This is a genomic window from Chitinophaga sp. RAB17, from assembly GCF_052114225.1.
In the GTDB taxonomy this organism is placed as follows: domain Bacteria; phylum Bacteroidota; class Bacteroidia; order Chitinophagales; family Chitinophagaceae; genus Chitinophaga.
In genome coordinates this window covers 115,343-230,685 of sequence record NZ_JBFREI010000012.1, presented here as the reverse complement: position 1 = coordinate 230,685, position 115,343 = coordinate 115,343, and the positions used below count along the sequence as shown (strand labels likewise).

Below are 115,343 nucleotides of genomic sequence, written 5' to 3'. Positions count from 1 at the left end.
AGCGAGTATGAACAGAAAATCGTTGATACCCGTCAGAATATCTATGGCCACCTCACCCCCTTTCAGCGTGTACAGCTGAGCCGTCATCCGGATAGGCCCTATACGCTGGCGTACATCGAAAAGATGTGTACCAACTTTACGGAACTGCATGGCGACCGGAATGTAAAAGACGATAAGGCCATGGTAGGCGGTTTTGCCGACCTGGATGGTGAAACAGTCATGTTTATTGGCCAACAAAAAGGCGTAAACACCAAAATGCGTCAGCTTAGAAACTTCGGTATGGCTAACCCGGAAGGTTACCGCAAAGCCCTCCGCCTCATGAAACTGGCCGAAAGATTCAATAAGCCGGTAGTTACCCTCATTGATACTCCCGGTGCTTATCCCGGCCTGGAAGCAGAAGAAAGAGGCCAGGCAGAAGCTATTGCCCGGAATCTCTTTGAAATGGTCAAACTCCGTGTACCCGTAATCTGCATTATAATAGGCGAAGGTGCATCCGGTGGCGCGTTAGGCATTGGCATCGGCGACAGGGTATTTATGCTGGAAAACAGCTGGTATACCGTTATTTCTCCCGAAAACTGCTCTACAATCCTCTGGCGTAGCTGGAACTTTAAGGAAAAAGCAGCGGAAGAACTGAAACTTACCTCTGATTATATGAGCCAGTTTGGCCTGGTAGACGGAATTGTTCGTGAACCACTCGGTGGAGCGCATGTAAACCCCGATGAAATGGCCCATTTATTAAAAGTGCGTATCAAGGAAACACTGGCAGAATTAAAGAAAATTGATCCCGATACCCGCATTGAACAACGTATTGATAAGTTCTCCCGCATGGGCTTTTACGAAGAGAAATAAAAAAATATTTAGAGATCACAATAAAAATTTCGAATTTCGGCCTTCGGAATTCGAAATTTTTATTTTCCCGTAAACACAATATGGAACAACTAAAAGGCACCGGGGTGGCATTGGTAACACCCTTTAAAGCAGATGAAAGCATCGATTGGAATGCTTTGGAAAAGTTGATCAACTACGTGATCGATGGCGGCGTTAACTATGTTGTGTCTTTAGGCACAACCGGTGAAACACCTACTCTTTCTGCAGATGAAAAGCTGGATTTGATAAAATTCACTTTCGAAAAGGTGTCGAAGCGGGTGCCTGTAGTGATTGGGATTGGTGATTATAATACCCGGGATGTAGTGAAACGGCTGGAAAAATGTCCACTGGACGAAGCTGCAGCAGTACTCAGCGTAGCGCCGTATTACAGCAAACCTACCCAGGAAGGAATATTTCAGCATTATAAAACCATTGCTGCCGCCTCTCCTAAGCCCATTATCCTGTATAATGTGCCCGGACGCACCGGTCGTAACATGACGGCTGAAACTACCCTGCGCCTCGCGCATGAAGTAGAAAATATCATTGCCATGAAGGAAGCTTCCGGCGATATGATGCAGTGCATGCAGATTATCCGCGACAAACCAAAGGACTTCCTGGTGATCAGTGGTGATGATGGTCTCGCACTGGCCCAACTGGCCTGCGGTATGGACGGCGTCATTTCTGTAGCAGCCAATTATTTTGCTACCGACTTCTCCAGCATGGTACACGCCGCACTGGTAAACGATTACCCGGCAGCACGTATCCTCAATAACAAAATGCTTGAAGGATTTGAACTGATGTTCTCAGAAAATAATCCGGCTGGTATTAAAGCTTTCCTGCACCATGCAGGCATATGCGGAAATAATTTCCGTCTCCCTGTATTGCCTGTTACGGATGAACTGTACAGCAGGATGGCAGCATATCTGAAGAGCTACTAGCTTCTAAATAGTAAAAGAGGGAAGATGATATCATATCATCTTCCCTCTTTTTATTACTAAAAGCCAAGGGCTAAATCATATAGGTTACGCCTTCCTCTGCAATGGAGGTATTCTCAAAAACGGGCCTGGATTCATCCAGGAAAGGTTGTAATTCGGTGTATTTGGAAGAAAAATGCCCGATAAGCAGTTGCTTTACTTCGGCCGCTGCCGCCAGGGAGGCTGCCTGCACAGAGGTGCTGTGATAACGCTCTGCTGCCCGTTCCTGCAAATCATGCAAATAGGTGGTCTCATGATACATCATGTCCGCATCTTTCAGCCATGGTAGCAGGTTTATATCGTAAATAGTATCTGCACAGTACACATATCTTTTCCCCGGTGGGGGAGGAACGGTCACCCAGTCGTTTTTAACAACGGAGCCATCTTTCCGCTGATAATCAGCTCCATCCTGTAATTTGCTGAAATAAGCAGCAGGAATTTCATACGCCCTTGCCTGTTCGGGAATCAACTTCCGCTTCCTTTTCTGTAACTCAAATGAAAATCCGAAGCAGGAAATCCTGTGCTGGGTAGGGAAACAGCTTACACGCAAGTCCTTATCCTCCAGTATGATACCGCTATATCCGGGTTGAAGCGGCACAAAAGACAATTCAAATTTTAAAACAGTGCCCGAACAATCCAGCTGCAACTGGATAATCTGCTCCAGCTCCGGTGGCGCATATACGCTGAGCGGATCAGTACGTCCCATGAGACTGAGGGTGTTCAGCAAACCTATTAATCCAAAATAATGATCTCCGTGAAGATGACTGATGAAAATATATCTCAGCTTACTGCGCTTAATCCTGTATTTGGCAATCTGTAATTGTGTTCCTTCTCCGCAATCTACCAGCAGCAACTGTTCGTTGCAGGTAACTACCTGGGCCGTGGGGTGCCTGTCCAGGGTAGGGATAGCTGAGTTGTTACCTAATATTGTTACTGCAAACATGTATTTATCGTTTAGCCGTTAGCTTTTAACTCTTAGTCCGCTGCATTGCCTGAAGGCCCAAAGCTAACGTCTAAAAGCGTTTTTCTATTCCATTCCTTCCAATAATTCTCTTTCCAGCTCTTCCATCATGATCAGATCTATCGCTTCGGCCATCGTAGGCGCTATATTTAACATATCATCACCTGCTTCTTTCAACGCAGCTGTTAAGGTGTTGTTAAGACCGGTTAATGCACAGGAAAGTTTATTGTCATACATATACTGGTATACTGTTAAAATGGCTTCAACTCCTTTTTCATCGGTTTTTTCTACTAATGTCATATCCAGTATGAGATTGCGCCCGTTTAATTCCGGTAATGTGGTAGCAGTGGTAATGAAGTCATCTGACAAATTAGCATCCAGGGCGACTTCTTCCGGACAAAAAACGACTATTTTTTCTTTGGTATCAATTTTGAATTTCATGCGTTGGACGTTGTTTTATACTTTAGTAAAAATAAATTTTGAACAGAGGGAACCCGCCTATAAAATATAACCGCAAGAGATTGAAACAAAAACCTCCATTTCTTCGTAGATATTTTTAAACGAACGTACCCGCATCACCGCAAAAATAATTCTTATACTATTAAAGTGTAAGTTGTTTAAGTTTAAAAAAGGAATAACTTCATTCCGACAGATAACGTGGTAATCTTAAGTCAGAATTATTCGTTATTATTGTATAAGCAAGCCCCCGTAAGGGTTTTTGATAATTTAATAATCTCACAATGGACCAGAATTTTTCACCGCAAGTTAAGGAGATCATTTCGTTCAGCAGAGAGGAAGCTTTACGCCTGGGAAATGACTTCATAGGTACTGAACACCTGCTGTTAGGTATTATTCGAGAAGGCGAGGGCACGGCCGTAAAGATTCTGCAGGCTTTGAACGTAGATCTGTATGAGTTACGCAAGGAAGTAGAACTGGCTGTAAAAGATAAGACCGGAAAGAATATCGCTAACATCAATAGCCTCCCGCTTACCAGACAGGCAGAAAAAGTGATACGTGTTACCGTATTAGAAGCTAAAGCATTAAAAAGTGCTACGGTGGAAACGGAACACCTCATGCTTTCTATACTTAAGAATAAGGAAAACGTTTGTACACAAATCTTACAACAATTTGACGTGGACTACGATACTTTTAAAAACGAACTGGGCTTTGTAAAATCTGCGGACCCTAAATCAGAATTTGATGATCCGGGCGAAGAAGAGTTTGAGGACGAGAGAAAGAGTTACGCATCCAAAGCCAAACAGACAAATACCAAATCCAAAACGCCCGTACTGGATAACTTTGGTAGAGATATTACCAAGCTGGCCGAAAGTGGCAGCTTAGACCCGATTGTTGGCCGCGAGCAGGAAATTGAAAGGGTATCCCAGATACTTTCCCGCCGTAAAAAGAACAATCCGATTCTTATTGGTGAACCCGGTGTGGGTAAAACCGCCATCGTGGAAGGTTTGGCGCTGCGTATCGTGCAGCGTAAAGTTTCCCGCGTGCTTTTCGATAAGCGCGTGGTAAGCCTCGACCTTGCTGCCCTGGTGGCCGGTACCAAATACCGTGGCCAGTTCGAAGAAAGAATGAAGGCCATCATGAATGAACTCGAGAAAAACAGAGATGTCATCCTGTTTATCGATGAAATTCATACAATCGTGGGCGCTGGTGGCGCTTCAGGATCCCTGGACGCTTCCAACATCTTTAAACCTGCACTCGCCAGGGGCGAACTCCAATGCATCGGAGCCTCTACCCTCGATGAGTACCGCATGTACATCGAAAAAGATGGCGCACTCGACCGTCGTTTCCAAAAGGTAATGGTAGAACCACCCAGCGTGGATGAAACCATCCTGATCCTCAATAACATCAAGCAACGTTATGAAGAATACCATAATGTAAGCTATACCGATGCAGCCATTGATGCCTGCGTGAAACTGAGCGACCGCTACATGACCGACCGTCTCCTGCCAGACAAGGCGATTGACGTACTCGATGAGGTAGGCGCACGCGTTCACCTGAAAAACATCAATGTTCCGCAAAATATCCTCGATCTTGAAAAGCAGATTGAAGACATTAAACAGGAAAAAAATAAAGTAGTTAAAAGCCAACGCTTCGAAGAAGCCGCTGCTTTGCGCGATACAGAAAAGAAACTGGGTGAAGACCTGGAACGCGCCAAAGCCATGTGGGAAGAAGAAGTGAAGCATAAACGCTACCCGATTGATGAAGAAGCTATCGCGGAAGTTGTCAGCATGATGACCGGTATCCCTGTTAAAAGGATGGTACAGGCCGAAACTGAGAAGTTACGCCGCATGGGTGAAGATCTTAAGGGCGCAGTGGTTGGACAGGACGAAGCTATCAGCAAAGTCACCAAAGCCATACAGCGTAACCGCGTAGGTCTGAAAGATCCTAAAAAACCAATCGGTACTTTCATATTCCTCGGCCCTACCGGGGTAGGTAAAACAGAGCTCGCCAAATCACTGGCCCGCTACATGTTCGACTCTGACGAAGCGCTGATCCGCATCGATATGAGTGAATACATGGAGAAATTCTCTGTAAGCCGCCTCATTGGTGCTCCTCCGGGATATGTTGGATACGAAGAAGGTGGACAGCTGACCGAAAAGGTTCGCCGCAAACCATACTCCGTAATCCTCCTGGATGAAATCGAAAAAGCACATCCGGATATTTATAACCTCCTGTTGCAGGTACTGGATGATGGTATCCTCACCGATGGCCTTGGCCGTAAAGTGGATTTCAAAAATACCCTCATCATCATGACCTCCAATATCGGAGCCCGTCAGCTGAAAGATTTCGGCGCAGGTGTTGGTTTCACTACCAGCGCAAGAGCCGTAAATGAAGAAGAGAATACCAAGTCAGTAATCGAAAAAGCACTGAAACGTACCTTCTCTCCTGAATTCCTGAACAGGATCGATGATGTTATCATCTTCAACTCCCTCGCGAAGGAACATATCTACACTATCATTGACATTACAATGAAAAGTGTACTGAAACGCCTGAACAACCTCGGATTCAGCCTGGAACTGACAGACGAAGCCAAAGGCTTCCTGGCAGATAAAGGTTACGACCAGCAGTTCGGCGCCAGACCACTGCACAGAGCCATCCAGAAATACCTGGAAGATCCTTTGGCAGAGGAAATCCTCAACATGAATATTCATGATGGTGATATTCTCGTAGCAGACCTGGATAAAGAAAATCAAAAGCTGATCTTCACTTTAAAGAACAACTCTTCCAAGAGTAAGTCAGAAAAATCAGAAGCGTAAATAGTACGCCGAAAAATAAAACTAGCCCGTCAAGGTAACTTTACCGCTGACGGGCTTTTTGTTTTTTATAACATGAACATGTTAACGACCCTATAATATGTAACCATTTGTTCTATACCTCACATCACCTTATATATCCACTCCATTAAGTGTCTTTTATGCCATCAGTACTCACCCGGTATTTGGTTAACTCACCCTTGACTATCATTCAATAATCAATATTAAAAATGGTATTATCATGTCATTTTTTAAAAAGATATAATATGTCACATTTGCAGTATGTAATTTATATAATCTATATAATTTAATATTTTCTAAAAAGAAACAATTTAGTTTTTTTAATATTAATTAGAATAGACTTAGGCAGACTTGACTGAATCCTAATACCTCGAAATTTTTAGCAATTTATCCTTATATCCTTCACACCGGCTAATGACAGTGCCGGAGGTGTATTTGAACAAACTATTTATCCTTATATCTATGAGAAAATCTCTACGTAATGTAGCTCGCGTTATGCTAATAGGTGGTGTAGGCCTTGTTGCCACACAGGCAAACGCACAGTTGAAAGTAGGTAAGAATCCTACCTCTATTCAAAAATCAGCTATACTGGAACTGGAATCTGATAAGCAAGGTTTACTGTTACCCCGCATAGCAGATACTACCCTGATGACCTCACTGAATCCTCCGGACGGGATGATTATCTACTGGACGGCTTCTGGAAATGAGGGTTTCTATGTAAGACATAATAACAAGTGGGAAAGAATGGCCACAAAAGCCTCTTCCTGGGATATACTGGGTAACGCCCTCACAAACGCCGCTACACAGTTTATTGGAAGTACCAACAATTTCCCCTTCATCATGAAGGCTAATAACAAGGAAGGGATCAGAATTGATGATGGTAATGTAACACTCAGCAACAAAGTTACATTGAGTGGAATTGCCCCGGATGCCACCAATACACTGGTAGATGCGGTAATCGTTGATGGAACCGGACTTGTTTCCAAACGGACACTCACGAAGGCAGCTTTCTCCAACTTCATGATCAATGCTTCTGCTGAACTGAATCATGTTGTCAACACCGATAACGGTACAGATTATAAATTCACTGATGTTAACGTAGCTGGTACCAGCAGTACACATACCCTGAGTATTGCTACCCAGGATGGTACCAAGGGAGTAGGTTTACTCACCAAAGCTGACTGGAAAACATTTAGTGATGCCGCTGCCAAGTCACTTCAGGTAGCCGCCTTCAGCAATACTTCAAATGCAAACGGTTTAACAATAGACAATACCGGTACCAATCCTACGATCGCCTTAAATGCAGCTGATGCTACACATCCAGGTGGTGTTTCTACAGGACTGCAAACTTTCGGTGGCGATAAAACATTTGCCGGAAAAATTACAGGTAGCAATGGTCTGGTTATCACAACCGGCGGTGCAAATATTACTGGCGTGACAAATATTACCGGCAATACTAACGTTACAGGTGATGCTGACGTAACCGGTACATTCCATGTACTTAACACTACTAAACTGGATAACACTTTAACTATTACAACAGGTGGTGCAAACATCACTGGTGCTACTAAAGTTACAGGTCCGCTGGAAGTAACCGGTATTCCTAAACTGGGTGGCGTAGTTCCAGGTGGAGCCTTAGACAGTACTTTATTGTTGCTGAATAGTTCCAATGAAGTGGTGAGCAAAAAACTTCCCCTGTCGCTGTTCACTGAGATGACCTTTACGCAAAATCACGCTGGTACAGATCTGAAAGTGGATAAGAATAGTAGCACGAATGTAGTAACCGTAAGCGTTCCGCAGGCCGATCCATCCGTAATAGGTGGTCTCGTAAGCAATGCTTCCCAATCATTCGCCGGCAATAAAAGATTTGCCAATGATGTAGCCGTGAAATCAACCGTAATAATTGGTGACACTACAAATGCAGCCAACTCCACTTTACAGGTAGCTGGTTCTGTATCTATGTCTATTAAAGAAGTAACAGGAACTGCCTACACCATAGATGCAAGTGATTACACCCTGATCGTAAAAAATACTGCTGCCGTAACCCTTACTTTACCAAGTGCTGCTGGCGCAAAAGGACGTATATACACCATCAAGAAAGTAGCCGCTGATGCTACCAATAATCTTAATAACGCCGTAACTGTAAAAGCAACAGCAGGACAGTTCATTGAAGACGGTAACTCCGTTGACATCTACAATGACTGGACCTTCATCACCGTACAATCAAACGGTGTTGATACCTGGTACATTATTAAGAAATAAGGTTGAACAGTATTTGAAACGGCTACGTATAACCGTAGCCGTTTCACCTCTTTTTGTGCTTACTTAAATGATGATGTATGAAGCTGCAAGGGCTTGTAAAGGTATGTGCTGCGATGTTGTTCTGTTTAAGCAATCAGCAATTGTTGGCACAGCAATTAAAGCTGGGTACTAATCCTACCCTGCTTGATAAAAACGCATTGCTGGAATTAAAAAGCGATAAACAAGGATTTTTGCTCCCCCGTATTATAAAGGCGCAGATCCTTGCCGGCGGTGCTTTGTATAACGCTGCTGAAGGAATGCTGGTATATATAACAGATGATAAAGCACTATACCTTAAGAAAACAACCGGTTGGGAAAAAATAGATTTTTCTATCCTGACAGCAGGCACCGGTATTGGTATTACAGGTAATACCATCAGCAACACCGGCGTAACAAGCTTCAATACACGCACCGGAAATGTGACGCCGGCAAATGGAGATTATGCTATCACCCAGCTCTCCGATGTAGCCATTACTGCGCCGGCAGATAAACAACTACTCCAATACCAGTCCGCTACCAGTAAATGGACTAACGTTGCGTTATCATATGTGGATCCCAGCAGAACATTATCCCTCGCAGCGGGAACCGGTATCGCTTCTGTAACGGCACTTCCCGCTGGAAATGATCTTTCACAGAACAGAACCTGGACCATTACAGCCAACAATGGCGCTGCACTCTGGAATGCCAATCAGATTCAGGGGAAAAGCATATTAACCACTGTTCCTAATGAAGGTGATCTGCTTACCTTCACCAGTGGCAACTGGACACCAAAGCCAGCTTCAGCCGCCGGGGTTACTTCTGTAGGATTATCCCTGCCATCTATATTCAATGTCACTACACCAACCGTTACTTCTTCAGGAACGTTAACGGCTTCACTGAATGCACAAAATGCAAATCTTGTTTTTGCAGGCCCGGCAACGGGAGGTGCAGCGACGCCAACTTTCCGCGTACTTGCTCCGGCCGATATACCAACGCTGAGCAACTATATTCAGAATACAACTATTACACAGGCAACATCAAACTTTAATATATCCGGCAACGGCGTAATTGGCGGAACACTTACTGTAAAAGGGTTAACACCAGGATCTATTCCTTATCTGGGAACAGGTGATGTGTTTTCCGAAAATAATGCGCAGTTATTTTGGGATGGCACCAAGTCATTACTGGGAGTGGGTACCAATACACCCGTGAACAAAGTGGAAATTGCTGGCCCCCCGTCTACATCGGCGCCGTTTTCCAACAGCACTTCCGGACTTCGTTTAACAAATTTGGCAACAGCTACGCCTACATCTGCTACCTCTAAGGTACTTTCCATCAATAGCACCGGCGATGTGATCGTAACAGATAACCCCGCTACCACCAACTGGTTAACAGGTGGTAACGCAGCCACTGCCACACAGTTCCTGGGAACAACGAATGCTGTTGATATGGTGGTGAAATATAATAATAAAGAACTTTTCAGAGGGTCAAGAGGACAAACTGCCGCAGAAAGTGGCGGGACAGATTTTTCTGCGTTCACACTAACTTTATTGAATGGTGCGACTAAATTTAATGGCCACCCATTGATTATACGTGCGAATGGGAATGATGTATTGGCATTCGAAGATGCCGCAGGTGTTCCTAAATGGCACTGGAACATATTGGGTGGAGGATTGAACTTCGTGGAAACGAATGTAGCGGACTACCGGTTGTTTCTTCAGAATGGAGGAAATGTGGGAGTAGGAACAAGTACGCCTGCAGCTTTGCTGGATGTTAACGGTACGGCAAAATTGGGAAATGGTGGTACGGTATTAAATGGAGTATATAGAGCAATAAATATTCTTTCAAACACTGCCTCTATTCCTGCCAGTGGTACTGCAACAACAATAGTAACATTCAATGTTACAGGTGTGGACGCATCATTTGGAGGGAATGTTATTATAAACCCCAGGTTTGATTTTCCATTTACTTTACGTCTGATATCTTCAAGAGTAAGTGCGGATAATGTAGTGACGGCTATTTTCGTCAATACTGCCGCAACTGCATTTGCTTTGGGTACCAGACGTTTCGATATTACCGTAATCCAATAAAAAATATTGTTGAAGAAGCTACTTCTTATATTATCTCTTTTATTTCTGGTTGGATTTACCTCCGCCCAACAGGGCGTCTACATCCCTTCCGGAGCCACCGTATGGCTCTCCGGCAATACCAACGTAGGCATCTTCGCTGATATGACCAACAATGGTATCCTCGGTTCAAATCCTAATACCACGTTTTATTTCCTCAGTAAATTATGGACTAACGGAAACGGATCTACGCTACCGGACGAAAGTGCAGATGGTGTTTCCGGCACTGGTGGTACCTTCAGTTTTTCTGGTACTACTTCAGGTCAACAAAAAGTATTCGGCGGTTATAGCTTCATCACTAAAACAGGTACCAGCTTTCCTAACCTGCAGCTGAACAATACATCCGGGCTGTTACTGGACGACCTCAGTGATCTTAAAATCAGGAATAACCTGCATTTTAATAGTGGCCGCCTTTATCTTAATGGCTGGAACCTGCAGGTAGGAGAAAAAACACCAGGCACTATTACTGGCTATTCTGACTACCGCTATGTAGTAACAGGTAAAGGAATCGCTGGAGGATTGCTGTACCGCGCAGGCGTCAATAATGCCGCCGGTAAAGTGGTATTCCCCATAGGAACAGATGATAATAGTTATGCGCCAGCCGCTGTATTGATGACAGGTAGTATTGATATGATTGGAGCAAGAGTATACGACAGTGTATTTACAGTGGCCGCCGGTGGTCAGTCTTACCCCGACAGCGTGGTGAATAAAACCTGGAATATCCGCCGGGAAGATAATAGTGGGGGAGAAGTAGATGTTATCCTGCAACATATGGATGTAGACGAGTTACCGGCTTATGCCACCTATCGCGATAGCAGCTTCATTACGCGCTTCGTGGCAGGAGTATGGGACAACGTACCGTTTATTCCTAACAAGCCATTGGCAGGTACTTTAACGACCAATCCGATGACCAGCCCTGCTACTATGCACCTGCGACATTTTACCGCATTGGGCAGCAATGAATTTTTTGCGAAAACAACTTTGTTTGGCTCGGCCAAACCAGTCATGTTCCTGAGCTTCGAAGCATACAGAATTGCGCCGTTAATGGTGCAGCTGGACTGGACTACCAGCAAGGAAATATATAATGCAGTGTTTGAAGTGGAACGCCGCTATGAAAGAGAAGAGTCATTCAGTAAGATAACGACTATTCCCACAAAAGCATTCAATGGCAATAGCAGCGTACCGCTCAGCTATACCTATCAGGATCCGAATGACTATGACGACTGGACCTATTATCGCATTAAGGCAGTAGGAAGGAACGGCAAAGTCACCTATTCCGAAGTACGCGCGGTACCACCATTTGTACAAATAAACGTATTCCCGAACCCGAACAACGGCCGCTTCACGGTGAAGATCCGCGGTATCCGCGGAGATATGCAGATGGAATTGCATGATGTATGGAGCCAGGTAATACGGAAGTATGATGTGAAAGGAGATAAAGATATTAATATCTCTGACCTGCCTTCCGGCGCGTATTTCCTGGTCATCTATCAGAAAGACACAATGAAAGTACGCTATACCTGTAAGGTGATCGTCACCCAATAAAAATTACGAATTACGAATTATGAATTACGGATTTGTGTGAAGACAGCGTAACATTTGCTGTTATTTCCCCACAAATCCGTAATTCATAATTCGTAATTCGTAATTCTCCTTGTTTTTCTCACCGATTTGCCTCAATTTTGTAGGGTTCTTCCCTATAGACGATTCATTTAAACAGATAGTTTTGAAAAAAATAATCATCACGATAGATGGCTACTCTTCATGTGGCAAAAGCACTTTAGCCAAGCAATTGGCTAAAAGACTGGACTATACCTATATAGACAGTGGTGCTATGTATCGTGCTGTAACCCTTTATTTTATTCAAAACCGTATCGACTGGCTTTCTCATGAGGCCGTAGCCGCTGCATTGAAAGATGTACACCTGGATTTTGTACCCAACTCCCTGACAGGGTTATGCGAAATGTACCTGAATAATGAGAATGTGGAACACCTGATCCGGGAAATGGTGGTGGCAGAAAAAGTGAGTGAGGTAGCTGCTGTAAAAGAAGTCCGCGACTTTGCAGTAGCACAGCAAAAGAAAATGGGTACACGCAAAGGTATCGTAATGGATGGCCGTGATATTGGAACAGTAGTATTCCCACATGCAGAACTCAAGATCTTTATGACTGCTGAAATAGCCATCCGCGTACAGCGCCGTTTTAAAGAATTGTACGAAAAAAACAAGAATATTACTCTTGAAGAAGTAAAACAAAACCTCGAATTAAGAGATTATATAGATGCCAACCGCGAAATAAGTCCACTGCGAAAAGCAGAAGATGCTATTATCCTGGATAACAGCCACTTAAACCTGGAAGACCAACTGCAACTGGTGATGCAATGGGTAGAAGATGCGATTATGGCGCACTCCTCATAAAATATTATTTTCTTTTATTAAAACTCTTTTATACATTTGTTGTGTAGCTGTATGCTGCCAACCCGATAATTTTTCCCACATCCTCCCGAATTTCCAGTAGAATTTTATTTGCATGCCAATTGATGTCTCTTTGTTGACGCTTTTTGCATACCCAACCTTATCCTCCCTGAGAAATGCTGCTTAGGTAATTTTTGTATAGTAAGTCATTCTGTGCCAACGACATTTGTGTTATTGAACCGACTGAATAAGACAATAGAAAATGTGCGTAAGATGCGTTATCATATATCGTGCTTCCGGAAAGGTCTTATCCTAGCTATATCCACAAGGACCCTTTGCTATTAACCGATTATAAATTGCTATTATATAAAATTCAGCCTGTTGTAGTGTCACCACTGCTTTCAGGCATTAAAGGTAATGTGGGATGGCGTGGCACGCCATTGCTATCCCATATTTTCAGTAGGTGTATTCGGTTAATAGGAAGAAGGGGCGAATTCTTTCGCCCTTTCGCTTTTTTAAAACTTTTGATTGTCAGATGATTAATATCGATACCCCCAATGTGGACAAGTTGTACGGATATCTTTAAATCACTACACGTTATTCGTAATTCTTTTTTAAATTGTGTAGTCACACAGACCAGCCAATGTCTATAAAAGGTGTATGTTTTTTGTTCCTCTTCCTCCTGGGAGCCAGCGTAGGAACGGTGGCGCAGGATTCCCTGCGGATTTCCAAGTTGCTGGACTCTGTTCGTACGCTCCCTAATGATACCGCTAAAGTATCCCTGCTGCTCAAAAAAGGAGCAGCCAACAACCGCTATTTTGACTCACATAAGGTGGAAAATGCCTTCCTGCAGGAAGCGCTTAGTTTGTCGCAGCGCCTTAAATACGCCAAAGGAATGTCTTCGGCATATAACGAAATCGGTACCGCCAAAAGGAATAAGTCCCTGTATATTATTGCAGAAGATTTTCATGAAAAAGCCCTCAAAGCGGCAGAAGAAGCAAAAGATACTTTCCTCATCGTTTTCTCCCTGAATAATGCCGGGGTGGACTGCCGGCGGCAGGACAAGCTGCAGAAGGCTTTTGATTATCACGTCCGGGCGCTGGTATTGGCCGAGAAAATCAATGATATCCGCAATATTTGCGTAGCTACTAACAGCATCGGTAATATTCAGCTCTCTACCGAAAAGTATGATGATGCCATTACCCATTTTAACCACGCATTAGAGCTGGAAGAAAAAAGTCATAATGAGCTGGGAATAGCCATTAACCTCGGCAACCTGGGTTTTGCATACCAGGGCCTGAATAAAGTGGACCTGGCCATTCAATACCATAAACGCTCCCTGGCTATTAACCTGAAAATGGACCGGCCAATAGGTATGGCCATCTGTTACAATGCACTTGGCGCCGCCTATAAAGAAAAGAAAGACTATCCGGCAGCTATGGAATACCTGGAAAAGGCCCTGGAGGTAAACGATAAAGTAGATGATAAAGTCCATGTGGCAGAAAGCTACCTCAGTATAGGGAAACTGCTCGGAGCACAGGGAAAGCATGACGAGGCCAGGAAATACATGCAACAATCTGTTGACATCAGCACTTTCTGGGGTTTCAAATCCATGCTGATGGAAGCTTATAAAGCCCTGGCAGCAGATTATAAAGAAAGTGGGGAGTTTGAAAAATCACTGGCAGCAGCCGATAAATCACTGTTGTACAAAGACAGTATCCTCGATGAGAAATCAGCGATGGCTCTCACACAAATGCAAACGATCTATGAGGTAGACAGGAAGGATAACCAAATCCGTACCCTGGAACATGATAAAGTGGTAGGAGAGCTGCGTACCAAGCGAAATGTAGTCATCACCTTTTTCCTGGCTGCTTTCCTGCTGATGGCTATTGTAGGCGGATTTTTCTATATCCGTCACCGTAATCTGAAGGCTAACAAACAAACCTTGCAGCTGGAACTAAGGTCACTCCGCTCCCAGATGAACCCCCATTTTATCTTTAACTCCCTCAGCTCTATTCACCGCTATATCTGGAGTAATAATCAGGAAGAAGCATCAGACTACCTTACCAAGTTTTCCCGGCTCATGCGTCTCATCCTCGATAATACACAGCATACCTTTGTTACATTAAATAAGGAACTGGAATCATTAAGGTTGTACCTTGACCTGGAATCGCTACGATGTAATGGCATTTTTGAGTATCACTTTAATATCGATCCGGAGATCAATGACGAGGAAGTACTCATTCCTCCCATGATCTTACAACCATATGTGGAAAACGCTATCTGGCATGGACTCGTTCATAAACTACCGGAAGAAAAGGGATTACTGGATATAGACATCGTTTTAAAGAAACGAAGCCTGGTATGTACCATTACTGACAATGGAATAGGTCGCAAAAGGGCCATGGAAATAAAAGACAGGAAGGGACGTATGCATACTTCTGTAGGTATGAAAGTAACAGAAGGCAGAATAGATCTGATCCGCAAAATCAATAATAAAGAAGCAAAAGTAACAGTGACGGATCTGGAAGATGAAGCAGGGCACGGGATAGGAACTAAAGTGACGATTGTGTTGCCTGCCGAATTTATATTTTAATGATCGGCTTTTAGCCAGATACCACTTCATGATTACATTTAATCCTTAAACCATAAAACAGCTAATAGCTAAAAGCTACTTGTATGAGCGAAATCAAAGCTATCATTGTTGATGATGAGCAACATTGCATTGATGCCCTGCAAACGATGTTACATAAAAAATGTCCTGGTGTAAATGTGATAGGTTCAGCGAAAAGTGTGCGCGAGGCGAAAGAACAGATAGATGAACTGCAGCCGGACCTGGTATTTCTGGACGTGGAAATGCCCTATCAGAACGGTTTTGAGCTGCTGAAATTATTTGAGAAGGTTTTCTTCGATGTTATCTTTACTACAGCATATGAACAGTATGCATTGAAGGCCATTAAATTCAATGCATTGGACTATCTGCTGAAACCCTTCAGTGTAAAGGAATTGCAGGATGCCCTGGATAAATGCCGGGAGAAAAAAGTGAATCGCGTAAAAGATTCAGGTGTATCTCCAATGGAAGTGTTTTTACAAAACATGAAAACACTGCAACAAACACATAAAAAAATTGCGTTGCCTACCATCAATGGGCTTGTCTTTATGCCAGTGCAAAACATTGTCCGTTGCGAATCTACCGGTAACTATACCCGCATTTTTTTTACCGATAAAAAGAATCTCATGGTATCCCGGCCACTGAAAGAATTTGAAGAACTGTTGTCGGATGTAGATTTCTTCCGGGTACATAATTCTCACCTGATAAACATGCAGCAGATGCAGTCTTATATACAGGGAGAAGGCGGTTTTGCCCTGATGAGCGATGGTACACAGGTGGAGGTTTCCAGGAGACGTAAAGCCGACTTTTTAAAGAAAGCTATGCAGTTCTGAGTAATATTTTAGAAAGTCAATTCCGATTTTATTCGTTTTTATGCCAGTTATAGTTAATAACCTACCATATAATAAATGGCTATTGCAGGCATATTGGAGATAAACTACTTTTGAATTACGATTTCAATATTAACGCGATATAAAGATTTTATACTCTGCATTACTAGCGTGATTAGCCCCAAAGAAAAAAGACACCTTCCTGGTGTCTTTTTTGTTATATCTTAATCTTAGATAAATAGTTACATATAATCTATATTATTCTACTGTAGCCAATTCATCTGCTTTATGTTCCAGCTGATAAAATGACAGCAACCGGCGGATGACTCCTTCAACGAGGGCGTCCGGACAGGAAGCGCCACTGGTCAGCAGAATGGTCACCTGTTCTTTTTGTGGTAAAAAGCTATCACTGTTAATTTCCTTTTTATGATGAAAATCCCAGTGATTAATGGCGTTCTCAGAAAGCATATGTTCGGGAGATGAGATAAAATAGGTGGGCAGCTTTTCTTCACATAGTTCCACGAGGTGTGAAGTGTTAGAGCTGTTGTAACCACCCACTACAATGGCCAGATCGGCAGGTTGCAGCAGCATACCCGTAACGGCAGTCTGGTTATCATTGGTAGCATAACAAAGTGTATCCCGGGTATCAGCAAATCTTTCGCCCACAGTTACTTCCGTAAGCTGGAAAGTAGTGATCATCACCTGTCGTATGTAATCAGCGATGGCCTGCGTTTCTGTAGCCAGCATGGTAGTCTGGTTAACTACGCCTACGCGTTGAAGGTCAGTAGCAGCGTCAAAGCCAGGCGAATACTGACCTTTAAACAGGTCATAAAACTCATCCGGTTTTTTTTGCCCGGTAATGAATTCCGCCAGCAGGGCCGCTTCTTTTATATCTTTTACCACTACAGTAGGTGTACCTGCCTGACTATGAGAAAAGGTAGCCCTGGTTTCTTCATGCTTAGGTTTGCCATGAACAATCACTGTATAGTTTTTCTTTCCGATTTGTTCTGCCTTGTTCCACACACGTTCCACAAAAGGGCAGGTGGTATTATATTTCAGTGGTTCAATACCCAGTGATGCCAGCTGACGTTCTGTTTCCAGGGTAGTGCCAAATGCAGGGATGATCACAATATCATTGGGCTCCAGGCTTTCCCATGGCACCAGTTGATTACCGGAAGTATCCATGATAAATTGTACACCCCGATCCAGTAAATCATTGTTTACATGCGGGTTGTGGATCATTTCACTGAGGAGAAAAATACGTTTGCCTGGATTCTCATCTACTGTTTTAAAGGCAATTTCGATGGCGTTTTCCACACCATAACAAAATCCAAAATGGCGGGCCAGTAAAATGCGGAGTGGCCCAAAATTAAGTTCAGTGGGAGTGAAATCCTTCTTCATGCGGTCCTCCTGCTTGCGCTGGTTTTTTATGGCGCTGATCAGCGGACTGCGATATATGACGGGAACATTAAATGTTTTCATGTGTTAAATGGCGGAAAATTGAAGGACAAAGTTAATCAGTTTTCTTTGCTCACTTTGTCTAACCAGGCTTTTTCTTCTGCACTGAGGCTTTGATAGCCTTTTTCGTTGATTTTATCCAATAGCTGATCCAGCCTGGACTGGCTGTTGTCGTCCGTTTTCTTCACTACTTTCAGCGGTGATTTCTTAGGTTTGAATTTACGGGTCATCTGTCGGCTTTCCCGTCTGGTATTGGCATCAAACAGCCATATCAGCGGTCGGCAGATATCAGTACCGGCCTGTAAAATGCGGACATAGAAGAAACCCAACAGGGAGCCGCCCATATGTGAAATCAGTCCTCCTATGTTACCATTAGGGATAGAAATCAAACCCAGTACCACCAGTGCCAGTGCCAGCCATTTCAGTTTTACGCTGCCGAGGAACATCAGCCCTATTTCATAGTTAGGCATCAGCGTGGCCGCGGCCACCAGGATACACATGATCGCTGCTGAAGCTCCCACCATCGTACTACCCATATAAGCGGGAAACAAGGCACTGCTTAGCAGGTACAACAGGCCGCCGGCAATACCGCCCAGCAGGTATAAGGGGAGTACCCGCTTATTACCCAGAAAATCACGGAAAAGATTACCGAACCAGTAAAGATTGATCATATTAAACAACACGTGAAAAATTTCCTCGTGTGTAAACATATAGGTGATCAGCCCCCATGGCTTTAATATAAAGGCACTCAGCGGCACATGCATGGCCAGCTGATCAAATGTCCATATATAAGGAGCGGGTTGTTTGGTCAGAAAAGCAATAAGACGTAGAATATTGATCCCCAGAAAAACAACAATGTTCCAGAATAACAAATAGTTCACTGTATTACCTTGCCTGAGCCAATAGCGAATGTCCGATTGAAAAGAGGTCCCGTTCATATACACAAATTAAAATAAAATCCGGGATTAAATAATAGTAATTAACATTTTGAATGAAGGAAAAATAAGCCGGTTTACTGCAAATAAATGACAGCTCGCCCTTCCTCGTATATCAACAATAAATCTGTCTTCTGGTTGCTTTTACGTCAAAAAAAATGCCTGATTACGCAGTTTAATTTTTTATTGTAGTATAAATATTAATAATACATTTAAAAAATATCTGAAAACTGCGCCCAATACGACAGCGGATAGCGTTTTTCTTCAATAAAAATGTGGATAAACAGGTATTTTTTCGTATTTTTGCCGTCCCATAAAACAGGGAGTCCGGGTATTCCGGATTAAATTTTAAATTTTTTATGAGCGAAAACATCATTCCTAACGAACAAAACGCTGAACAACAGGCTCCGCAAGCAGTTGCGGTTGAAACAGCGACACCAAAGGCTCCTGTAGCTGTAGTTGAAACCGCACATGACGATTTCGACTGGAGCGTTGACAAACGTAACGTTTCTTCTTACAGCAAAGAAGAAAAAGAAAAGTACGACCTGACTTACGACAGCACTTTCAAAGTGTTTGAAGAAAACAGTCTGCTGACAGGTACTGTTGTAGGTTTAACCAACACAGACGTAGTTATCAACATCGGTTTCAAATCTGATGGTTTGATTTCTCTGAATGAATTCCGTGATTTACCAGGTCTGAAGATCGGTGATGAAGTGGAAGTGCTGGTAGTAGAAAAAGAAGACCGCGATGGTAACCTGCACCTGAGCCGTAAACAGGCTCGCCAGAAACGTGCATGGGAAAAAATCGTGGAAGTTTACAAAACAGGCGAAGTGGTTACTGGTACCGTTACCAGCAAAACCAAAGGCGGCTTGATCGTAGACGTGTATGGTATGGAAACATTCTTACCAGGTTCACAGATCGATGTGAAACCAGTTACCGATTACGACCAGTTTGTAGGCAAAACTATGGAGTTCAAGGTGGTGAAAGTAAACGAAACCATCCGCAACGCCGTTGTTTCCCACAAAGCGCTCATCGAAAGCGATATCGAACAACAGAGAGTGGATATCATCAGCAAACTGGAGAAAGGCCAGGTGCTGGAAGGTACTATCAAAAATATCACCGACTTCGGTGCATTCATCGACCTGGGTGGTCTGGACGGCTTACTGTATATCACAGATATCAGCTGGGGCCGTATCTCCCATCCGAGCGAAGTACTGCAGATGGATCAGAAAATCAACGTTGTTGTGCTTGACTTCGATGACGAAAAACGTCGCATAAGCCTGGGCTACAAACAACTGACTCCGCATCCATGGGATACTTTACCAGCTACTATCACCGAAGGTGCTAAAGTAAAAGGTAAAGTTGTAAACATCGAAGATTACGGTGCATTCCTGGAAATCATGCCAGGTGTTGAAGGTCTGGTTCACGTTTCTGAAATCTCCTGGGCTTCTACTCCTATCAACGCTAAAGAATTCTTCAAATTAGGAGAAGAATACGAAGCAGTGGTAGTTACCCTGAGCAAAGACGAGCGCAAAATGAGCCTGTCTATCAAGCAACTGACAGAAGATCCATGGTCTACTATCGAAACTAAATTCCCTGTTGAAAGCCGTCACAAAGGAATCGTGAAAAACATCACTCCTTATGGCGTATTCGTTGAACTGGAAACCGGTATCGGTGGTATGATTCACATCTCTGACCTGAGCTGGATCAAACGTTTCAATCACCCATCCGAATACACTAAAGTAGGTAGCGAAATAGATGTAGTAATCCTGGGTATTGATAAAGACAACCGTAAACTGAGCCTCGGTCACAAACAGATCGAAGAAGATCCATGGAACACTTTCGAAACCATCTTCCCAATCAACTCTGTACACGAAGGTACTGTTGTGAAGAAAGATGACAAGGGTGCTACTGTTCAACTGCAGTACGGTCTGGAAGCTTACGCTCCTGCTCGCCACCTGAGAACTGAAGATGAAAAACCAATTAACGTTGAAGACGTGAAAGAATTCATGATTATCGAATTCGATCGCAGCGAAAAACGTATCCTGGTTTCTCATACCAGAGTTTGGGAAAAAGCACAGGCTGAAGAAAAACAGGCTGTAGTGAAAGAGAAGAGAGACGAAGCGGACAAAACCCGTAAAGCAGTGAAAAACATCCAGGGTAAAGTAGAAAAAGCTACTTTAGGTGATCTGGGTGCTTTAGCTGAACTGAGAGAAAAACTGAAACAATCTGAAGGCGGCGAAGAAAAAAGCGCGCAATAAGATCCGGTTTCATTAAATAATAAATCCCGCTCTGAGTAAAATCAGAGCGGGATTTTTTTTGTCCTGGAACAGGATTATACTGATTTTGATGATTCTTTCGATTTTATCTTTTAAAATAAAAAAAATAAAATCATCAAAATCAGTGTAATCCTGGGAAAGACAACATTCGCAGCATTATTCAAAAATCGCGACTACCCGTGCCGGTGCGGCACTGGCGCCTTTTATCTTCAACGGAAACACACTCACCTTAAATCCGGAAGCAGGCAACGCTCCCAGGTTTACCAACTGCTCCATATGACAATACTCCTTCTGCTGGCCCACCAGGTGTGCCTGCCAGAAGTAATCATCCTTTTTCTGCGCCTTCGCCTGCTCCGCCATGTATTTCAGCGGCAGATCAAAGCCCCATTGATCAATTCCCATCACTTTTACACCCTGGTCAATGAGCCAGTGTGTGGCTGCAGCACTCATACCTGTGCCACGCATCGGGTACTCCCGGGTGCCAATATATTTATCACGACCAGTATAAATCAACACAATCGTACCCGGTGAAATCACCGCGCCGCTTTTTTCGAGATCCGCACGTATATCCGCTACCGTTATTTCCTCCAGATCGGCCTTATGAGTCATGTTCAGCACTACGCCGGGACCATAACACCATTCAAGTGGTATCTCATCAATTGTTTTTGCCGGTTCGCCATTAACGGTTGGCCCGTAATGCCAGGGAGCATCTATATGAGTGGCAGCATGTACGCCCATGCTGAGAATTTTATCATCCGCCCAGCCTTCAAATCCTTTGGGGAAAAGCTTAGCAGGCAGTCCAATAAAAAAGCGGATCAACCCCTTACTTTGTTTATGCGTTTTGTGCTTTATTTTGATCCGCATAAACCAGGGATCCTGCTTGTTGTAGGAGATGGTTTTAGATAGGTCTACTATTTTCATGATGTTAATTGGAAGATGGTATGTGGTGGTTTTTATCTCATAAAGATGATCAACAAAATACCATCTTCCAAAAACTATTTTATTGTCTATTTCATCAACAATGCTAACCGTGCATCATTAAATTCAAGAAGACTGTCGAGCTGCAAGTTAGCCAGCGCATAGCGCGGATCCTTTCTGTTATGAGCTTCAGGCACCACCACCGTAGTCATACGTGCTGCCTTGGCCGCTATCATACCGGTCACTGAATCTTCAAAAGCAATGCAATCCAGTGGATCGCTGCCCAGCGCTTTGGCACAGGCCAGGTATACTGCCGGATGCGGTTTGCCATAGTCTTCAAATTCTGCTGAATACACTGCCTGGAAAGCGTCTTTGATCTGCAAATGTTCCAGTACCGCATTGATCAGGCGCAGGGGCGAAGAGGAAGCCAGCCCTATTTTGAATTCCTTCTCCTTAAAATACTGAAGGATATAATGCAAACCTTCCATAGCCGCACCTTCCGCGATGATCTTCGCAATTACACTGTCTATAATTTCATTCACTACCTGTTCTGCACCTTTTCCTTCCCACTTATAATAGTTATGCCAGTAACTCACCACTTCTTTGGTCCGCAGGCCGGTGGTTAAATGCGTCAGCTCAGGAGAAAGCTGAACACCCACCGTGGCAAATACTTCCCGTAAAGCAATACCCCACAGCGGTTCAGAGTCTATCAGCAGGCCATCCATATCAAATATTACCGTATCTATCATATACATCCATCTTTTATGCGCGGCAAAGATAAGAAGTTATGCGGGGAGATGGCAGTAAGTAAGGTGCTCCAATTTGCATTTCTCCCCTGGCCGGCCAACACCCGAAAGGGAAGAAATCAGGCTCCGCCCGCCCGAAATAGCGCTCCTTATCCTGATCTCCTATAACAAAAAGTTATACCGGATAAAATTTGGTTATCACCCCACTGCACCTTTTTACCATCCCGCGCTTGCTAATCCCTTTGCAGTAGCCTGTTCCCGTCAATTTTTTCACGCGGTACCGCACCACCCGCCAATTTCCCCCTTTTGGGGGCCTTATTATATTCCTAAAAAAGTTTTGGAAAGATGGCCTGCATTTCTATCTTTGTATTACTCTACTAAAATTATAGGGAATATGGGTAATGAATTGAAAATGTGTCGCAGTAATAGTTGTTGTAATACAACACCTGCGAGGCGCGTGTAATAAAGAATACCAGTGATCAGCTTACTGTAAATCATCATTATACGAGGCCTCCGCAAATATCCGGGGGCCTTTGATTTTAAGGGAAAACGACCAACATCCCCAACCAGAAGAACAAAAATTGCTTTTACCACCACCTGAAAATACATTTTATGCAAAGCTTCAGAACAGAACTAGAAAATCCGATAGTAGAACAAGATATTATAGACCTGGAGAAGAAGATTCGCCTGTTCCGCGAAGGCGCCATTTCGGATGAAAAATTCCGTAGCCTCCGTTTGGCAAGAGGTGTGTATGGTCAGCGTCAGCCTGGTGTGCAAATGGTGCGCATCAAATTACCATACGGTAAAATGACCTTGCAGCAATGGAACCGTATCACTGAAATTTCTGATGAATATGCTACCAGTAATCTTCACCTGACCACCCGCCAGGATGTGCAGATTCACTACGTAAGCCTGGAAAGAACACCCGAAATGTGGTCTAAACTGGAGCTGGATGATATCACCATCCGCGAAGCCTGTGGTAATACCGTACGTAACGTAACCGCTTCAGACCGCGCCGGTATTGATCCGGAAGAACCATTTGATGTAACGCCTTACGCAGATGCTACTTTCCGCTACTTCCTCCGCAACCCGGTAAGTCAGGAAATGGGACGTAAAATCAAGATATCTTTTTCTTCCTCTGAAAAAGATACTGCCTGGTCGTTTATGCACGATTTCGGCATGATTCCTAAAATTAAAATTATAGACGGCAAAGAAGTACGTGGCTTCAAAGTATTGGTAGGCGGCGGTTTGGGCGCACAACCCTTCCTCGCTAAAACCGTATACGAGTTCCTCGAAACAGATCTGCTCATTCCTTATATCGAGAATGTACTGCGCGTATTTGATCGCTACGGGGAAAGAACCAGCAGGAATAAAGCCCGCATGAAATTCCTCATCCAGAAGATAGGAATGGAAGAATTTGAACGTCTCATTAAAGAAGAATATAAAGCAGTAAAGGTAAAAAGTGTACCGGTAGATGCCGATGCATGGGTAGCTACTACTCCTCCGGCACCCGTTCCTGTACCTGCTTACAGCATAAAAGATCCTAAAAAATACGAAGCGTGGAAAGCCACCAACACCTTTGAACAAAAACAAAAAGGTTACTATGGTGCGTACGTGAAAATTACGCTGGGTAATATCGGATCCGCTATCAGCCGCAAGCTGATAGAAGCCCTCCGCCCGGTAATTGCAGACGATGTAAGGGTAACTGCCAACCAGGGATTATTGCTGAAATTTATTCAGCCGGCAAATCTGCCTTACGTTTTCAGCGTACTGGAAGATGCAGGCTTTGCAGAACCTGGGTTCGACAGTATCGCAGACATTACTGCCTGCCCCGGCACCGACACCTGCAACCTGGGTATTTCCAGCAGCACGGGTATTGCCAAAGTATTGGAAAACGTAATTACTGATGAATTCCCGGACCTGGTATATAATAAAGACATCAAAATAAAGATCAGCGGTTGTATGAACTCCTGCGGTCAGCACGGTATTGCCAGCATTGGTTTCCATGGCAGTTCCATGAAAGCCGCCGGTAAAGTATTACCAGCCCTGCAGGTACTCCTGGGTGGTGGTATCGTAGGCGATGGCGTAGGCCGTGTGGCAGATAAAGTGATCAAAGTGCCCAGCCGCCGTGGTCCGGACGTATTACGCAGCCTGTTGCACGACTACGAAATCAATGGACTGGAAAATGAATTGTTTAATGAATATTACGATCGCCAGGGAGAAAAATATTTTTATGAACTGCTGAAACCATTGGCAGACCTCAGCGCTGTTACTGCCGGCGATTTCGTGGATTGGGGTCAGGCACAGGATTATGCTACGGCTATTGGTGTAGGGGAGTGCGCTGGTGTGATCATTGACCTGGTAGCTACACTGCTGCTGGAAGCAGAAGAAAAACTGGAACTGAGCAGCGTTGCTATCATCAAAGGTGCTTATTCAGATGGTATCTATCACGCTTACTCTTCTTTCGTGCAGGGAGCAAAAGCCCTGTTGCTGGGTGAAGCGGTAAGTGGTAATACACAAATTGGTATCATCAACGATTTCGATAAACACTTTGTAACTACCGGTAAATTCAGCTTTGAATCCGATTTCAAAACTACAGTACTGCAAATCAACAGCAACGAGGCTACAGAAAGTTTTGCGAAAACCTATTTCGAACAGGCGCAATCTTTTTACAACGCAGCACAGGTGTACCGTCAGAAAACCAGCGAACTGGTACAGGCGTAATTATTCATTCATCAAAACAAGACCAACTCATGCAAAATATACAACCCAAACTCACATTGATAGGTGCAGGCCCAGGGGATCCGGAATTGATCACTGTTAAGGGGTTAAAGGCCATTCAGAACGCCCGGGTAATCCTTTATGACGCATTGTCCAGCAACGAATTGCTGGACCATGCGCCGGCTAACTGTCTTCGTCGCTTTGTAGGTAAACGCGCAGGCATGCACGTTTACTCACAGGATGAAATAAACAGGATGATTGTAAAATATGCACTAACTTATGGTAGCGTGGTACGCCTGAAAGGAGGCGACTCCTTTGTATTCGGTCGCGGCCAGGAGGAAATTGCCTTTGCTCAGCAGTTTGGGATTACTGCAGAAGTAATACCTGGTATTTCCAGCGCGATCTCTGTACCTGGTGTTAACAAAATTCCGGTAACAGCACGCAATGTAAGTGAAGGTTTCTGGGTAATTACCGGTAACACACAAAACGGAAATTTATCCCGTGACCTGGATCACGCTATCAGGGCCAATACTACCGTCATTGTCCTGATGGGGATGAGCAAACTGTCGGAAATTGCACAGATCTACAGCGCAGCAGGAAAGGGGCATACCCCCGCTGCTATTATTCAGAATGGCACTTTACCCACCCAGAAAATGGGTGTGGGAAATGTGGAAGATCTCCTGGAAATAGCCGCTACGCATGATCTGCATAACCCTGCGGTACTGGTAATCGGTGAAGTGGTAAGTTTCCACGAAGCCTTCCAGGCCTTAAAGAGCAAGGTTTCAGAGGAACTTAAAATTGCCGTATAATGGAAGAAAATCAGTTATTCCCGGTGTTTTTCAAATTGCACCGTCTGCATGTACTCGTTGTAGGCGGTGGTAATATCGGACTGGAAAAAGCCAATGCCATGCTGGAAAATTGCCCCCAGGCAACCATTACAGTTGTGTCATTGGATTTTTTGCCTGAACTGGAAGCAATTACGCACCAGTATCCCAATATTACCCTGATTCAAAAATCGTTTTCCTGTGGTGACTTGCTGGGGAAAGACCTGGTAATAGCTGCTACTAACGACAAAGCCTTTAATTATCATGTATGGGAAAAAGCTAAAGGCAGCAAAGTGCTGATCAATGTGGCCGATACCCCTGAACTCTGTGATTTTTACCTGGGCTCTATCGTAAAAAAAGGAAACCTCAAGATTGCCATTTCTACCAATGGTAAATCACCTACCATCGCCAAACGCCTCAAACAGGTATTACAGGAAGCGATTCCGGATACACTGGATGAAGTGCTGAACAAATTATCACAGATCCGTGATAAACTAAGCGGCGATTTTGCCAGTAAGGTAAGAAAGCTGAACAGTATTACGGATGTACTGGTAAAGCCCGAAAGTGAAGGTGTATAATTATTTTTTAAGCAATTCCAGCAGTACCTGTGCCTGGTTGTTTGTTTCGTCTTTAGCCCCGTATAACAGTGTTACCCGCTGATGTTGCGCTCTCTTTTTAATAGCGGCCAACAATTCTTTTTTCTCCTGTAATTCATGTAAATATCTTGTTTTAAATTCAGCAAACTCCGCTGGGTCATGGTGAAACCATTTGCGAAGTTCGTTGCTGGGCGCTATTTCTTTTGCCCATTCATCTACATGCGCCCGCTCCTTAGATATACCCCTGGGCCATAACCGGTCTACCAGGATGCGGTAGCCATCTGTATCTGCATAATCTTCATAAATGCGCTTAATCTGTAGCATACTTCATTTAACAAGTCAGGTAATAATATTGTTTTTTTTTGCTTTTATGAAATCCCGGAAATTGGATATCATTGTACTTATGAGTAATCAACAGGAAATAATTACAGCAACCGTAGATTTTGTGAAGAAGGAATTAGCAGGGGCAGAAGGAGGCCACGATTGGTGGCATATTTATCGGGTATGGCAACAAGCCAGGCATATTGCCACAAAAGAAAAGGTAGATCCATTGGTAGTGGAACTTGGTGCGCTGCTACATGATATCGCCGATTCAAAATTTCATAACGGAGACGAAAGTATAGGACCAGCAAAAGCAGTGGCATTCCTCCAAACATTGGCGGTGCCGGCGGATATCATCACACATGTAGAAAATATTATCCGTCATATATCTTTCAAAGGCGGCAACCAGAAAGTCAAATTTTATTCAACAGAATTAGGGGTGGTGCAGGACGCCGACAGACTGGATGCTATTGGTGCCATGGGTATTGCCAGGGCATTTAATTACGGTGGGTTTAAGAACCGGTTGATTTACGATCCGGCGATACAGCCTAATCTACAGATGACGAAAGAAGAATATAAAAATAGTACGGCGCCCACCATTACACATTTTTATGAAAAGTTATTGCTGTTGAAAGACCGGATGAATACAACTACCGGTAAAGAGCTGGCAGCAGAAAGACATGCTTTTATGGAATTATTCCTGGAGCGGTTTTATAAAGAGTGGGAGGGGGAAATGTAAGAAAGGGATCGCCTTTGGCGATCCCTAACAAAACTAGATCTTTTCGAAAAACAGCGCTTTTAATTCGTCTGCATCTTCCGGTTTCATTTTGCCACCAAGGATCAGTCTGAGCTGACGGCGACGCAATGCACCTTCATATAATTTTTTTTCTTCTTCTGTATCTGTAATAATACCAGGAACCGGTCTGGAATTGCCATTAGGATCCAGGGCTACAAATGTCATGAAAGCCTCGTTGGATTTATAGCGGTATTGCTGCACCGGATCTTCTCCCCATACTCTCATATGTACTTCCATAGAAGTTTTAAAGGCGCGGCTTACTTTAGATTCAATATGTACCACATTACCCAGTTTAATGGGATTTTCGAAGGAAATATTATCTACAGAAGCAGTTACTACGGGCGCACTGCAGTGTTTCATGCAGGCCAGTGCGGCTGCAATGTCCATCCAGTACATCAAACGACCCCCCATCAGGTTACCGAAGGTATTGGTATCATTCGGTAAAACCAGTTCGGTCATCTGTATCAGTGAGTCTTGAGCTCTCTTTGGCGTTAAAGTCATCTTTTATGTATTTCGGACGCAAATTTACTGTTTATATATTTATAGTTGTGTAGACATTTCCGGAAGTAAGCGTGCCGGATAAAGGTTTTTAACAAATAATTTCCCGTACTTGAAAATTCTTTAAAACGCCCTGTAGATAAGTGATGAGAGCTGAACATATTCTCCCAAAAATTAACAAACAAATAAAGCGATTGTGTAAAAAACTTGGGAGCGAAGCAAATTTGTGTAACTTTGCATGACCTTCGGAAGTTGTTTACTTGATCGGTTTTACACCAAATGCAGTCCGGCACTTCCCCGTTTATAGGTCAAGTATTCTAAGCTGAATTTTAGTTTTTATGGCAAAATATATCTTCGTTACAGGAGGTGTTACATCTTCTTTGGGTAAAGGAATTATAGCTGCTTCACTTGCAAAATTATTGCAGGCACGCGGCTTTAGAGTGACTATTCAGAAATTTGATCCATATATCAATGTGGATCCGGGTACGTTAAACCCTTATGAACATGGTGAATGTTATGTAACGGAGGATGGCGCAGAAACCGATCTGGATCTTGGACACTACGAGCGTTTTCTGAATACGCCTACGTCCCAGGCCAATAATGTTACTACAGGCCGTATTTATCAGACTGTTATCAACAAAGAAAGAGAAGGTGCCTACCTCGGTAAAACCGTGCAGGTAATCCCTCACATCACGGACGAAATCAAACGCCGTATTCTCCTGTTGGGCAAAGATGGTAAATTCGATATCGTGATAACTGAACTCGGTGGTACCGTGGGTGATATCGAATCACTCCCTTACATTGAGGCAGTTCGTCAGTTGCAATGGGAACTGGGAGAAGAAGATTGCCTGGTAGTACACCTCACGCTCATTCCGTACCTGCGTGCGGCTAAAGAGCTGAAAACCAAACCTACGCAACACTCTGTACGCCTGTTGAGCGAATATGGCGTACATCCGGATATCATCGTTTGCCGTACAGAAGAACCACTGTACCGCGATCTGAAAAAGAAAATCGCCCTCTTCTGTAATGTACAGGTAGATGCGGTGATTGAAGCCAACGATGTGCCTACTATTTACGAAGTACCCCTGGAAATGATGCGCGAGAAACTGGACGTTTCCGTGCTGAAAAGACTGGGATTACCTGTAGAAAAAGAGCCTGAACTCGTTAAGTGGCGCGAATTCCTGGATAAACTGAAATATCCGAAATCCAAAGTGACCATCGGTCTGATCGGTAAATATGTGGAATTACAGGATGCCTACAAATCCATCCTGGAATCCTTTATTCACGCTGGTTCCCTGAACGAATGCAAGGTAATTGTACAAAACATTCACTCTGAGCACCTGACACCTGAAAATGTATGCGAAAAACTGAAAAACCTTGATGGGCTCCTGGTAGCTCCGGGCTTCGGTCACCGTGGTATTGAAGGTAAAATAGTAGCTATTCAGTATGCCCGCGAAAATCAGCTGCCTTTCTTCGGTATCTGTTTGGGTATGCAGATGAGTGTGGTGGAATACGCACGTAATGTACTCGGCTGGAAAGATGCACATTCCGTAGAAATGAATCCTGATACTGCTCACCCGGTAATCAACCTGATGGAAGAGCAGAAGAAAGTAACTGCTAAAGGTGGTACCATGCGTTTAGGCGCTTATAGCTGCGAACTTACTCCTGGCACCAAAGCAGAAGAAATTTACGGCAAAACCACCATCAGCGAAAGACATCGTCACCGCTATGAATTTAATAACGACTTCCTCAAAGATTTTGAAGAAGCCGGATTGGTACTCTCCGGTAAAAACCCGGAAAGTGGCCTCGTTGAAATTATAGAGCTGCCATCACATCCGTTCTTCGTAGGTGTTCAATTCCATCCGGAACTGAAAAGTACCGTGGAAAGCCCTGCGCCGGTATTTGTATCCTTTATCAAAGCTGCCAAGCAATACGCTGAAAGCAAGAATGGTAAAGCGAAACTGGAAGAATCGATAGTGAAATAGCTTTTAGCTTTTAGCAGTTAGCTTTTAGTAAAAATGCAGCGAGGATCATAGTATGTCCTTCGCTGCATTTTTACTAAAAGCTAAAAGCCAGCAGCCAAAGGCTAAACTCGCCCTGATCCTCAATTATATACACATTTCCTTTACTTATTTATTATTTTAACCGCAATTAACAGGGGTTTCACCTAAAAAGCATGGTCAATTCATAAAATCATGCTTACCTTTGCTGCCTAAATTTTAATTGCATTTCATGGATAGAAATTCGGTCATTGGGTTTTTACTGTTGGGCGTTTTGTTGGTAGGATATATATTCTTCAACCAGAAACAACAGGCAGGAGCCGCAAGGGAAAAAGCCAGGCAAGATTCCATAGCAGAACTTAACAAGCCTAAAACTACTCCGGTTGCAGATACAGCAAGTCTTGCTGCTGTTGCGAATGGTGGTCAGCTGGACTCAGCTCATCAGGCACTGTTGAGTGGAGAGTTTGGTACTTTTGCCGCTGCCGCCACCGGCAATGTGCAAAACACCGTATTGGAAAATGATGTGGTGAAAATCACCTTTTCCAATAAAGGAGGACAACCAGCAAGTGTACAACTGAAACAATACAAAACGTATGATGGTGCTCCATTAATGCTGCTGCAAAGCTCATTCGATCGTTTATCTGTTGAAGTGCCAGCCAGTTTAACCAAAGTACTGAATAGTGCTGATCTGTTCTTTACCGCCGGACAACCTCAGGAGCTGGCAGGTGGCGTAAAGTCTATCGCTTACCGCCTCAATACCAGCAACCCTGCTGCATACCTGGAATTTATTTATGCCCTCAAACCTGGCAGCTATGTGGTAGACTATACCATCCATGCAGTAGGTATGCAGGGACTGCTCCCGGGCAATCAGAACTATCTGACCCTGCAATGGAACAGCCAGGACGAAAAACAGGAACATGATATGCAGAACGAGCGCCTGAACAACCAGGTGCACTATATGCTGGAAAATGACAAACATGATTACTTCACCCTGAACCGTACCAGCCACGAAAAGCTGGATCACAAAATCAAATGGGTGAGCGTAAAACAGCAGTTCTTTAATACTACCCTGATCGCTAAAGGAGCGCTTTTCAATAACGCGGATGTAAATACCAAAGTACCTGAAAGCCCTAATATCGTAGGTCAGACATTTAGCACCATACAGATTCCGTATAACCGCGCAAATGACTTCTCTTTCCCAATAGAGATTTATTATGGTCCCAACCATTATAAAACGCTGAAATCATTTGATATTGGGTTACAGAAAATCATCCCGCTGGGTACTGGTATCTTCGCTTTCGTGAAGTATGTAAACATCTTTATTATTATCCCGGTGTTTAACTTCCTCAGCGGATTTATAGGTAACTATGGTATCATCATTATCCTGCTCACCCTCTTCATCCGCTTGCTGATAGCGCCTTTCACTTACCAGAGTTATGTATCTCAGGCTAAAATGAAAGTGCTGAAACCAGAAATTGATGAACTGAAAGCTAAATTTGGTGATGATCAGCAAGGCTTTGGTGTAGAGCAGATGAAATTGTTTAAGAGCGCCGGTGTAAACCCGTTAGGAGGATGTTTACCAGCGTTACTGCAGCTGCCTATCCTGGTAGCGATGTACAGCTTCTTCCCGTCTTCCATTGAGCTGCGTCAGGAAAGCTTCCTGTGGGCGAAGGATTTGTCTACCTACGACTCTATCCTGAACCTGCCGTTCGACATTCCTTTCTATGGTGGTCACGTGAGTTTGTTCACCATCCTCATGACCATTACCAGCTTGATCCTGGCGTTCTACAACCGTGGAATGACCGATCAAAGCAACCCGGTAATGAAGTACATGCCATATGTAATGCCTATCATGTTATTGGGTATCTTCAACCGTCTTGCTGCGGCATTAACCTTCTACTACTTCCTGTCCAACGTGATCAGTATCCTGTTGCAGTTTGTTATTCAGAAGTTTATCATTAACCATGATAAAATCCACGCACAGATCCAGGAAAACAAGAAGAAACCGAAGAGCAAATCCAAATGGCAGGAGAAACTGGAAGAAGTGCAGAAGCGCCAGCAGGGAATGCAACAACAGCCAAAGAAAAAGTAGGATTAATACAATCTGAACAATTCAAACATAATTTTTAGCAGAAGGCTTCCCATTAAGGAAGCCTTCTCTATTTTTGAACGGATATGAAGAAGAGTTGGTTATTATTTATGTGCGCCGCGGGCATCTACACGGGCGCACTCGCACAGGATACCATTCCTGATGCCGCCCGGATTCAGGGCATCGTTAATTATCTGGCTTCCGATAAGCTGAAAGGCAGGGGGACCGCAGAAAAAGGAGGCATGAAGGCCAGCCGCTATGTGGCAAAACAGTTTAAGAAACTGGGCCTGCAAACCGTAAATGGCAGTAGCTATTTCCAGGATTTTACCTTCGATAAAAAAGCGCATAAGGATATTCCGAGCCGCAATGTCATTGGTTTCCTGGATAACGGTGCCGCACGCACGATTATCATTGGTGCGCACTACGATCATCTGGGTACAGCTGCTTTATTTGATGGAAAGTACCCGATAGGAGCCATCCATAACGGGGCAGACGATAATGCTTCCGGTGTAGCGGGTTTGCTGGAACTGGCGCGTCATTACGTGAAAAATAAAGGGAAGGAGCCATTTAATTTTCTTTTTATAGCATTTGGAGGAGAAGAACTGGGCTTACAGGGTTCTAAGCATTATACTGCCCATCCGTTGATGCCATTAGACAAGACGCATTTTATGCTCAATATGGATATGATCGGCCGCTATAATCCGGAAAGAGGTATTGGTATAGGAGGTTATGGCAGCGCAGAAGAATGGCCGGCTGTTTTCAAGGATGTACAGCAACCAGGCATTAAATTCTTTACAGATGCTGCCGGCAAAGGCGCTTCTGATCATCATAACTTTTATGTGAATGGTGTTCCCGTAATGTTTTTCCATACCGGCGGACACGATGATTATCACAAGCCTACAGATGATGCACCTAAGTTACAGGCTGCCTCAGAAGCCAGCATTCTGCAGTTGGAAATACAGCTGATTGATCGTGCGATGGCTTTCCCGGTATTACATTATGTAGGGGAGAAGGGCTAGGCAACGAGTTCCACCTCATATACGGGACTAAAAAGATACCATCGGTGAGACGCTACCTCTTCACAGCGGTAGCGTTTTCTTATTTTTTCTCCCCGCCGGAATACACGCCCGTCTTTGGTTTTAAACATACCATTTAGAGGCACCTGCTCTATAAAAAAGTGATTTTCTTTCTCCAGATCATACTTCTTCAGCACCCGCATCAGGTTTTCATCTGCACAGGAGCTGGCAGCCGGATTCGTCATGCTTTGACGCACAGCCATTTCCACATCTGGTGGCAGCAGGCTTTTACCTACAAATCCATGCAATATAAAAGTGAACTCCTGTTTCCATTCTCTTCCATGTGATGCCACGCGGTTGGCATATTTGTTAAAGGTGGTCAGGTGTGCAATTTCATGCAGCAGCGTAAGCAGAAAGGCATACTTATTCAGGGAACCATTGATGCTGATCCTGTGTCCTTTACCCTGTCCATCAGGGTGACGGTAGTCGCCAAGTATACTGGACCGTTCACGGGTAACGGTCAGATGTACCTTGTAGGTGGTTAGAAAATCCATTACCTGGCCGAAGGTGCCTTCGGGTAAGTAGGACGCTAAAGCATTCAGGGGCGCCTCTTTTTTCAAATAGATTATTTTTTTAGCCTTGTCAGCCGGAAAAGACTGAGTGTTTCAAATACAGTATACACCAGGTACAGGAACAACAGCATGAAAATAGTCAGCTTGCTGACATTGGGCTTATAAATAAGCACATAGACAACAACACCTATTACACAAAGGAAGAGTTTTGCAAGGGTAGAGCCGTAAACAGCCCGGATAAATGCATGATGATTGGAGGAAGCGAGTCCCTGGCGGCCCATCAGATAAGACACCAGGGATATAATTGCCATGAGCACGTTGCCCGTCATCAGCACATTTGTATGTGTGCCAAGGCCCAGTAACTGTGCTTTGAATATAATAATGAGTCCGTTAAGAATTCCAAAAACTGCGAATAACCGTATAAAAAATCTATCACTCATGCCGTCGGGTGTCTTTTATAATTTGCCACAAAAGTATGGCTAATGCAATTAAAGAAAAAATGATAAGGGATACAGGGAACCGCCAGCCGATCCGCTGGTCTAGTTTATAACCTGCAAACACACCCAAACCTAAGGTGGCCATCATTTGAAAGGCCAACCCGGCGTAGCGTAATAAAGGATTACGATTATTCGGCTTCCTGGAGGACGGATTTTCCATGTTTCTGATTATCTGCCGGCTGCTGATCGTCCATGTAGCAACGGCCATTGAACTTAGCAGAAGGCTCCATTTCAAAATGAGCAGTGTAAACATCGCCTTTTACCAACGCATTGCCTTTCAGGAACAACAGCTCTTCTACCTTGATAATACCGGTTACTTTCCCCAGGATATCTGCGCTCTGGCATACCAGGTCGCCAACAATATCACCCTCAGGACCTACCACTATCTTCGCTTTGGTAGATACCAGTCCATTTACCTGGCCATCAATTCTGATGTCGCCTTCACACACAATATCACCCTGGATAGTCGTGCCATTGCCAATAATGTTAACAGTGGATGTAGGCAACATGGATTTGTTGTCACCTTTCGATTTCTGATTGTTGTTAAACATAGGGAGTCAGGTTTTTCAAGTTTAGTGATGTAATATAAATAAAATATGTAAATATTTTGGTCTTTATGTATTTAGATATTTCACGCCGCATTCACGTCAACATTGATCACTTAAATATTTAAATAATAGAAAATTAGTAAGTACTGTTATCTACAGCTGGCACTTTTAACATGGTGGTATCGAGTTTTCCGGTAAATTCTCCGTTGATCACCTGTTTAATATTCTTCAGATACTGGTCGCGGGCATTAATGGCTGTTTCTAATGAGTCCGCCCGCATTTTGAGATGGATAAATTCCTTACGTTGTTTCAAATCTCCATAACCGGGTATATAATAGCGTAAAGGCGTAAATACCACGGTGGCTACCGTAATAGCTACCAGTAATACAAACAGGGTGCTGAAAGCAATATACACGCTCATCCGGGAGAGTTTGAACGATGTTACTTCTTCATAGGTATCGTCATTCATAATCACCAAACGGTACTTATGACTGAGTTTTTCCAGGCTTCTTCTGTTGTTTTTATTCCCCTTCTTGGCCATGTTTGTGGTACTACTTAAAGAAATTTATTCCTTTTAAGGCGGGCTAAAGTTAATCATTATTGTAAAATAGGGAAGGGTGTTTTGAGGATTCTATAAAGAAATGACATTTTTTATTTGAAAACCAGCGGATTAAAAGATATCCGCCACCAGAAAAAAGTAGCAGACACTTCTGCGGGACGAGCAGTGAATCAACTATTTTATCCTATCTTTAAAATATTTTTTCAAACTGTAAGTTATATATATTTAGCCTATACACCCTGGCATCCATGAATTGCATCAAACTGCTACTTAAATATCTGGGATTTTTTATATTGTCGTTTTGCCTGGGTTTACCGGCGGTCTGGGCACAGAACAAGCCTCAAAAGCAGCCGCAGCAAACAAATTCCCAAAGCCAGGCCCCCGATAATCAGCAACACAGACCTGTTGCCAAGCCCCTTTTTAAACCTAAGGAGCCTCGTGTACAGGACCGGCGCCCCCCCTCCGAAGTAATGCTGGAAAAAAAGAAATGGAACTGGAAACGAAAGTTTTTCCAGAACATGGCCACGCGCTTCAACTATTATTTTCATGCCAAACAGAAACTCGACAGGGTAGTAAGAACCGCTAACCGCGATGGCCAGGATAACTATAATATGCTGCTGCCTTTCTATCCTTACAGTTTGCAAAGCCAGGGATTCAGCAAAGGAGAACTTGACTCTGTAATAGACAAAACCTCCATGGGTATTCAGCTCCATGACCCCCGCGGCAAATGGATCGATGACTGCTTCCTGCTTATGGGACGCGCCTATTTCTATGAAGGGGACCTCGAAAACGCCAATAAAACATTCCAGTATATCAATATCACTTTCGCCCCCAAACAGAAATCGGAATATAAAACCGTAGTGGGTGCCCGTGAAAATGATCAGATCTCTATTGCCACCAACGAAAAAAGAAAAGGTTTCTTTGGTCGCTTTAAACATGTGAAAGCCCGTAACGACGCTTTCCTTTGGCGAGCCAGAACCCTCCTCGAACAAAAGGAATACGACGAGGTACAGGCCCTCCTTAACTTACTCAATAACGACCCGCATTTCCCGCACCGCCTCGATGGTGGCCTGGCGGAAGTACGCGCCTATAGCAATTATATACAGAAAAGATATCCCGAAACCATAGAGCCCCTGCAACTGGCCATAGATAAAAGCCACGACCGGGTAGCCAGGGCCAGGATGTCCTATATCCTCGGTCAGCTCTATGTACAGCAGCACCGCCCGGATTCCGCCCTGGAGCAGTTCCGTAATGTGATTGGCATGAAACCCGATCCGATGATGGACTTCCAGGCCAGGTTGCAAATCGCTAAAACAAATGCAGAAACAACCGGCGATATCGCAAAAAGCATTGCCGGCCTTCATCATATGCTGAGAAAGCAACGCTTCTCCAGGTTCCGTGATGGTATTTACTATACCATGGGTACCCTGGTATATCCCAAAGATCCGGATGCAGCCATCGGCTACATGAAGCAATCACTGAAAGTACCCAGTGATAACCTCATGCAACGTACCATCACCTATAAAGGGATGGCAGATATTTACTACGATCTGCGTAATTATCCGGACGCTAAAAAATATTACGACAGCACCGCCGGCACCATGAACAAAGACTTCATTGATGCGGCCACTGTAAACGTCCGCAAAGAAGTACTGTCAGATGTAGTGGCTAAACTGGATATCATTCACCGGGAAGACAGTCTGCAGAAAATTGCTGCCATGTCGCCTTCCGATCGTAACATACTCCTCTCGAAAATGGCGGCTACACTCAAAAATGAAGCAGCCGACAAGAAAAAGAAAGATGCACTTTCTGCTGCTAATCCACTCGATGTGAACGCGATGGGTATGACAGGCGGTGGGGCTTATAGACCTAAGGAAGAGAAAGGCGATTGGTATTTTTACAATGCCAGCAGTAAATCTGCAGGCTACTCAGAATTTAAACGCAGATGGGGTAGCCGCCAACCCGGCGATAACTGGCGCCGTAGCCAGAACGGTGTGGTGAATGCAGCTAACAGCAACGCACCTATTGAAATAGCAGAAGAAAGTAAAAACGCTGCCGCCAAGGGTGTGCCTCCGGATAGTGTAAGCGTGGACTTACTGGCTGCCGGCTTGCCACTGACACCGGAAAAACTCACCGCTTCCGAAAAAGCAGTAAAAGATGCCTGGTTTGATCTGGGTAAACTATATCACGATAAACTGGAGAACTACCCACTGGCCATAGAAACCTATGACTCATTGCTGCTCCTTTTCCCGGATCATCCGCGCAAACCGGAAGTATTGTATTCGCTTTATATATGGAATAGTAAACTGAATCATACCGCACAGGCTAACCAGTATAAAACGATGGTATTGAACCAGTATGGTAATACCAACTTCGCAGACATTATCCGTTCCGGTGGATTGAATAACGATGTAGATGTTGCCAAAAAGAAACAGATCAGCGCAGCTTACGATTCTGCCTATACTGCTTTCCGGAATGGCGACTATGCAGGATCCATGGCTATGAAACAAAGGGCCGACAGCACTTTCGGCTTTAGTTTCCTTAAACCCAAGTTCGATTTGCTGGAAGCTATGCTGATTGTTAAAACGGATACCCTTTTTGCAACAGACTCGCTGCAACTGTCACGTAAGGCAGTACAGGCCGTATTGACCAAATATGCTGCCGATGAGCCTATCCGTTTACAGGCCCAGGCCCTGATGGATGCATTGGATCATCGCGCAGAACTCACTGACTACCTGGCTAAACTGGAGGTAAGAAAGAAAGATGCCAACGGACAGCTGCTGGATGAAAATATCACCATGCGTTATCCCTGGCAAAATCCACAGCCGGTACTGGCCGATAAACTGAATGTAGCCAAAACGCGGGCCGATTCGTCCAAAATAGCCGCAGGTATGGTAACGCCATTGCCCGCACCTATTGTGCCTATTGCCCCCGTAAAACCGGTAACTCCTTATAAAATAAATGCTGATAACCCATTCTTTGTAGTACTTTCCTTTGACCGGGTGTCAAAAGAACTCATGGATGAAGGACTGAATCAGTTTACCCGCTATAATTCGGCCAAGCATGCCTCGGATAAAATTGAAGTCGGCAGCTTTGTGCTGACCCCCAATGATGTGATGCTCATTTTCAGGATATTCCCCAATGAGGATAAGGCACTGCAGTACTTTGACGAAATCAGGGATGCTGCACCTGCCAACATCATTCCGCGGATCCGGCCTACAGAATACCATTTCTTCGTTATTTCGAGAGATAACTTTATCCTGCTGAATAGTACCAAAGACCTGGCCGGGTATCGTAAGTTTTTTACAGAAACTTATGTGACCCAGTAAGTATTTTTGGAAATTTAAATAGCTTTGTCGGTCAAACGCTTATAAACAGGCTTGTTTATTGCAGTTGAACTTTATTGAAAAATTTACATATATAGCCAACAGATAGTAATAAATTGCCATTCATTTAAAGGATCAGGCAATTTGGCCATAAAACAAATTATATAAGCGCATGAAAAAATCGGTGAAAATATTGTGGCGGGTGGCTTTTGGTATCTTAGCATTACTTGTTCTCTTTGTTTTACTCATTAATTTCCGTGTAATCGGCAGTATGCCTTCCATGGAAGAACTGGAAAATCCCCGTGCAGCGCTGGCAGCAGAAGTGATTGCGGACGATGGTACCATTTTGGGTAAATATTACCAGGTAGATCGTTCCAGCAGCGATTATAATGAGATCTCCAAAAATGTGATCAACGCGCTGATAGCAACTGAAGAAACCAGGTTTTATGATAACTCCGGTATTGACCCTAAAGGCACACTGGCCATTCCTTTTTATCTCCTGATTGGTAAAAAACGTGGCTCCAGCACCATCACACAACAGCTGGCCCTGAATCTGCAAACAGATAACCTGGGTAAACAACGCTCTGGTAATCCCGTAGGACGTGCTTTTCAGAAAATACAGGAATGGATTATTGCGGTAAAACTGGAAAGAAACTTCACAAAACAGGAAATCCTGACCCTGTATTTAAATACAGTTGCTTTCGGAGATAACGTATATGGAATAGAAAACGGCGCCAGAACCTTCTTCAGTAAAGATGCAGGTCATTTGTCCATAGAAGAAGCCGCGATCCTGATAGGGATGCTGAAGGGAAACACCATCTATAATCCCCGCCGTAATCCGCAGTATGCGCTCGAACGCCGTAATACGGTGATAGACAATATGCAGAAAGCCGGATTCATTACACCCGGAGAAGCCGCATCTGCCAAAAGCAAACCAATTGTACTGCACTATAATAAAATTGACCACAACAAAGGACTGGCTCCTTATTTCAGGGAAGTATTGCGTGATGAACTCAAAGGCTGGTGTAAAAACCATAAAAAAGCTGATGGCTCAGAATATAACCTTTACCGTGATGGTCTGAAAATATATACTACCATCAACCCGAGAATGCAGTTGTATGCAGAAGAAGCAGTAGCCAAGCACCTGGCAGTGCTGCAGAAATCACTCTCTGCACAAAACGATGTTAAAACCGGCAGCGTTTGGAAGAAATGGCCTAAATACCTGGATCAGTACATGAAAGAATCGGACAGGTATAAATTCATGAAGGATGATGAAGCCGATGATTCTACGATTGCCAGGGTGTTCAACACACCCACCCGCATGAAGGTATTTGGCTGGAAAAGTTCTACAGAACCAGACCTGAACGAAATAGATACCATCATGACGCCGATGGATTCCATCAAATATACACGCGCTATTTTACAGGCTGGCTTTATGGCCATGGATCCGGAAAGTGGCGAGGTAAAAGCATGGGTAGGCGGACCTGATTTTCGATATTTCAAAAATGATCACGTGGCTAAAACCCGTCGTCAGGTTGGTTCTACCTTTAAACCCTTCCTGTATTGCTTTGCGATCATGAATGGTTTTTCGGCCAACACTATATTGCCAAATGAACCTATTACGATTAATGGCTGGAGCCCGCATAACTCTGAAGGCAGCACAGGTGGTTCAATTACCATGGCCGGAGCGCTGGCCAAATCACTCAACCTGGTGGCAGCTTATCTGATTAAACAGATTGGCGCCAAACCGTTTGCGGATTTCGCTAAAAATAAAGTGGGTTTCAGCAGCGATATCCCGGCATATCCGGCTATTGCCCTGGGGGCGGTGGAAATCTCCCTCTATGAACTGTTACAGGGGTACACCATGTTCCCTGCAAGAGGTATTAATACCAAACCTATTTATATTACCCGCATAGAAGACAGAAACGGTAACATCCTCGAAACATTTGCACCGGTAAAACGTGAAGTAATCAACGAAAAGCAGGCATACACCATGGTGAAAATGATGGAAGGGGTAGTGGCTCCCGGTGGTACCGGTGCGCGTATCCGTTCACGTTATAACATCCAGGGTGAAATAGCGGGTAAAACCGGTACTACCAACGATAACACCGATGGTTGGTTCATGGGCTATACTCCTAAAATATTGGCGGGCGCCTGGGTGGGTTGTGAAAATAACTTTATCCACTTCAGTACTACCGCAATCGGACAGGGTGCCAATACCGGTTTACCTATCTGGGCTTATTTCATGCAAAAGGTATATGCAGATCCAACACTGAAAGTCAGCACGAATGACCATTTCCCGATTCCGCAGAATATGAGTGAAGATGATATCTACATGAATTATGAGTCTAATGTGAAACCAGGTGCAGAGTCAGAAAATGTAGGTAACGGTTCTGCAGATGACTACGGCTCTGGCGATGCCAATGACTTTGCTACACCAGGCGCAGATAAACCAGAACCAGCGCCGGCTCCCGCACCGAAAAAGGAAGAGCAGAAAGATAAGCCAAAGGCCACTATGCCTGCACCACCTAAAAAGAACGATTAAAGCTATTTTCATCTTATAAAACAAAAGGCCGGGTACAATAGTAACCGGCCTTTTGTTTTTCGTATGGTATAAAACCGCTTATATGTTTTATCCACCAATAAACAAACTGCTGCGGGCATTATAATCCTATTTATTAGCTTCACGTTACCAAACCATTAAAAAAACAGTACGATGAAGTATGCATTTAAAGCACTGCTATTGGCAGGCCTATTGCCCCTTGCTGCCCTGGCGCAGGATAGCACCCAGTTTATCAAAGGCTCCTGGAAGGAGCTCACCACCAAAGCCAGGAAAGAGCACAAACCCATTTTTATAGACACGTACTTTGAAGGCTGCCATGCCTGCAAAGACATGGAAGTAAAAGTATTTCCACGCCCGGATGTAAAAAAATACATGGAAGACAACTTTGTATGCACCGGTTATGACGTATTCAAGGAAGAATTCGGAAAAGAGCTGTGCGCCAAGTATTTCATGACAGGATTTCCCACTTACCTGATTATTTCCGGTGAGGGTAAACTGATTAACACAGGTATGGGCTACCAGGAAGTACCCGATTTCCTGAAATTCCTGCAAACCAATGTCGAAAAGTATAAAGCGGGAGAGTCGCTGACCGGCTTCGGTAACAGTCTGAAAAGAGATGATCCGGACTTTTATACGACCTTCTTTTTCGCGAAAGACCGGAAGTATCCGGCTGCAGAAGTGGTAAGGGAATACCTGTTAAAGCAGTCACAGAAGGACTATTTTAAAGAGTCTGTGTTTAAAGCCATGCAGGTGGCTGGCAAGCTGCCTGACAATTACAGGGAGTTCTTTCTCAAAAACAAAGAAGCTTACGAAGCTCGTTTTGGCAGTGCCCTTACCCAGAATATCTTCAAAGGGTTGCTGAAACAGGATATGGCAGCTTTGCCTAAACAATATGATGAAAAGGCATTTGCCGCCTTTTTAACAAAGCAGCAAACTGTATATAGTGCTGCCGACTGGCAGGAAGCACAGATGTATTATGCAGAAAACTATCTGTCCAGAATCTGCAAGAACGGAAAGGCGTTCCTGGAATTCGCTATTGCTCACAAAGACCGTGACAACAATCGGATCCGCTATATGATCTTCTATATGGGAGCTGAAATGGAGAAGGATCCATCCCTGAAGGAATTATATATTCAATGGGCAGAACCGGCGCTGACTGAAACCTCCAACCTGGAGGCATTAAGCTCCCTGGCTTATATGTGCCTGGAAAGAAATCATAAAGAGCAGGCGAAGAAATATTTTACCTGGCTACTGTCCAAAGGCAGGGCCATGGGAGAATCTGTTGACAGATATAATGAGCAACTGGCTAAACTGAATAGGTAACATAAGGCATAAAGCTATTAAAGCGAATGACCTGAGCAAAGGAGTAATATCCGCTCAGGTCATTCGCTTTAATAGCTTTATGCTTTCAGCCTTATGCTACTGCTTTATTTACCAAAGCAGCTGCTTCGCTTAATAAAATTGCTGACTGTACTTTCAGGCCGCTTTCTTCGATCAGTACTTTTGCTTCTGCAGCATTGGTACCCTGTAAACGTACAATGATAGGAACTTCGATGTTACCAATAGATTTGTAGGCATCGATTACGCCCTGTGCAACGCGGTCGCAACGAACGATACCACCAAAGATATTGATCAGGATAGCCTTCACCTTTGGATCTTTCAGGATAATACGGAAACCTGCTTCTACTGTTTGTGCGTTGGCAGTACCACCTACGTCCAGGAAGTTCGCTGGTTCGCCACCGCTCAGTTTGATCATATCCATGGTAGCCATGGCCAAACCGGCGCCGTTTACCATACAACCTACGTTACCATCCAGTTTCACGAAGTTCAGGTTAAATTTGCTGGCTTCTACTTCAGTAGGATCTTCTTCTGAAATATCACGCAGTGCTTCCAGGTCAGGATGACGCATCAGGGAGTTATCATCCAGGTTTACTTTCGCATCTACTGCTATGATTTTCTCGTCACTGGTTTTGAACAGCGGGTTGATTTCCAGCATGCTGCAATCCAGTCCTACGTATGCGTTATACAGGTTGGTTACAAATTTCACCATGTTTTTGAACGCTTCACCACTCAAACCGAAGTTGAAAGCGATGTTACGTGCCTGGAAAGGCTGCAGGGTCATATTTGGTTTAACCCACTCTTTAAATATTTTCTCAGGAGTGCTGTGTGCTACCTCTTCGATATCCATACCACCTTCTGTGGAGTACATGATAACATTTTGGCTTTTAGCACGATCCAGCAGGATAGACAGGTAAAATTCCTTTACCGGGTTAGCACCTGGATAGTAAACATCCTGGGCTACCAGTACTTTATTTACCAGTTTACCAGCATCGCCGGTTTGAATGGTTACCAGGGTACCTCCCAGTATATTGCCTGCTATGGTTTTAATATCTTCTGCATTTTTTCCTACTGCCACACCTCTTTGTTCCGTACCACGGATCTTACCTTTTCCGCGTCCACCCGCATGAATCTGGGCCTTTACAACGGCAAATTCATTACCAAATTGCACTTTCAGCTGCTTGTATGCTTCCGCAGCCGCTTCAGGGGTATCCACCGGGATGCCTTCCTGTACCGGTACATTATATTTTTTCAACAGTTCTTTAGCCTGGTACTCGTGTAAGTTCATCGGAATAAAATTTGGCGCTAAATTAGGTCATTATGATTTAAATATAAAACTGCAGTCATTTGTGAATTAAAAAATAACTTTGCGCGGGTTTGTTTTTTAAATCCGACTTTTAATTAATGTATAAACAGATGAGTGAACTAACAGCAAAGATCACAGCAGCGGGGGAATATATCAGTAAATTCTGGCAAGATAAGCCGGTAGCGGGCATCATATTGGGCAGCGGACTGGGTAACCTGACCGGTGAAATAGAAGGTAGCGTGGAAATTCCATACAGCGACATCCCACATTTTCCCGAATCTACCGTAGAAGGACATTCCGGTAAATTAATCCTGGGATACATGCAGGGCAAGCCGGTAGTGGCCATGGCAGGACGTTTTCACTTTTATGAAGGATTTTCCATGCAACAGGTAACTTTTCCTGTTCGGGTCATGAAGGCACTGGGAATCCATACATTATTTATTTCCAATGCGGCCGGAGGCATGAATCCAGCCTTTAATGTGGGGGATCTGATGATCATCCGCGATCATATTAACCTGCAGCCGGAGCATCCGCTGCGTGGTAAGAATGAAGATACCCTGGGACCCCGGTTCCCGGATATGAGCGAACCTTACGCCAAAACCCTGATAGATGCTGCCAATAAAATTGCGGCAGCCAACAATATATCATTACATAGCGGCGTATATGTAGGCGTGCAGGGGCCTACCTTTGAAACCAGGGCAGAATACAAGTACATGCATATCATCGGTGGCGACGCTGTAGGTATGAGTACTGTGCCTGAAGTAATTGTGGCGGCACATGCCGGCCTGAAAGTATTTGCCATGAGTGTGATTACCGATATCGGTATCCGGGAAGAGGAAAATGTGATTACCCATGAAGAAGTACTGGCGGCTGCAAAAGCAGCAGAACCTAAGCTTACGCTTATCTTTAGTGAATTAATCCGGCAACTATAAACGCTTTTGTTACTTTCGGATGAGGCAAATTTTCATTTTCATAGCCCTGCTGTTTTTTTGCGGGAATCAATTAAAGGCCCAGTTTAACTCGGGACGCCTGAATAATATGGGCGGCGGCGGAGGCGGCGGTAGTAGTAAAATGCAACGGGATACCGGAAAGCATGAACACGAGCTGGATACGCTGACTATTAGCTACCAGGTCCTGGGGGACCCTTCTTATTATAAGATAGATTCTTCTGTAGCTGATTTTCAAACCAACTATCTGAAGGTGCCTTCCAGTTACGCCACCACCGGTAATACCGGCGGTGCTGCGTATAATATGATATACTCCCCGTTGATGAAACCCGGATTTGATGCCGGTTTTCATTCGTACGATATCTATTCCAATTCCCATAAGGATGCCCGCTTTTACTATACTACCCGGCCCTACACAGAGCTGCAGTACCTGATAGGTAGCAAACAGGAACAGGTAATCGGACTATCGCATACTCAAAATCGTACGGAACGTTTCAACTTTGCTTTCGACTATCGCAAAATAAATGCACCGGGATATTATCGTACCCAGAATACCAATCACGATATTTACCGGTTTACAGCCCGTTATCAGAGCAAAAACAAGCGTGCGCATACCTACATGAGCTTCTACTATAATAAGATCAATGGAGGGGAGAATGGAGGGCTTAAGTACGATTCTCTGATGCTGGATAACAACTACAAACAACGTAAAAGTTTGCCGGTAAATCTGGGGAATAACACCTCCCAGGCCTACGCTTTCTTTGGCGGCGGTACGCTGCCGGTGAAATCCAGCTACCGGGAAACAGGCTTCCTCATACAGCAGCAGTACGACTGGGGCAGGGGCGACAGCATTCATGTGAACGATACCACCGATTATTACAGGTATGAGCCCGTATTCCGTGTGCAGTACACCTTTAATTACCAAAATGATGATTATGGGTTTATAGACAGCAGTCCGGATACAACGTTTTATACCAAACATTATAATTTTATTCCCAGCGATACGGTTAATGCGCAGCATAAGTGGAAGCTGATTTCCAACGACATCTCCCTGATACAGTTTCCGGTACGTGGTAACCAGGGGCATTTCATTAACCTGGGTGCGCGGTTTGAAAGTATTACCGGTACTTTCCTCGATGCTGATATTAATTTCACTAACCTCGCAGTACACGGGGAATACCGTAACAAAACCCGTAACCAGAAATGGGACTTCTCCGCAAGGGGTGAATTTTATGTAGTAGGCCAGAATATTGGCGATTACGGCGTGTCTGGTACCTTACGCCGGCATATTAATGATCTTTTGGGAGATGTACGCCTGTCGGTTAACAACGTAAACCGCGAGCCTTCTTACGTGTACAAGTACTTTAACAGTAACCGGGATGCCTGGTATAATACCAGCCTGGCTAAAGAAAATGTTACCCAGCTGCAGTTTGCCACCGATAACGCAAAACTGAAATATACCCTGGCCGTGAATTATTTCCTGTTCACGAACTACACTTATTTCAAGGATTACTACCACAGCGACCAGTATGGCTCGCTGTTTAACCTGTTGCAGATAACATTCAGCAAGAAATTTGTAATCGCGCCATTTGCCTGGTATGTAGACGTTGCCTTCCAGCAGTTGCATGGCAACGGACCGTTAAACGTACCCACTTTCTGGACACGTAACCGTTTCGCATTTGAGAAAAGGTTATATACTAACCTGAACCTGATCACAGGTATCGAAGCACGGTACAATACCGGCTACTATGCAGATGATTATTCTCCGCTGACAGGTCAGTTTATTTATCAGCATTCACAAAAAATCAGTAATCCTTTACCGGATATTGCAGCATTCGCCAACTTCCGTATTAAATCTTTCTCCGCTTATGTACGCGCTGAAAATCTGAATACGTTTATCACCAATAATAACTACGCAGCTCCTTTATACCCCTATAACAACTTCGCCTTCAGAGTGGGGTTGAGATGGTGGTTCATTAATTAGCTGAAAGCGCAAAGCATAAAGCAAAAAGCTATTATGTAGAAGACCACAGCGGTATATCTTCTACATAATAGCTTTTTGCTTTATGCTTTAGGCTTTCAGCTTTTTCGCTTATCTTTGAGGCAATGAAGCGCTTTCTGGCCATATTATTTGCTGTCCTGTACACCACGCTTACCAGCGGGTTTGCAGTAAACGTGCATTACTGCATGGGCAAACTGGCATGCATTGAATGGCAGGATGCCTCGGCGGATCTGTGCCGGATATGCAAAAAGCCGTCAAAAGGCATGGATTGTTGCAAAGATGAATTTAAGTTTTGTAAAGTCACTGAATCGCATCAGGCTGCCAAAGCCCTGCAGCAGGACTTTAGCATGACAACCAATATGCAGCTGCCGGTGAGGATATTAGCCGTACCTGCATTACCCTTATCAAAAATTCTGGTTGGTGACTATCACCATGATCCGCCAGATATCGCCACCACCCCCATTTTCCTTCGAAACTGCACTTTCCTGATCTGATTCAGCTGTTTTTGTAATACCCGCTTTTCGCGGAACGACAAAACGACGGCTGTAATTTCTTCATTTATTTAATTTAATCAGATCATGAAAACGATAGCTATTATAATGCTCGCACTGGGCTTAACTTTTGGCGCAAACGCACAATTTAAAAAAGCCAGCGTACATGCTACCGGCCTTACCTGCGCCATGTGTTCCAAAGCAACTTATGAAGCACTGGAATCACTGCCTTTTGTAGATAAAATAGACACAGACCTGGATAACACCACTTTTGTACTAACCTTCAAAACAGGGGTACCCGTGGATATTGACGCCATTAAGGCAAAAGTGGAAGATGCCGGTTTTTCAATAGGTAAACTGGTGATGACTGCTAATTTTGATGCCGTAAATGTGCAAAACGATGCACATGTTAGCTTCGCCGGCAGTACCCTGCACTTTATGGATGTAAAGAACCAGGTGCTGAGTGGTGATAAAAACATTACGGTGATCGACAAGGATTTTGTTTCTACCAAACAGTTTAAAAAATTCAGTACCGAAACAAGTATGCCCTGCTATAAAACAGGCATGATGGGCGACTGCTGTAAAACCAATACCGGAGCAGCATCCGGAAGGATTTATCACGTTACCATTTAATACTTGTTTGGTATATGAAGAAATTTATAATGATAGCAGTGGCGATCATTGCCGGTACCGGCATTGCAGCAGCCCAGGAGTTATACGTTAATACGGAACCGGCGAGTAATATGCCCGCTAATTCCCTTGGAATAAGACTCACGAATAAGTTCTTTAACATGGAGCATTCCGGCGATGTGGGAATGCGTTTCGAACCGGAAGTGATGTGGGGTGTAAATAAAAAACTCATGGTGCACGTGCTGGGGTATGCCTCTAATATGATGCAGTCTTCCATCCGGGCGGAAGGAGGCAGCATTTATGCGAAATACCGTTTCCTGTCGTTGGATCAGCAGCACGCACATTTCAGGATGGCAGCTTATGTAAGAGGTTCCGTGATCGACAACCCATATTATCCTGTTATGCCGGCCGGCACACATGCGATGCGTCCTTATGATAATGAGGAGCTCGACCTGGAGGGCGCTACCTCCGGCGTAAATGGTGGTATTATTGCTACGCAGCTGTTGCATAAACTGGCGTTGTCTACAACGTTGGGGTATTCACGTTATATGAATAATGTGAAGGATAATATTCCGGAAAGTTTTTCTAAGAATTCTGTAAATTATAGCCTTTCCGCGGGGTACCTGGTACTGCCTGTAAAGTATAAAAGCTTTCAGCAAACCAATTTAAACCTGTACGTGGAGTTACTGGGAAAAACCAATACAGACCTAATTGGTCGTGGTTCTTATCTGGACATTGCTCCCGCCATACAGTTTATATTCAACAGTACCACACGACTGGATTTGTCTTACCGCTCCCAGTTGGCAGGAGACATGCCGCGTAACACGTTCAACTCCTTTTTAATCAGGTTTGAACATAACATTTTTAATATTAAAAAATAAATGATGGCCACAACAGATCTGTTTATAAAAAATATGGTTTGTCCGCGTTGCATCAAGGTGGTAACGACAGCCATCGCCGCGGAGCAGCTGGACATCCGGGATATACAGCTGGGCAAAGTAACCGTAGCAGGAAAGGTGTCTGAAAAGCAATTGCAACAGTTATCTGCTACCCTGGAAAAAGAAGGATTTTTATTGATAGATGATAAAAAACAGCAACTGATCGCCGGTATAAAAAGCATAGTAGTGCAGGCGGTACATCATTCTGAGCTGGATGAAATGAAAGAAAACTTTTCCACTTTACTGGCAGGGAAGTTGCAGAAAGATTATCACTATCTCAGTAATCTTTTTTCAKAAACAGAAGGCACTACCATAGAGCAATACATTATTCAGCAGAAAATTGAAAGAGTAAAAGAGTTACTGGTATACAACGAATTAAGTTTAAGTGAAATTAGTTACAAGCTGGGATACAGTAGCGTAGCGCATCTTTCCGCTCAGTTCAAAAAAGTTACTGGTTTAACACCAAGTAAATTTAAACAATTGAAAGCCCCTGAGCGTATACCATTAGATAAGATATAGTATACCCATAGGCGTGAGATATTAGAAGTTAGTTGTTTTAGTTTTAGTTTAAAAAGAGGCTGCTGCACACCGTGGCCTCTTTTTTAAAAATCTTCACATGAAAAAGATCTTAACAGGTATATTAAAGGTATTGCAGTCATTGTTTATGAAAAAAGACTGCTGTAAATAATACGTATTTGTACGCAAACTTTCCGGGTAAAATTTCCTGCACAGTATTTGTAAATCCCTATCTTTACTATAGCGATTAACTGCAAATGAAGTACAAAATTTATATTATCGGTTTGTTATGCGGATCTGGAGCGTGCTTGTTGTTAGCCTGTGTCAATAAAAAAAAGCATACCGCCCCCAAACAAAAACAGATTGTAGCAAACATCAGACAACTGGATGAAGTGATAACAGATAATATCACGGAACGTTTGTCTGCACTCAAAGACAATGAAGGTGAATTGGAAGACAGCCTTTTGGCGTTCCGTCCCTCCGCTATTCAGGAATTTTATGGCGCTGATAAACCGTCCGGACACTGGTCCAGGGATGGTGTGGTCAATCCCGCTGCAGATTCGATGTTGTATATGATACAGCATGCAGAAGATGTAGGGTTATTGCCTGCCCAGTACCATGCACCTGCACTCACCACCGCCCTGGAGCAGATCAGCAGCGATGCCACTGCCAAAAAGGACGCGGCTTTGTGGGCAAAAGTGGATATACTGATGACAGATGCCTTTATGAAAATGGCCTCTGACCTGCGTTTTGGTGTAGCACCGCGTGACAGTGTTACCCTCAAAAGAGATTCGGTGTTTACAGATGCTCAGCTGATTACAGCCCTGCAACAGGCTTTGGCGGAGAAAAATGTATCCACTATCCTGCATGCGCAGGAACCTGTACATCCTGGGTACGTAGCTCTGAAAGAAGGTATACAAACCTTCAAATCAAAGTATGCTAATTATCACTGGGATACCTTACCGCTGAACTATACGGATACCGTGGCTTTCAGGCAATTGGTGATCAATCGCCTGGTACAAAGCGGACATCTGGATACCACCGGTCGTGCAACGGATACGACTATATTAAAAACAGGGATTAAAGCGTTTCAGAAAGAGTTTAATATTTATGCTGATGGCGTAGCAGGTAAAAGGACAGTAATTGCATTGAACCGTTCTATGCACGACTGGATCATGCAGGCAGCTGTAAACCTGGACCGGTGGCGTAAACTGCCGGATACTTTGCCATCACAGTATATTATGGTGAATCTTCCCGGTTATACATTACGGGTAGTAGATAGTGGAGAGGTAAAGCTGGAGTCGCGTGTGATTGTGGGTACACCACGTACACGTACGCCGTTACTGAACTCCTATATGACTAACTTTATGATGTATCCTTACTGGCGAGTGCCCTACAGTATTGTGTTCAAGGAAATGTTGCCAGCTATTAAAAAGAACGTAGGTTATCTCGCCTCCAAAAACCTGGAAGTAATTGATAAGGATGGTAACGCCGTAGATCCTGCCACCATCGACTGGACGAAGATGGGCAAAGGTCATTTCCCCTATGTGCTGCGGCAGATGGACGGTATTGATAATTCCCTTGGAGTCATGAAATTTAATTTCCGGAACAAATACAGCGTGTACCTGCATGATACTAATAACCGTGGTTTATTCAAAAATTCCATGCGTGCTATGAGTCATGGTTGTGTGCGGGTACAGCAATGGGATAGCCTGGCGCAGTACCTGGTGCGTGCAGACAGTGTAAGGCATAGCGGCGATAGTATTCGTGTATGGCTGGCGCGGGAAGAAAAGAAGCAGGTGGATTTACCTAAACATATTCCTATTTACCTGCGTTACTTTACCGCAGAAGGACAGAATGGTAACCTTGTTTTCTTCGATGATATTTATGGAGAAGATAAAGTATTGCGCAAGAAGATGAAAATGTAAACAGCTATTAGCCATTAGCTTTTAGCTTTTAGCAAAAATGCAGCGAAGAGAAACATATATACTATGTTCTTCGCTGCATTTTTGCTAAAAGCTAAAAGCTAATGGCTAATAGCTATTTCTATGCTAGTTTCGCTTTCAGTGCTGTGTCCAGGGCATCCAGGAATTCTTCGGTGTAGAGGTAATGTTTACCATGTTCTACTTTATTACCGTGGATACAAACTGCCAGATCTTTTGTCATTTTACCACTTTCTACGGTTTCAATACAAACCTGTTCCAGTGCAGTACAGAAGTTGATCAGTGCCTGGTTGTTATCCAGTTTACCACGGAATTCCAGACCGCGTGTCCATGCAAAGATGGAAGCGATTGGGTTGGTAGAAGTTGGTTTTCCAGCCTGATGCTCGCGGTAGTGGCGGGTTACAGTGCCATGTGCGGCTTCTGCTTCCATTGTTTTACCATCAGGAGTGATGAGGGTAGACGTCATCAGACCGAGGGAACCAAAGCCTTGTGCAACAGTATCTGATTGTACGTCGCCATCGTAGTTTTTACAGGCCCATACAAAGTTACCATGCCATTTCAGTGCGCTGGCTACCATGTCATCAATCAACCGGTGCTCATAAGTTAAGCCGTGTGATTCGAAGGTAGTTTTGAATTCCTGTTGATAGATTTCTTCAAAGATATCTTTAAAGCGGCCATCATATTTTTTCAGGATGGTGTTTTTTGTGCTCAGGTACAAAGGCCATTTTTTCATCAGTGCCTGGTTGAAACATGCACGTGCAAAGCCTTTGATAGACTCATCGGTGTTGTACATTGCCAATGCAACGCCATCACCTTTGAAGTTGTATACTTCGTGTTCAATCACTTCGCCGTTTTCACCTTCAAATTTGATGGTGAGTTTACCTTTTCCTTTAGTAACGAAATCGGTAGCGCGGTACTGATCACCGAAAGCATGACGACCAATACAGATAGGGGCTGTCCAGTTAGGCACCAGGCGTGGAACATTGCTCATAACGATTGGCTCACGGAAAACGGTACCATCCAGGATATTACGGATAGTGCCATTAGGTGATTTCCACATTTGCTTCAGTTTGAATTCCTTTACACGGTCTTCATCCGGAGTAATGGTAGCGCATTTGATACCTACGCCTACTTCCCTGATCGCATTGGCTGCATCAATGGTTACCTGGTCGTTGGTAGCATCACGATGCTCCATGCCCAGATCATAATATTTAATTTCAACATCCAGGTATGGAAGTATCAGTTTGTCCTTGATGAATTTCCAGATGATTCGTGTCATCTCATCACCGTCCAGTTCGACTACCGGATTAGCAACTTTAATTTTTTCTGCCATTTCGGGTTTTTTAAAAAATTAGATTAAAAGCAATTCGCAACAATTATTCAGCGGGTCCCTTTCGGGATAATCACGAAAAATACGAATAGCTATGTTAAAAACAAAATAAGAAAGAAAGGTTTTTTTGAGAGCTGAAAGCAAAAAGCAGAAGGCAAAAAGCTATTGTAGCGAATCATCTAAGCGGATATACGCCTGATGATTCGCTACAATAGCTTTTTGCCTTCTGCTTTTTGCTTTCAGCTTTATTATTAATGCATTTGCTTGATTACTTCATCCGCAAATTCGCTGGTTTTTACCAGGGTGGCGTCATCCATCAGGTTGTAGAAGTCGATGGTAACACGTTTGCGCATGATGGATGTGCTGAGGCCGTGAACAATGATTTCAGCAGCTTCTTTCCAGCCCATATATTCCAGCATCATTACGCCGCTCAGGATAACTGAGGATGGGTTCATGGTGTTGGTGTTGGCAAAGCGTGGAGCTGTACCATGTGTAGCTTCAAATACAGCATAACCGGTAATGTAGTTGATGTTGGCGCCGGGAGCAATACCAATACCACCTACAGCTGCTGCAAGTGCATCAGAAATATAGTCACCGTTCAGGTTCAGCGTAGCTACAACGGAATAATCCTGTGGTGCCAGCAGGATCTGTTGGAGGAAGTTATCTGCGATCACATCTTTGATCAGCAGTTTTCCTTTTGCCAGTTCTACTTTCAGTTCTTTGTTGGCTTCTTCTTCACCCAGTTCTTTCTTGGTTTTTTCCCAATGTTCCCAGGTGTATACATAATCGCCAAATTCTCTCTCCGCCAGTGCATAGCCCCAGTTTTTGAAACCACCTTCGGTGAATTTCATGATGTTGCCTTTATGTACAATGGTAACAGAAGAACGTTTGTGTTCCAGTGCGTAGCTGATAGCAGCACGTACCAGTCTTTCCGTTCCTTCTATTGACACGGGTTTGATACCCAGTGAAGAAGTTTCCGGGAACCTGATCTTTTTAACGCCCATTTCATTTTGCAGGAAATCGAGCAGTTTTTTAGCTTCAGGTGTACCAGTCATGTATTCAATGCCGGCATAGATGTCTTCCGTGTTTTCACGGAAAATCACCATGTCAACTTTCTCCGGATGTTTCACTGGAGAAGGTACTTTGTTGAACCAGCGTACGGGCCTTACACAGGCGTAGAGGTCCAGTTCCTGGCGCATAGCAACGTTCAGGGAGCGGATACCACCACCAACAGGAGTAGACAGGGGGCCTTTAATAGACACCAGGTATTCCTTCAGCGCATCCAGAGTAGCCTTTGGCAGCCATTCACCTGTTTGCTGGAAGGCTTTCTCACCTGCCAGTACTTCTTTCCATTCAATTTTCCGATCACCACCATAGGCTTTTTCAACAGCTGCGTCGAATACACGAACACTGGCTCTCCAGATGTCCGGACCTATTCCGTCGCCTTCTATGAATGGTATGATTGGTTGTGCAGGGACCTGTAACAGGCCATTGTTCATCGATATTTTTTCTGCCGGCATAAAACGGTTTCTTTATGCGTTACGTAATTGTTGTAATCGCGTGCAAAGGTAACGCTTTTCCCTTTAAAGACGGGGTAGTTTCTTGTCTTATTGTACAAATTCTCCACCTGCATATAACTTTTTGCTTATGTTAGGATTAATGTTATTTTGCTGCACATTTTTCGGCAGCAACAAAATCTCAGATACCACCATGACTCCCATCACATATCTTGCCCTGGGTGATAGTTATACTATCGGTGAACAGGTAACGGAACCCGAATGTTTCCCGGTGCAAACGGTCGCTCTCCTGCGCCAGCAAGGCTTTTCCGTAGCGGATCCCCGAATAATAGCCACTACCGGCTGGACCACTGATGAACTGGAAGCAGGGATTACTGCTGCACATATTACACAAACATATGATATAGTGACATTACTCATAGGTGTTAACAACCAATACCGTGGCTGGTCTTTATCACAATACGAAACTGAATTTACAGACCTGTTGAAAAAAGCAATTGCTTTTGCCGGCAACGAGCCTTCCCATGTGGTGGTATTGTCTATTCCTGACTGGGGTGTTACTCCTTTCGCCGCAGACCGTGACCGGCAACAGATTGCCGTGGAAATAGACGCTTATAATGCTGCCAACAAAGCCATTGCAGCACAAATGAAAGTACCATATCTTGATATCACTGCTTTTACGCGTGAAGCCTTACATGATAAAGACCTGGTAGCGGCAGATGGTTTACATCCCTCCGGAAAAGATTACAGCCGCTGGGCAGCTGCACTGGCGCCGCTATTACAGCGGGCTTTGCACTAAGTCAAAAAATACGCTACATTCATACATAAGAAAACCTAAACCGATGGAAAGCCATATCGTCAAAATTCTTGCGGTTACCCCAGTAACGCATAATGTGCATCAATTTACAGTCGAAAAGCCCCAGGGATATACCTTTGTCCCGGGTCAGGCAACAGAAGTGTCTATCAATAAACCGGGATGGGAAGAAGAAAGACGCCCCTTTACCTTTACCAGTCTCACCGAATGGGAGCAACTGGAGTTTACCATTAAAATATATGATGAGCACAACAGCGTTACCCACGAACTGGGACAGCTGAAAGCCGGAGATGAACTGATTCTTCACGACGTATGGGGTACCATACATTATAAAGGAGAGGGGGTGTTTATTGCCGGGGGCGCCGGAGTAACCCCATTTATTGCGATCTTCCGTGATTTACAAAACAAAGGGCAGCTGGGTACTAACCAGTTGATCTGTTCCAATAAAACCCTGGGTGATATTATATTGAAAGATGAATTTGAAGCGATGCTGGGCAAGCGTTTCATTAATACATTGACGGCGCAGGAAGTTCCGGGTTATGATCATCATACCATTGATGAAAGCTATTTAAAAGAAAAGATTGCCAACTTTGATCAGCATTTCTATATCTGTGGCCCTGACCCTATGGTACAGCAATTAAAAGCCATCCTGACTAAACTGGCAGGAAGTGAGGCACTGGTAACGGTGGAAATATAGCTGAAAAATATTGCATGAGTTCGGTACTTTTAACTAATTGTTAACCGGTTAAAAGATGCCGGCTGTTTTTACCGGTAATTTCCTGCTTTTTACCGGTAAGTGTACCTGCTTAGCCTAAACCCTGTTTTGAAAGAGAACAACCCGTTCTACATTTGTATCATAAATAACAAGACAAATGAAAAACGAAGATATAGAGGAATCAAGAAAAAAGAGCAGAGCCGTTGGAGGCGCTATCCTGGTAATTATAGGCACCGGCCTGTTGTTACAGCGCTTAGACCTTGATCTTCCCAACTGGTTGTTTTCCTGGCAAATGATCCTCATTGCCATTGGTATCGTTTTAGGTTTCCGGCATAATTTCCGGATGGGTGGATGGCTGGTGATGGTAGCGATTGGCGGTATTTTCCTGGCCGGGGAAATCCAGGCCTGGCCCTATGATACGGCACGCTTTATCTGGCCGGTAGTGATGATTGGAGTAGGTGTTATAGTGATCTTTAAAAGAAATTACTCCACGAAGGAATGGGCAGACCGGAAGAAGCAGTTTGGCGCCAGTATCGCATCCGCCAGTGGGGATGATGTGATTGATGCAACAGCAATTTTCGGCAGTGTAGATAAAGTGATTATGTCTAAAAACTTCAAAGGAGGCGATGTGACTTCCATTTTCGGAGGTACGGTGCTTAATTTTATGAAGGCAGATATAGATGGCACTGCAAAGCTGGATGTTACTGCCATTATGGGAGGATGTGAAATCATCATACCGGCAAACTGGAAAGTGAAGATGGATGTGACGACCATTATGGGTGGTGTGGATGATAAGAGGTATCTGGATACGATCCCCTCTACTGGTCCGGAAAAGCTGCTGATACTGACAGGTACCTGTATTATGGGCGGCCTGGAAATAAAAAGTTACGCGTAAGGAAACCACCATATCTCACCCTTCTATCTCCAACTTTTAAATCTTTTTTTATGCATTGGTTTGTTGCGAAAGTAGTATATCAGATCATCTGCGGAGAAGGCAATCACACTCCGCAATTTGATGAACAATTAAGATTGATTAGCGCTCTTACTAAGAAAGATGCTTGTGACAAAGCCCGTGAAATTGGTATGCAGGAGCAGTACGCCTTTAAAAATCAACAACAGGAACTGGTACAGTGGAAATTCATCAACGTACCGGAAGTATATACCCTGGATCAGCTGACAGATGGTATGGAACTGTATTCCCGCATCGAAGAACCGGGAGATCCAAATTCCTATATCGCCTGGTTACAGATGAAATCGGCCCAGTTGCAGGGACAACAATATTTTGAACTCAACGTATAAAACCACGGTTTTGGTAAAGCAATTCATAAAAGGTAATTCCTGGTGGTCTTTTCTCTGCTCCTTTGCAATATGGATGCTGATTTACGGAGGATTGCTGTACTACTGGTTTGATATTCCCCTGGCACAGTCCATTATAGACAGTTGCGTACACGTCATCTTACTGGGAGCTGCCAGCATCATCATTAGCCATAACGTAGCCTATTATCGTCCGGCTGCAGGCACCATGAAGTTTGGTTATGTAGCGGTGGTAAGTTTTGCTTTATCCGTATTGTGGGTGTGTTTGAGCCGTTGGTTACTGGTTACTGCTTTTCCTAAAGATCCGGTATACCTGGGATGGTTGAACAATGCAATTCCCATTCACGCGCTCACAGGATGGATGCTGATTGCCGGAATTGGTCTTAGAAGCCAGATGTGGTACGATATCTCAGAGCAGCAGGAAACCATGCAACGCAAAGAGGCTACCGAAAAAATAGTGAGAGAGGCAGAACTCTTTAAACTACGGCAACAGTTGCAACCGCATTTCCTGTTTAACAGTCTCAATTCCATTAATGCATTGATCATGCTGCGTCCGAAAGAAGCCCGGGAAATGGTTCTGAAGCTCTCCGACTTTTTGCGCGGATCGCTGAAACGGGAAGATGATCAGTGGATTACCTTATCGGAAGAACTGAAGTATTTGCAGCTCTACCTGGATATTGAGAAAGTGCGTTTTGGCCATCGTTTAACCACTACCGTTATACCCGACGAAGATGCAGAGAAAATGCTTATGCCACCGATGTTACTGCAGCCAGTAGTGGAAAATGCCATCAAATTCGGACTATACGATACTACCGGCGAAATTACGATCAGCATAAAATCCTGGATGCAGGACGGTATGTTACATATATCGATACAGAATCCATTCGACAATGAATTACAACAACCAAACAAAGGTACCGGATTTGGCTTGAATTCAATACAGCGGAGACTTTACCTGTTGTTCGCACGGCAGGATCTCCTGGATACATCCGCTCACGAAAATATTTTTACCACAATTATCAAAGTACCACAAACCCATGATAAAAGCAGTAATAATTGATGATGAACCCTTGGCCCGTGAGGTGGTGAAAGAATACCTGCTGAATTTTCCGCAGATATCAGTGATGCAGGAATGCAATGATGGATTCGAAGGATTAAAAGCTATACAGCAACATCAACCGGACATTGTTTTTCTGGATATACAAATGCCTAAGATCACCGGTTTTGAAATGCTCGAACTGGTAGAGAATATGCCGGCAATTATTTTTACCACTGCTTTTGAAGAACATGCCATCAAGGCTTTCGAAGTACACGCAGTAGATTATTTGCTGAAACCTTTTTCCAACGAACGTTTTGATAAGGCTGTGCAAAAGTGGCTGGACCAGCTCCAGGCTCCTGTTGCCAATACAGAAGCACTGTTGGAAACAGCAGCTGCCAACCCGGTACAAAGCAATCGGGTGGTGATTAAGCTGAATGGTAAAATCAAAATCATTCCTGTGCAGGATATTCATTACCTGGAAGCAGCAGATGATTATGTGAAAATTGTAACGCAGGAAGGTAGCTTCCTGAAAAACAAAACCATGTCATTCTTTGAGAAAATGCTCGATTCGCAACAGTTTACACGCGTACATCGTTCTTATATACTCAATGTAAACCAGGTAACCCGTATTGATCCTTACGAGAAGGAAAACCACCTGGCTATTTTGCGCAGTGGTGCCAGGGTATTGGTAAGTAAAACAGGATATCCCAGGCTGAAGGCCGCATTGGGATTGTAATACGGTGCTTGCGAATTTTTGTCTTTTTCAGGATTATACTGATTTAGCTGATTTGCCGGATTTTTACTTTTTGATTATACAAATTAAAAGATGAGAGAAGATATCAGCAAATATTATCCGCTGATATCTTCTCTCATCTTTTTTAATCCTGTAAAAACAAAATCTGGAAAATCAGCTAAATCAGTATAATCCTGGGAAAGACAAAAACTCATGTTAATCCCGCAAATAGCCGCTCCAGTTTTTCTTTCTTTAATATTTTCTGTACCTGTATGCCGCTGGCGATGATCCTGCCGTTGGATACTGCTTCATAACTGCAGGTGATTTCGTGATGATGTATACTGGTGATAGTAGCGGTAAATGTTACCTCGCTGCCTATGAGTGCGGGAGACAGGTGATCTACTGTAAGCCGGCTGCCTATTCCTTCTTCTGTATCGTCTTTCATTTCCAGTACAAATAAACGGCAGCACCATTCTGCGTCTCTTGCCAGTGCAAAGGTGGCATAAACCGGATGTACGTTGCCGCTGTCGAAGCCGGCGCAATCTTCTGCCCGCACCAGGCGGCTGAAATATTTGGTATCACCGGGTTTAAAGAGATGCTGCATAAAATGACTGCGTTGAATTTTAAACATCCATTATTTACTGCTTGCTTCCTGGTACCATTGTACCACCAGTACCGGTACTTTCACCTGATGTCTTACCTGGTTGGCTGTTTCGCCGTAAAGCCAGTCTTTAAAGCCTTTGTGCCCGTGTCCGCCCAAAACGAGGAAATCGCAGTTTTCTTCTTTTACGATGCGTGCAATTTCCCTGGCACGTCTGCGAAAGCCGAGTACACCTTTTGCTTCGATGTTGCGACTTTTCAGCAATGCCAGATAGGTGTTCAGCTGTTCCTGGTCGCGGCGTGTTTCGAGGTCATCGGAGTCGTGGCCGAAGTATTTGGCAGAGGCACTTTCCACAATATGAATGAGTACGTACTGCGTGTGTTCGTTACCGTGAGCAATGGCGTTGGTGACAATTTCCCTGTCTTTGGTAGTGAAATCGAGTGCCATAGCAATGCGGTTGTAGACCGGATTTTCCATATCGCCAAGGGATACCTGGGTAGTGTGGATGCCTGCGGCAGCATCTTCACGGTAACGGCTGCGCAGCGGGTAAATGATGGTGATGAAAAGCAGCACGATAAAACCGGCGCAACCTGCCAGTATGAGTCCATCTACCAGAATATTTCCTGTACCGGTCATATAGCTGATGGCTTCTGTAAATACCATCCGCATATTAAGGTACACCAATAAAATGGTGACGGCCCAGCTGAAAATTTTGGTGGTAGTAGAGATGGCAAAGATGCCCATAGTTTTTTTATCGCTTACAAAATGAATCAGCGGAATAATGGCGAAGCCAAGTTGCAGACTGAGTAGCACCTGGCTAAACACCAGCAGCGCGCCTACTTCGTTGTCGCCCGCAATGATGATGGTTAGCAACGCAGGGATGATGGCAAGTAGTCGGGTAATAAGTCTGCGTAACCAGGGATTGATGCGCAGTCGTAGGTAACCTTCCATTACTATTTGTCCGGCGAGGGTGCCGGTAACAGTAGAGCTCTGACCTGCCGCAATTAACGCTACCGCAAAGAGTATGGGGGCCAGTTTGCTGCCCAGCAACTGATCGAGTAATTTATGTGCGTCCTGTATTTCAGCTACATCTGTGCGTCCGCTTTTAAAGAATACGGCGGCGGCCAGTATGAGTATCGCTGCATTTACCAGGAATGCGAGGTTAAGGGCAATGGTGCTATCCAGGAAGTTCATGCGGATAGCCTGCTTAATGCCTGCATCATCTCTTTTTATTTTCCTGGTTTGTACCAGTGCGGAGTGCAGGTATAGGTTATGCGGCATAACGGTGGCGCCTATAATACCAATAGCAATATAGAGAGCGGTATTATCGGGAAGGGAAGGAATGAAGCCTTTCACTACTTCGCCCATTTGTGGTTTCACGAGGATGAGTTCTACCAGGAAGGAGGCGCCTACAATGGCTACCAGGGAGATGATAAATCCCTCCATTTTACGGATGCCGTAACGCTGCAGGATGAGCAGGAGAAAGGTATCCAGTACGGTGAGACTAACACCCCAGATGAGTGGGAGGCCGGTGAGCAACTGAATACCGATGGCCATACCGAGTACTTCTGCCAGGTCGGTGGCAGCGATGGCAATTTCTGCGAGTACGTATAAAATGAAATTGATAACAGGAGGATAAGTTTCACGGTTGGCCTGGGCGAGGTCACGGCCGCGTACAATGCCCAGGCGGGCGCTGAGACTTTGCAGTAGCAGCGCCATCAGGTTACTCATGAGGAGTACCCAAAGCAGTTTATAACCATACTGACTGCCGCCGGCCAGATCTGTGGCCCAGTTGCCGGGATCCATATAACCTACACTTACCAGATAGGCTGGCCCAAAGAAGGCGAAGATTTTTTTCCACTTGGATTTTCCGCTGGTTTCTACACTCTGATGTACCTCACTTAACGATGTTGATGAATGTGTGTGCTCGATGCTCATAGTATACTGGAGTTCCTTATTCGTAATGTTTAAACGGGTCTTACCATAATATGTTTAGCTACCTGCTCACTGATGGTGATGGCCGGATGCTGTTTCAGTTTTATTTCAATAGAGTTATCGTATTCGTAATGGGCTACAATTTCCAGCTGGGTGCCCAGCTTAATGCCTTTGGCATTCAGGAAAGCCAATAGAGCGGTAGATTGGTCGCTAACGGCCGTTACTACCAGTCTTTTAGCATTGGCCTGATCCAGCGAGGTTTGTGGTCGTGGTTTGGCCAGTTTGCCATTGGCATCCGGGATAGGGTCGCCGTGTGGGTCTATTACGGGGTTGCCCAGGAAATCACTGAGGCGGTTGGTGAGTTTTTCACTGCGTACATGTTCCAGCTCTTCCGCCAGTTCGTGTACTTCTTCCCAGCTAAAAGATAGTTTATCTACGAGGAAACATTCCCACAGGCGGTGGCGTCTTACAATTTGTAATGCTGCTTTTCTGCCTTCCGGAGATAGGATGATACCCTGGTATTTCTCATATTCGATCAGCTTTTTCTCTTTCAGCTTTTTAGCCATGTCTGTTACCGATGCCGGTTTGGTATCCAGTTCATAGGCCAGTGCATTTGTGCTCACCGCTTCATCGCCTTCCTGCAGTTTATAAATGGATTTGATATAGTTTTCCTCCGAAACCGATAAATTCATGTTATCTAAAATATTATTTAGACAAATCTAAATAATAAATCCGAACTTTTTCCTATCCGGTATGTTTTTTGATTTTTAGGGCTCACATATAAAAATTATATCTAACTTTTCGCCCAGAACTAACTTTTCTAATGAAGCGTTTCCTTTTATTATTACTGGCAATTGGTGTTTTAGCAGCCTGCAAATCGAAGAAGAAGCCAGGCAGTGGCGATGAACCAATGACATTTGAAGACTTCCAGGCATTATTTACGCCTGGCACCCTGCCTTATAAGCTCACAGCTGATACGCTGCAGCTGGAAATGGCGGACTCCCTGGCACTGGACACTGCAGCGATGCGGTTTTTAACAGATACGCTGACCAAAGGTGATTTCTCCAAAAGTGAAAAGGTGGACTACTTTCCCCTGCAACGTATCCCCGGCAATGCTGTGAATTATATGGTGGTAAAGGCGGAAGGGAAGTCACAGTCAGTCGGCTATCTCTGCTTCCTGAACAAGAAAGGGAAATACCTGAACCGGATCCGTGTAGCCAATACCGGTAGTCCGGACGGCACGCTGATGTCATTGCAGCTGGACAGCAAAAATGTGATTAAAATCAGCAGCGAGAAAAGGCTCTCCGGTACCCGTAGTGCCCTGAAAGAGGACTTCTATATGGTAAATGCAGATGGCACCGTAACGCTCATTATGACTAACTCTAACGGGCCAACGAATGCCGGGCAGATATTTAACCCTATTGACACCCTGCCACGCAAGAATAAATTTTCCGGTGATTACACTTCCGGAGATATGAACATTGTATCTATCCGGGATGGGGAAGATGGAAAGACTTTCCAGTTCTTTATTACTTTCACAAAAGATAATGGTAACTGTAAAGGAGAACTGAGCGGTAAAGGTCATTATTTAGCGGGCAACAGGGGAGAATACAAAGACAAAGAATCTTCCTGTGGGATTTCATTTCAGTTTTCATCCGGCCGTGTAAATATCCGTGAAATTGGCGGCTGTGGCGCGTATAGAGGCATTAAATGTTTCTTTGAAGGTGGCTTTGTGAAAAAAGCGGAGAAGAAGAAAAAGAAGTAAGGAGTGTACTTATCAGCTTAGGCTGAAGCGTATTTAAATGAATAAAATTTGTTGACAGGGCTGGCCGGTTAAAGGCCGGCCCTGTTTTATTTAATGCAGTTGATTATAACAAGATGCATGTACTTCTTCATCCACTGTTTTTTATCTTCCCAAACAGTGGTCTTACCTGCACATTATTGATGCAAAATATATGTAAGTGCAAAAGCATGTGCTCTTTTTTATTTCAGAAAATTGAAATTTTATTTTCCCTGAAATGTTTTGTGGTAAAGGGTTTGGGATCTGTTTGTCTGTATGTGTTCAACTCATTTTTTACTCTTTTTTCAAAAAATATTTGGTAGAATAAGAATAGTTTATACCTTTGCAATCCCATCGAACAAAAGGGACGATCGGTAAGAAACAAAAAGGGAGCTTAGCTCAGCTGGTTCAGAGCATCTGCCTTACAAGCAGAGGGTCACTGGTTCGAATCCAGTAGCTCCCACATCCGTTTTTTTGACATTTTTTTCCAAAGATCTTTAGAGGGAGCTTAGCTCAGCTGGTTCAGAGCATCTGCCTTACAAGCAGAGGGTCACTGGTTCGAATCCAGTAGCTCCCACACTACATCACACACCCTTAAAGATCTTCGGGAGCTTAGCTCAGCTGGTTCAGAGCATCTGCCTTACAAGCAGAGGGTCACTGGTTCGAATCCAGTAGCTCCCACACTACACACAAATTGAAAAGGTCCTGCAGAAATGCGGGACCTTTTTAGCTTTTAGGCATCAGCTTTTAGCTTTTAGAAAAAATGCAGCGGAGATAGCAATATATACTATGGATCAAGCTGAAAGCTTGGGGATAGTGTGAATTTTAAGCATACAGTTTAGTCAATCTATAAAGGAAAAATGCTACAGCTCTAAGCCTGCCAGCTGCACGAAAGCCTTCATTACGGATATTTTAGAATGACTTTTATCTTCGTTGTCTCTAAATACGCTTTTAAGATATAGTGCATTAAGCCCCCATCATTATAGTCAGCATTACCTTTTCATTATGTAGCATCCGGCTATGCTATGCCTAGCACCCGCTTAGTACCTATAGAAGCCCTGCAGGAGAGGTGGACTTGATGCGGGGATGAGTTCAGGGTGTATAACGGGGATGAAATTGCATCAGCAAATGGATGGAGGTCAGCACTGGCCATAGCAGGGCTGCTTCCCTATTAGGGGGTAGCTGCGGAAAGAGATATATTATTTAAAGGAAGCAGGTATAAAGGGTTTATTCATCAAAATATCTCCGGGGGCAGGAGCGCTTTATTCCAGTTGAATGACGGCTGGATATGCGTGTGTATAGGTAAGTTTGGGAAGCAATTTCGTCCGCTTGGGGTAAGTGCGTTTATGAGCATATTTAGGTACCTGTGGCGCTGCCACCGCAATAATATCGGCGGCCATATATTGTCTGTTGCCGGATGGGCCGTCTTTGTATAGGGCTCTTACCTGGAAAACGACTACCAGTGAACCTTCTCCGGGTACATCCAGCGAAACATTTGTTTCCTGGAAAGTAGTATCGGAATCTATTATTAGCGTCACCGTTTCGCTACCCGCCACCTGACGTGATATAAAATCAATACGCGTTGCGATCACTTTTACTTCCAGTGCAGCAATGCCTTTATACCCGGCGATGGTTTGTGCGGGAATATTTAATACCCCGTTAGGGAAAAGGCGGGGTGCCACCGTAAAAAAACGATCTACGCCGGTATGCTGATTGAATCGGAAGCCTGTGATGGCTTCGTGATGATCGCCGGCAGCAATGAGTACCCTGTTGAGCCGATTGATGTGGCCACCATCGCAATGGATATCCAGGTGGCCGTAGAAAGCCTTACGGATAAAAGCGCCTTTCCTGCTGGCGATGCCAAAGCGCCTGGATGCGCGGCGGGTAGCAGCCGTTTGCTGCACGCTTTCGGGCATGCTGCGCAGAAAGTAGTTGCCATTGCGCTTATACCCAATGAGAGGGCCGAGTTTTCCCGTAAAGGGAATGACAGACATTTGTTTTGCCATGGGAGATTATTTTGATTACTATAAATATAACACAATCCAGGGGAACCTGTTTCCGGGGCAAATTGAAGATTAGCTTTTAGCCATTAGCTTTTAGCTTTTAGAAAAAATGCAGCGGAGATAAACATATATACTATGTTCTCCGCTGCATTTTTTCTAAAAGCTAAAAGCTAATGGCTAAAAGCTAATTCGCTATTTCTTAAATATCCGCTTCACGGCTTTGCCCAGTTTATTCAGATTTGCAATTTGTTCCTGTATAGGCGCCAGTGTGAGATCTTCCGGTTGGAGGCCCGCCTCCAGTGAATTAAATTCTCTTTGTTCAGGATATAGCAGGATCACGTTATTATCTTTAAAATGACGCTCCAGTTTAGCCGGAATGCTGTCCATGTAGGCATGATAGGAAAGCGTGCTTTTACGAGCAGTAACCACTACTACCAGGTCATCGCGGGTGATTTCCCTGGAAAGAATCAGGAAGTCTTCTATGGTATCAAACTGACGGAAGCTGAGATCTACGCTCATTTTGGACTTCTCGGCAAATGCTTCTGTAATCACCTGTGTTTTTGCACTACAGAATACCAGCAGCCGGGCGCCCGCCTGTTTGGCCAGCATAAACATTTTTTGCAGGTAATGCAGGAAGCCCAGTTCGTACTCGGCATTGGGCGGCATCACCAGCACCATTTTCTTGGTGGTGTTTAGGGGAGAATGGAAGTTACACACATATACTGTTTCCCATACCCGTTGTAGTACGTTATCAAGTGTAGTTCCAAAGATGTTGCCCAGCCAGCGGTCGGTGGTGCTGGGTCTGTCTGTCCAGCCCAAAACCACATCACTGATCAGCAATTCTTTCGTTGCCCGGGTAATACCGTCAGATACGTTCAGATCTATACGGGTCACTACCTGTACGGGGCTTTCGGTGGCGGCAGCATGAATCACCGCCTTTTCCAGCATCTTATTGGTGAGTTGTATTTTTTCCTTCGCCTCCTCATTATCCTGTACCACAGCCAATGGATAAATAGGGGTAGAAGTACTGGTATCCTTGATCATCACGGCAAAGTCGAGGAGTGCTTCAATACGGTCCGGGTTAGACACGGGTACCAATATACGTTCCGGTTGCTCCGGTGTATCCGGCTTGCTCTCAGCTTCCTGGATTGCCAGCCGGCGGCCGGCATTTTCTGTCACAAAAGATCCCACCAGGCAGGTGATCAGGATGAGGATGACGGTACCGTTCAGTACATGCTCATCTACAATCCCCATATTGTAACCAATGAGTATTACTGCAATGGTGGCAGCAGCGTGCGCACTGCTCAAACCAAATATGACATTACGTTGGGTAGGACTGTATTTAAAAACGAGCTGGGTGAAAAATGCTGCCAGCCATTTGCTGCTGAGTGCCATGATGGTGAGTGCACCTGCAATGATGAGGGCTTCGGGACCTTTGAGTAGTACCCGCAGATCTACCAGCATGCCCACACTGATCAGGAAAAAAGGAATGAACAGGGCATTGCCTACAAATTCAATACGGTTCATCAACGGGGAGGTATGCGGTATGAGCTGGTTCAGTGCCAGCCCTGCCAGGAATGCCCCGATAATACCTTCTACGCCAGCCAGTTCGGCCAGAAATGCGGATGCAAATACCAATGCCAGCACAAATATGAAATGCGAGGTTTTATCGTCCTTTATTTTCTTAAAAAACCATCTGCCGAGCATTGGCATCAGCCAGAGGATAATAACGGCAAAAATGGTCAGGGAAATGCCCAAACGCACCCAAAAATAAGTATTCAGGTTGCCTGCCTGTGCTCCGGTGATGATGGCCAGTATCAGCAATACGGCTGTATCGGTGATAATAGTGCCGCCCACCGCTACGGTAACGGCTTCGTTTTTAGTGATGCCCAGTCTGCTGGCCAGTGGATAGGCCACCAGGGTATGTGTGGCAAACATGCTGGAAACCAGCAGGGTAGCCATAAAGTTAAAATGCAGTACATAGGTGCATACCACAAACCCCATGGTCAGCGGTATGAAAAAGGTGAAAGCTCCGAATACCATGCTGCGGTAGCGGTTTTTACGAAACTCCGTCATATCCAGTTCCAGGCCCGCCAGGAACATAATATATAATAACCCTGCTTTGGCAAACAGGTCAATACTGCCTTTTTCAATGATTTTGAAACCGTGGTCTCCTATCAGCATGCCCGCTATGATCAACCCTATAATGCTGGGTATCCGCAGCTTGCGCAGGAGAATAGGTGCCAGCAGTATAATAAACAATACCAGCGAAAAGATCGGTACAGGATCTTTCAGCGGTAAATTCGTATCCATCAGTAAAACCAGTCCTTTCATTATAACCATTTTTTATGCTCAGATGTATGCCAAAATCGATAACTCCAGCTTTAAATATGGATAAATTAACGAATAATCCATGTAATTTTGTGTAAAGCTTTTTTAAAAGATGAGCGATCGTACAAGTACAAAAGGATTACCTGAAGAAGAGGTAGACGTGCTGGTGGCGGAAGATGAGCAATATCCGTTTAGCCTGGTAGTCTGGAATGATGAAGTAAATACATTTGATTGGGTCATATCTTCCCTGATGGAGGTTTGTGGGCATACGCATGAGCAGGCAGAGCAATGTGCCATGATTATCCACTTTAACGGAAAATATGCCGTAAAACAGGGTGAATACATCAAGCTACGCCCTTTATGTGAAGCTTTGCAGGAAAGAGGGCTGAGTGTTACGATTGAAGAAATGGCAGGCAGCTGATCCGCGATATGTCCGTTTTTCGCCTTAACAAACAACTGATATTTCCTCCTGTACAGCTCTCTGAGCCAGACGGATTGCTTGCTGTGGGCGGTGATTTATCGGTAGATAGATTGTTGCTGGCCTACCGCTCCGGTATCTTCCCCTGGTATGATGAACCACCCATTCTGTGGTGGAGCCCCGATCCCCGCTTTGTATTATTCCCCGATGAACTGAAAGTATCTGCCAGTATGAAGCAGGTGCTGCGCAAAAAAATATTCCGTATTTCCTTTAATGAAGATTTTGCCGGTGTAATTTCCCGTTGCAGCAGTATTCCGCGCGAAGGTCAAACCGGTACCTGGATCACGCCTGAAATGCAGGCTGCCTATATACGTTTACATAAAGCAGGACATGCGATGTCAGTAGAGTGCTGGCAGGATGATCAGTTGGTAGGTGGTCTTTATGGTGTTAGAACGGGTCCCTTCTTCTTTGGAGAATCCATGTTTGCAGATGTCAGCAATGCCTCTAAAGCAGCTTTTATCACCTTTGTGCAAACTTATGCAGCCGAATTAAAAATGATCGATTGCCAGGTCCATACCACTCATCTGGCCTCTTTAGGTGCAGGTTTTATTACCCGGGAAGAATTTCTGGAGATCATTGGTTTTTCGTAACTTACCTGGCTACTTATTGACTCCAATTTCCTGGCACTAAAAAATTTATCCATGATGAAAAAACTATGGCTGTTGCTATCCGTAGCAACGTTCTCCGGCTTTATAGCTCCGGGGCCAGCTGTGAAAACAGTAAAGGACGATAAAACACTACTTCTTACCCAACTACAAGAAACCAGGGACAATCTCCTGAAAGATGTTCAGGGACTCACAGATGCGCAGCTGGAATACAAAACTGCCCCTGATCGCTGGTCAGTAATTGAATGTGTAGAACACGTTACACTCATAGAAAAAGCGATCATGGAAGGTGAGCAACACCTGGTGCAACAACCTGCCAATCCAGAAAGAAGAAAAGACATTAAAGCCTCTGATGAGCAGATCATCAAAGGAGTGGAAGACCGCAGCCACAAAGTAAAAGCACCAGAGTTTGGGGTGCCGAAACACGGCTATTCTTCCAATGCGGAAGCCATTAAAAATTTTACTGAATCCAGGAATAAACTCATTGAATACGTCACCAACACCAAAGATGACCTGCGCAATCATGTAATGGATCACCCGGTGTTAGGCCCTATTGATGCGTATCAGCTATTATTACTGGATGCTGCACATACCAACAGGCATACACAACAGTTGGAAGAAGTAAAAGCAGACCCCGGATTCCCGAAATAGCGAACCAGCAGTTAGCCATTAGCTTTTAGCTTTTAGAAAAAATGCAGCGGAGAACATAGTATATATGTTTATCTCCGCTGCATTTTTTCTAAAAGCTAAAAGCTAATGGCTAACTGCTATCTCAGTTCCCAGTCTATGATTTGATTATGCCATTCCTGACGGAAAGGTGTTGTTACTTTCACATAATTATCCGTGTAGCCTTCCATCATACCATCTTTTCCCAGTGATTCGAACAATACCTTTCTTGTTTGACCAAGATGTTGTTCGTTGAAGAACTGTTGTTTTTTATGACTGAGATTACGCAGCATTTTGTTGCGTTCATTACGTATGTGAACAGGCACTATTGGTTTTATTTCCAGTGCATGTGTATTGGCACGTTCAGAGTAGGTGAATACGTGGAGATAGGATACATCCAGTTCATTCAGGAAGTCGTAAGTTTCCCGGAAGTGTGCATCACTTTCGGAAGGGAATCCTACGATCACATCTACGCCGATGGCGCAGTGTGGCATGAATTGTTTGATCAGTGCTACTTTTTCTGCATACAGTTCACGGCGGTAACGGCGGCGCATCAGGCCGAGTATATCATTGCTGCCGCTCTGTAACGGAATATGAAAATGAGGCATGAACTTACGGCTGTTTGCCACAAATTCGATGATCTCATTGGTCAGCAAATTAGGTTCAATAGAGGAGATACGGTAGCGGGAAATACCATCTACCTGGTCTAATGCCTGTGCCAGTTCAAAAAATGACTCTTCTCTTTTCTTGCCACCTTCAAATCCTTTTCCAAAATCGCCCAGGTTTACGCCGGTGAGCACAATTTCTTTTACACCGGTAGCTGCCAGTGTATGGGCATGTTCTACCACATTGGCAACACTATCACTGCGGCTTTTACCTCTGGCCATGGGAATGGTGCAGAAAGCGCAGGTATAGTCACAGCCATCCTGCACTTTCAGGAAAGTACGGGTTCGGTCGTTCAGGGAATAAGAGGCATGAAAACTATTGACATCCTCAATGTCGCAGGAACAGATTTTAGTACTGTCTCCCTTGGTGAGTGTTTTGAGGTGTTCGGCGATATTGAATTTTTCTGCAGCACCTAATACCAGGTCCACGCCTTCTATGGAGGCAATTTCTTCTGGTTTCAGCTGTGCATAGCAACCGGTGATGACTACCATGCTGCCTGGTGCGCGGCGCTGTATGCGGCGTACCAGCATACGGCATTCCTTATCAGCATTATCTGTTACCGAACAGGTGTTGATAACATATACATCTGCTGTATTATCAAATTCTGTTTTTACAAACCCATCCTGTTCCAGCAACCTGCTCAAAGTGGAGGTTTCTGAAAAATTCAGCTTACAGCCGAGTGTATGAAATGCTACTGTTTTTACCTGTTCCATAAAGGGAGGCAAAGGTAGGAACTTTTTATGTCATAGTTAGGTAAGGAATTTTGACTATTTTGCGCCGCGTTCTATTGTCATTATGAAGTCCATACAAAAATATCTCCCCGTTTTACTCTTGTCATTATTACTGCTGGCCGGATGGCAGCAGAAATGGTGGAAGAACTCGGTTACACCTCCTGCTCCCGGCAGCAGACCGGTAATTGCCAGGGGATCTGTTAATAATCCACCTATTGCCGGAGAAGCCATTAACCGTCATGCTCACCTGGAATATACAAAACATGCCATTTGTCGGATGGGTTGCCGTCAGGTGACTAAGAAGGAAGTGGAGGAAATTCTCGCATCGGGTGAAATAAACGCGGAGAAATCCAATCCCGTTGACCATCCATGCCCTACCTATGCACTGGAAGGATATTCCAGTGAAGGACAGCACCTGCGGGTTGTCTTTGCCCCCTGCGATACCGGAAACGCCAAAGTAATTACCTGTATAGATCTCGACAAAGACTGGAGCTGCAATTGCGATTGAGCAGAAGACATAAGGCGGAAAGCAAAAAGCGATTAAAGCGAATCTCTGAGGGGGGATTCACTTTACATGCTGCTTATCCGCTCTGGTGATCCGCTTTAATAGCTTTTTGCTTTTTGCTTTCCGCTTTATCCTTTCCCTATTTTGTCGTAGTTTTCCGCTATAATTGAGAGGCGTTTATGAATTTTCTATTGAAACCGTTGCGTGTTATTTATGTGATATACGCCGCTGCCACCTTCCTTGGTATTATGTTTTTAATATTGCCGCCTATTTTCCTGGCCTCTTTACTGGGCAGGCAAAAGGGTGGAAACATTATATTTTATTTTCTGCGCTTCTGGGCGCATACCTGGTTTCCGTTGGTAGGCATGTGGGTAACCCGTAAATACGAATGTGAACGCGACAACGATCCCTGCATTTATGTGGTGAATCACCGCTCTTACCTGGATGCAGCCATTGCGGTAAAAGTGATGCGCCTGCCTTTTCGCCCTTTAGGTAAGGTGGAAATGTCTAAGATCCCTTTCTTCGGATTTATCTATAAAAATTCTGTAGTACCGGTAGATCGCTCTAATGCAGCTGCACGGGCCAGAAGTGTACGTGAAATGATGACCGCATTGAAAGCTGGTATCTCTATACTCGTATTTCCGGAAGGAACAACGAATGAAAGCGATCAGCCACTGCGTCCTTTCCATAATGGTGCTTTCCGTATGGCCATTGAATTGCAGATGCCTATTAAACCAGTGCTGTACCTCGATGCAGGCCACCGCCTGCCGCACAAAGGCCCCATGCATATCAGCCCGGGCAAATGCCGTGTAGTATTCCTGCCAGCCATCCCTGTAAAAGGAATGACAATGGAAGATATCAATACGCTCAAACAACAGGTGTTTGATGTCATGGACACCGAATTACGCAAGTATCATAAATATCCAACCCTGCAGCCGATAGGATGAAATACGCAGATGTAATATTGCCGTTGGCTTTACCCAGAAATTATACATATGCTGTTCCTGAAAACATGGAATCCGCCCTCAAAGTCGGTAGCCGCGTAGCAGTGCAGCTGGGTAAACAGAAGAAGTATGCAGGGATTGTAAAAACAATTCATGAGCAGGCGCCTCCCTATAAAACCAAGCCACTGTTGGATATGCTGGATGCCGATCCGGTCGTATATCCTACACAGTTAGCTTTCTGGACCTGGGTAGCCTCCTATTATATGTGTACAGAAGGAGAGGTGTTGAATGCTGCACTTCCCGCTCACCTCAAGCTTTCCAGCGAAACCCTCCTGCTTTTCAACGATGCCTACGGTGATGATTTTACGGCGTTGGATGATGATGAATATCTCATTGCAGAAGCGCTCCACATCCGCAAAGAGCTGCGTATTGAAGAAGTACAGATGATCCTGGATAAATCAGAAGTATATTCTGTCATCAAAAAACTGATAGAGAAAAAAGTATTGCTGGTATATGAGGAGTTAAAAGAAGCATATAGAGAGAAGAAAGAAAACTATGTGCAACTGCACGCTGAGTACCAGGAAGAAGAACAACTGGCAGCGCTGTTCAATGATATGGGACGCGCACCCAAACAAATGGAACTGCTGTTGGCCTATCTTCATTTACTGAAAACACAAGGCAGTGTATTACAAAACGAATTACTGAAAAAGTCCGGTGCTACTACTGCACAACTGAAAGGACTGGTAGATAAAAATATTCTCTGGGTAGAGAAGCGCACAGTAGATCGTGTTCCCACCGGTAAGGTAGATACACAGATCGATTTTGACCTGAGCCCTGCACAGGAAACGGCTCTCGCCGAAGTACGTACCCATTTTAAAGATAAGCAGGTAACCCTGTTGCATGGCGTAACTTCCAGTGGTAAAACGCAGGTATATGTGAAGATGATGGAGGAATGTCTGGCCAACGGAAAACAGGTGCTGTACCTGTTGCCCGAGATTGGACTGACTGCACAAATCATACGCCGGCTGCAGAAACATTTTGGCAGCAGCATAGGTATCTATCATTCCCGTTTTAACAACAATGAGCGGGTAGAAATATGGAACAAGGTAAAAACAGGCGAGATACAAATTATACTGGGCGCACGTTCCAGCCTGTTGTTGCCGTTTAAAGATCTGGGCCTCATCATACTTGATGAAGAACATGATTCTTCCTACAAACAGCAGGACCCTGCTCCCCGCTATCATGCAAGAGATGCGGCCATCTATTACGCGGCCCTGTTCAAAGCCAAGGTGCTGCTGGGTTCCGCTACACCTTCCCTGGAATCATATTATAATGCACAACAGGGAAAGTACGGACTGGTAGAACTGAATGAACGTTTCGGTGGGGTAGAGATGCCTGCTATTGAAATAGTAGACATTAAAAAGGAAATGGCGGAAAAGACCATGGACGGCAACTTCACGGAAGCGTTGAAGCATGCCATTGGGCAAAGCCTGGCAGATGGCAAACAGGTAATCCTGTTCCAGAACCGCCGTGGATATGCTCCTTTCCTGTTATGTACCACCTGTGGTACTATCCCGCATTGTAAACAATGTGATGTATCGCTGACCTATCACCGCAACCAGGATAAGCTTACCTGTCACTATTGTGGTACCCGTTATCCATATGTGCATACCTGCGTAGCCTGTGGCTCACAAACGCTGGAGCCTAAAAGTTTTGGTACGGAAAAAATTGAAGACGACCTCCAACAGATTTTTCCGGAAGCCCGTATTGCCCGTATGGACGTGGATTCCGTCCGGAACAAGGATAGTCATAATAAATTGATTCAACTGCTGGAAGAACGCAGTATTGATATACTGGTAGGTACCCAGATGGTGGTGAAGGGACTTGATTTTGAAAACGTGAACCTGGTAGGTATCCTGAGCGCCGACAACTTACTGGGCTTTCCTGACTTCCGGGTAAATGAAAGGGCGTTTCAGCTGATGGAGCAGGTGAGCGGCCGTGCCGGCCGTAAACATGGTATGGGTAAGGTATTAATACAGGCCAGCAACACGCGGCATCCGGTATTGCACTATGTAATGGCACATGATTATAAAGCCATGTATGCTGCTGAAATTGAAGAAAGACAGGTGTTTAGTTATCCACCGTTTTTCCGGTTACTGAAGTTAACTATCCGCCATAAAAATCAGCAGGTAGCAGAACAGGCTGCATTGATTCTGGCCAGCTGGTTGCAGCCGCATATTGCTACACAACTGGTGGGTCCCGCCGCCCCATTGGTGGCCAGGGTACGTAATAACTATCTGCAGGAAATGCTGATTAAACTACCCCGTGAAGCCCGAATGATAGCGCATATCAAACAGGTACTGCAGGAATTTATTATACAGCTGAAAATGGAGAAAAAGTTCCGCTCTGTGGTGATTATACCGGATGTGGATGGTGTATAGGGAGCTATTCTTTTACCAATACCAGGTCCTGCTGTTGCACCTTGCGGATGGTGTTCAGCATTTGTCCGAATATACTTTTATTTTCCCCGTAAAAGTCCATTTGCCGGTACCACTCAACGATAAAGATATGCAGCACGTTACCTTCCTGTTCGCAGCGCATTTTATAACCCAATGCCGGTTGTGATCCTTTATCGCTGATATCTGCCGAAAAATCTCCTTTATTAGCTACTTTATATCCCGCCGGAATGGGTATGTTGATTCTTTTTTCCTGGTAATAGGGAAAAGACATCTGTATGGGTAATGTACCTGTTGGCAATGGGATATCAGCAGACAAGGTGCCCCCCAGCAGTTGACCAATATGGATATTGATCTGTGTATTTTTATTTTCTACGAGAGATGGTGTATTCAGTGTGCTGTTCAGCAATACAGGTTTATCCAGCATGCGGTTATTGAATACTTCGTTTTCTGTTGTTACTGCAGTTGGTTTTCTCACACCTGGTTCAAAAGGTAAGAGGGCATTGTATATTTTGAACTTTCCTTCCGTGGTTTTGCCGGTGATACCAAAGGCAGATTTAATATTTGCTCCCGGATAGCCGCCAAAAGATTGCTTCACCTCCCAGGCCGGGTCTGTGATTGATTTGAGGGTGGCATCTGTGGAAATATTACTAACGGTATAAGGTGTGATCGGAGTAGTGATGAAGTCGGTCAATACTTTGCTTTCCTGACCAATGAGGGTATCGCGGCAGCGCAGGGCAGGTATGCCAGCCCACAACGCCGGATAGCAGGGAAAGCGTGTATCCATATCCGTTGGCGCCAGTGCCTGCTGTGTTGTAGGGAAATACAGTAATATATTTTTGGCCAGCTGTCTGTTGACCAGCTGACTGTCCAGCAACAGGCTATCACGGGAAGAAGTGAACAGCACTTGTGTGGGGATATTCAGCATGTAATAGACGGCATTTAACAGGCGGGCCATACCTACTTTTTCTGCTCGTCTGGTACGGACAATGGAAATAAGATCCATTGTTTCGCCGGTTTCAGATGGTGGCGTGAGTTCAAAATTTGTTTTTACAAATTGTTCCACCAGGTAGATCATCTGCGTGGTAGGCATCCGTTGTTTCGTGAATGGCCATTTCTGCAGTTCTTTTTCCAATTGTTTGTATTCCGCTTTGGATACGGCTACCAGGGGAACATAACCCTCTTCGCCGAATTGTTGCCAGCGGATGCGGGTAGTATCTTTTCCTTCTATCGCCTCATGCAGTGCAAAATCAATACGCATGAGCTGTGGAAGGTAATAATACAGGTCGCTGTTTTTAAGTTCCGGCACATTTTGCATATTCAGCTGATAATAGCGGTTATTACCGGCTATGCTGTCGCTGAGGGCAGGTACACCGGGACTGGTTTTAAACCGGAATTCCAGCTCTTTAGGAGCCACCAGTTTGAAGCTCACATGGTTGCTGGGAATAGGTGATTGCAGGTATTCAGAGCTGGCATAATCGTATGCTACTTTCAGGCTCAGTTCATATTCCAGTTCTGCACCTGTCTGCAGTACGAGGTTGTTGACTACAAGGGCCTTGCGGTTATCATTCAGTACAATCATCCTGATCCTGTCATTGAGATCGGTGGCTTCTCCGTTGGGAGCGAGCATCCGCAGGCGCATCCCACGCAGCGCTTCGTTGATCTCTACTGTCATGATCAGTTGTGTCAAACTATCGGCAGCGGCTTGTGTATTGACTTTTACGTTTTTATAGATCGTTTTGTAGTGCGACCAGTTGTTGGCTTTATCCTGCTTACTCACATTGAAATCTCTTACCAGACGGTAATCGAGAATCGTATAAGGATGATCTGAGGAAGTGACCGTATGTAGCAGCGGCTTTTCTTTCCATATTTCAGGGAAATAACTATTTACCTGTGCCCGTATAGAACAGGGAAGCATTGCAATACCTGCAACAGCCAGAAGAAGGACCCATTTTTTCATACGTGCTAAAGATAAGACTGAATTTTCGGATTTTCATGAAGCCCCCATGCTTTGAATGGCATCGGATTCAAAGATACTGACACCGGTATCAGCGTGCTTTGTGGCGGCTATCATGGCATTGGCAACGGTTGCTGCTTTAATACCCCGGTATTTTTTCCATCTCCCCTGTAATAAAAAATAAAAGAGCTGGATAAGATATTTTCCTATCCTTTCGCCTAACCTGAATTCTTTCCGGGAGCCAATCAATACGGAAGGTCTGAAAATATATAAGCCCCGGAAGCGAAGGGATTGAATGGCTTCTTCAGTTTCTCCTTTAGTACGTAAATAAAAGTTGCGGGCATGGGGATCAGCACCAATGGACGACATGAGCGCAAATTGTGATACGCCTTGTTCATATGCTATCCTGGCACATTTTACAGGAATGCCATAGTCTACTTCCCTGAATTTTTCCTGGTTGCCGGCTTTTTTAATGGTAGTGCCGATACAGCAAAAAAGAACATCACCCTGTAGCGCAGATGCCAGGCGTTCTGCATCATCGAAATCTACGATAATACTTTCCAACCGGGGCCTGGCGTGCGCCCATGGCTGCCGGATCAGTATTTTCACTTTGCTGAAGGCGGGATCCTGCAGTAGCGCTGCCACAAGATGTGTTCCTGTTAACCCTGTTGCGCCTATGACAATCGCAGTTTTATTCATGAAAATGGATTATGAGATGTAGAAATTTCTAAGTGATTTGCGGTTATCTTTGCTGACCATAAATTTAGGTTATTATGCAGGTATCAGAAAATGTTCTGCTCAAATCATATAATACTTTTGGCATCGATGCTGTTGCGCGTTATTTCGCGTCATTTTCGACTGTAGAAGAATTGCGGGAAGTTACCGAACAACAACAGTTGCCCCAAATGATCCTGGGTGGCGGGAGTAATATCCTGTTTACGCAGGACTTTAACGGCTGGCTGCTGAAAAATGAAATTAAAGGAATTTCCGTAGTGAAAGAAGATAACGACTACGTATATGTGAAAGCAGGAGCAGGGGAAAACTGGCATCAGTTTGTGCAGCATTGTATAGGATTGAATCTGGCCGGCCTGGAAAATCTGTCGCTGATACCCGGTAATGTAGGAGCCAGTCCTATGCAGAATATTGGCGCTTATGGTGTGGAAATAAAAGACGTGTTTCATGAGCTGGAAGCCTTACACCTGAAAGACAGGAGCATCGTTACCTTCAATAATACAGATTGCCATTTCGGTTACCGGGAAAGTGTTTTCAAAAAAGAATACCGGCAGCAGTTTGCTATCTTATCCGTTACTTATCGTTTAAGTAAACAGCCGCATTTTAATACCAGCTATGGTGCTATCAATGAAGAACTGCAACGGATGAATGTATCCGATCTTTCTATACAGGCTATCAGCCAGGCGGTGATTAACATCCGGTCTTCCAAACTGCCTGATCCTGCAAAGATTGGCAATGCGGGCAGCTTCTTTAAAAACCCTACTATCAGCAAAGAACAGTATACTGCACTGCATGCTGCTTTCCCGCAGCTGGTGGCGTATCCTGTAGCTGATGAGCAGTTCAAACTGGCAGCAGGCTGGCTGATAGAGCAATGTGGCTGGAAAGGTTACCGTAAGGGTGACGCGGGGGTACACGCAAAACAGGCCCTGGTATTGGTGAATTATGGCCATGCCAAAGGCAGCGAAATATATGATTTATCTCAGCAGGTACTGGATAGTGTGGAAGAGAAATTCGGGGTGCTGCTGGAGAGAGAAGTGAATATATGCTGAAGGCATAAAGCGGAAAGCAAAAAGCTATTGAGGCGATTGATTAAAGCGAGTAACTACTTTACTATTCGCTTTAATCAATCGCCTCAATAGCTTTTGTTTTATGCCTTATGCGCTTCCCTTAATGTGTGCGATAATTTTTCCTGCATGCTCTCTTGAATTTTCAATGAACCACACATGTGTGTTCATTCCGCCACAAACCACACCAGCAAGGTAAATGCGGGGCATATTTGTTTCCATGGTGATAGGATTGTATGCCGGCATTTTTATGTTGTCGTCAGATAAAGCAATACCTGCTTTTTCCAGTAAATGGAAGTTTGGCTGATAGCCGGTCATCGCAATCACAAAATCATTTGGAATGGTGACGGTGCCATCGGGCGTTACAATATCAACTTCGCGTTCCCGGATAGCCTGTAAGGTGGAGTGAAAATATGCTTTGATAGATCCTTCTTTAATACGGTTTTCAATATCCGGTTTTACCCAGTATTTTACCCGGGAACCGATGCCCGACTGCTTTATCACCATGGTTACGCGGGCGCCTTTTCGATAGGTTTCCAATGCGGCATCCACTGCAGAATTAGCCGCGCCTATCACCACTACATCCTGTGTGGCATAAAAGTGAGGATCTTTGTAGTAATGGGTGACTTTAGGTAAATTTTCACCGGGGATCTGCATCAGATTGGGAATATCATAAAAGCCGGTAGCGATCACTACGTGCCGGGTATGATAAGTAGCTTTGCTGGTGGTAATCGTATATTCGCCGGCGTTAGGTATTACCTGTTCCACTTCTTCAAACAGCCTTATATTCAGCTGATGAGAAGTGGCTACTCTACGATAATATTCCAATGCTTCCGGCCTGGTAGGCTTGGGATTGATGGATACAAAAGGTACATTCCCGATTTCCAGTCTTTCTGAAGTAGAAAAGAAAGTCATGTACAAAGGGTAGTTATAGAGAGAATTTGTTACACAGCCTTTTTCTATGATAATATAGTTAAGTCCGGCTCTCTTGGCTTCCAGTGCGCAGGCGAGACCAATGGGACCTCCACCTATAATCAGCACATCAAACGCAGCATTCATACAATCAGTTTTTTTATAGCGCCGCCATATAATCCAGCAGACGATACATGATATCATTATTTTGTGTCAGCAGGTTTTCGTGCTGATGTATTTTATCTTCACTTTGAATAAAGGAACCACCGGCAGCGATAGTAGCAGCACCAAAAGTCAGCATCTCCTGCAAACTTTCCCGGGTGAGTTCCATATGAAATTGTAGGCCTATTACACGGTCACCGTAAATGAATGCCTGATGGCTGCAGGCTGCTGAGGCAGCAAAGCGGGTAGCGCCGGCAGGAACATCGAAGGTATCGCCGTGAAAATGAAAAGTGTTGAAATGTGCCGGCAGTACTGCCTGCAGTGGTGCGGCCTTATCCTGGAAGCTGAGATCCAGCGGATACCAGCCGATTTCAGTTTGCGTATGCGGGTATACGTTAGCTCCAAGTGCAGTAGCTACCAGCTGTGCCCCCAGGCATATACCGAGTACTTTTTTATTTTGCTGGATAGCCTCCAGGATGAGGGCTATTTCGCTGGACATCCAGGCATGCTGATCCTGTTCATATACACCCATTGGACCTCCCATGATAATGAGCCATTCCGCGTTGGCAAGTGCAGTGGCGTCTGTATTTTCATACCAGCGGGTATGAGTGATGGTATGGTTTCCTTTGGCCGCCCAGTCAGCAATGCAGCTTAATCCTTCAAAAGGCACATGTTGAAAGTAGTGAATATGCATATGCGGATTGGTAAAAATGATTTACCGAAGATACGGCTGCTATTTCACTTCTACTCTCATTACCCTGAAATATTCGTAGCCTTTCATTTGCTTACTTTTCTCTCCGAAGTATTGTGCGCGGTAGTCTGCGGCACCACCATCATAACGGACTTTCATATCGTGCGCATCAAGATAGGCATGGAGTTCGGCCGGACACATTCCGAAATCCCAGTCTTCACCGGCGCGACGGAGTAGCCGGTTTACCTTTTCAAAACCATAAAATGCTTTCGGATTTTCCAGCACTGCTTTTTCTACATAGGTAAAGATGGCTTGTGTGCCGGGACTGAATTTTCTGATGTGATGAAAGATCGCTTCTCCTTGTTTGGCTTCCATGGTGGAGGTGAGTCCTTCCCAAATAAATAATGTTTTATAATGCTGGCGATAGAATAGCTGGGGAATGACTTCTGAAATCTGTTGGGTATTCATATTCAATTGTACGTAATCTATCGGTACGTTGGGTAATCCTTTCAATGAGGCCAGCATGGTACGTTTGCGATGCTGAAGATCCGGATGGTCCATTTCCACATAATGCAGTGGTAAGCCTACCTTTAAGCGATGTGCTCTGGTATCATATGTGGCGTGCAGAATAATGACCTGGTTCACACCTTCATTTCTGACCGCATCCACGATCATGTCGTCAATTAATTTTGTTCTGGCTACTGCGGCGGTGAAAGTACCGGGCCAGCGAAATTGTATACCTGCGGTGATGATATTGCGGAACAGTGAAATACTGCAACAGGCCAGTAAAAGCTGGTAGAATTTTGACAGAAATACAGCGGCGAACGGATCATGAAGCAATCGTTCTTTTTCCGGTTTGGTACTCTCAATAGCACGGAATGCAGCCATATAGGTACCCGATTTGGTGGCGGGAGACCGGCTCATGAATTACGTGTAGTCATATTTGTTATTGGATCTGGTTACCTGGTTATTTTGGTTGCGTCTCTGAACTATAATCAAATATATGTAAAAATGAGAATTAGATTATCATGGGATTTTTCCCGGTATGTTACACCAGGGCGCAAATAGCTATCAGCGTAGCAGTGCTGATAAACACCCATAATAAAACTCCTTGCAGTAAAGGCTTCCGTCCAATACCCCGCAGTGATTCTCTGCTGAGATTGGTACCTATCAGGAACAGGGTGAGTGATAAACCGGTTTTGGCGCTTTGCACCATAAATGGACCTGTTTGTTGTACAAACGGCACCCAGGTATTGAGTAGCATGGCGATTACAAAAATGGCGATGAACCAGGGGATTTTTATTTTGCTGCCGGCTGTTTTGAAAAGCAGGGTGGTGATAAATGCTACAGGAATAATCCAGAGCGCGCGTGACAGCTTTACGGTGGTGGCTATTTGAAGGGCTTCCCCGCCGTATTTGTTGGCAGCGCCTATAACAGAGCTGGTATCGTGAATAGCGATGGCGCACCATAATCCAAATTGTTGCTGGGATAAATTCAGCAGGTGGCCCACGGCCGGAAATATGAACAGTGCCAGGGCATTGAGTAAAAAAATGATGCCCAGTGCAACGGAAATTTGTTTTTCTCCGGCTTTCATCACCGGTGCGATAGCCGCGATGGCGCTACCGCCGCAGATGGCGGTACCACAGGAAATCAGGTGGGCTGTTTTTTTATCAACGCCCAGCAGTTTACCTAAAATAGCCCCGGTGATCAGTGTGGCAGCAATGGCGGTGATGGTAAACCCCAAACCTTCTCTGCCTGCTTTCAATGCGCTGTGTACGTTCATGCCAAACCCCATTCCGATAATGGAGAGCTGCAGCAGCCAGTGGGTGATGCGTGGAGTAGCCACCGGAAATGGGTTACCGGTAGTTTGTGCCAGGGCAAAGCCCAGAAGCAGTGCTACCGGTGGTTGTACGATGGGCAGCAAAGTAGTGGCTGCTGCGGTGAGGAATATTATTTTAGCCGTGTTGTCGGCTAACCAGGCGCCTGCTATCTTCTGTTGTTGCATACACGAACATTTGTAATGAAACACAAAGGTCCGTATCTGCAGTACCGAAGTCAAATGCTGATAAGTGATAGCTGATAACTAAAAGTTATGACCTTAATCAACAGAGAGAATGAACTTGTTAAACTTCCCTGCAAAATCTTCTTTCAGCATTTTATCAATGCCATTGAGATAGTTCACGGTAAAACCGCGTTGCAGGCGGCGGGCGGTACTGCCATCCAGTTGCAGTGGACGGGAGTGTAGTACGCCTATAAGTTGTTTGCCCTGGAAAACAAGGGCCACGCGATATAATGGACTGGGATCATCTATACCGCTTTCATAGTTGAAATACAGTGTATAAGGCTTAAGAGCTGTTTCTTCTTCCAGTTTAAAATTGCGGATGAAAGGCTGCATATCATCTGTACTGCGGCCGGCATGTTGTTTCAGGTAGCTGGTGAGTGCGGTTTCTATAATAGAGCCATTCCGGATATTTTTCTTTTCCGTGTAGCCATTAATGGTAGCCCACATTTTTTCGCCATTGGTAGATACGGGTAATTTCATATCCCGTTGCAATACACCGGCAGTTACGCCGTTTACCTTTATTTTGCGACCTTTCGTGAACAGCGGTTTGCTGAACTCTTCCTTTGTAATATCAAAATCCACGCTAACGGGATACCAGTCTTTTTTTACGGGGGCACAGCGCAGGGGGATATAGTCCAGCAGCGATACCATTGGTTCGCCATCGGGATTATTATATATCGTGGCGCCTCCGCTGATTCTTTCGCTGATGATAGGCGCAACGGCGCCTGCTATTTTAGGGGTGTTACTTTTCTTAGTGCTGTTCCTGGAGGTAGTGGTTTCTTCTTCGTTATCGTATTTGCTTTTGTTTTTCAGATCGCACGATACTAGTAATACTGCCAATGCGAGGCAGGACAAGTGTTTGTTGAGATGCATATGGTAAAATTACTGTTTAATGGGGATGGAAGGGACTCCGGCTTCCATCTGTGCTGCATCCGCACAAAGATTGGGCCTAGAATTCGGCGTATATAACGGTATCGGCTATTTGAAGGCGATGAATTTGTTTCATAGTGGAAAACGGGTCCAGGGGAGACCAGTCGGATGAGGTATAGAGTTGTATTTTTTTACCACGTAATTGTTGTTCCAGTGTATTTAATGTGATGCCCGTATTGGATTTGCGGGAGATATAATAAATTTTTGGATCGTTTTTCAGGTGAACCATGATCCCGGGAGGGCCATTTTTCACTTCCTGTACAATACCACTGGTGGGTACACAATTCTTTTTATTTGCCTTATGGGCAGAGGGAATACCGGAAATGAGCAATACCAGTATTAAAGCGGCAACCAGCAACAATGCTGCGATACCTTTTTTGTTGGCTTGTTTATTCATGATCGGTTGGCGTAAGTCAGGTTAGGTACAGTTATTTCAATTTACGAAATATAAAAATAAAAATAGAAGTAGCAAAAGTAAATTATGGCTGGCGATGACTGCGTTGCTTTCGCAGTAGCGCTAAAAAAAAGAGGGTGTCTGTTGAGAGACACCCTGCTATATAAGATCTTATTTTTCTTTTTTTCCGTTGGCGTCGGTTTCTTCTTCCCAATCATCATTGTCGTCCCAGTCATCTTCCTCATCGTCCCAGTCTTCTTCCTCTTCTTCAATGAGAAGGCTTTGTTCTGAGCCGGGTTCTATGTCGTTATCACGCCAGTAGGCTACAATTTCATCTGCTTTCTTTTGCACGGGTGCAAAATCGGTGATGTTGCTGCCTTCAAATGCGATTTCCACATCGGGCATTCCTTTGATTGTATTGAAGCAATCCTGCAGGAGGGAGATGTTCACGGGTGCATTGCGCAGTGCGCTGTATGACAGCCGGATGGCATCGAATGGGCCGCTGTTGTGAAATACTTCTTCCCCGTTGAGCATGGGAAAAAGCCATACCAGCACGTCGTCGCCGGTATCTTCGCTATTGAGGATACCGAAAAAATCATCGAGTTGTTCAAAACCCAATGGTGCCAGTTGTGCAAAAAATTTGTTCCTGGGCGGAAATTTAGGATGCTCTTCTCCTGTAATTAAGAATAATTCACCGAATCTTGGCTTCTCTTTGGCAAACCTAAAGTCAATGAGGATATCGTTTTCCATTGATGGCTATTCTGTTTTCTATTGTAATTTAATAGTTTAATCGGAAGGTATTGAAAAAAAATTCTACTGGATAATGGCTGCGGCAATTCTCCGGTAGGCATGCAGGTATTTGTTGAGGCGGGTAATATCGTGCTCTTTTACGTCTGTCATACGCCTGATATCCATATTATCTGTCAGGTCATTGAGTTTGACCATACAGGCGAGGCGGTTCTGAAGGGTCCGGGCTACAAAATGGTCATAGTCTTCGTCTTCTTCCAGTTTGGTCACGCAATAAAGGGCTGCCAGCAGGTGTGGAGGCAGTCCTTCCTGCTCCAATGCTTCAAAGGTCCAGTCGGTGTCTTCCACCAGGTCATGTAATACACCTACTATTTTCTCGTCCTCGGTGCGGCCCAGTTGCATTACCCGGAATACATGTCCTATATAAGGCTGTCCGTATTTGTCTACCTGGTCTTTATGGGCCTCCGTGGCTATTTCTATTGCTCTGGTCAGATTCATATTAAAAAATTCAGGGATTTTCTCCTGCCTGGTTTTAGCCGGGGGCAGTAGAAAATCCCTAAATTAAAACTTATTTACATAAAATGATAACGTACGAATGCTTCCATCGCGGCATATTTCTGTAAGCCTAAGCGGTCGTAGAGATCAGCGGTGTTAGCGTTACGGTCTTCCGCACGTTGCCAGAATTCACGCAGATCGGTACCCTGGAAAGGCACCACATCTTTCTGACTCTGGTGGATGAAGATACCCAGGCGTTTCTGCATTACCTGGTCAGGGCTCATTGGTACAGCCATTTCAATTTCATGGATTTCCCATTCCTGCCATGCACCTTTATACAGCCATACCCAGCAATCTTTCGCCCAGTCTTCTGTTTTCACGATGTCGAGTGCAGCGAAAATAATGTCCAGGCATACCTTGTGGGTACCATGTGGATCGGCGAGATCACCGGCACAGAAGATCTGCTGTGGTTTCAGTTTACGGAGCAGTTCTACGGTGAGGGCTACGTCTTCAGGACCCATTGGTTTCTTTTCCACCAGACCGGTTTCATAGAAAGGCAGGTTCATGAAGTGCGCATTGTCTTCGATACCTACGTAACGGCAGGTAGCTTTCGCTTCGCAACGACGGATCAGCCCTTTAATAGCGCGGATTTCCGGTGTATCTTTCTGACTTGGTTTCTTGGTGCGGATAAACGCTTTCGCTTCATCCAGGATCAGGGAGCTTTTGCTCTTGTCGATGTCGAACATACCTTCAAACCCTACTGCGAAGTCAATAAAGCGCAGGAGAAATTCGTCTGTTACGGCAATGTTGCCGGAAGTCTGGTAAGCTACGTGTACATCATGCCCCTGTTCGTGCAGGCGGATGAAAGTACCACCCATAGAGATGATATCGTCATCAGGATGCGGAGAGAAGATCAGTGCACGTTTTTTAGCCGGTTCAGAACGTTCCGGATGCGCCGGTAACTGCGGACCTGGTTTACCACCAGGCCAGCCGGTAATGGTATCGCGGATAGCGTTGAACTCTTCAATATTCAGCTCATAGGCAGAACCATATTGTACGATCAGGTCGTTCAAACCATTTTCGTTATAGTCCTTATCGGTGAGCATCAGGATAGGCTTATTCAGTTTCAGTGCCAGGCTGGTTACTGCCTTGCGGATCAGACCCGGAGTCCATTCGCAATCGCCGGTGAGCCATGGTTCATTGAAACGGGTAAGTTCCGCTGCAGCCTGTTCATCAATGATGAATTTGCAGTTCGGATGCTGTTGCAGCAGGGAAGCAGGTACCTGGTCGGTACTGTGCCCTTCTACAGAGCGGCGTACTATTTTGGATTTATGGGAACCCCATGCCATCAGCAAAATGCGTTTTGCCTTGAAGATGGTGCTCAGACCCATGGTGATCGCCAAGCGAGGCACCTGGCTCATGTTAGGAAACTCGTATGCGTTGGCCAAACGGGTGCTGTTGTCCAGTGTAACGAGACGGGTATGTGAATTCATATTGGCACCTGGCTCGTTGAAACCAATATGGCCGTTGTTACCAATACCCAATACCTGGATATCAATACCACCTAACGATTCAATGCGCTTATCGTATTCTTCACAATATTTTTTGATCTGATCTTTCGGAATCGTGCCATCCGGAATAAAGTATTGTCCTTCCGGTATATCAATGTGATTGAACAGGTGCTCTTTCATAAAGCGGTTGTAGCTCTGTAAAGCATCCGGCTCTATCGGATAGTATTCATCCAGGTTAAATGTTATTACATTTTTGAAGCTCAACCCTTCTTCTTTGTGCAAACGTACCAGTTCTGCATAGAGATATTTAGGAGTGGACCCTGTTGCCAATCCTAAGATACAATTTTGACCGGCAGCCTGTCTTTCGCGGATTAACGCGGCAATTTCATGCGCTACTGCTTTGGAACCCTCTTTGGCAGAAGGATGTATTTCCACAGCAATTTGTTCAAAGCTGTCGATCAGTTCGATTTCCTGATGATTAATCGTCATTTGTAAACGTTTTTGATTAGATGCGGTTTAAAAACGAGCCGGAAAATTAAAGAAATTACTGCTAATGCGCATTATTATTTAGCAATATTTAAATTATATTTCTTTAGCTTGTAATGAACCATTTAATATTTGATCTCGTTAATATGTTTAGCATACAGCGGTTGAAGGCCGTATCACATATTTTGGTGTAGGAGTCATAAGATGAAAACCGTTCGCGCAATTGCACGGACGGTTTTCTGATTTTTAGTCAATTATGAACTCATCAGCAAACAACCATGCGGGGCTGCCTGCTCCTGCTGCACCAGCAGGGATCTTACCAAAGTTCTGCATCTGCACTTTTACAAAACGACCACGTACCTGTTGCAGTTTGCCACGTACTTTGTTAATGCCTTGTTGCGCAAAGGCGGTTTGTTTGTATACTTCTTTATAAGTCTTACCATCATCAGATACAGAAAATACCACCTGTTTAGGTGGATAAATCCAATCTCCTTTATCATTGATGGTATTGATACCTACCAGCTGAATTGCCTGGATACTATCCAGTTCTACCACTGCTTCCATATTGCTGCCCTTGAAACCAAACCACTCGCCATTATCATAGCTGGCATTGCCTTCCAGGCCATTTACCAGTGTAAACGTACTGGCAGGGCTATGACTTTTATCTGCTGCGGATGCCAGGGTTACTTTTTTAGCCATCCCTTTGTGAAAGATGAACGTCTGGCTAAATTCGTTGCCAAAAGGTTTGCCATCCAAAAACACCTGCGCGCGGATAGTGCCTGCATGGCTGATTTGTATCGCTTGCGTATAAGGAGTCGCCTGAGGGGTAGGGGCAGTACTATCGGTGGTGAAAAATATTTTACCACCATCCAGCTTACTGGCTAATACTACCTGTACGCCACCTTTACCATTATCGGCTACAGTACCGGTTACTTCAAATACATGTTTGGCATAGTTCACTTTTTTCAGATCCAGTCGTTTTACATGTACTTTCAGCCTGTCAACAAAGTTGTCGTAATTACGTTTGTCTTTCGGTGACCACAATACTTCTGATAATGCAGAGGCACGCGGATACACCATGTATTCCATGTAGTCGTTGTTGCCGATATATTCTGACCAGAGATTGGCTTGTGCGCCTTTAATATATTTTGCCTGATCGCTGTTAAGCTCTGTCGGCACCGGCTCGTAGGAGTATACTTTGTTTACCGGAAGGAATCCGCCGATGGCTAATGGCTCGTTGGGACTTTTAGACTGGTAATGATCAAAGTAGCAGAATTCACCGGGTGTCATGATCACATCATGCTTTTGCTGAGCTGCAGTAATGCCGCCTTCAATACCTCTCCAGCTCATTACAGTAGCATTAGGAGCCAGGCCACCTTCCAGGATTTCATCCCAGCCAATGATCTGACGACCTTTGCTGTTCAGGTATTTTTCCATACGCTGTATGAAATAGCTTTGCAGCGCATGCTCATCTTTCAGGCCTTCTTTTTTCATGCGGGCCTGGCATTTAGGACATTTTTCCCAACGTACTTTGGGGCATTCATCTCCACCAATGTGAATGTATTTGCTGGGGAACAGCGGTAATACTTCATCCAGTACGTCCTGTAAGAACAGGAATACACTGTCGTTGCCTGCGCAGAACACATCATCATATACGCCCCAATGGGTACCTACTTCGTATGGTCCGCCGGTGCAACCCAGGTTAGGAAAGGCCGCGAGTGCTGCCAGCGCATGACCTGGCATTTCAATTTCAGGAATAACGGTTACAAAATGGTCAGCAGCATACTTTACCACTTCTTTTACCTGTTCCTGTGTGTAATAGCCACCATAAGGTTTGCCATCGTATTTGTTGTCGGAATAACGACCTGCCATGGTTTCCTTCCTTTTGGAAGCAATTTCCTGCAGACGTGGATATTTTTTTATTTCAATACGCCAGCCCTGATCGTCTGTAAGATGCCAGTGAAAGGTATTCATCTTATGCATCGCCAACAGGTCGATGTACTTCTTCACAAATTCTACTGAAAAGAAGTGACGGCTTACATCCAGGTGCAGCCCGCGATAAGCAAAGCGTGGGGCATCGGTGATGCTTACACCCGGTATGTACATGGCATGTGCTTTTTCCACGGGTAGCAGCTGGATGAGTGTCTGCACACCATAGAAGGTGCCACTGCTGCTGTTACCGTTGATGCTCACATTATTGTGATCTGCATTCAGCGTATATCCTTCTGCGTTAGTAGTATCATTGCCGGTGTGGAGCAGGATGGCATTTTTATCTCCCTGGTCTTTTATTTCCAGTTCATACCCGGTCAGTTCTTTCAGCCACGTATTAAATAAGGCAGCTGTTTTTTTATCGCTTTCATTGGTAGCAACGATGACTGTTTGCTTATCCAGCAAAAAGGAATCTGCTTTTTCGCTGATGCTGGCAGGCATAGGAATGATGCTCACCTTACCTTTCGGAGCAGTGGTCTGTTGGGAGCCGGAGCAACTCCACAGTCCTGTTGCCGCTGTTAGTAAGCACAGGAGCGCTTTTTTCATTGTCATATGTTGGATTGTTTTTTTATTGTTTGGTAGAAAGGATAAAGCGTAACGCAAAAAGCTATTGTAGCGGAGATATAAGTTATAGCGTTTTAGTATTCGCTACAATAGCTTTTTGCGTTACGCTTTATGCCTTCTGCTTATTTGATTTCCAGTTCACAGAGCACAGGCCGGTGATCTGACGCTACCGTTTCTTCGATAATGCGGGCACCGGTGATAGTCCATCTGTGTTTCGGAGCTACCATGATATAATCTATTTTTATCCGGGGGGAATCAGAAGGGAAGGTCGGTCCCATCTGGCTGGTGGCATCTGTAAATACCTGTTTGAGTACGGTGATTTCCTTTGAAGCCGGGAGTGCGTTGAAGTCGCCGGCGATGATAACAGGCGTAGCTGTTTCCCGGAAATAATCTGCCAGCGCATTCGCCTGTGCTATCCTGTCTGTGGCATGTTTGCCGGCATCCAGGTGAGTAGTAACGAAGCGCAGTGTGCTATCACCAGGCAATTGCAGGGTAACAATACCTGCTGCCCTGGGCTCATTTCCTTTGGAGGAAGGTAATGGCAGGGTAATGCTGTTGCTGATGGGAAACCGGGAAAGAATACCAGTACCATAGCCTCCACCGTCGAAATCCATGGCTTTAACGAAATAGGTATACATGCCGGTAATGGAAGCCAGTTCTTTTAGCTGATCCGACTGACTGGTGCGGGAAGTGGAGCTATCTACTTCCTGAAGTGCTACCAGGTCAGGGTTGGTTGCCAGAATTACATTGGCAATTCCCTGCAGGTCCAGTGCCTGTTTCATGTTTTCCCCATGGTGAATGTTGTAGGTCAGTATTTTTACTTTTTGTGTTTGTGCAAAAAGTGTTATACCTGTAAAACATACAACGGTAATTAGCAGCATTTTTTTCATAGCATCATTATTTAGGGATTTGCAGATGTCGGAATGTAGGAATTTGTAAGAGAAGAGCAATTAACCAGGGTAATACCAAATGGTTATCTTTTCTTCCTGAAATCACTTCATCCCGGCATCACAAAATCATTTAAACGCGTCTTTTACGGGTCTTCCGATCCAAACCTGCGGCGTTTTCAATCCAAAGATCCATGCAAGGGTAGCAGCGGTATCGTATGTCATCACACTGCTTTTAATTTCTTTATTTTTTGCAATACCAGGGCCACGGATTATCCATGGAATCTGCATTTCTTCCATGGTTTTACCACCATGTCCTTTTTTGATACCACCGTGATCTGCTGTCAGCAGGATAATGGTGTTTTCCCACATGCCTGCATCTTTTACTGCCTGCAATATTTTGCCGAGCAAAATATCATTCTTGTGTACCTGGTCAAAGTAAGGCTGAATATTATGACCTATGTTGTGCCCGGTGCCATCAGGTTCATCAAAATGGATGAACAGGAAGTCCGGCTTCTTTTCTTTGATATAATCTACCGATGCTGCCGTAGCGAGACTATCGTTGTCATGACAAGCCAGTTGTTTGTTGACTGCTGCTTTGGGAAACAGATAGCCGATACCGTCCCAGCTATAGATAACGCCAATTTCAGCTTTTGGTTTTTGTTCACGGAGCAGGGTGTAGATAGAAGGGAACATGCCGTATTGGTCGAGCTCACGGGAAGGCAGTTCCGGTTTTTTGCTATCCCACTCTGTATATCCGTGTATTTCCGGGCCTGCGCCCATCACCATGGAAGCCCAGTTAACCGCACTGGAAGAGGGCAATACACTGCGGGCTTGTAAGGTCCACGCACCGTCCTGCATCATTTGTTTCATGTTGGGATTATCCACTTTCGGAAAACAGTACGCACCGAAGCCATCCATGCCTATCAGGATAACGTGTTTAACCCCTTTGATCTGTGCCTGCGCGAAGAATCCGCCAAGCAACAGACCTGTTGCAATGATCAGTTTTTTCATTTCGTTGTTCACTTTTAAAGCAGTTAGTAATTGGCTAACGCTTTGTTAATTTTAATAATGGGTTTTTAATACAACCTTTAGCTAAACGTTAACGGCTAAGATAGTAATGTTTTCTCGCCTATTTCACGGATTAATGCGACTTCTTTTTGTTGTGTGGCGGAGATGCCATATTCAGGAACGCCGGGAATGCCGCCCATACTCACATTGGGATTGCGATATACCATTTTACTTTCTTCATAGGCTTTGGCAGATGTATGATATTCTGTTACACCTGTTGCGGTGATCAGTTGTGCGATGTTGTTGGCACGCACACCAGATCCTGCCATGATGGCGATCCGGTCATTGGCCCTTTCCACCAGATCTTTCAGTAGTGGGGCTCCTTCTATGGCCGTGTTGCGGGCGCCAGAGGTAAGGATACGCTCACAGCCGATGGCAATAATATCTTCCAGCGCTTCAAAGGGATTATCTGTCATATCAAATGCACGGTGAAATGTAACGCCCATGGGCCATGCCAGAGAAGTCAGTATTTTGCAGCGTTGTTTATCCACGCGGCCCTCCGGGGTGAGAATGCCTATCACTACGCCGTTACAGCCTAGTTGCTTGCATAGTTGAATATCTTTTTTCATTACTTCAAACTCCAGGTCGGAGTAGAGAAAGTCGCCACCACGTGGACGTATAATAGGGTAGAGATCTATTTTTACTTTTTCCCGGGCAATAGCAATCGTAGCATAACTGGGAGTGGTACCACCTTCCAGCAGATTATCACAGAGTTCTATCCGGTTGGCGCCACCTTTTTCTGCGGCAATGCAGGAAGCTACAGAAGCGGCGCATATTTCGAGGGTAAATGGCATAAAACAGCTTTTAGCTTTTAGTAATTAGCTTTTAGCTTGCTTGCCAGATTAACTTTAGCTTTTAGCAAATGTAGTCAGTTGAATATAACTTCATCTCCACTGCAATTACTAAAAGCTAAAAGCTAATGGCTAACAGCTAAAAATGATGCTTACCATCAATTAAAATATTGCTGGTATCGCTGGTGCATACGGCATAGCTAAAGCCTTTCTGGAGGCAGTAAGCGCCATGTTCTCCTTTTTTGTTGAGGGCCAGGAAACCAACCTGGATTTCTTTTGCTTTGGAAGGACTCCTCTTCACGATACGGTCTACTGCTTCCTTACAGGCTTTTTCCGGTGGATATCCCTGACGCATCAGTTCTACCACCAGGTGGCTGCCGACTATTTTAATCACTTCTTCTCCTACACCGGTGCTGGTAGCTGCGCCTATTTCATTATCTACATATAATCCTGCGCCAATGATGGGAGAATCACCTACGCGGCCATGTAGTTTGAAAGCCATGCCACTGGTAGTACAGGCGCCGGACAGGTTGCCTTCGGCATCCAGGGCTACCATACCAATGGTGTCGTGGTTATACACATTACCTGGCAGCATCAGCGGATTAAATGCAGTAGCGCCATTGGTGGGTGTGTATGATTTGTTTTCTATGTTGATAACAGGTTTGTATTCTGATGTTTTCAGCCATTCTTTCCATGCTTTTTCTGATTCTGGTGTCAGCAGGTTTTCTTTCTGAAAGCCGTTGGCCAGTGCAAATTGCAGAGCGCCGTCACCTACCAGCATTACGTGCGGTGTTTTTTCCATCACCATGCGGGCTACTGAAATGGCGTGGGTAACATGCTCCAGTGCACCTACAGAACCACAGTTGCCATGTTCATCCATGATGCAGGCATCCAGGGTAACGCGTCCATCGCGGTCGGGGTAGCCGGAGTAACCTACAGTGTGGTTGTTGGGATCTGCTTCCGGCACTCTTACGCCTGCTTCTACTGCATCCAGGGCACGACCGCCTTTTTTCAGTATTTCCCAGGCGGCGGCATTGGCAGCGCGACCAAAGTCCCAGGTAGATACTACAATGGGCTTTCCTTTCACTGATCCAGGTTTGCCCTGAGAACGTGCAGTCGTTCCCGTTATTCCATCTAAAGAGAAAACAGCGGCGCTAAGGGCCGCTGTTTTCAGGAATGTTCTTCTATTATTCATAAAATAGCTTTTAGTAGTTAGCTTTTAGCTGTTAGTTTGTGTGATTAGTTATTAGCGTTCAAGTAAATCCAGTTGATCTCCGTTGCATTTACTAAGGCTAAAAGCTAACAGCTGTTTAGTCCTTCATTTCCCATGCCAATGCGCTGGCACCCAGAATTGCGGCATCACTTTCCCTCAGTTCTGAGAACAGCAATTTAACTTTATTCTGGAAAATAGGGAGAAGGTTCTTTTCCATATGCTCCCGCACAGGTTTCATGATCAGGTCACCGGCTTTGGTAAGGCCGCCGAAAAGCACAATGGCTTCCGGGCTGGAGAACATCACGAAATTGGCGAGGGCTTCACCAAGGATTTTACCGGTGAACTCATATACTTCCATGGCCAGCGGATCGCCTTTCATAGCAGCTTCGTAGATGAGTTTGGAATTGATTTCTTCTTTGGAATGTTCCCGCATCATGCTGGGAGTGTCCGGGCGGGTAGCCAGGAACTCCAGCGCAGTATTGGTAACACCGGTAGCGGACGCATAAGCTTCCAGCGAACCATGTGCCCCTGTACCGGAATGATGGCGTCCTCCCGGAATCACGATACAGTGGCCCAGTTCACCTGCAAAACCATCATGTCCGTAAATCAGTTGTCCGTTGGCAACAATACCGCTACCTACACCTGTACCCAGGGTAATCACGATAAAGTCTTTCATTCCCCTGGCAGCGCCGTAAATCAGCTCTCCCAAAGCGGCCGCATTTGCATCGTTGGTCAGCACGGTAGGCAAACCAAATTTCTGCTCCAGCAAACTGGCTAAGGGGACTACCCCTTTCCAGCGCAGATTAGGCGCATATTCAATATTGCCAGTGTAGTAGTTGCCGTTAGGCGCACCTACACCGATGCCTTTGATGTTTTCGATACCACCTGCCTGTTCAATGAGGGCAGACAAGTGTTGATGTAATTCATCGAGAAAGCCAGTTACATCTTCATGCTGGTTGGTCAACATACGACCATCACATAAAATATTACCTCTGCGATCTACAATTCCGAATTTGGTGTTTGTGCCTCCAATATCAATGCCCACCGCTAACTGCTGACTCATAATCAATTCCTTGAGATTTTAAAATGGTTTTAACTCTAAATGCGAAGAACGCGAGATAAGCAAAGCACAGCGCCGGAATAACATAAGAGGCGTGAATACCAATGCTTGGAATATCTGCGAGACCACCCTGAACAGGAGGAATGAGTGATCCACCGAGGATCATCATTATCAGGAATGCAGAACCCTGGCCAGTATACTTGCCCAGACCTGCAATAGATAATGCGAAAATGCTAGGCCACATTACAGAGCAGAATAATCCGCCGCTGATGAATGCAAATGCTGCCAGCTGACCGGTGGAGAATAATCCGATCAGGATAGAACCAACACCGAGCAGACCGAAGATCATCAGGGTTTTGGCAGGTTTATCCTGTCCGGCAAAGAAGCCAATGATCTGCACCACTATACAGATAGCATATGGATATAACACTGTGATGTCGTTGCCTTTAATACTGTTGGCGCCGAGAATAACACCATAAGCAACAAAAGGAACCACTACACAAAGAATATTACGTACTGATTTTGAGACATTGAAAACGCTGATAGCGCCTGTCCAGCGACCAATCATCATACTGCCCCAGAACAGGGAAACATAAGGATCCAGTTCGGATTCAGCCAGACCTTTTGCGGTCAGGAAACCTGGGTGTTTCAGCAATGCGCCGAGGTTACTGGCAACGGATACTTCCACCCCTACATAAATGAAGATAGCCAGCATGCCAAGGATCAGCTGTGGATATTTCATGGCGCCCCAGCCGTCACTGTTACCGGCAGATGCCATTTTAGAGTAGAAGAGGATACCGACAATACCTACGATACCAGCGATAAACATAGGTAATTCAAATTTCAGCACCAGGCCCATGAGGATCAGGATGAACATGAAAGTGATACCCAGTAAGGATTTAGTTGCTTTGGGAGAAGACTCGAATGCTTCTGTATCCTGACTTTCCGGCATTTTTACGAAAGCAAAAATGGCTGCAGCAATGAGGAACAGGGCAATCAGGAGGAAGTATAAAGTATTGATCTTGCTGATATCAGTGCTAACATCACCACCTTTAATATTACCGAACAGCAACATGCTCACGATAATGGGTCCGATAGTAGTACCAAAAGAGTTGATACCACCTGCCAGATTCAGACGGTGTGCGCCTTTGGCTGGGTCTCCCAACAGAATAGCAAATGGGTTGGCAGCAGTTTGCTGCAGGGAAAATCCTAAGGCCACAATAAATAATGCCATCAGGATCAGTGCAAAATAACCGAAAGTAACTGTTTGCTTATAGTCAGTATCTAATACCGTAACTACCTTTTCGAGGTTGGCTTTTGTGAAGATAGCCGCGTATTGATGGTGCTCTTCATCTTTTGTAAAGCCGCCGGAAACCGCGGAAATTAACTGAGGATTGGTTGTGTACTTTTCAGCAGCATCATTGTTGCTGATTAACAGGGAGTAAGTATCAGGGTCTTTCTCACGACGGATTTTTACCTGTCTGTCAGAAGTCTGCAACTGTTGCTCTACCTGGAAACCGCTGATGTCAGCAATAGTTTCTTTAATAGGAACGATCTTTTCCTTATTTACACATGGAATCATGATCGCTGATCCCAGTACAGAGATCAATAAACCGTAAATAATACCCTTCTTATACCCGATCTTATTAAGGATATCTACTTTCCTTGCAGTAGAGGCCAGGTACAGGATCAGTGAACCTATGAAATAAGCACTGTAGAATGAGAAGTCAATCAGTTGAGACTCCAGTTGGGTAAGGTTAAAGTGAGATTTGCAGAAAGGGATAAAGATACTGTTGGACGCAGCCAAAAATCCCCAGAAAAAGAAAACCAGTATAAGCACGAAGAACGACGGATGGGTGCTTTGTGCGCTTTGTTTAGGTTGCTGAGTCATAAACGTGTTAAGTTACAGTGAAATTTTGCCGGATAAATGTATAAAGAATTTTTTAAAATTTTTTAAAAAGTAAAATTATTCTTGCATTTTAGTATTTAGGTAAAACGTTTTAGCAAAAATATTTGCGAAATATACACGAAATATAGCAGAAGTTTAATTATGTTCGTGCTTATCAAAAAAAATAATTCTGACAGCTTATGTCCAACCAAACAGTAACAATGAATCTCCCTCCTAAACAGGCAGGATACGCGCAGTCAATGGCTATTATAGGCATGTTGTTCTTCGTATTCGGCTTTGTTACCTGGCTCAACGGAACATTGATCCAGTTTTTCAGAATTGTGTGTGAGCTGAATGTGGCACAGGCACTGCTGGTAACCATGGCCTTTTTTATGGCCTATTTTTTCCTCTCTATTCCTTCTTCTTTTATCCTGAATAAAACGGGATTTAAAAACGGGATGGCCTTAGGACTCCTGATCATAGCTGTTGGTTCCCTGATCTTTATTCCTGCTGCCAACGCACGTAGCTTTGGTATATTCCTGACAGGTTTGTTTGTACAGGGGGCCGGACTGGCATTGCTACAAACGGCTTCCAATCCATATGCCAGTATTATTGGTCCCAAAGAAAGTGCCGCCAAGCGTATCAGTATCCTCGGGATCTGTAACAAAAGTGCAGGTGCACTGGCGCCATTGATCCTGAGCTCTATAGTATTGAAAGGGGCAGAAAAGCTGGAGGCAGATATTGCTACCGCGGTGGATGCTACTCAGAAAAATGCTTTGCTGGATAGCCTGGCTTCCCGTGTAATCGCTCCTTACCTGGTCATTGCTATTATATTGGCTATTCTGGCATTCCTGCTGAAACGTTCTTCTTTACCTGAAATAGATACTAATGCGGAAGATGCTTCCACGGCAGCAGCTACCCATGGTAAAACAAGCGTATTCCAGTTCCCTCAGCTGGTGCTGGGCGTGATTTGCATCTTTATGTACGTTGGTGTGGAAGTAATGGCAGGGGATGTGATCGGACAATATGGTACCTCATTGGGTATGAGCGTGGATGACAGCAAATATTTTACTTCTTTTACCCTGGTAGCCATGCTGGTAGGATATGTAATAGGTATTGCCACCATTCCGAAATACCTCAGTGGTAAAAAAGGGTTGCAGATCTCAGCAGTGCTGGGAGTGATATTTACCATAGCCGCCTATTTTAATACCGGCGCCTCTGCGGTAACCTTCATCGCTTTACTTGGATTGGCAAATGCCCTGATGTGGCCAGCCATTTTCCCAATGGCCATTGATGGCCTGGGTCGTTTTACCAAAATCGGCTCCGCCTTACTGGTAATGGGTATTGTGGGTGGCGGTGTACTGCCACAGGTATATGCCGGTATGTTTAACGAGCATAGTATGTTTAATTTCCTGTACAGCAGCAGCATCGACTTCAGACATGCATTCCTGTACTGTATGGTACCCTGCTACCTGTATATCCTGTTTTATGCCCTGGTAGGAGACAAGATTGGAAAGAAGGCATAAAGCTTAAAGCAGAAAGCAAAAAGCTATTAAAGCGAATGACCGAGCAACTAATTTATTAGTACTGCTCGGTCATTCGCTTTAATAGCTTTTTGCTTTTTGCCTTCCGCTTTTTGCTTTTCCAAATCATTTTTATATTTTTAGGTGTAAATTTTACGTTTAATTTTCTTTTAATGATACAGAAAACCAGGGAGCAGTTTATCCACTTATTTGAGAAAGAGCCACTGATGGTCGTTTCCCCCGGCAGAATCAATTTGATTGGTGAACACACAGATTATAATGATGGTTTTGTGTTGCCTGCGGCGATCGATAAAAAAATTGTATACGCCATTGCGCTCAACAATACGCAGCAATGTAATGCGCATGCCGTTTTCACCAACGAAACGGTGTCTTTTTCGCTGGCAGACGTTAAGCCTACCCCCGGATGGATCAACTACCTGATGGGCGTAGTGAATCAGCTGCAGGAACGCGGTTTGCCGGTACAGGGTTTTGATTGTGTGATATCGGGCGATATTCCCGTAGGCGCAGGTATGTCTTCCTCTGCTGCAATAGAGGGCGGACTGGTAGCAGCACTGGATCACCTCTTTGGCTATGGCCTGGATCGCATGCAGATGGCATTGATAGGTCAGAAGGCCGAGCACACCTTCCCTGGTGTAAAATGCGGTATCATGGACCAGTTTGCGAACCTGCATGGCAAAAAGGACCAGGTAATGCGCCTGGACTGCCGGAGTCTGGAGTTTGAGTATTTCCCGTTCAATTTCCCGGGTTATAAAGTAGTCCTGTGTAATTCTATGGTGCATCACTCGCTGGCCTCTTCCGAATACAATGTGCGCCGTCTGCAATGTGAGGAAGGCGTTAAGGCTATTCAGGCTAACCACCCTGCCGTTAAGTCATTGCGGGATGCTGATATGAAAATGTTGAATGAAGTGCGGGATCAGATCTCCGCTAAAGTATACGACCGTTGTAATTATGTGATTGCAGAAATCCAGCGGGTACAGGATGCTACCACCTTATTGAAGCAAGGCAACCTGCAACAGTTTGGAGAGCTGATGTATGCAACACATGAAGGACTGAGTAAACTCTATGAGGTAAGTTGCCCCGAACTGGACTTCCTGGTATCGCTTGCCCGTCAGCGGGAAGAAGTGGCCGGTGCCCGTGTAATGGGAGGAGGTTTTGGTGGTTGTACCATCAACCTGGTGAAAGCAGAAAAAGTAACTGAATATGTAGCGTTTATAAAATCCCGGTACCAGGATCAATATGGTAAAGAACCGGAAGTGTATGTAACGACCATTGAGGAAGGTGTAACCGTACAGCCATTAGCGGTAAGCTACTAACAGCAGTTAGCTATTAGCAGTTAGCCATTAGTAAAAATGCAGCGGAGATATCAGCGGAAAGTATTTTACTCTTTCCGCTGATATCTCCGCTGCATTTACTAACAGTGGTTAGCTATTAGCCATTAGCAAAAAATGCAGYGGAGATATYAGCGGAAAGTATTTTACTCTTTCCGCTGATATCTCCGCTGCATTTACTAACAGYGGTTAGCTATTAGCCATTAGCAAAAAATGCAGTGGAGATATTAGCGGAAAGTATTTTACTCTCTCTGCTGATATCTCCGCTGCATTTACTAACAGCGGTTAGTTATTAGCCATTAGCAAAAAATGCAGCGGAGATATTAGCGGAAAGTATTTTACTCTATCCGCTTTTATCTCCGCTGCATTTACTAAAAGCTAAAAGCTAATGGCTAAGAGCTTTCTTAATATTGATCGTCCAATGCAAAGATCGGTGTTCTGTTCATCCAGCGACCACGGGTGAAGTCTGGAATGAATTGTACACTGCCGCTTTCTGCTACTGACTGTTCGCTCAACGGAGTGATTGCATACCAGGTAGCCATATCATATACATCCAGCGGATATGGAGTACCGCGTTTGATACACTCCAGGAAAGAGTTTAGTACAAACCAGTCCATACCACCGTGACCAGCACCTGCAGCATCTGCTGCGTACTTTTTCCACAGCGGGTGATCGTATTTGCCGAAGTAGCTGTTGGCATCTTTAGGATCGCCGGTTGGTTCCCATTCGTCGTATTTACTTTTCTTTTCTACGTAAACAGATTTCTGGTCGTCCATCCACAGGCCATTGGTACCTTGAACACGGAAGTTCAGGGAGTAAGGGCGTGGAGAGTTGGTGTCATGCGACAACATGATCGTTTCGCCATTGTTGGTTCTGATCAGGGTAGAAACGATATCACCCAGTTTGAACTCTACTTTCGCGTTTGGATGACTTTCTCCACCATTGTCAACGATATATTTGTGCAGACCGCGGGATTTGGTAGCTACTGAAGTCAGTGACAACAGGCGGTTACCGCGGTTGATATTGATCATATTGTTGATCGGCCCCAGACCATGGGAAGGGTAGAGATCAGCATTGCGGTGTACGGAGTGGTTAGTTCTCCATTTGGCTTCAGACAGAGCTTTCTCGCCAAATTCTACGCCACCACCATAATATTGTTTACCGTTATTGAATTTAACGCCGCGCAGATCGTGCTGATAGCCTCCCTGCAGGTGAGTCAGTTCACCGAATAAACCCTGGCGAACCATGTTCAGTACTGCCATCACATCTCTGCGGTAGCATACATTTTCCATACCAAATACCGGAATACCTGTTTGTTCGCTTGTGTTTACCAGTTCCCAGCACTCCTGGATATCAGATGCACCACATACTTCTACTGCTGGTGTTTTACCTGCCTTCATTGCAGCAACTGCCATGATAGTATGCCATTCCCATGGAGTAGCAATTACCACAGCGTCAATGTCATCACGTTTCAGCAGGTTGCGGAAATCTTCCGGACCATTCGTGTATTCAGCTACTTTTCTTTTACCACCGTATGCTTTTTCAATCATCGCCTTAGCTTTAGGAACAGTAAAAGCTGTATCCGGATCAGCGAAAGCAACTACTTCTGCGTCTTCACGGTGAAGGAAAAAGTTCAGGTGACCCAATCCGCGGGCCCCTACGCCGATAACACCAATTCTTACTTTAGGCTTCTTTTCGTTAGCAAATAATTTGGCAGAAGAGCCGAGCATAGAAATACCTACGCCAGCCGCTACCGTGTTTTTGAGAAAACTTCTGCGATGCAGTGGTTGTTTATTCATTGTTCAAAGTTTATTAGCGTATACATTTATACGGTAAGGAGGGACTAAATTTATAAAAATTGATTTATCAAAACCAACCTATAGTGTAATAATCTTACATTTTTGTGATAAACGGTGGAGAATTGAAGGAATTACGAATTGAAAATTACGAATTATGAATGAGGAATTACAGAGAAACAGGGAGATATGAGAGAATATAGAATTAAGAATGGCGAATTTGGGATCGAATCCTTTTGATTATCTGCTATATCTTCGCTGACATCCTTATCTGTAATTTTATTTCCGGCAATGAAAAAAAACGCATTACTCCTCGCTGGGTTGTTAGGCTTTAATATGGCTATGGCTCAGGAGATCAAACCTTACGGCGCCTTACCTTCCAAAGCACAGGTGGCCTGGAATGACCTGGAATATTATATGTTCATTCATTTCGGTCCCAATACCTTCACCAATAAGGAATGGGGACATGGTGATGAAGATCCGAAAGTATTTAATCCTACACATGTAGATGCCCGCCAATGGGCACGTACCGCTAAGTTAGCTGGTATGAAAGGTATTGTACTCACTGCCAAACATCACGATGGTTTTTGTTTGTGGCCCAGTAAGTACAGCACCCACACTGTTCGTGAAAGCGCCTGGAAAGATGGTAAGGGAGATATCCTGAAAGAATTATCCGCCGCCTGTAAGGAATACGGTCTGAAGTTCGGTGTGTATCTTTCCCCCTGGGACCGCAATCACCCTGAGTATGGCACAGCTACCTATAACCAGGTGTTCGCGAATACCCTGAATGAAGTATTGTCTAATTACGGACCTGTATTTGAACAATGGTTCGATGGTGCCAACGGTGGTAATGTTAAACAACCGTACGACTGGAACCTGTTTCACAACGTAGTATATAAGAATCAACCCAACGCAGTTATCTTCAGTGACGTAGGTCCAGGATGTCGCTGGGTGGGCAATGAGAACGGTATTGCTGGTACCACCAACTGGAGTACGCTGAATGTAAAAGGATTTGCTCCGGGTGCAGATGGTCCTCCGGCTAAATCACTCAATGAAGGTAATGAGGATGGCGAACAATGGATTCCTGCAGAATGCGATGTATCTATCCGCCCGGGATGGTTCTACAGCCCTGATACAGATGATAAAGTGAAGTCTGTTTCCCATCTGCTGGATATCTATTACGGTTCAGTAGGCCGCAACGGTAACCTGATCCTGAATGTGCCGGTAGACAGAGATGGTGTAATTCATCCGAACGATTCTACCCGTTTGATGGAGCTGAGAAAAGTGCTGGACGCATCTTTCAAAGACAACCTCGCAAAGAAGGCAGTAGTAACGGCAACGAATACACGTACTGGTAACGCAGCGGTGAAAGTGTCTCATCTGAATGATGGCGCCAGTACCACTTACTGGGCGACTACCGATGCCGCTACAAGTACAGCGATCACACTGAGCTATAAGCAACCCATTACTTTCAACAGGGTGGTGTTGCAGGAATATATTGCCCTGGGGCAGCGTGTGCAGCATTTCACTGTAGAAATCCTGGAAAATGGACAGATGAAGGAAATTGCGAAGGAAACCACTATTGGACACAAACGTATCCTGCGCTTACCGGATTATACCACTACCCAGGTACGTATTAATATACTGGACGCCAAAGCGGCACCAGTGATCAGTGAGGTGCAGTTGTATAAAGCGCCGGGTTTACTGGCTACGCCACAAATCATGCGTTCGAAAAACGGTCAGGTAATTATTACCTGTGCTTCGGCAGATGTGGAGATTCATTACACGCTTGACGGTACGGAGCCTACACTGAAATCGCCCGGAAAGCATGGTTTCAATCCACCGGTGATAGCTAATGTATCGGAAGAAATAAAGAAAAGTGCTAAAAGTGAACAAAGCATCCTGGTAGATTTGCCCCGTGGTGGCGTGGTAAAAGCCAAAGCTTTCCTGAAGAACGGCAGCAGCAGTGAAACTGTAAAGGGATCTTTCGATGTGGCACCCACCAAATGGACTATACTTTCGGCTGATCACGCAGCAGCTAAAGCGATAGACGGCTTGCCTGCCTCCATATACATTACGGATGGCAAAGCGTCAGCGAAATATCCCCATGAATTGCAGATAGATCTGGGTGAGTCCCTGTCTCTCAAAGGATTTACTTATATGCCGCCTACCGGCGAAGGGGCTAAAGGGGTGGTATACGGCTATGAGTTCTATACCAGCACTGATGGCAAAAACTGGGGCAGTCCGGTGGCGAAGGGGCAGTTTGCCAATATTAAGAACAATCCTGTCCTGCAGTCTATTCCATTTGGAGTGGTCAATGCCCGGTATATCCGTTTTGTGGCGGTATCGCCGGCCAGTGAGTCCGACCACCAGGCAGCGGTGGCTGAGCTGGGTGTGATCACCCGATAAGGTATTTATTTAATTGATTATAAAAAGATTAGCGGAGATAAGTGTCTATTTGACGGCATTTTTCTCCGCTAATCTTTTTATAATCAATGTAAATAATCCTAATGTATAAACCCCTTGAGCGGGGTAGCAGGCCCGATACCGGGCAACGCAATGTCAGCCTTTGTTAAAATTGTGTCCCAACGAAAAAAAATTCGACCATTTAAAAAGATATTGTTATAACTTTGCGGATATTCTAAACTAAAGACAATATTTATAACAATTTAACGCTGAACTGAAGTTGGAAAAAACCGCAACTCATACCAACATCTCTGCATATCATCCCGCTTTAAACAAAGGGGTATATTCTGTTGGGTTCAATGTCTTTAGATTCCTTTCCCGACGACCTAGAATTTGATAGCGCTTGTCTCTATATGACCGCTATCGCACCGTGATTCCCCAATCCTCCGGTGAGCTTTCCAGCAATGGAATTTCAAGTTAGTTTATTGATTCACGATTTCAATTTAAAAAGTTGGAAAATCAACATATCATCGTTAGGGTAGCCACTCCTGACGATATTCACTATTCAAATACCATCACCGATGAGATGGAATCGTCTGCAAAAGCAAGAGGAACAGGCATAGCGAAGCGTTCTCCTGCCTATGTAGAGCTGAAAATGCAGGAAGGTAAAGCTGTGATTGCAGTTACAGACAAAAATGAATGGGTAGGCTTCTGCTATATTGAAGCCTGGGGTCATGAGAAGTTTGTAGCCAATTCAGGGCTGATTGTAAACCCTGCCTTCAGGGGCCATGGCGTTGCTAAATCGATAAAGAAGAGAATATTTGAGCTTTCGAAGGAGAAATATCCTGAGGCAAAGATCTTCGGTTTAACCACAGGTCTGGCGGTAATGAAGATCAACTCCGAACTGGGCTATGAACCCGTTACCTATTCTGAACTCACCGATGACGAAGAATTCTGGAAAGGCTGCAGAAGCTGCGTTAACTTCGACATTCTCACTGCTAAAAACAGGAAAAACTGTTTATGCACAGCGATGTTGTACAACCCACTTGAAAAGCTGAAGGAAGCTGAAGAGAAAGCGATGGCGGAAAAAGCAGCTGCAGAAGAAAAACAACCTCAACCACAATTGTCTGTTACCGCCAATGGCCACATGCACCACGAAAGACGCCGCCGGAGATTTAAAGGAAATATAAAGTTGTACGAGCGATGGTTGCGATTTAAAAGATTTGTTTTGCTGAAGAGCAAAAAAGAAGGTGGCGCCACGGGATCTAAAAAGAAATTTTTCCTGTTCTAACTACAGGACATATAAATATTGTTACTGGAATTATAAAAAAAGATGTCATAATGAAAAAAGTAGTACTGGGATTTAGCGGAGGACTTGATACTTCCTATTGCGTTAAATATCTGACGATAGAAAAAGGATATGAAGTGCATTCAGTGATTGTAAACACTGGTGGTTTTTCTGAAGAAGAGCTGCAGGAAATTGAAAAGCGCGCTTACAGCCTGGGCGTTAAAAGTCATAAAACTGTTAATGCGATACGTTCTTATTATGATGGCGTTATTAAGTACCTCATCTTCGGTAATGTACTGAAAAATAATACCTACCCGCTGAGTGTGAGTGCAGAGCGTATGAGCCAGGCACTGGCCATCGCTGAATATGTGAAGGAAGTTGGCGCAGACGCAGTAGCCCATGGCAGTACTGGTGCCGGTAATGACCAGGTGCGTTTTGACATGGTGTTTCATATCATGATTCCTGGCGTGGAAATTATTACGCCTATACGTGATTTGAAACTGAGCCGTGAAGAAGAAATTTCCTACCTGAAATCAAAAGGTGTGGAAGTGAATTTTGAAAAAGCCATGTACTCTATCAACAAGGGCATGTGGGGAACTTCCGTTGGCGGTAAAGAAACACTGACTTCCAATGGCATGTTGCCAGAAGCCGCCTGGCCTACCCAGCTGACAAAGCAGGGCGAAGAGCAGGTGAAATTAACTTTTGAAAAAGGTGAGCTGACAGGTGTGAATGACAAAAAATTCGGTCATCCTTCTGAAGCCATACAATATCTGCAAACCATTGCCGGTCCTTTTGCGATTGGTCGTGATATCCACGTAGGTGATACCATCATCGGTATTAAAGGTCGCGTTGGTTTTGAAGCCGCAGCACCCATGGTGATCATCAAATCACACCATGCACTGGAAAAACACGTATTAACAAAATGGCAGTTGAGCTGGAAAGATCAACTGGCACAGTTCTACGGCAACTATATGCACGAAGGTCAGATCATGGACCCGGTAATGCGCGATATCGAAGCCTTCCTGCAGAATACCCAGGAGAATGTTTCCGGTGAAGTATTTGTAACGCTCATGCCTTACCGTTTCCAGGTAACCGGTATCAGTTCTCCTTATGATCTGATGAGCAGCAAATTTGGCAAGTACGGTGAAATGAACACCGGCTGGAGTGGAGATGATGTGAGAGGATTCAGCAAAATTTTTGGTAACCAGACAATGATCTGGCATCAGGTTAAAGAAAGCGTAAAGCAGAAGGCATAAAGCTGAAAGCTATTGTGGAGGAGGTTGTGTTTTTTGATTTTTAGTATGGTCCGTTTTTGTATTTAAGGCATTTTATAATGTTTAAAATAAGGACTATATGAGAGATTATAAAAAACTGGAGGTCTGGAAGAAGGAGCACATGTTGACAACGTTTGTGTATAAAGAGGTGGTCATTCAGTTGCCAAAGGATGAAATGTTCGCTTTAGTAAGCCAAATGAAGAGAGCTGCGTATAGTGTGCCACTGAATATTGTTGAGGGATGTGGAAGAACAACGGAAAAGGATTTTGCAAGGTTTCTTGATCATGCGTTGGGTTCTGTACATGAAATAGAGTATTGTGCACTCCTGGCATTTGACTTGAAATTTCTAAAGGAACCGGTCTACGCTGATCTCAGCAAAAAGGTAAACGAAGTAAAAGCGATGTTTATAGCTTTTATCAAAACATTAAGAATATCATGAGCTAAAAAAGTGGGGATAATAACATAACAAATCGCTACAATAGCTTTTTGCTTTATGCCTTACGCCTTCGGCTTTTTCAGCACAATTGAAAAATAAATGAAAGCATCAAGAATCAAAGCAGCCATAATCGGTGGCGCAGGTTATACAGGCGGTGAAATGATCCGGCTTTTGTTGAATCACCCGGATGTTACCATTTCGTTTGTACATAGCCGTAGTAATGCGGGTAATCCACTATACGCGGTGCACGCAGATCTGCTGGGTGAAACAGAACAACTGTTTACCGGTGAACTGAGCAACGATATTGATGTGATGTTTCTTTGTCTGGGTCATGGAGAATCTAAAAAATTCCTGGAAGCAACTGATGTAGCGGCACATGTGAAAGTGATTGACCTGAGCCAGGATTTTCGTTTAGGCGAAACTGTTAAAGACCGCACTTTTGTATACGGTTTACCGGAAATGCAGCGCGACCTGATCACGACCGCACAGAACATTGCCAATCCAGGCTGTTTTGCTACCGCCATTCAATTAGGCCTGTTGCCACTGGCAAAAGCAGGTTTGCTGAAAGAAGTACATACTACAGGTATCACTGGTTCCACCGGTGCGGGACAAAGCCTTCAGTCTACTTCCCACTTTACCTGGAGAGCAAATAATATTTCAACTTATAAAGTGCTGAATCATCAGCACCTGAAAGAAATACGACGAAGCCTGCAGCTGTTGCAGCCAGGCTTCAATGGTGAGGTAAACTTTGTGCCGGTGCGCGGTGACTACCCAAGAGGAATATGGGTAACATCCTACCTGCAAACCGACCTGTCGCTGGAAGAGGCTGTGAAGCTGTATAAAGACTTTTACGCCGGTCATCCGTTTACGCATGTAAGCGACAAACAGATCGATCTGAAGCAGGTAGTCAACACCAACAAGTGTCTCATTCAACTGGAAAAAACCGGTGATAAACTGGTGATCCATTCTATTGAAGACAATCTGCTGAAAGGCGCTTCCGGTCAGGCTGTACAGAACATGAACCTGATGTGTGGACTGGATGAAACGGCAGGGCTGAAATTAAAGTCGATCGTGTTCTAAGTGTTTTTATCATTTTCAATTTATTTGCCGACATGAAATTATTCGACGTATATCCCGTTAACGATATCATTATAGAAAAAGCCCTGGGCTCCCATGTATGGGACGACAAGGGTACACAATACCTGGATCTGTATGGTGGACATGCCGTGATCTCTATTGGTCATACGCATCCACATTATGTAAAGCGTCTGACAGATCAGTTGCATAAAGTAGGCTTTTACTCCAATTCGGTAAAGATGCCTTTACAGGAAGAGCTGGCCGCTTTACTGGGCAAGGTTTCCGGTAAAGAAGACTATCAGCTGTTTTTATGTAACTCCGGCGCAGAGGCAAATGAAAATGCCCTGAAGCTGGCATCTTTTTATAATGGTAAAAAGAAAGTAATCGCTTTCAGAAAAGCATTCCATGGCAGAACATCACTGGCAGTAGCGGTGACTGATAATCCTAAAATTGTAGCGCCGGTAAACGAAACAGACAACGTGGTATTTTTACCATGGGAAGATGAAGCTGCGCTGGAACAGGCTTTCCAGCAGCACGAAGTATCTTCTGTTATTATTGAAGGTATACAGGGTGTTGGTGGTATCAATGTAGCCAGCGAATCTTTCCTGCGTAAGATCAGGACATTATGCGACACGCATAATGCTGTATTTATCGCAGATTCCGTGCAATGTGGTTATGGCAGAAGCGGTAAATTCTACTCCCATGATTTTGCTGGTGTAAATGCAGATATCTACAGTATGGCAAAAGGTATGGGGAACGGTTTCCCTATAGGAGCTATTATTATTGCGCCTAAATTCCATGCTGTATATGGTATGCTGGGTACTACGTTTGGTGGTAACCACCTGGCCTGCGCTGCAGCACTGGCAGTGTTGGAAACTATCCAGGCAGAAAACCTGATCACTAACGCAGCTACTATAGGTAACTATTTCATGGAACAACTGCGGACTTTTGACAAAGTAATAGAAGTAAGAGGCCGTGGTTTAATGATAGGTATTGAACTGCCTGCGGAACTGGCACATGTAAGAAAAGAACTGTTGCATACGCACAAGATCTTTACCGGTGAAGCGAAACCAAATGTAATCCGGTTGCTGCCATCACTGGCACTAACACAGGAGCATGCGGATCAGTTCCTCGAAGCTTTTGGAAAAGAATTAAGTAAATAAAAAATCAACAACCATGAATGGCAGATAGTGTGCCTTTATATCTTTCCACTATCTGTTTAAAGCCTATAAGCGAAATGAAACAATTTATTTCTACAGCAGATGTTCCCAGTGTCCCGCGGTTAGTGGACATTGCGTTGAACTACAAGAAAGATCCTTTCAGGGACCAGGAATTAGGGAAGAATAAAACAGTGGGAATGATATTCCTGAACCCCAGTTTGCGAACACGGTTAAGTACACAGGTGGCTGCCAAGAACCTGGGTATGGAACCTATCGTATTTAACATTGATAAGGAAGGATGGGCGCTGGAAATGAATGATGGTGTTATCATGAATGGTAACACTACTGAACACGTAAAAGAAGCGGCAGGAGTAATGGGACAGTATTTCGATATACTCGCTATCCGTACTTTTCCGGGTTTAAAAAATAAAGAAGAAGATTATACAGAGAAGTACATCAACCAGTTCATTAAATATGCCGGTGTGCCGGTGGTTAGCCTGGAAAGTGCTACGTTGCATCCTTTGCAGAGTTTAACAGATGTGATCACCATTAAGGAAAACTGGAATCAATCCCGTAAACCTAAAGTGGTAATGACCTGGGCGCCTCACGTAAAAGCGCTGCCACAGGCTGTTCCTAACTCTTTTGCACAGTGGATGAATGCCTGGGGGGAAGCTGATTTTGTGATCACTCATCCGGAAGGGTATGAACTGGATGAGAAATTCTCTGGTAATGCACGTATTGAATACGATCAGGATAAAGCTTTACAGGATGCAGATTTTGTGTATGTAAAGAACTGGTCTTCCTACAAGGATTACGGGAAAGTTACCTGTACGGATTCCAGCTGGATGTTCACCAATGAAAAACTCAAACTCACCAATTCCGCTAAAGTAATGCATTGCCTGCCCGTAAGAAGGAATGTAGTTATTGCGGATGAAGTACTGGACGGACCACAATCTATCGTAATACAAGAAGCTGGTAACCGGGTATGGGCTGCCCAGGCGGTTTTGAGTGAAATACTGAAAGGATAATTATGATCGATTTATTTATCATTAAAGTAGGCGGAAACGTTATAGATAACCCGGTATTGCTGCAAACCTTTCTCGAAAAGTTTGCAGCCGTACCTGGCAAAAAAATCCTGATACATGGTGGTGGAAAAATTGCTACCCGTATCGGTGATAAACTAGGTATCGAGTCAAAGTATGTGGATGGCAGACGGATTACGGATGTGGAAACTATTGATCTGGTAACGATGGTATATGGTGGTTTGGTTAACAAACAGCTGGTAGCGAAACTGCAGGCGAATGGCTGTAATGCTATGGGGTTAACAGGTGCCGATGGTAATATCATTCCTGCGATAAAGAGGCCGGTGAAAGACATTGACTACGGTTTTGTAGGAGATGTCAGGACGGAGATATTGCATACTGCTCCGCTGAAGGCCCTGCTGGAAGCTGGCATCACGCCGGTGTTTGCACCGCTTACACATGATGGTAAAGGACAAATACTGAATACCAATGCGGATACCATCGCCTCGTCTCTTGCCATTGCATTGTCTGCATTTTACAGTGTGCGACTCATTTATTGCTTTGAGAAGAAAGGGGTATTACGTGATCCGGCAGATGATGACGCTGTGATTAATTTAATCAACAAAGACATTTACCAGAAGTTGCTGGCAGAAAAAATATTGACAGACGGCATATTGCCTAAACTGCAAAACGCTTTCGGTGCAATTGATAATGGTGTAAAAGAAGTGCTGATAGGACATGCAGACGATGTTCTGAGTAATACAACAGCAAAAGTGGCAGGCACTCTAATATGCTAACCTATGTGGAACGAAAAACTATATGATGTGGCCGTGGCGCTGTTAAAGCAGATGATCGCCACCCCATCGTTAAGCCGCGAAGAAGACGGCACCGCGCAACTGATCAGTGATTTCCTGACGGCCATGGATATTCCGCATGAGCGGCATCTCAATAATATCTGGGCACGCAATAAACATTACGATCCCTCCAAACGTAATATACTCCTGAACTCCCATCATGATACGGTAAAACCAAATCCGCAATATACCCGCGACCCATTCAGTCCGGATGTGGAAGACGGTAAATTGTACGGGCTCGGAAGTAATGATGCCGGAGGTTGCCTGGTAAGTCTGATCGCTACGTTCCTGCATTTTTATCACCAGCGTGATCTTACCTATAACATCATACTCACTGCTACTGCAGAAGAAGAGATTAGCGGTGTCAATGGTATAGAAAGTATCTTATCACAGTTACCCCCAATTGAATTTGCGATTGTAGGGGAACCCACTTTAACACAACTGGCTATCGCCGAAAAAGGCTTAATGGTGCTGGATTGCAACAGTGTGGGCAAAGCCGGTCATGCGGCGAGAGAGGAAGGTGAAAATGCCTTGTATAAAGCATTGCCGGATCTGAACTGGTTTAAGGATTATCGTTTCCCGAAAGTATCTGAAACACTGGGCCCCGTGAAAATGAGCGTTACCGTGATCAATACTTCCAATAAAGCACATAATGTAGTACCGGCAGACTGCTCCTTTGTGGTAGATGTACGGGCTACAGATCAATATACGCTGGAAGAGCTACTGGAGGTCATCCGCGCAAATGTATCCTGTGAAGTGAAACCAAGGTCTATGCGTATGCGACCTTCCTTCATTCCGATGGATCATCCGTTTGTACTGGCTGGTATAAGTGTAGGTAAAACCTGCTATGGATCACCTACCACTTCAGATCAGGCGCTGATTCCTGCAACCTCTGTAAAAATGGGTCCTGGCGACTCAGCCCGTTCTCACAGCGCAGATGAATATATCCACCTGCATGAAATTAAAGACGGCATAAACAGTTATATTCAGTTACTTGAAATGATACAGTGATATGGACTTTCAACCTGTTTTAGAGAATAAGCGTGTTTTGCTGCAACCTTTACAGGAAGGGCATCTGGAGGACCTGTGGTCAATTGCGGCGGATGCTTCTCTGTGGACAGTACAGTTAAATAAGGTAGAAAGTAAAGCGGACCTGGAGAAATATATTCAGAAAGCATTAAAAGAAAGAGCGGCGCAGGAAGCAGTCCCATTTGTGATTATCGATAAAAAAGAAAACCGCATTGTGGGTTCTACCCGTTATATGGGTTTATCCCTGCAGCATAAACGCACGGAAATCGGGTCTACCTGGATAAGCCCTTCCCTGCATGGTTCGGGGCTGAACAAAGCCATGAAGCATGCTATGCTTCAACATGCATTTGAAGTGATGGAGCTGAACCGTGTGGAGTTTAAAACAGATGAACTGAATACGCAGTCGCGCAATGCTATCCTGAGCCTGGGTTGTACGCAGGAAGGTATTTTCCGCCGTCATATGATCACCAGTGCCGGAAGAGTGCGCAACACTGTTTATTTCAGCATGCTTAAAGAAGAATGGCCGGAGATAAAGCAGCGTATTTTTGGTAAATATGATTTTTAATTTCAGGCTGTCATGCAGCATGGGAAAACTATATTATTATGAAATTGTGGCAAAAAGATAAAGCTTCCTTAGCGGCGGTGGAACAGTTTACCGTTGGAAAAGACCGTGAAATGGATGCCTTCCTGGCACCGTTTGACGTGCTGGGTTCTATGGCGCACATCACCATGCTGCAAAGTATTGGATTGCTGGAAGCGGCCGAACTGACCGTATTAAAGCAGGAGCTGAAAAAGATCTACCTGGAAATACAGGCAGGTGATTTTAAGCTGGAAGATGGGGTAGAAGATATTCACTCACAGGTAGAATTATTGCTGACCCRCCGTTTGGGTGAGGTAGGCAAGAAGATCCACAGTGGCCGTTCCCGGAACGACCAGGTTTTAGTAGACCTGAAACTGTACCTGCGCCATGAGCTGCAAACCATGGTCGAAGAAGTGCTGGCGCTGTTTCACCTGTTACAGCAACAAAGTGAAAAGTATAAGGCACACCTGATCCCTGGTTACACTCACCTGCAAATAGCGATGCCATCGTCTTTCGGATTATGGTTTGGTGCCTATGCGGAAAGCCTGGTAGACGATCTTACCATGTTACAAGGTGCTTACAAAGTGGTGAATAAAAACCCGCTCGGCTCTGCTGCCGGCTACGGTTCTTCGTTCCCCCTTGACCGTGAGCTGACCACTGCCTTACTGGGTTTTGATACGCTCAACTACAACGTGGTGTATGCGCAAATGGGCCGTGGTAAAACAGAAAAGATAGTATCCTTTGCGTTGGCTGGTATTGCCTCCACCATCGCTAAAATGGCCATGGATGCCTGCTTATTTATGAACCAGAATTTTGGTTTCATCAGCTTCCCTGACGAACTCACTACCGGTTCCAGCATCATGCCACATAAAAAGAACCCGGATGTATGGGAGCTGATCCGCTCACATGGTAATAAATTGCAGGCATTGCCCAACGAAATTGCTATGATGATCACTAACTTGCCCTCCGGCTACCACCGTGATCTGCAGCTGTTGAAAGAAAACCTGTTTCCTGCTTTTCAAACACTGAAAGACTGTATCCGTATGAGTCGCCTGATGCTGGAGAATATCCGTATCAAGGAAAATATACTGGATGACAACAAGTATCAATACCTCTTCAGTGTGGAAGTAGTGAATAACCTGGTGTTGCAGGGTACACCTTTCCGTGAAGCCTATAAAAAAGTAGGAATGGATATAGAGAACGGTACATTCTCGCCGGAGAAGGCTGTAGCGCATACCCATGCAGGTAGTATCGGTAATTTATGTACGGAACAGATTGCTGCGCAGATGGATGCCGTGATAAAGGGTTTCCCTTTCGAATCAGTGGATAAAGCATTGGAGCAATTGCTGAATAGCTGATGTGATAAGTAACAGCCTAATATAATTTTAGATAATAAAAAGGAAAGAGCCGCTTGAATTTATCAAGCGGCTCTTTCCTTTTATTTTCCAGCCATGATCGATTGGTATTATCTTCCCGCTTACTGAATTAATATTGACAAATTCCCCGATGCCGCCACAGCAAAGCTTTGCGCTTTGAAATATTTTTTATCTTATAGGAGCAAAGATTGTGTACCGCCTGCTACTTTCGTTTACTACCCTTATCAACATAAACAGTTTGAACAAATGAAAAAAAGATTTTTACAATTATGTCTTTCAGGCGTCCTGTTGTCAACCTCTGCCGCTTATGCACAGCAGGATCCGGGGTTGACCGCCAATGCCACAGAGCCAGAAGCCATCAGGGATGCCCGTATGCGCTGGTTCAGAGATGCACACTTTGGTATGTTTGTACACTGGGGACTGTATAGTGTGGCGGCAGGAGAATGGAACGGAAAAGATTACGATGGTTGTGTAGAATGGATACAGAATATGGCGAATGTGCCATCAGCGGAATATGCGGCGAAGTTAACACCACTCTTCAAACCCAAGAAGGATTTTGCGCGGGAATGGGCCAGGACAGCGAAGGACGCTGGTTGCCGCTATGTGATCTTTACCAGCAGGCATCACGAAGGATTTGCTTTACACGATAGTAAAACCACCACCTTTGATGGAATGGATGTTACCGGGAGAGACTTGTTCCGCGAAATCGTAAACGCCCTGCACGAACAGGGATTACGGGTAGGGGTTTATTTTTCATTGGTAGACTGGCATCACCCGGACGCTTATGTAGAGCATGGTATGCCGGCACCTGGTGGCGTGAAAAATGAAGGTCGCGATAATGCAAAGTATGTTGCTTACATGCATCAACAGGCAGAAGAAATATTTTCTAATTACGGACCTATTGATGTGGTTTGGTGGGATTACAGCTCCATGGAAATTCAGGGCGAAAAATGGGGCGCTAATGCGCTGGTAGCGATGGTGAAAAAGCATCATCCCAACATTATCATGAACAACCGGTTATACGCCTTCGAACATAACAGCGAATATACCCGTGCGAATGGTGATTTGGTAACACCTGAACAGTTTATTCCCGAAACCGGTTTTAAAGGTATGGACTGGGAATCCTGTATGACCATGAACGGAACCTGGGGATACAGTAAGAACAACCAGAAATGGCATACGGAGGAAGACCTGGTACATAACATGATAGACATCGTTTCCAAAGGAGGCAACTACCTGTTGAATGTAGGACCTATGGGCGATGGTACTATTCCTGGCAAAAGCATAGAACTGATGCATGGCATCGGCGACTGGATGCGATTAAACGGAGAAGCCATTTATGGCTCCAGGGCTAATACTATCGGTAAGGTAAACTGGGGTCGTATCACTACGAAGCCGGGCAAGTTCTTCCTGCATATTTTCAACTGGCCGGCAGATAATCGCCTGCATGTGCCGCTGGCACCGGATGCTGGTATAACGCCGCAGGCTTTCTTCCTGGCAGATGCTGCACATACACCATTAAAAATAAAAACTGATGAACGCGGATTATTTATTGATGTGAGCAACAATGCATTTAAAAACAGTGCTGCTACCGTGATAGAACTGGATGTAACGGGTACCTCGCTGATTGCGCAAGGCATATATCCGGAAACGGATGGCACCTATAATTTAGTAGC

Annotated in this window: 95 protein-coding genes, 3 tRNA genes and 1 pseudogene (2 of these 99 running past the window's edge); 58 read left to right on the top strand and 41 right to left on the bottom strand. The window is 44.6% G+C overall.

Translation table 11 applies throughout. The features are described from left to right. Both AB4Z08_RS29880 and dapA read left to right on the top strand, forming a co-directional pair. A protein-coding gene (locus AB4Z08_RS29880; RefSeq protein ID WP_441577455.1) for an acetyl-CoA carboxylase carboxyltransferase subunit alpha crosses the window boundary here: on the top strand, positions 1-849 show its 3' portion. 105 nt of this gene lie to the left of the window's left edge; only the last 849 of its 954 coding nucleotides appear in the window; its start codon lies beyond the left edge, outside the window; it ends in the stop codon at positions 847-849. Between the two features lie 80 nt (positions 850-929). Then, positions 930-1,805, top strand: a complete 876-nt coding sequence (gene dapA, locus AB4Z08_RS29875) for a 4-hydroxy-tetrahydrodipicolinate synthase (RefSeq protein WP_441577454.1) — start codon at positions 930-932, stop codon at positions 1,803-1,805. A 70-nt stretch (positions 1,806-1,875) separates the two neighbouring features. Here dapA and AB4Z08_RS29870 read toward each other — a convergent pair whose 3' ends face one another. Together AB4Z08_RS29870 and AB4Z08_RS29865 are read right to left on the bottom strand one after the other, a co-directional pair. After that, positions 1,876-2,784, bottom strand: coding sequence for a ribonuclease Z (locus AB4Z08_RS29870; RefSeq protein ID WP_441577453.1), 909 nt, complete (start codon positions 2,782-2,784; stop codon positions 1,876-1,878). An 84-nt stretch (positions 2,785-2,868) separates the two neighbouring features. Further along, a complete protein-coding gene (locus AB4Z08_RS29865; RefSeq protein WP_441577452.1) occupies positions 2,869-3,243 on the bottom strand; it encodes an STAS domain-containing protein in 375 nt (124 codons plus the stop codon). A gap of 299 nt (positions 3,244-3,542) precedes the next feature. Between AB4Z08_RS29865 and AB4Z08_RS29860 the strand changes: the two genes are divergently transcribed. The 7 genes from AB4Z08_RS29860 (at position 3,543) to AB4Z08_RS29830 (ending at position 16,358) form a co-directional block, all read left to right on the top strand. Next, positions 3,543-6,077, top strand: a complete 2,535-nt coding sequence (locus AB4Z08_RS29860) for an ATP-dependent Clp protease ATP-binding subunit (protein ID WP_331958085.1) — start codon at positions 3,543-3,545, stop codon at positions 6,075-6,077. A 480-nt stretch (positions 6,078-6,557) separates the two neighbouring features. Further along, entirely contained in the window at positions 6,558-8,357 is a 1,800-nt protein-coding gene (locus AB4Z08_RS29855) for a hypothetical protein (protein ID WP_441577451.1), read from the top strand. Positions 8,358-8,434: 77 nt separating this feature from the next. Beyond that, positions 8,435-10,465 (top strand): hypothetical protein, encoded by a 2,031-nt coding sequence (locus tag AB4Z08_RS29850; RefSeq protein WP_441577450.1) that lies wholly within the window; start codon positions 8,435-8,437, stop codon positions 10,463-10,465. Between the two features lie 9 nt (positions 10,466-10,474). Then, positions 10,475-12,046, top strand: a complete 1,572-nt coding sequence (locus AB4Z08_RS29845) for a T9SS type A sorting domain-containing protein (protein ID WP_441577449.1) — start codon at positions 10,475-10,477, stop codon at positions 12,044-12,046. Positions 12,047-12,227: 181 nt separating this feature from the next. Beyond that, positions 12,228-12,917: a (d)CMP kinase gene (gene cmk / locus AB4Z08_RS29840; protein WP_441577448.1), complete on the top strand. Its 690-nt coding sequence runs from the start codon at positions 12,228-12,230 to the stop codon at positions 12,915-12,917. Between the two features lie 640 nt (positions 12,918-13,557). Next, a complete protein-coding gene (locus AB4Z08_RS29835) occupies positions 13,558-15,510 on the top strand; it encodes a tetratricopeptide repeat-containing sensor histidine kinase (protein ID WP_441577447.1) in 1,953 nt (650 codons plus the stop codon). 83 nt (positions 15,511-15,593) lie between these two features. Then, entirely contained in the window at positions 15,594-16,358 is a 765-nt protein-coding gene (locus tag AB4Z08_RS29830; protein ID WP_441577446.1) for a LytR/AlgR family response regulator transcription factor, read from the top strand. 255 nt (positions 16,359-16,613) lie between these two features. On the opposite strand, the gene AB4Z08_RS29825 is transcribed toward AB4Z08_RS29830, so the two are convergent. After that, positions 16,614-17,837 (bottom strand): 4-hydroxy-3-methylbut-2-enyl diphosphate reductase, encoded by a 1,224-nt coding sequence (locus AB4Z08_RS29825; protein ID WP_441577445.1) that lies wholly within the window; start codon positions 17,835-17,837, stop codon positions 16,614-16,616. Positions 17,838-17,872: 35 nt separating this feature from the next. Then, complete coding sequence (locus AB4Z08_RS29820; RefSeq protein ID WP_441577444.1) at positions 17,873-18,751, bottom strand: rhomboid family intramembrane serine protease; 879 nt, start codon at positions 18,749-18,751, stop codon at positions 17,873-17,875. A 356-nt stretch (positions 18,752-19,107) separates the two neighbouring features. Between AB4Z08_RS29820 and rpsA the strand changes: the two genes are divergently transcribed. Continuing rightward, positions 19,108-21,009 carry a 30S ribosomal protein S1 gene (gene rpsA, locus AB4Z08_RS29815; RefSeq protein ID WP_441577443.1) on the top strand — a complete coding sequence of 634 codons (1,902 nt, stop codon included), beginning with the start codon at positions 19,108-19,110 and terminating at the stop codon, positions 21,007-21,009. 174 nt (positions 21,010-21,183) lie between these two features. On the opposite strand, the gene AB4Z08_RS29810 is transcribed toward rpsA, so the two are convergent. Together AB4Z08_RS29810 and hxpB are read right to left on the bottom strand one after the other, a co-directional pair. Further along, positions 21,184-21,948 (bottom strand): cyclase family protein, encoded by a 765-nt coding sequence (locus AB4Z08_RS29810; RefSeq protein ID WP_441577442.1) that lies wholly within the window; start codon positions 21,946-21,948, stop codon positions 21,184-21,186. Between the two features lie 86 nt (positions 21,949-22,034). Then, positions 22,035-22,694 carry a hexitol phosphatase HxpB gene (gene hxpB, locus AB4Z08_RS29805; protein ID WP_441577441.1) on the bottom strand — a complete coding sequence of 220 codons (660 nt, stop codon included), beginning with the start codon at positions 22,692-22,694 and terminating at the stop codon, positions 22,035-22,037. A gap of 609 nt (positions 22,695-23,303) precedes the next feature. On the opposite strand from hxpB, the gene AB4Z08_RS29800 reads away from it, so the two are divergent. Genes AB4Z08_RS29800 through AB4Z08_RS29790 form a run of 3 tightly spaced genes read left to right on the top strand, consistent with a single transcriptional unit; the run spans position 23,304 to position 26,814 of the window. Continuing rightward, a complete protein-coding gene (locus tag AB4Z08_RS29800) occupies positions 23,304-25,415 on the top strand; it encodes a nitrite reductase (protein WP_441577440.1) in 2,112 nt (703 codons plus the stop codon). Positions 25,416-25,444: 29 nt separating this feature from the next. Beyond that, entirely contained in the window at positions 25,445-26,221 is a 777-nt protein-coding gene (cobA, locus tag AB4Z08_RS29795) for a uroporphyrinogen-III C-methyltransferase (RefSeq protein ID WP_441577439.1), read from the top strand. After that, a complete protein-coding gene (locus AB4Z08_RS29790) occupies positions 26,221-26,814 on the top strand; it encodes a precorrin-2 dehydrogenase/sirohydrochlorin ferrochelatase family protein (protein WP_441577438.1) in 594 nt (197 codons plus the stop codon). The genes cobA and AB4Z08_RS29790 overlap by 1 nt, the downstream gene beginning before the upstream one ends. Here the strand turns inward: AB4Z08_RS29790 and AB4Z08_RS29785 are convergent, their stop codons facing one another. Then, positions 26,815-27,156 (bottom strand): DUF488 domain-containing protein, encoded by a 342-nt coding sequence (locus AB4Z08_RS29785; RefSeq protein ID WP_441577437.1) that lies wholly within the window; start codon positions 27,154-27,156, stop codon positions 26,815-26,817. A 79-nt stretch (positions 27,157-27,235) separates the two neighbouring features. Between AB4Z08_RS29785 and AB4Z08_RS29780 the strand changes: the two genes are divergently transcribed. Then, positions 27,236-27,892, top strand: coding sequence for an HD domain-containing protein (locus AB4Z08_RS29780; protein ID WP_441577436.1), 657 nt, complete (start codon positions 27,236-27,238; stop codon positions 27,890-27,892). 33 nt (positions 27,893-27,925) lie between these two features. On the opposite strand, the gene AB4Z08_RS29775 is transcribed toward AB4Z08_RS29780, so the two are convergent. Beyond that, positions 27,926-28,450: an acyl-CoA thioesterase gene (locus tag AB4Z08_RS29775; RefSeq protein ID WP_441577435.1), complete on the bottom strand. Its 525-nt coding sequence runs from the start codon at positions 28,448-28,450 to the stop codon at positions 27,926-27,928. A gap of 335 nt (positions 28,451-28,785) precedes the next feature. On the opposite strand from AB4Z08_RS29775, the gene AB4Z08_RS29770 reads away from it, so the two are divergent. The 3 genes from AB4Z08_RS29770 (at position 28,786) to AB4Z08_RS29760 (ending at position 33,555) form a co-directional block, all read left to right on the top strand. Beyond that, positions 28,786-30,432 carry a CTP synthase gene (locus tag AB4Z08_RS29770; RefSeq protein WP_441577434.1) on the top strand — a complete coding sequence of 549 codons (1,647 nt, stop codon included), beginning with the start codon at positions 28,786-28,788 and terminating at the stop codon, positions 30,430-30,432. Positions 30,433-30,679: 247 nt separating this feature from the next. Beyond that, the gene (gene yidC / locus AB4Z08_RS29765) at positions 30,680-32,539 is read left to right on the top strand and encodes a membrane protein insertase YidC (RefSeq protein ID WP_441577433.1); all 1,860 of its coding nucleotides are present in this window, start codon (positions 30,680-30,682) and stop codon (positions 32,537-32,539) included. Between the two features lie 83 nt (positions 32,540-32,622). Then, a complete protein-coding gene (locus AB4Z08_RS29760) occupies positions 32,623-33,555 on the top strand; it encodes a M20/M25/M40 family metallo-hydrolase (RefSeq protein ID WP_441577432.1) in 933 nt (310 codons plus the stop codon). Here the strand turns inward: AB4Z08_RS29760 and AB4Z08_RS29755 are convergent. The 5 genes from AB4Z08_RS29755 to AB4Z08_RS29735 form a co-directional block, all read right to left on the bottom strand. Continuing rightward, entirely contained in the window at positions 33,552-34,172 is a 621-nt protein-coding gene (locus tag AB4Z08_RS29755) for a SprT-like domain-containing protein (protein ID WP_441577431.1), read from the bottom strand. The genes AB4Z08_RS29760 and AB4Z08_RS29755 overlap by 4 nt on opposite strands. 5 nt (positions 34,173-34,177) lie before the next feature. Then, positions 34,178-34,564: a hypothetical protein gene (locus tag AB4Z08_RS29750; RefSeq protein WP_441577430.1), complete on the bottom strand. Its 387-nt coding sequence runs from the start codon at positions 34,562-34,564 to the stop codon at positions 34,178-34,180. After that, positions 34,557-34,781: an AtpZ/AtpI family protein gene (locus tag AB4Z08_RS29745; RefSeq protein ID WP_441577429.1), complete on the bottom strand. Its 225-nt coding sequence runs from the start codon at positions 34,779-34,781 to the stop codon at positions 34,557-34,559. The genes AB4Z08_RS29750 and AB4Z08_RS29745 overlap by 8 nt, the downstream gene beginning before the upstream one ends. Then, positions 34,750-35,172 carry a bactofilin family protein gene (locus AB4Z08_RS29740; protein ID WP_441577428.1) on the bottom strand — a complete coding sequence of 141 codons (423 nt, stop codon included), beginning with the start codon at positions 35,170-35,172 and terminating at the stop codon, positions 34,750-34,752. Before AB4Z08_RS29740 ends, AB4Z08_RS29745 begins: the two co-directional genes overlap by 32 nt. A 133-nt stretch (positions 35,173-35,305) precedes the next feature. After that, the gene (locus AB4Z08_RS29735) at positions 35,306-35,710 is read right to left on the bottom strand and encodes a hypothetical protein (protein ID WP_441577427.1); all 405 of its coding nucleotides are present in this window, start codon (positions 35,708-35,710) and stop codon (positions 35,306-35,308) included. 266 nt (positions 35,711-35,976) lie between these two features. Between AB4Z08_RS29735 and porW the strand changes: the two genes are divergently transcribed. From porW to AB4Z08_RS29720, 3 genes are all read left to right on the top strand, one after another. Next, on the top strand, positions 35,977-39,057 hold the full coding sequence (gene porW, locus AB4Z08_RS29730) for a type IX secretion system periplasmic lipoprotein PorW/SprE (RefSeq protein ID WP_441577426.1): 3,081 nt from the start codon (positions 35,977-35,979) through the stop codon (positions 39,055-39,057). 169 nt (positions 39,058-39,226) lie between these two features. Continuing rightward, complete coding sequence (locus AB4Z08_RS29725) at positions 39,227-41,599, top strand: transglycosylase domain-containing protein (RefSeq protein WP_441577425.1); 2,373 nt, start codon at positions 39,227-39,229, stop codon at positions 41,597-41,599. Between the two features lie 171 nt (positions 41,600-41,770). Further along, positions 41,771-42,940, top strand: coding sequence for a thioredoxin fold domain-containing protein (locus AB4Z08_RS29720; RefSeq protein WP_441577424.1), 1,170 nt, complete (start codon positions 41,771-41,773; stop codon positions 42,938-42,940). A 91-nt stretch (positions 42,941-43,031) separates the two neighbouring features. Here the strand turns inward: AB4Z08_RS29720 and sucC are convergent, their stop codons facing one another. After that, a complete protein-coding gene (sucC, locus tag AB4Z08_RS29715) occupies positions 43,032-44,243 on the bottom strand; it encodes an ADP-forming succinate--CoA ligase subunit beta (RefSeq protein ID WP_441577423.1) in 1,212 nt (403 codons plus the stop codon). 128 nt (positions 44,244-44,371) lie between these two features. On the opposite strand from sucC, the gene AB4Z08_RS29710 reads away from it, so the two are divergent. From AB4Z08_RS29710 to AB4Z08_RS29680, 7 genes are all read left to right on the top strand, one after another. Further along, entirely contained in the window at positions 44,372-45,193 is an 822-nt protein-coding gene (locus tag AB4Z08_RS29710) for a purine-nucleoside phosphorylase (RefSeq protein WP_441577422.1), read from the top strand. Positions 45,194-45,212: 19 nt separating this feature from the next. Continuing rightward, positions 45,213-47,192, top strand: a complete 1,980-nt coding sequence (locus tag AB4Z08_RS29705) for a putative porin (RefSeq protein ID WP_441577421.1) — start codon at positions 45,213-45,215, stop codon at positions 47,190-47,192. A gap of 122 nt (positions 47,193-47,314) precedes the next feature. Beyond that, a complete protein-coding gene (locus tag AB4Z08_RS29700; RefSeq protein WP_441577420.1) occupies positions 47,315-47,704 on the top strand; it encodes an HYC_CC_PP family protein in 390 nt (129 codons plus the stop codon). A gap of 84 nt (positions 47,705-47,788) precedes the next feature. Beyond that, positions 47,789-48,334 (top strand): heavy-metal-associated domain-containing protein, encoded by a 546-nt coding sequence (locus tag AB4Z08_RS29695; RefSeq protein ID WP_441577419.1) that lies wholly within the window; start codon positions 47,789-47,791, stop codon positions 48,332-48,334. A 14-nt stretch (positions 48,335-48,348) separates the two neighbouring features. Beyond that, positions 48,349-49,212: a hypothetical protein gene (locus AB4Z08_RS29690; RefSeq protein ID WP_441577418.1), complete on the top strand. Its 864-nt coding sequence runs from the start codon at positions 48,349-48,351 to the stop codon at positions 49,210-49,212. Between the two features lie 3 nt (positions 49,213-49,215). Then, on the top strand, positions 49,216-49,788 hold the full coding sequence (locus AB4Z08_RS29685) for a helix-turn-helix domain-containing protein (protein WP_441577417.1): 573 nt from the start codon (positions 49,216-49,218) through the stop codon (positions 49,786-49,788). A gap of 254 nt (positions 49,789-50,042) precedes the next feature. Further along, positions 50,043-51,713 (top strand): L,D-transpeptidase family protein, encoded by a 1,671-nt coding sequence (locus AB4Z08_RS29680; protein WP_441577416.1) that lies wholly within the window; start codon positions 50,043-50,045, stop codon positions 51,711-51,713. Positions 51,714-51,831: 118 nt separating this feature from the next. On the opposite strand, the gene AB4Z08_RS29675 is transcribed toward AB4Z08_RS29680, so the two are convergent. Both AB4Z08_RS29675 and icd read right to left on the bottom strand, forming a co-directional pair. Next, entirely contained in the window at positions 51,832-53,061 is a 1,230-nt protein-coding gene (locus AB4Z08_RS29675) for an NADP-dependent isocitrate dehydrogenase (RefSeq protein WP_441577415.1), read from the bottom strand. Between the two features lie 248 nt (positions 53,062-53,309). Then, the gene (gene icd / locus AB4Z08_RS29670) at positions 53,310-54,578 is read right to left on the bottom strand and encodes an NADP-dependent isocitrate dehydrogenase (RefSeq protein ID WP_441577414.1); all 1,269 of its coding nucleotides are present in this window, start codon (positions 54,576-54,578) and stop codon (positions 53,310-53,312) included. Between the two features lie 190 nt (positions 54,579-54,768). Here icd and AB4Z08_RS29665 point away from each other — a divergent pair, with 190 nt between their 5' ends. The 6 genes from AB4Z08_RS29665 to AB4Z08_RS29640 all read left to right on the top strand — a co-directional run bounded on the left by AB4Z08_RS29665 (position 54,769) and on the right by AB4Z08_RS29640 (position 59,193). Continuing rightward, positions 54,769-55,374, top strand: coding sequence for an SGNH/GDSL hydrolase family protein (locus AB4Z08_RS29665; protein WP_441577413.1), 606 nt, complete (start codon positions 54,769-54,771; stop codon positions 55,372-55,374). A 43-nt stretch (positions 55,375-55,417) separates the two neighbouring features. Continuing rightward, positions 55,418-56,086, top strand: a complete 669-nt coding sequence (locus AB4Z08_RS29660; RefSeq protein ID WP_441577412.1) for an FAD-binding oxidoreductase — start codon at positions 55,418-55,420, stop codon at positions 56,084-56,086. A 175-nt stretch (positions 56,087-56,261) separates the two neighbouring features. Beyond that, positions 56,262-56,999, top strand: coding sequence for a LiaF transmembrane domain-containing protein (locus AB4Z08_RS29655; protein WP_441577411.1), 738 nt, complete (start codon positions 56,262-56,264; stop codon positions 56,997-56,999). A gap of 50 nt (positions 57,000-57,049) precedes the next feature. Next, positions 57,050-57,403 (top strand): DUF4288 domain-containing protein, encoded by a 354-nt coding sequence (locus AB4Z08_RS29650; RefSeq protein ID WP_441577410.1) that lies wholly within the window; start codon positions 57,050-57,052, stop codon positions 57,401-57,403. A gap of 10 nt (positions 57,404-57,413) precedes the next feature. Then, the gene (locus AB4Z08_RS29645; RefSeq protein WP_441577409.1) at positions 57,414-58,478 is read left to right on the top strand and encodes a sensor histidine kinase; all 1,065 of its coding nucleotides are present in this window, start codon (positions 57,414-57,416) and stop codon (positions 58,476-58,478) included. Continuing rightward, a complete protein-coding gene (locus AB4Z08_RS29640) occupies positions 58,456-59,193 on the top strand; it encodes a LytR/AlgR family response regulator transcription factor (protein WP_441577408.1) in 738 nt (245 codons plus the stop codon). The genes AB4Z08_RS29645 and AB4Z08_RS29640 overlap by 23 nt, the downstream gene beginning before the upstream one ends. 208 nt (positions 59,194-59,401) lie before the next feature. Here AB4Z08_RS29640 and AB4Z08_RS29635 read toward each other — a convergent pair whose 3' ends face one another. From AB4Z08_RS29635 to AB4Z08_RS29625, 3 genes are read right to left on the bottom strand one after another with little or no spacing between them, the layout of a single operon-like run. Further along, positions 59,402-59,794, bottom strand: a complete 393-nt coding sequence (locus AB4Z08_RS29635) for a thioesterase family protein (RefSeq protein WP_441577407.1) — start codon at positions 59,792-59,794, stop codon at positions 59,402-59,404. Between the two features lie 30 nt (positions 59,795-59,824). After that, entirely contained in the window at positions 59,825-61,729 is a 1,905-nt protein-coding gene (locus tag AB4Z08_RS29630; protein ID WP_441577406.1) for an Nramp family divalent metal transporter, read from the bottom strand. A gap of 29 nt (positions 61,730-61,758) precedes the next feature. Then, the gene (locus AB4Z08_RS29625) at positions 61,759-62,418 is read right to left on the bottom strand and encodes a metal-dependent transcriptional regulator (RefSeq protein WP_441577405.1); all 660 of its coding nucleotides are present in this window, start codon (positions 62,416-62,418) and stop codon (positions 61,759-61,761) included. A 131-nt stretch (positions 62,419-62,549) separates the two neighbouring features. Here AB4Z08_RS29625 and AB4Z08_RS29620 point away from each other — a divergent pair, with 131 nt between their 5' ends. The 4 genes from AB4Z08_RS29620 (at position 62,550) to AB4Z08_RS29605 (ending at position 64,187) form a co-directional block, all read left to right on the top strand. Beyond that, a complete protein-coding gene (locus AB4Z08_RS29620) occupies positions 62,550-63,491 on the top strand; it encodes a hypothetical protein (RefSeq protein WP_441577404.1) in 942 nt (313 codons plus the stop codon). Positions 63,492-63,894: 403 nt separating this feature from the next. Beyond that, positions 63,895-63,969, top strand: a tRNA-Val gene (locus tag AB4Z08_RS29615). Positions 63,970-64,008: 39 nt separating this feature from the next. After that, positions 64,009-64,083 (top strand) — tRNA-Val (locus AB4Z08_RS29610). 29 nt (positions 64,084-64,112) lie between these two features. After that, positions 64,113-64,187, top strand: a tRNA-Val gene (locus AB4Z08_RS29605). Positions 64,188-64,768: 581 nt separating this feature from the next. On the opposite strand, the gene AB4Z08_RS29600 is transcribed toward AB4Z08_RS29605, so the two are convergent. Both AB4Z08_RS29600 and AB4Z08_RS29595 read right to left on the bottom strand, forming a co-directional pair. Next, positions 64,769-65,512: a hypothetical protein gene (locus AB4Z08_RS29600; protein ID WP_441577403.1), complete on the bottom strand. Its 744-nt coding sequence runs from the start codon at positions 65,510-65,512 to the stop codon at positions 64,769-64,771. 189 nt (positions 65,513-65,701) lie between these two features. Next, positions 65,702-67,843: a cation:proton antiporter gene (locus AB4Z08_RS29595; protein ID WP_441577402.1), complete on the bottom strand. Its 2,142-nt coding sequence runs from the start codon at positions 67,841-67,843 to the stop codon at positions 65,702-65,704. Positions 67,844-67,952: 109 nt separating this feature from the next. Here AB4Z08_RS29595 and AB4Z08_RS29590 point away from each other — a divergent pair, with 109 nt between their 5' ends. From AB4Z08_RS29590 to AB4Z08_RS29580, 3 genes are read left to right on the top strand one after another with little or no spacing between them, the layout of a single operon-like run. Continuing rightward, positions 67,953-68,261: an ATP-dependent Clp protease adaptor ClpS gene (locus AB4Z08_RS29590; protein WP_441577401.1), complete on the top strand. Its 309-nt coding sequence runs from the start codon at positions 67,953-67,955 to the stop codon at positions 68,259-68,261. An 8-nt stretch (positions 68,262-68,269) separates the two neighbouring features. Beyond that, entirely contained in the window at positions 68,270-68,908 is a 639-nt protein-coding gene (gene aat / locus AB4Z08_RS29585) for a leucyl/phenylalanyl-tRNA--protein transferase (RefSeq protein ID WP_441577400.1), read from the top strand. Positions 68,909-68,959: 51 nt separating this feature from the next. Then, positions 68,960-69,574 (top strand): DinB family protein, encoded by a 615-nt coding sequence (locus tag AB4Z08_RS29580; RefSeq protein ID WP_441577399.1) that lies wholly within the window; start codon positions 68,960-68,962, stop codon positions 69,572-69,574. 116 nt (positions 69,575-69,690) lie between these two features. On the opposite strand, the gene mtaB is transcribed toward AB4Z08_RS29580, so the two are convergent. Further along, positions 69,691-70,980 carry a tRNA (N(6)-L-threonylcarbamoyladenosine(37)-C(2))-methylthiotransferase MtaB gene (mtaB, locus tag AB4Z08_RS29575; protein WP_441577398.1) on the bottom strand — a complete coding sequence of 430 codons (1,290 nt, stop codon included), beginning with the start codon at positions 70,978-70,980 and terminating at the stop codon, positions 69,691-69,693. A gap of 70 nt (positions 70,981-71,050) precedes the next feature. Between mtaB and AB4Z08_RS29570 the strand changes: the two genes are divergently transcribed. The 3 genes from AB4Z08_RS29570 to priA all read left to right on the top strand — a co-directional run bounded on the left by AB4Z08_RS29570 (position 71,051) and on the right by priA (position 74,876). Next, positions 71,051-71,494, top strand: coding sequence for a DUF4258 domain-containing protein (locus tag AB4Z08_RS29570; RefSeq protein WP_441577397.1), 444 nt, complete (start codon positions 71,051-71,053; stop codon positions 71,492-71,494). A 176-nt stretch (positions 71,495-71,670) separates the two neighbouring features. Continuing rightward, positions 71,671-72,438, top strand: coding sequence for a lysophospholipid acyltransferase family protein (locus AB4Z08_RS29565; protein ID WP_441577396.1), 768 nt, complete (start codon positions 71,671-71,673; stop codon positions 72,436-72,438). Beyond that, positions 72,435-74,876 carry a replication restart helicase PriA gene (gene priA / locus AB4Z08_RS29560; protein ID WP_441577395.1) on the top strand — a complete coding sequence of 814 codons (2,442 nt, stop codon included), beginning with the start codon at positions 72,435-72,437 and terminating at the stop codon, positions 74,874-74,876. Before AB4Z08_RS29565 ends, priA begins: the two co-directional genes overlap by 4 nt. Before the next feature lie 4 nt (positions 74,877-74,880). Here priA and AB4Z08_RS29555 read toward each other — a convergent pair whose 3' ends face one another. Together AB4Z08_RS29555 and AB4Z08_RS29550 are read right to left on the bottom strand one after the other, a co-directional pair. Next, positions 74,881-76,851, bottom strand: a complete 1,971-nt coding sequence (locus AB4Z08_RS29555) for a hypothetical protein (RefSeq protein ID WP_441577394.1) — start codon at positions 76,849-76,851, stop codon at positions 74,881-74,883. 33 nt (positions 76,852-76,884) lie between these two features. Further along, positions 76,885-77,547 (bottom strand): NAD(P)H-binding protein, encoded by a 663-nt coding sequence (locus tag AB4Z08_RS29550; RefSeq protein WP_441577393.1) that lies wholly within the window; start codon positions 77,545-77,547, stop codon positions 76,885-76,887. Between the two features lie 74 nt (positions 77,548-77,621). Between AB4Z08_RS29550 and murB the strand changes: the two genes are divergently transcribed. Then, positions 77,622-78,629 carry a UDP-N-acetylmuramate dehydrogenase gene (gene murB, locus AB4Z08_RS29545; RefSeq protein ID WP_441577392.1) on the top strand — a complete coding sequence of 336 codons (1,008 nt, stop codon included), beginning with the start codon at positions 77,622-77,624 and terminating at the stop codon, positions 78,627-78,629. A 105-nt stretch (positions 78,630-78,734) separates the two neighbouring features. On the opposite strand, the gene AB4Z08_RS29540 is transcribed toward murB, so the two are convergent. From AB4Z08_RS29540 to AB4Z08_RS29465, 16 genes and pseudogenes are all read right to left on the bottom strand, one after another. Next, entirely contained in the window at positions 78,735-79,703 is a 969-nt protein-coding gene (locus AB4Z08_RS29540) for a YpdA family putative bacillithiol disulfide reductase (protein WP_441577391.1), read from the bottom strand. A 13-nt stretch (positions 79,704-79,716) separates the two neighbouring features. After that, complete coding sequence (locus AB4Z08_RS29535) at positions 79,717-80,412, bottom strand: type 1 glutamine amidotransferase (protein ID WP_441577390.1); 696 nt, start codon at positions 80,410-80,412, stop codon at positions 79,717-79,719. A 39-nt stretch (positions 80,413-80,451) separates the two neighbouring features. Next, a complete protein-coding gene (locus AB4Z08_RS29530) occupies positions 80,452-81,333 on the bottom strand; it encodes a class I SAM-dependent methyltransferase (RefSeq protein WP_441577389.1) in 882 nt (293 codons plus the stop codon). 124 nt (positions 81,334-81,457) lie between these two features. After that, a complete protein-coding gene (locus tag AB4Z08_RS29525) occupies positions 81,458-82,414 on the bottom strand; it encodes a YeiH family protein (protein WP_441577388.1) in 957 nt (318 codons plus the stop codon). Between the two features lie 93 nt (positions 82,415-82,507). Continuing rightward, positions 82,508-83,344 carry a hypothetical protein gene (locus tag AB4Z08_RS29520; protein ID WP_441577387.1) on the bottom strand — a complete coding sequence of 279 codons (837 nt, stop codon included), beginning with the start codon at positions 83,342-83,344 and terminating at the stop codon, positions 82,508-82,510. Between the two features lie 76 nt (positions 83,345-83,420). Continuing rightward, positions 83,421-83,798, bottom strand: a complete 378-nt coding sequence (locus tag AB4Z08_RS29515; protein ID WP_441577386.1) for a hypothetical protein — start codon at positions 83,796-83,798, stop codon at positions 83,421-83,423. A 168-nt stretch (positions 83,799-83,966) separates the two neighbouring features. After that, positions 83,967-84,545 carry a hypothetical protein gene (locus AB4Z08_RS29510; RefSeq protein ID WP_441577385.1) on the bottom strand — a complete coding sequence of 193 codons (579 nt, stop codon included), beginning with the start codon at positions 84,543-84,545 and terminating at the stop codon, positions 83,967-83,969. Between the two features lie 63 nt (positions 84,546-84,608). Beyond that, positions 84,609-85,040, bottom strand: coding sequence for a phosphohydrolase (locus AB4Z08_RS29505; RefSeq protein ID WP_441577384.1), 432 nt, complete (start codon positions 85,038-85,040; stop codon positions 84,609-84,611). 74 nt (positions 85,041-85,114) lie between these two features. Then, positions 85,115-87,043, bottom strand: a pseudogene (gene nagB, locus AB4Z08_RS29500) (glucosamine-6-phosphate deaminase); the annotation flags it as partial. Between the two features lie 237 nt (positions 87,044-87,280). After that, positions 87,281-89,575 carry a beta-N-acetylhexosaminidase gene (locus tag AB4Z08_RS29495; RefSeq protein WP_441577383.1) on the bottom strand — a complete coding sequence of 765 codons (2,295 nt, stop codon included), beginning with the start codon at positions 89,573-89,575 and terminating at the stop codon, positions 87,281-87,283. A 134-nt stretch (positions 89,576-89,709) separates the two neighbouring features. Then, a complete protein-coding gene (locus AB4Z08_RS29490; RefSeq protein ID WP_441577382.1) occupies positions 89,710-90,477 on the bottom strand; it encodes an endonuclease/exonuclease/phosphatase family protein in 768 nt (255 codons plus the stop codon). A gap of 126 nt (positions 90,478-90,603) precedes the next feature. Beyond that, entirely contained in the window at positions 90,604-91,488 is an 885-nt protein-coding gene (locus AB4Z08_RS29485; protein WP_441577381.1) for an alkaline phosphatase, read from the bottom strand. Between the two features lie 95 nt (positions 91,489-91,583). After that, on the bottom strand, positions 91,584-92,339 hold the full coding sequence (locus AB4Z08_RS29480; protein WP_441577380.1) for a copper homeostasis protein CutC: 756 nt from the start codon (positions 92,337-92,339) through the stop codon (positions 91,584-91,586). A 136-nt stretch (positions 92,340-92,475) separates the two neighbouring features. Beyond that, complete coding sequence (locus AB4Z08_RS29475) at positions 92,476-93,531, bottom strand: N(4)-(beta-N-acetylglucosaminyl)-L-asparaginase (RefSeq protein WP_441577379.1); 1,056 nt, start codon at positions 93,529-93,531, stop codon at positions 92,476-92,478. A 115-nt stretch (positions 93,532-93,646) separates the two neighbouring features. Then, positions 93,647-94,612: an ROK family protein gene (locus tag AB4Z08_RS29470; RefSeq protein WP_441577378.1), complete on the bottom strand. Its 966-nt coding sequence runs from the start codon at positions 94,610-94,612 to the stop codon at positions 93,647-93,649. Continuing rightward, complete coding sequence (locus AB4Z08_RS29465; RefSeq protein WP_441577377.1) at positions 94,584-96,500, bottom strand: MFS transporter; 1,917 nt, start codon at positions 96,498-96,500, stop codon at positions 94,584-94,586. Before AB4Z08_RS29465 ends, AB4Z08_RS29470 begins: the two co-directional genes overlap by 29 nt. 197 nt (positions 96,501-96,697) lie before the next feature. On the opposite strand from AB4Z08_RS29465, the gene AB4Z08_RS29460 reads away from it, so the two are divergent. Together AB4Z08_RS29460 and galK are read left to right on the top strand one after the other, a co-directional pair. Continuing rightward, the gene (locus AB4Z08_RS29460; RefSeq protein WP_441577376.1) at positions 96,698-98,023 is read left to right on the top strand and encodes a sugar MFS transporter; all 1,326 of its coding nucleotides are present in this window, start codon (positions 96,698-96,700) and stop codon (positions 98,021-98,023) included. A gap of 170 nt (positions 98,024-98,193) precedes the next feature. Further along, positions 98,194-99,354 carry a galactokinase gene (galK, locus tag AB4Z08_RS29455; protein ID WP_441577375.1) on the top strand — a complete coding sequence of 387 codons (1,161 nt, stop codon included), beginning with the start codon at positions 98,194-98,196 and terminating at the stop codon, positions 99,352-99,354. Positions 99,355-99,773: 419 nt separating this feature from the next. On the opposite strand, the gene AB4Z08_RS29450 is transcribed toward galK, so the two are convergent. Beyond that, on the bottom strand, positions 99,774-101,168 hold the full coding sequence (locus AB4Z08_RS29450) for a Gfo/Idh/MocA family protein (protein ID WP_441577374.1): 1,395 nt from the start codon (positions 101,166-101,168) through the stop codon (positions 99,774-99,776). 288 nt (positions 101,169-101,456) lie between these two features. Between AB4Z08_RS29450 and AB4Z08_RS29445 the strand changes: the two genes are divergently transcribed. From AB4Z08_RS29445 to AB4Z08_RS29390, 12 genes are all read left to right on the top strand, one after another. Then, positions 101,457-103,574, top strand: coding sequence for an alpha-L-fucosidase (locus AB4Z08_RS29445; protein WP_441577373.1), 2,118 nt, complete (start codon positions 101,457-101,459; stop codon positions 103,572-103,574). Positions 103,575-104,082: 508 nt separating this feature from the next. Next, positions 104,083-104,862: a GNAT family N-acetyltransferase gene (locus tag AB4Z08_RS29440; RefSeq protein WP_441577372.1), complete on the top strand. Its 780-nt coding sequence runs from the start codon at positions 104,083-104,085 to the stop codon at positions 104,860-104,862. Between the two features lie 50 nt (positions 104,863-104,912). Continuing rightward, positions 104,913-106,115 (top strand): argininosuccinate synthase, encoded by a 1,203-nt coding sequence (locus tag AB4Z08_RS29435; protein ID WP_441577371.1) that lies wholly within the window; start codon positions 104,913-104,915, stop codon positions 106,113-106,115. A 97-nt stretch (positions 106,116-106,212) separates the two neighbouring features. After that, positions 106,213-106,572: a four helix bundle protein gene (locus AB4Z08_RS29430; protein WP_441577370.1), complete on the top strand. Its 360-nt coding sequence runs from the start codon at positions 106,213-106,215 to the stop codon at positions 106,570-106,572. A 96-nt stretch (positions 106,573-106,668) separates the two neighbouring features. After that, positions 106,669-107,649 carry an N-acetyl-gamma-glutamyl-phosphate reductase gene (gene argC, locus AB4Z08_RS29425; RefSeq protein ID WP_441577369.1) on the top strand — a complete coding sequence of 327 codons (981 nt, stop codon included), beginning with the start codon at positions 106,669-106,671 and terminating at the stop codon, positions 107,647-107,649. Positions 107,650-107,681: 32 nt separating this feature from the next. Continuing rightward, positions 107,682-108,809 carry an aspartate aminotransferase family protein gene (locus tag AB4Z08_RS29420; RefSeq protein WP_441577368.1) on the top strand — a complete coding sequence of 376 codons (1,128 nt, stop codon included), beginning with the start codon at positions 107,682-107,684 and terminating at the stop codon, positions 108,807-108,809. A 74-nt stretch (positions 108,810-108,883) separates the two neighbouring features. Beyond that, on the top strand, positions 108,884-109,834 hold the full coding sequence (locus tag AB4Z08_RS29415; RefSeq protein WP_441577367.1) for an N-acetylornithine carbamoyltransferase: 951 nt from the start codon (positions 108,884-108,886) through the stop codon (positions 109,832-109,834). 2 nt (positions 109,835-109,836) lie between these two features. Further along, the gene (argB, locus tag AB4Z08_RS29410; protein WP_441577366.1) at positions 109,837-110,625 is read left to right on the top strand and encodes an acetylglutamate kinase; all 789 of its coding nucleotides are present in this window, start codon (positions 109,837-109,839) and stop codon (positions 110,623-110,625) included. A gap of 3 nt (positions 110,626-110,628) precedes the next feature. Next, entirely contained in the window at positions 110,629-111,693 is a 1,065-nt protein-coding gene (locus AB4Z08_RS29405; RefSeq protein WP_441577365.1) for a M20 family metallo-hydrolase, read from the top strand. A gap of 1 nt (position 111,694) precedes the next feature. After that, a complete protein-coding gene (locus AB4Z08_RS29400) occupies positions 111,695-112,276 on the top strand; it encodes a GNAT family N-acetyltransferase (protein ID WP_441577364.1) in 582 nt (193 codons plus the stop codon). A gap of 38 nt (positions 112,277-112,314) precedes the next feature. Next, positions 112,315-113,649 (top strand): argininosuccinate lyase, encoded by a 1,335-nt coding sequence (gene argH, locus AB4Z08_RS29395; RefSeq protein WP_441577363.1) that lies wholly within the window; start codon positions 112,315-112,317, stop codon positions 113,647-113,649. 264 nt (positions 113,650-113,913) lie between these two features. Further along, a protein-coding gene (locus AB4Z08_RS29390) for an alpha-L-fucosidase (protein WP_441577362.1) crosses the window boundary here: on the top strand, positions 113,914-115,343 show its 5' portion. It continues 376 nt past the right edge of the window; 1,430 of the gene's 1,806 nt are visible here — the first part of the coding sequence; its start codon is at positions 113,914-113,916; its stop codon lies off the right edge, out of view.

Excerpts from the sequence above, each read along its gene's own strand:
- AB4Z08_RS29475 (WP_441577379.1), bottom strand. The coding sequence starts at position 93,531 with ATGAATAATAGAAGAACATTCCTGAAAACAGCGGCCCTTAGCGCCGCT.
- AB4Z08_RS29830 (WP_441577446.1), top strand. The coding sequence starts at position 15,594 with ATGAGCGAAATCAAAGCTATCATTGTTGATGATGAGCAACATTGCATT.
- AB4Z08_RS29515 (WP_441577386.1), bottom strand. The coding sequence starts at position 83,798 with ATGAATAAACAAGCCAACAAAAAAGGTATCGCAGCATTGTTGCTGGTT.
- AB4Z08_RS29495 (WP_441577383.1), bottom strand. The coding sequence starts at position 89,575 with ATGACAATGAAAAAAGCGCTCCTGTGCTTACTAACAGCGGCAACAGGA.
- porW (WP_441577426.1), top strand. The coding sequence starts at position 35,977 with ATGAATTGCATCAAACTGCTACTTAAATATCTGGGATTTTTTATATTG.
- AB4Z08_RS29740 (WP_441577428.1), bottom strand. The coding sequence starts at position 35,172 with ATGTTTAACAACAATCAGAAATCGAAAGGTGACAACAAATCCATGTTG.
- aat (WP_441577400.1), top strand. The coding sequence starts at position 68,270 with ATGTCCGTTTTTCGCCTTAACAAACAACTGATATTTCCTCCTGTACAG.
- AB4Z08_RS29430 (WP_441577370.1), top strand. The coding sequence starts at position 106,213 with ATGAGAGATTATAAAAAACTGGAGGTCTGGAAGAAGGAGCACATGTTG.
- AB4Z08_RS29855 (WP_441577451.1), top strand. The coding sequence starts at position 6,558 with ATGAGAAAATCTCTACGTAATGTAGCTCGCGTTATGCTAATAGGTGGT.
- AB4Z08_RS29750 (WP_441577430.1), bottom strand. The coding sequence starts at position 34,564 with ATGAGTGATAGATTTTTTATACGGTTATTCGCAGTTTTTGGAATTCTT.
- argC (WP_441577369.1), top strand. The coding sequence starts at position 106,669 with ATGAAAGCATCAAGAATCAAAGCAGCCATAATCGGTGGCGCAGGTTAT.
- AB4Z08_RS29580 (WP_441577399.1), top strand. The coding sequence starts at position 68,960 with ATGATGAAAAAACTATGGCTGTTGCTATCCGTAGCAACGTTCTCCGGC.
- AB4Z08_RS29480 (WP_441577380.1), bottom strand. The coding sequence starts at position 92,339 with ATGCCATTTACCCTCGAAATATGCGCCGCTTCTGTAGCTTCCTGCATT.
- AB4Z08_RS29870 (WP_441577453.1), bottom strand. The coding sequence starts at position 2,784 with ATGTTTGCAGTAACAATATTAGGTAACAACTCAGCTATCCCTACCCTG.
- AB4Z08_RS29520 (WP_441577387.1), bottom strand. The coding sequence starts at position 83,344 with ATGCATCTCAACAAACACTTGTCCTGCCTCGCATTGGCAGTATTACTA.
- AB4Z08_RS29470 (WP_441577378.1), bottom strand. The coding sequence starts at position 94,612 with ATGAGTCAGCAGTTAGCGGTGGGCATTGATATTGGAGGCACAAACACC.
- AB4Z08_RS29525 (WP_441577388.1), bottom strand. The coding sequence starts at position 82,414 with ATGCAACAACAGAAGATAGCAGGCGCCTGGTTAGCCGACAACACGGCT.
- AB4Z08_RS29655 (WP_441577411.1), top strand. The coding sequence starts at position 56,262 with ATGAAAAACGAAGATATAGAGGAATCAAGAAAAAAGAGCAGAGCCGTT.
- murB (WP_441577392.1), top strand. The coding sequence starts at position 77,622 with ATGCAGGTATCAGAAAATGTTCTGCTCAAATCATATAATACTTTTGGC.
- AB4Z08_RS29810 (WP_441577442.1), bottom strand. The coding sequence starts at position 21,948 with ATGAAAATAGTAGACCTATCTAAAACCATCTCCTACAACAAGCAGGAT.
- AB4Z08_RS29760 (WP_441577432.1), top strand. The coding sequence starts at position 32,623 with ATGAAGAAGAGTTGGTTATTATTTATGTGCGCCGCGGGCATCTACACG.
- AB4Z08_RS29850 (WP_441577450.1), top strand. The coding sequence starts at position 8,435 with ATGAAGCTGCAAGGGCTTGTAAAGGTATGTGCTGCGATGTTGTTCTGT.
- AB4Z08_RS29720 (WP_441577424.1), top strand. The coding sequence starts at position 41,771 with ATGAAGTATGCATTTAAAGCACTGCTATTGGCAGGCCTATTGCCCCTT.
- AB4Z08_RS29700 (WP_441577420.1), top strand. The coding sequence starts at position 47,315 with ATGAAGCGCTTTCTGGCCATATTATTTGCTGTCCTGTACACCACGCTT.
- AB4Z08_RS29650 (WP_441577410.1), top strand. The coding sequence starts at position 57,050 with ATGCATTGGTTTGTTGCGAAAGTAGTATATCAGATCATCTGCGGAGAA.
- AB4Z08_RS29860 (WP_331958085.1), top strand. The coding sequence starts at position 3,543 with ATGGACCAGAATTTTTCACCGCAAGTTAAGGAGATCATTTCGTTCAGC.
- AB4Z08_RS29675 (WP_441577415.1), bottom strand. The coding sequence starts at position 53,061 with ATGGCAGAAAAAATTAAAGTTGCTAATCCGGTAGTCGAACTGGACGGT.
- AB4Z08_RS29435 (WP_441577371.1), top strand. The coding sequence starts at position 104,913 with ATGAAAAAAGTAGTACTGGGATTTAGCGGAGGACTTGATACTTCCTAT.
- AB4Z08_RS29680 (WP_441577416.1), top strand. The coding sequence starts at position 50,043 with ATGAAGTACAAAATTTATATTATCGGTTTGTTATGCGGATCTGGAGCG.
- AB4Z08_RS29635 (WP_441577407.1), bottom strand. The coding sequence starts at position 59,794 with ATGCAGCATCTCTTTAAACCCGGTGATACCAAATATTTCAGCCGCCTG.
- AB4Z08_RS29640 (WP_441577408.1), top strand. The coding sequence starts at position 58,456 with ATGATAAAAGCAGTAATAATTGATGATGAACCCTTGGCCCGTGAGGTG.
- argB (WP_441577366.1), top strand. The coding sequence starts at position 109,837 with ATGATCGATTTATTTATCATTAAAGTAGGCGGAAACGTTATAGATAAC.
- AB4Z08_RS29785 (WP_441577437.1), bottom strand. The coding sequence starts at position 27,156 with ATGCTACAGATTAAGCGCATTTATGAAGATTATGCAGATACAGATGGC.
- AB4Z08_RS29510 (WP_441577385.1), bottom strand. The coding sequence starts at position 84,545 with ATGGAAAACGATATCCTCATTGACTTTAGGTTTGCCAAAGAGAAGCCA.
- sucC (WP_441577423.1), bottom strand. The coding sequence starts at position 44,243 with ATGAACTTACACGAGTACCAGGCTAAAGAACTGTTGAAAAAATATAAT.
- AB4Z08_RS29695 (WP_441577419.1), top strand. The coding sequence starts at position 47,789 with ATGAAAACGATAGCTATTATAATGCTCGCACTGGGCTTAACTTTTGGC.
- AB4Z08_RS29665 (WP_441577413.1), top strand. The coding sequence starts at position 54,769 with ATGACTCCCATCACATATCTTGCCCTGGGTGATAGTTATACTATCGGT.
- AB4Z08_RS29485 (WP_441577381.1), bottom strand. The coding sequence starts at position 91,488 with ATGAAAAAACTGATCATTGCAACAGGTCTGTTGCTTGGCGGATTCTTC.
- AB4Z08_RS29770 (WP_441577434.1), top strand. The coding sequence starts at position 28,786 with ATGGCAAAATATATCTTCGTTACAGGAGGTGTTACATCTTCTTTGGGT.
- cobA (WP_441577439.1), top strand. The coding sequence starts at position 25,445 with ATGCAAAATATACAACCCAAACTCACATTGATAGGTGCAGGCCCAGGG.
- AB4Z08_RS29565 (WP_441577396.1), top strand. The coding sequence starts at position 71,671 with ATGAATTTTCTATTGAAACCGTTGCGTGTTATTTATGTGATATACGCC.
- yidC (WP_441577433.1), top strand. The coding sequence starts at position 30,680 with ATGGATAGAAATTCGGTCATTGGGTTTTTACTGTTGGGCGTTTTGTTG.
- AB4Z08_RS29820 (WP_441577444.1), bottom strand. The coding sequence starts at position 18,751 with ATGAACGGGACCTCTTTTCAATCGGACATTCGCTATTGGCTCAGGCAA.
- AB4Z08_RS29775 (WP_441577435.1), bottom strand. The coding sequence starts at position 28,450 with ATGACTTTAACGCCAAAGAGAGCTCAAGACTCACTGATACAGATGACC.
- priA (WP_441577395.1), top strand. The coding sequence starts at position 72,435 with ATGAAATACGCAGATGTAATATTGCCGTTGGCTTTACCCAGAAATTAT.
- AB4Z08_RS29620 (WP_441577404.1), top strand. The coding sequence starts at position 62,550 with ATGAAGCGTTTCCTTTTATTATTACTGGCAATTGGTGTTTTAGCAGCC.
- AB4Z08_RS29590 (WP_441577401.1), top strand. The coding sequence starts at position 67,953 with ATGAGCGATCGTACAAGTACAAAAGGATTACCTGAAGAAGAGGTAGAC.
- AB4Z08_RS29690 (WP_441577418.1), top strand. The coding sequence starts at position 48,349 with ATGAAGAAATTTATAATGATAGCAGTGGCGATCATTGCCGGTACCGGC.
- AB4Z08_RS29660 (WP_441577412.1), top strand. The coding sequence starts at position 55,418 with ATGGAAAGCCATATCGTCAAAATTCTTGCGGTTACCCCAGTAACGCAT.
- AB4Z08_RS29625 (WP_441577405.1), bottom strand. The coding sequence starts at position 62,418 with ATGAATTTATCGGTTTCGGAGGAAAACTATATCAAATCCATTTATAAA.
- AB4Z08_RS29595 (WP_441577402.1), bottom strand. The coding sequence starts at position 67,843 with ATGAAAGGACTGGTTTTACTGATGGATACGAATTTACCGCTGAAAGAT.
- AB4Z08_RS29460 (WP_441577376.1), top strand. The coding sequence starts at position 96,698 with ATGTCCAACCAAACAGTAACAATGAATCTCCCTCCTAAACAGGCAGGA.
- AB4Z08_RS29420 (WP_441577368.1), top strand. The coding sequence starts at position 107,682 with ATGAAATTATTCGACGTATATCCCGTTAACGATATCATTATAGAAAAA.
- galK (WP_441577375.1), top strand. The coding sequence starts at position 98,194 with ATGATACAGAAAACCAGGGAGCAGTTTATCCACTTATTTGAGAAAGAG.
- AB4Z08_RS29630 (WP_441577406.1), bottom strand. The coding sequence starts at position 61,729 with ATGAGCATCGAGCACACACATTCATCAACATCGTTAAGTGAGGTACAT.
- AB4Z08_RS29725 (WP_441577425.1), top strand. The coding sequence starts at position 39,227 with ATGAAAAAATCGGTGAAAATATTGTGGCGGGTGGCTTTTGGTATCTTA.
- AB4Z08_RS29600 (WP_441577403.1), bottom strand. The coding sequence starts at position 65,512 with ATGGCAAAACAAATGTCTGTCATTCCCTTTACGGGAAAACTCGGCCCT.
- AB4Z08_RS29505 (WP_441577384.1), bottom strand. The coding sequence starts at position 85,040 with ATGAATCTGACCAGAGCAATAGAAATAGCCACGGAGGCCCATAAAGAC.
- AB4Z08_RS29735 (WP_441577427.1), bottom strand. The coding sequence starts at position 35,710 with ATGGCCAAGAAGGGGAATAAAAACAACAGAAGAAGCCTGGAAAAACTC.
- AB4Z08_RS29445 (WP_441577373.1), top strand. The coding sequence starts at position 101,457 with ATGAAAAAAAACGCATTACTCCTCGCTGGGTTGTTAGGCTTTAATATG.
- rpsA (WP_441577443.1), top strand. The coding sequence starts at position 19,108 with ATGAGCGAAAACATCATTCCTAACGAACAAAACGCTGAACAACAGGCT.
- AB4Z08_RS29865 (WP_441577452.1), bottom strand. The coding sequence starts at position 3,243 with ATGAAATTCAAAATTGATACCAAAGAAAAAATAGTCGTTTTTTGTCCG.
- AB4Z08_RS29530 (WP_441577389.1), bottom strand. The coding sequence starts at position 81,333 with ATGAGCCGGTCTCCCGCCACCAAATCGGGTACCTATATGGCTGCATTC.
- AB4Z08_RS29555 (WP_441577394.1), bottom strand. The coding sequence starts at position 76,851 with ATGAAAAAATGGGTCCTTCTTCTGGCTGTTGCAGGTATTGCAATGCTT.
- AB4Z08_RS29540 (WP_441577391.1), bottom strand. The coding sequence starts at position 79,703 with ATGAATGCTGCGTTTGATGTGCTGATTATAGGTGGAGGTCCCATTGGT.
- AB4Z08_RS29710 (WP_441577422.1), top strand. The coding sequence starts at position 44,372 with ATGAGTGAACTAACAGCAAAGATCACAGCAGCGGGGGAATATATCAGT.
- AB4Z08_RS29790 (WP_441577438.1), top strand. The coding sequence starts at position 26,221 with ATGGAAGAAAATCAGTTATTCCCGGTGTTTTTCAAATTGCACCGTCTG.
- AB4Z08_RS29780 (WP_441577436.1), top strand. The coding sequence starts at position 27,236 with ATGAGTAATCAACAGGAAATAATTACAGCAACCGTAGATTTTGTGAAG.
- AB4Z08_RS29825 (WP_441577445.1), bottom strand. The coding sequence starts at position 17,837 with ATGAAAACATTTAATGTTCCCGTCATATATCGCAGTCCGCTGATCAGC.
- AB4Z08_RS29450 (WP_441577374.1), bottom strand. The coding sequence starts at position 101,168 with ATGAATAAACAACCACTGCATCGCAGAAGTTTTCTCAAAAACACGGTA.
- AB4Z08_RS29705 (WP_441577421.1), top strand. The coding sequence starts at position 45,213 with ATGAGGCAAATTTTCATTTTCATAGCCCTGCTGTTTTTTTGCGGGAAT.
- AB4Z08_RS29405 (WP_441577365.1), top strand. The coding sequence starts at position 110,629 with ATGTGGAACGAAAAACTATATGATGTGGCCGTGGCGCTGTTAAAGCAG.
- AB4Z08_RS29465 (WP_441577377.1), bottom strand. The coding sequence starts at position 96,500 with ATGACTCAGCAACCTAAACAAAGCGCACAAAGCACCCATCCGTCGTTC.
- AB4Z08_RS29800 (WP_441577440.1), top strand. The coding sequence starts at position 23,304 with ATGCAAAGCTTCAGAACAGAACTAGAAAATCCGATAGTAGAACAAGAT.
- AB4Z08_RS29400 (WP_441577364.1), top strand. The coding sequence starts at position 111,695 with ATGGACTTTCAACCTGTTTTAGAGAATAAGCGTGTTTTGCTGCAACCT.
- icd (WP_441577414.1), bottom strand. The coding sequence starts at position 54,578 with ATGCCGGCAGAAAAAATATCGATGAACAATGGCCTGTTACAGGTCCCT.
- dapA (WP_441577454.1), top strand. The coding sequence starts at position 930 with ATGGAACAACTAAAAGGCACCGGGGTGGCATTGGTAACACCCTTTAAA.
- AB4Z08_RS29570 (WP_441577397.1), top strand. The coding sequence starts at position 71,051 with ATGAAGTCCATACAAAAATATCTCCCCGTTTTACTCTTGTCATTATTA.
- AB4Z08_RS29535 (WP_441577390.1), bottom strand. The coding sequence starts at position 80,412 with ATGCATATTCACTACTTTCAACATGTGCCTTTTGAAGGATTAAGCTGC.
- AB4Z08_RS29415 (WP_441577367.1), top strand. The coding sequence starts at position 108,884 with ATGAAACAATTTATTTCTACAGCAGATGTTCCCAGTGTCCCGCGGTTA.
- hxpB (WP_441577441.1), bottom strand. The coding sequence starts at position 22,694 with ATGATAGATACGGTAATATTTGATATGGATGGCCTGCTGATAGACTCT.
- AB4Z08_RS29550 (WP_441577393.1), bottom strand. The coding sequence starts at position 77,547 with ATGAATAAAACTGCGATTGTCATAGGCGCAACAGGGTTAACAGGAACA.
- AB4Z08_RS29490 (WP_441577382.1), bottom strand. The coding sequence starts at position 90,477 with ATGAAAAAAATGCTGCTAATTACCGTTGTATGTTTTACAGGTATAACA.
- AB4Z08_RS29745 (WP_441577429.1), bottom strand. The coding sequence starts at position 34,781 with ATGGAAAATCCGTCCTCCAGGAAGCCGAATAATCGTAATCCTTTATTA.
- AB4Z08_RS29835 (WP_441577447.1), top strand. The coding sequence starts at position 13,558 with ATGTCTATAAAAGGTGTATGTTTTTTGTTCCTCTTCCTCCTGGGAGCC.